This is a genomic window from Pseudomonas sp. ZL2, from assembly GCF_054788455.1.
Genome location: NZ_JBGOGX010000022.1, coordinates 1 through 86573 on the forward strand (window position 1 = coordinate 1; position 86573 = coordinate 86573).

70 protein-coding genes and 2 pseudogenes are annotated in these 86573 nt (G+C 63.8%); 14 read left to right on the forward strand and 58 right to left on the reverse strand.

The features are described 5' to 3' along the window. Window positions 1-8: 8 nt before the first annotated feature. The 12 genes from ABM562_RS16215 to ABM562_RS16270 all read right to left on the reverse strand — a co-directional run bounded on the left by ABM562_RS16215 (window position 9) and on the right by ABM562_RS16270 (window position 10843). A complete protein-coding gene (locus tag ABM562_RS16215; RefSeq protein WP_115086640.1) occupies window positions 9-977 on the reverse strand; it encodes a type II secretion system F family protein in 969 nt (322 codons plus the stop codon). Window positions 978-1004: 27 nt separating this feature from the next. After that, window positions 1005-1991 (reverse strand): type II secretion system F family protein, encoded by a 987-nt coding sequence (locus ABM562_RS16220; RefSeq protein ID WP_115086641.1) that lies wholly within the window; start codon window positions 1989-1991, stop codon window positions 1005-1007. A 2-nt stretch (window positions 1992-1993) separates the two neighbouring features. Beyond that, window positions 1994-3427, reverse strand: coding sequence for a CpaF family protein (locus ABM562_RS16225; protein ID WP_115086642.1), 1434 nt, complete (start codon window positions 3425-3427; stop codon window positions 1994-1996). Window positions 3428-3430: 3 nt separating this feature from the next. Further along, window positions 3431-4648, reverse strand: coding sequence for an AAA family ATPase (locus tag ABM562_RS16230; RefSeq protein ID WP_115086643.1), 1218 nt, complete (start codon window positions 4646-4648; stop codon window positions 3431-3433). Continuing rightward, entirely contained in the window at window positions 4642-5145 is a 504-nt protein-coding gene (locus ABM562_RS16235) for a TadE/TadG family type IV pilus assembly protein (RefSeq protein ID WP_258577806.1), read from the reverse strand. Before ABM562_RS16235 ends, ABM562_RS16230 begins: the two co-directional genes overlap by 7 nt. Continuing rightward, a complete protein-coding gene (locus ABM562_RS16240; protein ID WP_115086644.1) occupies window positions 5145-5615 on the reverse strand; it encodes a TadE/TadG family type IV pilus assembly protein in 471 nt (156 codons plus the stop codon). The genes ABM562_RS16235 and ABM562_RS16240 overlap by 1 nt, the downstream gene beginning before the upstream one ends. 8 nt (window positions 5616-5623) lie before the next feature. Then, entirely contained in the window at window positions 5624-6967 is a 1344-nt protein-coding gene (locus tag ABM562_RS16245) for a TadE/TadG family type IV pilus assembly protein (protein ID WP_258579306.1), read from the reverse strand. Between the two features lie 109 nt (window positions 6968-7076). Next, window positions 7077-7880 carry a Flp pilus assembly protein CpaB gene (gene cpaB / locus ABM562_RS16250; RefSeq protein WP_115086645.1) on the reverse strand — a complete coding sequence of 268 codons (804 nt, stop codon included), beginning with the start codon at window positions 7878-7880 and terminating at the stop codon, window positions 7077-7079. Between the two features lie 16 nt (window positions 7881-7896). Then, window positions 7897-9225: an AAA family ATPase gene (locus ABM562_RS16255; protein WP_115086646.1), complete on the reverse strand. Its 1329-nt coding sequence runs from the start codon at window positions 9223-9225 to the stop codon at window positions 7897-7899. 14 nt (window positions 9226-9239) lie between these two features. Then, window positions 9240-9758 (reverse strand): A24 family peptidase, encoded by a 519-nt coding sequence (locus ABM562_RS16260; protein ID WP_115086647.1) that lies wholly within the window; start codon window positions 9756-9758, stop codon window positions 9240-9242. A 29-nt stretch (window positions 9759-9787) separates the two neighbouring features. Further along, window positions 9788-9979, reverse strand: coding sequence for a Flp family type IVb pilin (locus ABM562_RS16265; protein ID WP_038995325.1), 192 nt, complete (start codon window positions 9977-9979; stop codon window positions 9788-9790). 672 nt (window positions 9980-10651) lie between these two features. Beyond that, window positions 10652-10843 (reverse strand): Flp family type IVb pilin, encoded by a 192-nt coding sequence (locus tag ABM562_RS16270; RefSeq protein WP_115086648.1) that lies wholly within the window; start codon window positions 10841-10843, stop codon window positions 10652-10654. Window positions 10844-11021: 178 nt separating this feature from the next. On the opposite strand from ABM562_RS16270, the gene ABM562_RS16275 reads away from it, so the two are divergent. Both ABM562_RS16275 and ABM562_RS16280 read left to right on the forward strand, forming a co-directional pair. Then, window positions 11022-11897 carry a response regulator transcription factor gene (locus ABM562_RS16275; RefSeq protein WP_115086649.1) on the forward strand — a complete coding sequence of 292 codons (876 nt, stop codon included), beginning with the start codon at window positions 11022-11024 and terminating at the stop codon, window positions 11895-11897. 157 nt (window positions 11898-12054) lie between these two features. Then, window positions 12055-12372 (forward strand): hypothetical protein, encoded by a 318-nt coding sequence (locus tag ABM562_RS16280; protein ID WP_115086650.1) that lies wholly within the window; start codon window positions 12055-12057, stop codon window positions 12370-12372. A 7-nt stretch (window positions 12373-12379) separates the two neighbouring features. Here ABM562_RS16280 and ABM562_RS16285 read toward each other — a convergent pair whose 3' ends face one another. After that, window positions 12380-13996, reverse strand: coding sequence for a hybrid sensor histidine kinase/response regulator (locus tag ABM562_RS16285; RefSeq protein ID WP_115086651.1), 1617 nt, complete (start codon window positions 13994-13996; stop codon window positions 12380-12382). A 115-nt stretch (window positions 13997-14111) separates the two neighbouring features. Here ABM562_RS16285 and ABM562_RS16290 point away from each other — a divergent pair, with 115 nt between their 5' ends. After that, window positions 14112-14726, forward strand: coding sequence for a LuxR C-terminal-related transcriptional regulator (locus ABM562_RS16290; protein WP_258577807.1), 615 nt, complete (start codon window positions 14112-14114; stop codon window positions 14724-14726). 95 nt (window positions 14727-14821) lie between these two features. Here ABM562_RS16290 and ABM562_RS16295 read toward each other — a convergent pair whose 3' ends face one another. The 8 genes from ABM562_RS16295 to ABM562_RS16330 form a co-directional block, all read right to left on the reverse strand. Further along, a complete protein-coding gene (locus ABM562_RS16295; RefSeq protein ID WP_258577808.1) occupies window positions 14822-16297 on the reverse strand; it encodes a TolC family protein in 1476 nt (491 codons plus the stop codon). 52 nt (window positions 16298-16349) lie between these two features. Then, entirely contained in the window at window positions 16350-25481 is a 9132-nt protein-coding gene (locus tag ABM562_RS16300) for a DUF4347 domain-containing protein (protein ID WP_460422616.1), read from the reverse strand. A 93-nt stretch (window positions 25482-25574) separates the two neighbouring features. Then, entirely contained in the window at window positions 25575-26114 is a 540-nt protein-coding gene (locus ABM562_RS16305; protein ID WP_115086655.1) for a phage tail protein, read from the reverse strand. 38 nt (window positions 26115-26152) lie between these two features. Further along, window positions 26153-26497, reverse strand: coding sequence for a DUF6916 family protein (locus ABM562_RS16310; protein WP_115086656.1), 345 nt, complete (start codon window positions 26495-26497; stop codon window positions 26153-26155). After that, the gene (locus ABM562_RS16315) at window positions 26494-26994 is read right to left on the reverse strand and encodes a GNAT family N-acetyltransferase (RefSeq protein ID WP_115086657.1); all 501 of its coding nucleotides are present in this window, start codon (window positions 26992-26994) and stop codon (window positions 26494-26496) included. The genes ABM562_RS16310 and ABM562_RS16315 overlap by 4 nt, the downstream gene beginning before the upstream one ends. A gap of 114 nt (window positions 26995-27108) precedes the next feature. Next, window positions 27109-29208: an efflux RND transporter periplasmic adaptor subunit gene (locus ABM562_RS16320; RefSeq protein ID WP_460422619.1), complete on the reverse strand. Its 2100-nt coding sequence runs from the start codon at window positions 29206-29208 to the stop codon at window positions 27109-27111. Next, the gene (locus ABM562_RS16325) at window positions 29205-30524 is read right to left on the reverse strand and encodes an efflux RND transporter periplasmic adaptor subunit (protein WP_346616929.1); all 1320 of its coding nucleotides are present in this window, start codon (window positions 30522-30524) and stop codon (window positions 29205-29207) included. Before ABM562_RS16325 ends, ABM562_RS16320 begins: the two co-directional genes overlap by 4 nt. Continuing rightward, the gene (locus ABM562_RS16330; protein ID WP_460422648.1) at window positions 30521-31261 is read right to left on the reverse strand and encodes an efflux RND transporter periplasmic adaptor subunit; all 741 of its coding nucleotides are present in this window, start codon (window positions 31259-31261) and stop codon (window positions 30521-30523) included. Before ABM562_RS16330 ends, ABM562_RS16325 begins: the two co-directional genes overlap by 4 nt. Window positions 31262-31516: 255 nt before the next feature. On the opposite strand from ABM562_RS16330, the gene ABM562_RS16335 reads away from it, so the two are divergent. Then, window positions 31517-33283 carry a GMC oxidoreductase gene (locus tag ABM562_RS16335; protein WP_460422621.1) on the forward strand — a complete coding sequence of 589 codons (1767 nt, stop codon included), beginning with the start codon at window positions 31517-31519 and terminating at the stop codon, window positions 33281-33283. Window positions 33284-33360: 77 nt separating this feature from the next. Here the strand turns inward: ABM562_RS16335 and ABM562_RS16340 are convergent, their stop codons facing one another. The 7 genes from ABM562_RS16340 to ABM562_RS16370 all read right to left on the reverse strand — a co-directional run bounded on the left by ABM562_RS16340 (window position 33361) and on the right by ABM562_RS16370 (window position 44379). After that, window positions 33361-35007 carry a fatty acid--CoA ligase gene (locus tag ABM562_RS16340; RefSeq protein ID WP_460422623.1) on the reverse strand — a complete coding sequence of 549 codons (1647 nt, stop codon included), beginning with the start codon at window positions 35005-35007 and terminating at the stop codon, window positions 33361-33363. An 11-nt stretch (window positions 35008-35018) separates the two neighbouring features. Then, window positions 35019-36791: an acyl-CoA dehydrogenase C-terminal domain-containing protein gene (locus tag ABM562_RS16345; protein ID WP_233674672.1), complete on the reverse strand. Its 1773-nt coding sequence runs from the start codon at window positions 36789-36791 to the stop codon at window positions 35019-35021. Further along, on the reverse strand, window positions 36784-39258 hold the full coding sequence (locus tag ABM562_RS16350) for an efflux RND transporter permease subunit (RefSeq protein ID WP_115086664.1): 2475 nt from the start codon (window positions 39256-39258) through the stop codon (window positions 36784-36786). The genes ABM562_RS16345 and ABM562_RS16350 overlap by 8 nt, the downstream gene beginning before the upstream one ends. A gap of 15 nt (window positions 39259-39273) precedes the next feature. Next, window positions 39274-40356 (reverse strand): WD40/YVTN/BNR-like repeat-containing protein, encoded by a 1083-nt coding sequence (locus tag ABM562_RS16355; RefSeq protein ID WP_460422625.1) that lies wholly within the window; start codon window positions 40354-40356, stop codon window positions 39274-39276. A 33-nt stretch (window positions 40357-40389) separates the two neighbouring features. Next, complete coding sequence (locus ABM562_RS16360) at window positions 40390-41748, reverse strand: DUF1329 domain-containing protein (protein ID WP_115086666.1); 1359 nt, start codon at window positions 41746-41748, stop codon at window positions 40390-40392. Window positions 41749-41770: 22 nt separating this feature from the next. Beyond that, the gene (locus ABM562_RS16365; protein ID WP_460422627.1) at window positions 41771-43726 is read right to left on the reverse strand and encodes a DUF1302 domain-containing protein; all 1956 of its coding nucleotides are present in this window, start codon (window positions 43724-43726) and stop codon (window positions 41771-41773) included. An 86-nt stretch (window positions 43727-43812) separates the two neighbouring features. Continuing rightward, the gene (locus ABM562_RS16370) at window positions 43813-44379 is read right to left on the reverse strand and encodes an RBBP9/YdeN family alpha/beta hydrolase (RefSeq protein WP_115086668.1); all 567 of its coding nucleotides are present in this window, start codon (window positions 44377-44379) and stop codon (window positions 43813-43815) included. 277 nt (window positions 44380-44656) lie between these two features. Between ABM562_RS16370 and ABM562_RS16375 the strand changes: the two genes are divergently transcribed. Further along, on the forward strand, window positions 44657-45673 hold the full coding sequence (locus ABM562_RS16375; RefSeq protein ID WP_115086669.1) for an AraC family transcriptional regulator: 1017 nt from the start codon (window positions 44657-44659) through the stop codon (window positions 45671-45673). 199 nt (window positions 45674-45872) lie between these two features. Here the strand turns inward: ABM562_RS16375 and ABM562_RS16380 are convergent, their stop codons facing one another. The 7 genes from ABM562_RS16380 to ABM562_RS16410 all read right to left on the reverse strand — a co-directional run bounded on the left by ABM562_RS16380 (window position 45873) and on the right by ABM562_RS16410 (window position 52219). After that, the gene (locus ABM562_RS16380; protein WP_115086670.1) at window positions 45873-46883 is read right to left on the reverse strand and encodes a YeiH family protein; all 1011 of its coding nucleotides are present in this window, start codon (window positions 46881-46883) and stop codon (window positions 45873-45875) included. Continuing rightward, window positions 46880-47206, reverse strand: coding sequence for a Rieske (2Fe-2S) protein (locus ABM562_RS16385; protein WP_115086671.1), 327 nt, complete (start codon window positions 47204-47206; stop codon window positions 46880-46882). Before ABM562_RS16385 ends, ABM562_RS16380 begins: the two co-directional genes overlap by 4 nt. After that, a complete protein-coding gene (locus ABM562_RS16390; protein WP_460422630.1) occupies window positions 47203-47856 on the reverse strand; it encodes a DsbA family oxidoreductase in 654 nt (217 codons plus the stop codon). Before ABM562_RS16390 ends, ABM562_RS16385 begins: the two co-directional genes overlap by 4 nt. Then, complete coding sequence (locus ABM562_RS16395) at window positions 47853-49169, reverse strand: MFS transporter (RefSeq protein ID WP_115086673.1); 1317 nt, start codon at window positions 49167-49169, stop codon at window positions 47853-47855. The genes ABM562_RS16390 and ABM562_RS16395 overlap by 4 nt, the downstream gene beginning before the upstream one ends. Before the next feature lie 109 nt (window positions 49170-49278). After that, on the reverse strand, window positions 49279-50331 hold the full coding sequence (locus ABM562_RS16400) for a beta-keto acid cleavage family enzyme (protein WP_115086674.1): 1053 nt from the start codon (window positions 50329-50331) through the stop codon (window positions 49279-49281). Between the two features lie 45 nt (window positions 50332-50376). Beyond that, on the reverse strand, window positions 50377-51225 hold the full coding sequence (locus tag ABM562_RS16405; RefSeq protein WP_233674677.1) for a TauD/TfdA dioxygenase family protein: 849 nt from the start codon (window positions 51223-51225) through the stop codon (window positions 50377-50379). Window positions 51226-51238: 13 nt separating this feature from the next. Beyond that, window positions 51239-52219: a quinone oxidoreductase family protein gene (locus ABM562_RS16410; RefSeq protein ID WP_134064659.1), complete on the reverse strand. Its 981-nt coding sequence runs from the start codon at window positions 52217-52219 to the stop codon at window positions 51239-51241. 188 nt (window positions 52220-52407) lie between these two features. Between ABM562_RS16410 and pdxR the strand changes: the two genes are divergently transcribed. The 3 genes from pdxR to ABM562_RS16425 all read left to right on the forward strand — a co-directional run bounded on the left by pdxR (window position 52408) and on the right by ABM562_RS16425 (window position 56361). Further along, complete coding sequence (pdxR, locus tag ABM562_RS16415; protein ID WP_115086677.1) at window positions 52408-53904, forward strand: MocR-like pyridoxine biosynthesis transcription factor PdxR; 1497 nt, start codon at window positions 52408-52410, stop codon at window positions 53902-53904. Window positions 53905-54009: 105 nt separating this feature from the next. After that, window positions 54010-55074 (forward strand): TIM barrel protein, encoded by a 1065-nt coding sequence (locus ABM562_RS16420; protein ID WP_115086678.1) that lies wholly within the window; start codon window positions 54010-54012, stop codon window positions 55072-55074. A 30-nt stretch (window positions 55075-55104) separates the two neighbouring features. Continuing rightward, entirely contained in the window at window positions 55105-56361 is a 1257-nt protein-coding gene (locus ABM562_RS16425) for an MFS transporter (RefSeq protein WP_346616924.1), read from the forward strand. A gap of 8 nt (window positions 56362-56369) precedes the next feature. On the opposite strand, the gene ABM562_RS16430 is transcribed toward ABM562_RS16425, so the two are convergent. From ABM562_RS16430 to ABM562_RS16440, 3 genes are all read right to left on the reverse strand, one after another. After that, complete coding sequence (locus ABM562_RS16430) at window positions 56370-58271, reverse strand: potassium transporter Kup (protein WP_115086680.1); 1902 nt, start codon at window positions 58269-58271, stop codon at window positions 56370-56372. Window positions 58272-58435: 164 nt separating this feature from the next. Continuing rightward, window positions 58436-59185 carry a carbon-nitrogen hydrolase family protein gene (locus ABM562_RS16435; RefSeq protein ID WP_166675738.1) on the reverse strand — a complete coding sequence of 250 codons (750 nt, stop codon included), beginning with the start codon at window positions 59183-59185 and terminating at the stop codon, window positions 58436-58438. A 25-nt stretch (window positions 59186-59210) separates the two neighbouring features. Beyond that, on the reverse strand, window positions 59211-60092 hold the full coding sequence (locus ABM562_RS16440; protein ID WP_115086682.1) for a Dyp-type peroxidase: 882 nt from the start codon (window positions 60090-60092) through the stop codon (window positions 59211-59213). Window positions 60093-60219: 127 nt separating this feature from the next. On the opposite strand from ABM562_RS16440, the gene ABM562_RS16445 reads away from it, so the two are divergent. Then, window positions 60220-61131 (forward strand): bile acid:sodium symporter family protein, encoded by a 912-nt coding sequence (locus tag ABM562_RS16445; protein WP_134064653.1) that lies wholly within the window; start codon window positions 60220-60222, stop codon window positions 61129-61131. 9 nt (window positions 61132-61140) lie between these two features. On the opposite strand, the gene ABM562_RS16450 is transcribed toward ABM562_RS16445, so the two are convergent. From ABM562_RS16450 to ABM562_RS16480, 7 genes and pseudogenes are all read right to left on the reverse strand, one after another. Then, window positions 61141-61968 (reverse strand): AraC family transcriptional regulator, encoded by an 828-nt coding sequence (locus tag ABM562_RS16450; RefSeq protein WP_166675737.1) that lies wholly within the window; start codon window positions 61966-61968, stop codon window positions 61141-61143. Further along, window positions 61969-62886 (reverse strand): pyridoxal-phosphate dependent enzyme, encoded by a 918-nt coding sequence (locus ABM562_RS16455; RefSeq protein ID WP_115086685.1) that lies wholly within the window; start codon window positions 62884-62886, stop codon window positions 61969-61971. It abuts the gene before it with no gap. Continuing rightward, complete coding sequence (locus ABM562_RS16460; RefSeq protein WP_346616922.1) at window positions 62883-63359, reverse strand: RidA family protein; 477 nt, start codon at window positions 63357-63359, stop codon at window positions 62883-62885. Before ABM562_RS16460 ends, ABM562_RS16455 begins: the two co-directional genes overlap by 4 nt. A gap of 138 nt (window positions 63360-63497) precedes the next feature. Then, entirely contained in the window at window positions 63498-63962 is a 465-nt protein-coding gene (locus ABM562_RS16465; protein ID WP_115086687.1) for a sterol desaturase family protein, read from the reverse strand. Between the two features lie 54 nt (window positions 63963-64016). Then, window positions 64017-64958, reverse strand: a complete 942-nt coding sequence (locus ABM562_RS16470) for an HlyD family secretion protein (RefSeq protein ID WP_460422633.1) — start codon at window positions 64956-64958, stop codon at window positions 64017-64019. A gap of 3 nt (window positions 64959-64961) precedes the next feature. Further along, window positions 64962-65162, reverse strand: a complete 201-nt coding sequence (locus ABM562_RS16475; protein ID WP_115086689.1) for a DUF1656 domain-containing protein — start codon at window positions 65160-65162, stop codon at window positions 64962-64964. Next, a pseudogene (locus ABM562_RS16480) lies at window positions 65152-67299 on the reverse strand (FUSC family protein). Before ABM562_RS16480 ends, ABM562_RS16475 begins: the two are co-directional and overlap by 11 nt. 463 nt (window positions 67300-67762) lie before the next feature. Between ABM562_RS16480 and ABM562_RS16485 the strand changes: the two are divergent. Further along, the gene (locus tag ABM562_RS16485) at window positions 67763-68470 is read left to right on the forward strand and encodes an MgtC/SapB family protein (RefSeq protein WP_038995292.1); all 708 of its coding nucleotides are present in this window, start codon (window positions 67763-67765) and stop codon (window positions 68468-68470) included. On the opposite strand, the gene ABM562_RS16490 is transcribed toward ABM562_RS16485, so the two are convergent. Beyond that, complete coding sequence (locus ABM562_RS16490; RefSeq protein WP_134064644.1) at window positions 68467-68682, reverse strand: hypothetical protein; 216 nt, start codon at window positions 68680-68682, stop codon at window positions 68467-68469. The two genes, ABM562_RS16485 and ABM562_RS16490, sit on opposite strands and share 4 nt — an antisense overlap. 192 nt (window positions 68683-68874) lie before the next feature. Here ABM562_RS16490 and ABM562_RS16495 point away from each other — a divergent pair. Then, window positions 68875-69791: pseudogene (locus ABM562_RS16495) on the forward strand (LysR substrate-binding domain-containing protein); the annotation flags it as partial. 100 nt (window positions 69792-69891) lie between these two features. On the opposite strand, the gene ABM562_RS16500 reads toward ABM562_RS16495, so the two are convergent. From ABM562_RS16500 to ABM562_RS16535, 8 genes are all read right to left on the reverse strand, one after another. Beyond that, window positions 69892-70932 (reverse strand): ABC transporter substrate-binding protein, encoded by a 1041-nt coding sequence (locus tag ABM562_RS16500; RefSeq protein ID WP_258577826.1) that lies wholly within the window; start codon window positions 70930-70932, stop codon window positions 69892-69894. A 54-nt stretch (window positions 70933-70986) separates the two neighbouring features. Next, window positions 70987-72369: an aspartate aminotransferase family protein gene (locus ABM562_RS16505; protein WP_115086693.1), complete on the reverse strand. Its 1383-nt coding sequence runs from the start codon at window positions 72367-72369 to the stop codon at window positions 70987-70989. Next, a complete protein-coding gene (locus tag ABM562_RS16510) occupies window positions 72366-73805 on the reverse strand; it encodes an APC family permease (protein ID WP_115086694.1) in 1440 nt (479 codons plus the stop codon). Before ABM562_RS16510 ends, ABM562_RS16505 begins: the two co-directional genes overlap by 4 nt. 85 nt (window positions 73806-73890) lie before the next feature. Beyond that, complete coding sequence (locus ABM562_RS16515; protein WP_428985027.1) at window positions 73891-75384, reverse strand: aldehyde dehydrogenase; 1494 nt, start codon at window positions 75382-75384, stop codon at window positions 73891-73893. Window positions 75385-75400: 16 nt separating this feature from the next. After that, on the reverse strand, window positions 75401-76564 hold the full coding sequence (argE, locus tag ABM562_RS16520) for an acetylornithine deacetylase (RefSeq protein ID WP_460422636.1): 1164 nt from the start codon (window positions 76562-76564) through the stop codon (window positions 75401-75403). Next, window positions 76557-77231, reverse strand: coding sequence for a DUF1028 domain-containing protein (locus ABM562_RS16525; RefSeq protein WP_115086697.1), 675 nt, complete (start codon window positions 77229-77231; stop codon window positions 76557-76559). The genes argE and ABM562_RS16525 overlap by 8 nt, the downstream gene beginning before the upstream one ends. Window positions 77232-77241: 10 nt before the next feature. Further along, window positions 77242-77652 (reverse strand): RidA family protein, encoded by a 411-nt coding sequence (locus ABM562_RS16530; RefSeq protein WP_003201555.1) that lies wholly within the window; start codon window positions 77650-77652, stop codon window positions 77242-77244. Continuing rightward, window positions 77652-78968, reverse strand: a complete 1317-nt coding sequence (locus tag ABM562_RS16535; protein ID WP_460422638.1) for a flavin-containing monooxygenase — start codon at window positions 78966-78968, stop codon at window positions 77652-77654. Before ABM562_RS16535 ends, ABM562_RS16530 begins: the two co-directional genes overlap by 1 nt. Window positions 78969-79241: 273 nt before the next feature. On the opposite strand from ABM562_RS16535, the gene ABM562_RS16540 reads away from it, so the two are divergent. Further along, on the forward strand, window positions 79242-79754 hold the full coding sequence (locus tag ABM562_RS16540; protein ID WP_460422640.1) for a GNAT family N-acetyltransferase: 513 nt from the start codon (window positions 79242-79244) through the stop codon (window positions 79752-79754). A 12-nt stretch (window positions 79755-79766) separates the two neighbouring features. On the opposite strand, the gene ABM562_RS16545 is transcribed toward ABM562_RS16540, so the two are convergent. Both ABM562_RS16545 and ABM562_RS16550 read right to left on the reverse strand, forming a co-directional pair. Then, window positions 79767-80351, reverse strand: a complete 585-nt coding sequence (locus tag ABM562_RS16545; RefSeq protein WP_460422642.1) for a hypothetical protein — start codon at window positions 80349-80351, stop codon at window positions 79767-79769. A 124-nt stretch (window positions 80352-80475) separates the two neighbouring features. Then, window positions 80476-81447 carry a DNA-binding protein gene (locus tag ABM562_RS16550; protein WP_460422644.1) on the reverse strand — a complete coding sequence of 324 codons (972 nt, stop codon included), beginning with the start codon at window positions 81445-81447 and terminating at the stop codon, window positions 80476-80478. A gap of 179 nt (window positions 81448-81626) precedes the next feature. On the opposite strand from ABM562_RS16550, the gene ABM562_RS16555 reads away from it, so the two are divergent. Further along, entirely contained in the window at window positions 81627-82586 is a 960-nt protein-coding gene (locus ABM562_RS16555) for a site-specific integrase (protein WP_460422645.1), read from the forward strand. Window positions 82587-82609: 23 nt separating this feature from the next. Here the strand turns inward: ABM562_RS16555 and ABM562_RS16560 are convergent, their stop codons facing one another. After that, window positions 82610-83773, reverse strand: coding sequence for a glycerate kinase (locus ABM562_RS16560; RefSeq protein ID WP_134064622.1), 1164 nt, complete (start codon window positions 83771-83773; stop codon window positions 82610-82612). A gap of 110 nt (window positions 83774-83883) precedes the next feature. Then, complete coding sequence (locus ABM562_RS16565) at window positions 83884-84984, reverse strand: sugar diacid recognition domain-containing protein (RefSeq protein ID WP_115086704.1); 1101 nt, start codon at window positions 84982-84984, stop codon at window positions 83884-83886. A 161-nt stretch (window positions 84985-85145) separates the two neighbouring features. Here ABM562_RS16565 and ABM562_RS16570 point away from each other — a divergent pair, with 161 nt between their 5' ends. Continuing rightward, complete coding sequence (locus ABM562_RS16570) at window positions 85146-86480, forward strand: MFS transporter (protein ID WP_233674689.1); 1335 nt, start codon at window positions 85146-85148, stop codon at window positions 86478-86480. Window positions 86481-86573 lie beyond the last annotated feature (93 nt).

The window sequence follows — 86573 nt, forward strand, 5'->3', positions numbered from 1 at the left end:
GCCTCTGCTTACAGCTTTCCGAAGACCTTGAACACGCCAATGATTGCTGGGCCGATAGCCACCAGGAAAAAGCTCGGCCACAGGCAGAAAATCAGTGGGAACATCAGTTTTGTGCCGATCTTAGCCGCTTTCTCTTCCGCCAACTGGGTGCGCCGGTCGCGAAACTCTTCAGCGTAGATACGCAAGGTGGCCCCGACACTGGTACCAAAGCGGATGCTCTGCGCGAGCAAGCTGACCAGCCCGCGAATGTCTTCCAGGCCGGTACGTTCGGCCAGGCGCTTGAGCGCTTCGGTACTGGGGATCCCCGCGCGGATCTCGGAATTGACCAGCGCCAGCTCCACGGCCAGATCGGGTTGGCTGACCGCCATTTCCTCGGATACCCGCTCGATCGCCTGGGGCAAGGCCAGGCCCGACTCGACACACACCACCATCAGGTCCAGGGCATCCGGGAAGGCGACGAGCAATCGGGTCATCCGTGCCTGTTTGCGCGCGTTGACGTAAATGGACGGCAACAGCCACGCCACACCCAGCGCCGTGATCAGCACGACGATGCCCACGGTCAGCGACAGTTTTGGAATCAGCGGCAATGCCAGCACCGTAAGGCCCACCATGGCCAATGGCAACAACAGGCGAATCGCCCAGTACATCTGCACCGCTGCGTGCGAACGATAGCCGGCATGGGTCAGCAGCGTTCGGGTTGCCGAGGGCTGGCCCTCCTCTACCGAAGAAAAGCGCTGGCCGACTTGCTCCAGCAACAGCTGCAGGTTGCTGGGCGCGCTTTGCCCGTAGCTCTCCCCGCCATGACCGCGTTTAATCAGCAAAAGACGGCGCTGTACCGGGTCTTGCAACCCCTGCACCAGCAACACCAGCGTTGCCACCGCGAGCACTACGCTCAAACCGATGGCCCCCGCGAACAACAGGCGCGCCAGTTGCTCGTCGCCCACCGCACTGTTGATCAGACTCAGCAGATAGTTCATGACCCCCTCCTCGACACCTGGCGATGTTCAAACCTGGATGCGGATGATTTTGCGGATCCAGAAAATCCCGATCAGCATCGCCACAAATGCCCCGATCACCATTTTCTGGCCCAGGGGTTCGTTGAGCAGCATGGGCAGGTACGTCGGGCTGGACAGTACAATCGCCGCAGACAATACAAAAGGCACGGAGACCAGTATCCAACCCGACATGCGCCCTTCGGCCGACAATGTCTTGATCTTGCGTTGAAAACGAAAGCGCCCACGAATCAGGCTGCTCAACCGTTCCAGTACTTCCGTCAGGTTGCCGCCGGTTTCGCGGTGGATCAGCACCGTGGTCACCAGCATCATCACGGTCATGCTCGGCATGCGTTCGAGCAGGCCGAGCATGGCCCGACGCACATCGTTGCCGTAGTTGATATCGGCGAAGGTCAGGCCGAACTCATGGGCGACCGGCCCCTTGTGCTCCTCGGCCACCAACTGCAGGGTTTCGTTGAACGGATGACCGGCACGCAACGCCCGGCACATCGCGTCCAGTGCATCGGGCAGGCCTTCCTCGAACTGGGCGAAGCGCTTGCCACGGTCGCGGGATATCTTCAGCACCGGCAGCCAGAACGCCAGCATGGCCGCAGGGACAGCCAGCCACCAGAGTTGGCTGAACAGCCAAGCCAAGATCCCGCTTGCCAGCGCCAGGACCAACCCAAGCAACAGTACCCGGTAGGCGCGATAGTCATGCCCGGCTTGCTCGATCATCTGTGCCAGCGACTCCATCGCCGGCAACTGCTCCAGACGGGCTTCCAACGGTGACAAGCGGCGCAGGTATTTCTGGCGCAGCACCGACTGCATGTTCACCTGGTTGTTGGCGGTTTCCAGCAGGTTCAGGCGGCTGCGGATACGCTTGCGTACCTTGCTGGCCTCACCAAACACCGGAACCGCCAGGCCCTGACTGAGCAGGAACATGGCGGTGAACACCATGCCGAGGAACGCCAGAATAAATTCACTGGGAATTTGGCTCATGTTTATCCCTCCATCCAGTCAGGCCGAAACAGGCTCAGCGGCAGTTCGATACCGCGCCTGGCGAGCACATCGCGAAACGCCGGCACCATGCCGGTGGGGCGAAATTCACCGAGGACTTCACCGTGCTCACCAATACCGTTGCGCACGAAGGCGAAAATCTCGGTCATGGTGATGATTTCTCCCTCCATGCCGTTGATCTCCTGGACGCTGACCAGGCGCCGTGTGCCATCCTCCTGACGCTCCAGCTGGATGACGACGCTGAGGGCCGAAGCTATCTGCTGACGCATGGCCTTGATCGGAAAGGTCGCACCGGTCATCGAGACCATGTTCTCGATCCGGCCCAGGGCGTCGCGCGCGGTGTTGGCATGAATGGTGGTGAGCGAACCGTCGTGTCCGGTGTTCATCGCCGTCAACATATCCAGCGCTTCGGCGCCACGCACCTCGCCGATCACGATGCGGTCAGGGCGCATACGCAGGCTGTTACGCACCAGTTCGCGCTGGCTCACCTCGCCCCTGCCCTCGATATTCGCGGGACGGGTTTCAAGGCGTACCACATGGGGCTGTTGCAATTGCAACTCGGCCGAGTCTTCGATGGTAACGATCCGCTCGTTGTGCGGGATGAAGCTGGACAGCACGTTGAGCATGGTGGTCTTGCCACTGCCGGTACCGCCCGAGATCAGCACATTCATGCGGCCACGAACGATTGCCTTGAGCATCAGGGCAATGGAGGGCGTCAGAGTGCCCATTTTCACCAGGCTCTCAGTGTTGAGCAGGTCCACGGCAAAGCGCCGGATCGACATGCTCGGCCCGTCGATGGCCAGGGGCGGGATAATGGCGTTGACCCGGGAACCGTCCTTCAGCCGGGCGTCCACCAGCGGTGACGACTCATCAATGCGCCGGCCCAGGCTGGAGACGATACGGTCGATGATGTTCAGCAGGTGGTGATTGTCGCGAAAATGCACATCGGTTCTCTGCAACTTGCCAAACCGCTCGACATACACCGAGTCAAACCCGTTGACCAGGATGTCGGACACGCTGTGGTCGGCCAACAGCGGTTCCAGGGGGCCAAGGCCAAGCACTTCGTCGGTGATCTGCTTGATGATCATTTGACGGCTGCTGGCACTGACCGGCGCCGAGTGCTCGTCGAGCAGGCGCTGACAGATCTCGCGGATCTGCCGCGTCGCTTCAGCAGGCTCCAGGGAATCGAGCAATGACAGGTCCATGACCTTGAGCAGTAATTGGTAGATCTTCTCCCGCCACTCGGTCTCCACCTGATTGAGCTTGGTCCGGGTTTCGTAGAGCACGTCCGGTATGGCGGCCTCCCAGGCCATGAGCACACTGGCGCAGTTTTCACTGCCGGTCTGTACATCCTGAGCGTCTGCCGGAGCATTTTTGCCGGCATGCTGACGCAGGCGATTACGAAAGTCGCTGAGCATGGCTTACCCTCCGAACAAACGGCTAAAGGTACGTTTAAACAGCCCCCGCTCGCTGGCCACCACCCCGATCAGGTTCTGGTTCAGCTCACGCAAGGCTAAAGTCACGGCTGCACGCGGCGCATGGACCTCCAGCGGTACACCGCTGTTCTGGCTTTCACTGACCACCGAATAGTCGTTGGGGAGCTTCTGCACGTCGGTGCAGCGCAGGGCCTCGGTAATGTCCTTGAGGCTGACCGGCGAGGTTTTGTTGTAGCGATTGACCACCACCTGCAAGCGATTGCCCTGCACACCCAAGTCGTCGCGCAGGATGCGTGTCAGGCGCGTGCCGTCTTTCAGGTGGCTGAGACTCTGTTGCATCACGATGTAGATCCGGTCCGCCTGCTCCAGCGTGACGCCTGTGAGGTGGTCGATTTGCCGCGGCAAATCCACCACCACCCAGTCATAGGTACTGCGCGCCAGCCGCAACAGGCTTTCCAGTTGCTCCAGGCGCACATCCTGCGACAGGCACAGTTCACCCGTACGGCCACTGAGGACATGCAGGGTCGGGCTGAAGTGGCTGCAGAAACCGCGCAAGGCGATGCTGTCCAGCTCGTCGACCTGTTTCAACACTTCCATGTGGCTGTGTGTCGGCAGTACATCCAGGCAGTGGGCCACCGTGCCGAACTGCAGGTCCAGGTCCAGCAGCAGGGTTCTGCCACCGCGGATGCTCAGCTGATGAGCCAGATTACAAGCCAGCATGGTGGCGCCCGATCCGCCCTTGGCATTCATCACCGCCACCAGCTTGCCGCCTGTGCCCTGTTCGGCATGGACCTCCAGCAACATGCGGTTGATTGCCGCCTGCAGGTCGTCAGCCGCCACTGGCTCGGGCAAGAAATCCCGGGCGCCGGCCTGCATCGCCATGCGCATGCCTTCACGTTCATCCAGCGGGCCGCAGACCAACAGTGGCGGTCGCTCTTTGAGCGGATGCTGCAGCAGGGCCGCCAGCTCCTCACGCCACAAGTGGCTGACCCGCAACAGCAACAGATCAGGCATCTGTTCCAGCCCATACAGCGGGTCGGTGTGACCGTTGCTGACCAGGCGCGTGTTGACGTTCAGGTTGGGCAGGCACTGGCTCAACGTTTTCAGATGGTTCAACGCAGTCACGTCACGTCCACTGATCAATAGGCGCATGCCTGTTTTTTCAGTCACGCTGGCGACGGGAGCTTCTTTGGTATTTAGCATGGCGTAATCTCCGGGGTGACTCCCGCCTCGGGTTGCCGACCAAGGCTTTCACGCGGCACGGTCGACCTGTACACCGGCAGGGTGAACCCCCCACCGAACCCGGGGATCAACAGCTTGAAGGTGAAGTTGCTCAGCTGTAACTGGATGTAGCGAATGGCTCGAAAGCCGCTGGCGCCGCTGAGATCGCCGGGGCTGGCGACCACCGCACCGTCCTCGTCCAGGTAGACCAGGTTCAGGTTGGCCGTGGCCAGGTTGCCGATCAGACTGCTCGTGCCACTGTTACCGGCCGCATTGAAAATGGCCCGACGCAAAATGACCGGATCGTGGATATCGCACACCGCCGCCAGGCGGGCACCGCGGCGTACGCTTTCATTCAGCGCGTTGACGGTGAAGTACAGCCGACCCATTTCCAGTACGCCGAACAGCAAGGTGAAAAACACCAGGCTGGTAATCGCGAACTCAACGACATACACACCGCGCATACGCTTGAGATTCATCATAAGGCCCTCATCACCACGGTAGAGGTCAACGTCAGGCCAAGCGGTTCGCTCTGGCCATAGAACGCAGGGATTGCGCTACCGATCACCGGCAAGAAGGTGTAGTTGATACTGACCTGGATGTGATCAGTGCCCACCGCCGTCACCGAGACATTTCCGGTGGTCAGCCCCGGTACCACCGCCGGGTAGCCGTTGGGGTTGGCCGGCACGCCGTACACCGCGACGCTCCGGGCCTGGGCGCGAAGCGCGTCGCTCACTTCGACCTTGCCCAAGGTTGCATTCCAGGCCTGGCCGGCGACAAAACGTCCGGCATCACGACTGGCTTGCATCAGGCTGTTGTACTGGAACAACATGCGCCCGAACTCACCGAAGGCGAACAGCATCAGCAACAGCAGCGGCAGCGTAATCACCATTTCCACCATCGCCAGCCCACGCTGGGCCTTCGGCGGCTTGCGTCCACGGTGTCCCATAAGGCCTCCTAAGAGTCGGTACTCGGTGTCTGGCTGTTATCGATATAGGTTTTGTACAACTGAATGATCTGCGGGCCGGCGTCGTTGACAGGATTGGGGCCGGGCACATTGTCGCCCTCGCACTGTTTGACGAACTGGCCGAATATCTGCGCCGAGTTGCCCTGTTGATTGGCCGGTTGCATCACGTAATAGCAGCCGAAACTCAACACCGGAATCGACGACGCCCCGTCGTTCTTGCCAGAGCAATTACCGATCACCACTTTCAGAATCCGCCGCTCGAACGCGCCGTTGCCGAGGCAGCCGCCGCCTGTGCCGGCAACACAAGCGGCAGAGGCCCGTACCCAGTCGTTGTAGTCGTACAGGGCCTCACCACTGGCCGTGACCAGGTTGCCATTGGTGGAGGTGATGGTCTGATTGTTGTACTGGATCTGTTCCGGTGTACCGGTGTACGTCAACGACTTGTCGTTGGCCGTAATCACCAGGTCCGGCGGATAGTCCGCAGCGCTGAGGCCACCTGAATATTGGTTGAAGCGCGTATTCAGGCCTTGCGAGGCAGGCCCGACGGTGTTGCCCGGTTTGGTCAGGACGTTGTCGCCGACGCTATTGCACTGATTGATGCCGCCCGCCAGGCCTTGCCTCACGGTGTTGCCACCCGAGCCGAAGTCGAGCAGCTGAAAATTGCCGGGGCCGATTGCCGAGCTGTTGTTCGCCGCCGTTTTCAACACTTGCAAATCACCGTACTTGAACCCCCAGAACATCCCGGCAGCGGGGTCGTTCTTGCTCGGGTCGCCACACACCATCAGCGGCGTGATATTACAAGGGCTGGCAGGGCTGGGGCCGGCGGTGGCCACCGCGGCCACGGCCTTGTTCGGGGCAACGCCGTCGCCGATTGCCTTCAGCATGCCCCAGAAAAAACCGCTCAGCGGGTAACTGGCGACCGATACCCGTACATAGCTCGCATTGGCCGGGCCCGGAAAGGAAAAAGGCCCATAGACACTGGCAGACAGCTCCACCGTGGCGAAGCCGGAAGCATTATTACCAACCGCGTTGGCCAGTTCCTTGTTGCCACTGGCATTGGCATTAAGTGTCAGTGTGTCCAGGGCAGCGGCTTGCGTGAGGCTGGCGGCGCCGGTCGCACCGTGCACCTCGCTGAGCGTCTTGGCCCCGCTCAGGGCTGCGGCATCGACAGCATTTTGCAGCCGGGCCTTGTTTACCAGCATATGGCCGCCGTCCAGCGCCAGAGCCCCCATCAACAAGATGGCGGCCATGGCGATCACCGCCAGCACAATAATCGTTCCGCGCTGTTGCCCTGGAAACGCACGGAGTGGTTGGTGGATACGTGCTCTCATCATCAAGCCCTCCAGAGTTCTGCCGACCTTGATCTGCAGGGTGCCGTCGCCCACCACCGCCAAGCGACGACGCTACCTGGCGGGCGATGCCTTCAACGGTTGCGCCTGTCAGCTACAGGGTGTTCACACGTTTGACTTCGATACCGCGGATCAGCGTGATGCCACTTACGCCAGGTTCGCTCTTGCGCTGGACGATCTGCTTGACCGGTGGCACTGGCGCAACCTGGGCCAGTTCCACTGGCTTGGCGACCGCGGGCAGTTTGTTGTTGTCCAGTGGATTGCGCAGGGCCAGTTGCAGCTTCCCGTCCGTCATGCCCTTGACCAGCAGTTCTGCCTGATCGGGGGTCATTTCCAGGGTGACTGCACGTACCACCACCGGCTGGGTCTTGTCGGTACTGGCGGTCTGGTCCACGGCCAGTACCCGCAAGTCCTCCAGAATGGTGCGGGACTCGGCGTTGCCGGTGTTACCTGTCTGCTTGGTCGCCAGGACATCGACCCGATTACCCGGCAAGAGGAACCCACCCACCCCCACCACATCATCCACGCGTACCGAAATCGCACGCTTGGTGGGTTCGATCAGCGAGGCCAGCGTGCTCCCGCCCAGGTGCGCGGCCAGACGCGCACCGCGCACGATATCGCCGTTCAACATGGAGAACGTGGCGATTTTGCCGACGACCTTGTCGATGGCGTCAAAGGCATCGTCGGGTACCGTGTCCTTGGGCATGCGCACCAGTGTCACCTGCTGCGCCTCGACCATTTGCCCGAAAGCGATTTCCACGGTGGCCACCACCACGTTCTGCTGATTATCGTCGGGGCTGGCGTTGAGTCGGGCACTGAGCCAGGTGTTGGCCATCCACGCGGCGCCCAACCCCAGGATCACGGACAAGGCAATCAAGATGAAAGTACGAGAACTCATGGCGGTGTCTCCTTATCTATCCAAGGAAGTCGAGCTGTACGAAATAGTTGTGCCATGCCCACTCCAGTTCCTGCGCCGATAACGGCCCGCTGCCGCCCAGGTAACGCTGGCGGTCGATGGCCATGTTCAACAGGTCACGTGGGTGGCAAGGCACCAGCGGCATGTTTTCAACGCCGTAGAGCTCCTGCAGCACGTAATGCAGTAGCTGCGGATCGTAAGAAACACCCAGTCGCTCACTCTCCTGGCGCCAGATGCGTTCGTATTCTTCGGGTTTCAGGTAACCGAACTGCAGCTTGTAGCCAATGCGCCGTAAAAACGCTTCGTCGGCCAGCTCCAGCGGATTGAGGTTGGTGGAAAACACCAGGATCAGGTCGAATGGCAGTTCACAGTGCCGCCCACCGCCGAGGTTGAGGAAGTCGCGTTTCTCCTCCATCGGCACGATCCAGCGGTTGAACAGCTCGGCCGGCGACATGCGTTGACGCCCCATGTCATCGATGACAAACAGGCCATTGCTGGCTTTGAGCTGCAAGGGTGCCTGGTACTGACGCGTGGAAGGGTCGTAGCGCACATCCAGCTGGTCCATGCTCAACTCGCCGCCGGTAATGATGACCGGGCGTTCACAGCGCAGTAGCCGGCGATCGACCCCTTCATCGAGCAGCAGATTGTTCTGCAGTTCATCGTCGCCACCCAGGCGCCGGTGTACCTGCGGATCGTAAATCTCGATCACCGAATCGTTGATCGCAATGGCATGTGGTACCCAGATGGCTTCATCAAACAGGCGAATCAGGCGGCTGCTGACATAGGTTTTGCCAGTGCCCGCCGGCCCGTAAATCATGATTGCGCGGCCAGAATTGAGCGCCACCCCCAGTTGGTCGAGCATGCTTTGTGCCAGGACCACCCCGCCAAAGGCCTGTTGCATGTCTTGGGCGTTGATACGACCGTGGTGAATGGTCTGCATTTTCAGCAGCGTGCGATAGTTACTCACCGGAAAGGGTGCCGCACCGATGTACCCGCTGCGCGCCAATGCATCACGGGCGGCGCTGCGACCGCGTTCAGTCAGCCCGTAGCGCAAGGCTTGACCACCGGCTTGCCCGAGAATTTCGACCCGACCGTCCTTGCGCAGGAAGGTCAGTATTTCTTCAAGTACCGCGCCTGTCAGTGCCAGGCGTTCCACCAGCCGCGACATGTCCAGCACGCCGGCATCGTGCAGATGCTTGCAGACCAGATCACCGAGCAAGTTGTCCGCCAGCCCGGTTTCACGGATGGTGCGTGGCTGTGGCGCCAACCGCTGCACGACTTGTTCGCGCTCATCGTGAGTGACGCTGCTGTTGCTGATGGCGTACATAGTGTTCTCCTGACCTACTGGCCGAAGGGCAGCCAGAAGACACTGGTCAAAGTGCCGAGCAGGACTGCGACTGAATAGGGAAAGGGCTTGCCTGCCACTTCATCAACCGCTGGCGAGAAATAGGCCCTGGCTCTCAACATCAGCCAGTAGCGCCCCATGGTCTGCTGTACTTGACCACGCACGAGGACAATCAATATTCCGCATAGACCGCCGGCTATCAGGCTGAACAGCGCGGCCCAAAGGGCGTCAAGCGGAGTAAGAAAGGCGCCGACCATGGCCATTAATTTGACGTCACCGGCCGCCATCCCCCCAAAGGCATACATCGGGAGAAAAACGGCAAAACCGATCAGCATGCCCAGCGCCCCATAACCGAACCCGATGACACCCAAGGTGTAAACCTGGCCGGCCAAACCCAGACCCAAGCCCAGCAAGACCAAGAGGTTGGGGATGCGGTGATGGCGAAGATCGCTCAGCACCGCTATACCCAGCAGCCCCAGCAACGATGCAATTGCGACTGATTGCTCCATGCTCATGACTGCAACCCTCTGTGGACGGTGGGGTGTTAGCAAGTTTTGCCTGTGACTGCGCAGCCCAGGCTGGTAATGGCAGTTTTTACGTTAGTTCCCAGCGTGGTGAATGCGGTGACCGCGCCCAGGGTGATCAACCCACCCGCCACCGCATATTCCACAATGGTCAGGCCATCTTCGTCTTTGAGGAACTTCACTACCGACGTCTTGATCGATTGCAGATTCATTTTGCTCACCTCATTCAGTTTGTTTTTTTAGAGCAGCACTTTTCGTACTGCCTGGGTGAACATTAGTCAGTAGTACAACCCAGGGGTTAGGAGTTTTTTGCTCAACGCTAGGAGTTTTTTGCGAGTTTTTTGCGGTATTAACCGCGTAAGAAAAAACACTAAGCACACCGTCTGAAACCCTAACGCAAGCGATCAATAGGAAATAACTTACATAACGCTGTAACCTAATCGCAGGCGAAACTCGGTCGCTTCCCGCTACCCTGCAAAGACCCGAAACAGTGCCAATACGCCGAGAAACAAATCTCGCCAATACGGTCTAAGCCAGCGTTTTCTTATCAGGATTTGATCTGCTCGCAGGCAACACAACGACGATACTGGTCAACGAGGAAGAAATATCAGGAGCGGGGCCAGGACAGTGAAGTCTGACGCGCCAAGAGACTGGATTGTTGGGGGGGCTCGGCACGCAGGCCTTTAGCCTGCAGCGCCGCGGCTGAGAAGACTCCACCTTGTCCGAACGGGATCATGGTTAACCAACCAGGCAGAGTCCATATGATGCGTTTTTATCCTCGCGACACGTCCCTCAGCCTGTGGCCAGGTGTTCGTCGCCGCCACGGCCCAGAGGCTAGCAAGCTGCTTGCGCTCCGGGCGGGGCCGACGATGCGTGTTGTGGCACTAGCAAGGGGTGCCTTTGACTGCACAACCCAAACTGGTAATGGCGGTACTCACGTTACCCCCCAGTGTCACGAAAGCGGCCACGGCACCCAGTGTAATCAAACCACCCGCTACCGCGTATTCCACAATAGTCAGGCCTTCTTCGTCCTTGATGAATTTCAGCACCGACGTTTTGATCGATTGCAGATTCATTTTATTCACCTCATCTAAGTTCTATTGGCCGAGGCGGAGACTTAGTGTGCCGCCTGTTTGAATCCTAGTCAGGAGACATAACGAGGGGTTAGGAGTTTTTTATTGAACACTAGGATTATTTTGCAGCGCTGACTGCCCGGCGAGGTTGAGAAAACAGAAGCAAGGAAGGAATGAGAAGATGAAACCTGAATCGGCCAACCCGCCATTTCTGCTGTGGTTCGATCGCACCCGGGATCGATCGGCCGAGGCGTTGGTCGCGCATTTTCGCCCGACCTGTGAATGCCGTATCGCCAAGAACGCCTCGTTGTCCGAGCTTGCGGCGGAGCGCCAGCCAGACATGGTCTGCATTCACTATGACCGCCCCGACATGCCTGGCCTCAACCTGCTGCTGGAGATCAAGCACAAGTCCCCCTCGATACCGATCGCCATGTTCACCGTACAGCACTCCGAGGAGCTTGCCGTATGGGCCATGCGCTCGCGTGTCTGGGAGTACATCGTGCTGCCCCTGTGCAATAGCGAAAAAAGCCGCTTTCTGCACGCACTGCAGCAACTCTGCGAACTGCGCCGCAGCACTCACATTCATGCCAAGAAGCCACTGATCGAACATGGCCCGTCGCTGCCGGACAGCATCCGGCTGACCGCAGAACACCACAAGCACCAGGCGCTCAGTAACGTATTGCTCTACATCGACCAGCACTTACGCGACAGCATCGACCAGAAAGAACTGGCCAAGCGCTGCGGCATGACCACCTTTCGCTTCAGCCGCCTGTTCAAGGAAGTCAATGGCGTGGGGTTCATGGAGTACATCCTGAGCAAACGGATGGACTTTGCCAGGGAGCTGCTCGACAACAGCCAGATGCCCATCACCAGCATCGGTTACGAAGTCGGGTTCAAGGACCCTTCCTATTTTGCCCGTGCTTTCAAGCAATTCGTCGGGTGTACACCCAGCGAGTATCGGCAGCTCCCTCGAGCTGAAAGCTCCGGAGCAGAATCGACTTCAACGGAAGCACTCTCGGAGGTCGTCGAAAGCCTGCGACTGGGTGCCAACCGCTGACGGATGGCTACGTGCCATTAGCCCATTTGTGCTAATCGACCCCCCTCCTCCCTGGCGCTATATTCCTCGGCAACCCCAGTGTTCCCCAACGCCGCGATGATGCAGCGTGAGGGATCGTTGTGCCCGTAAAACAGAACAACACCAAGGAAGATGCACCATGAAACCAGCATTCACCAAGATCACCCTGCTCAGCGCCCTGCTGGTCGCCCTTGCCGGTTGCCAGACCATGAAACCCAACGAAGACCGTCTCAAGTCCACTGCGCAGACCACCATCGGCGAGCCGGTGACCAGGATTTCCAACGTGCGCAGCGACCATAGCTCCACCTATTACATCGCCAGCACCGCTTCGGGTGACTACAACTGCGAGCTGCCAAGCGGCGTCATGATCGGGATCGCCTCCATGGGTATGGGCATGAGCGCGCATTGCTACAACAAGAACAGTGGCCGGCCGCAGAATCCGCTGCAGCGCTACTGATCCTGAACTAAACCGACACTGTCGAGGCCTCACGCAATGCCCGCAGGGTGGCGCGTAACTCCGCCGGGCGCACCGGCTTGGACAGAATGGCGATCTGGCGGTCGTGCAGGGCCGCCTGGATCTTCTCCACTTCGTGCCCGGTGAGAATCAGCGCCGGCACGGCCCTGCCCCGTTGCGCACGCAAGCGGTCGATGCACTCGATACCGGTGGCGTGGTTGCCCAGGTCATAGTCGGCGACGATGATGTCGCAGTCGCTGGCCAGGTCCTTGCCGCTCAGTTCGGCCTGCACTTCACAGCCCCAGCGCTCAAGCAAGGCCTTGGTGGCCAGCAGCACGTTGCGATCGTCCTCCACCAGGCACACTTTCAGACCGGTCAACAAGCCGACCTGGCTCGGCTCTTCACGGTAGATCTGCTGCTTGGGTGGCTCAATCTTGCGCAGTCCCTGCAGGCTCACGGCCGTACCATGGCCGACCCGCGAACGTATCGCCACTTCCATGCCCATCATCCGCCCCAGGCGCCTGACAATCGACAGGCCCAGGCCCACGCCTTCGACGTCTTTGTCGCGCAACTGACGCACGCGGTAGAACTCTTCGAAAACCTTCGGCAATTCGTCGGCTTCAATGCCGCGGCCCTGGTCATGAATGACAATGGCCAGCCCTTCCCCACGCTTGCGCACGCCGATCAGTACCGGCCGCTGCGGCGCGTACTTGAAGCAATTGGACAGCACGTTCTGGACCATGGTGGCCAGCAGCGCCGGGTCTACCTGTACCCAGTGTTCGCCAGCGCGCAGGCGCAGTTCAACCCCGGCCCAGCGGGCCGCTTCGGCGTTCTGGCGCAGCAGGTCGTGAAGAAACTCGCCCAGCTGTATGCGCTGCAAGCGTGGCTGCAGGCGGCCGCTGTCGAGGGTGTAGAGGTCGAGAATCGAGCGAAACAGTTGCGACACGTTGTGCAGCGAGCGGTCGATGTTGTCGACCAGGCGCCGCTCCTCTTCGCCCAGGCGTGCTTCGCGCAGGCAGGCGGTAAACAGCCCGATGGAGTGAATGGGCTGGCGCAGGTCGTGACTGGCCTGGGCCAGAAAGCGCGATTTTTCCAGGTTGGCCGCGGTAGCCTCTTCGGAGGCCTTGCGCGTGCGTTCGAGCAACAGGTGCGCGTACATGGGGATGACCGTGCTGGTGATCATCAACATCAGCACCATGAACGGCTGCGCCTGCCAGTAGGGTGTCAGCCGATAGACGCACAGCAGCGCCAACAATGCCAGTGCGGTGGCGATCGCCAGGTAGCGCGAGCCGTAGCGCATGCCGTTGCCCAGGTTGACCCAGACCATCACCGCGTACAGCGGCAGCGCCGCCTCGCCGCCCACCACCAGGCCGAAACAGGTGCCGGTGTAGTCCTGGACCATGCTGAAGATGCGCCGCGCCGGATACACGCCCGGCCAGCGCACGATGACCTGGCGCAGGACGATCGACAGCAGCAGGAACAGGACGATGTAGATCATGATCGGCAGGTAAGCGTTGACCTGCTGCCCGGGCAGAAAACCCAACACGCTGATATAGACCATGGCAAGGCCGGCAACAATGATCCGCAGGTTGGCCTGGTCGAGCTCGGTGTTTTTCTCGAACTTCATCGGGAACATCCTTGTGCGACAGTCGTCATATCCAGTACGTACACCGGGCAGCGTCCGTGCCCGGTGGTAAAGTAGCACGCCTGTAAGGAACGCCAGGCCCAGGGAGGCACTCGACATGGCATGCCGGATCATCATAGCTGACGACCACCCGCTGTTTCGCGAAGCGATGGTGCGTACTGTCCAGCGCCTGTTGCCCGACGCCGATCTCGAAGAGGCTGGCGACATGGACAGCGTACTGGGCCTGATCGCCACCGGCGAAGCACCAGACACCCTGATCCTCGACCTGCGCTTCCCCGGGCTTACCTGCATCAGCCAGTTGGTCGAGCTGCGCCAGCAGCTGCGGCGCACCACCTTGATCGTGGTGTCGATGGTCGATGACGAAGAGTTGATCGGTGAGGTGATGGCCGCCGGCATCGACGGCTTTATCGGCAAGAACATCGCCCCCGACCAGATCGGTGAAGCCATCCTGGCCATTCGCGAAGGCGAAGTGCTGGTACGTTTTGCCCCGTCCGGGCTGCTGCCGCTCGATACCAGTGCCGTCGCCGCCGCCCTGACCGCGCGCCAGCAAGAGGTGTTGCGCCTGATCGCCCAGGGCAAGACCAACAAGGAAATCGCCCGCGAGCTGGATATCTCGCCGTTTACCGTGCGTATTCATGTGTCGTCGTTGCTGCGCACCCTCAACGTGCCGTCGCGGGCGGCGGCAGCGGTGAAGTATTCGGTCACCCCATAGGGGCCGGCTCGCCCCGCGATGAGGCCGGTACTGCAGCATGGCTCAACGCGGGGCAAATCCGCTCCTGCACAGTCGTATGCGAAATCATCCAGCCATCAACGCACCCAGCGCGACTCGCTGCTCTGCAATGCCGCGGCAATGGTGTCGAGGCGGTTGTCCGGCAGGGTCTCGGGCAGCAGATCGGTCCCGGCGCTGACGAACAGCTGCGCGTGGGCATTGCGCAGTTCGGCATAGGCCAGGTCGCGCTTGAGCTGGGTCTGCAGGTTGTTGAGCTCGCCCTGGATCAGTTCCAGCTCACCGATATTCTGCGTCTGATAGCGGTTGCGCAGTTGCTCGGCAATCTGCCCGTCCAGGCTTGCCAGCTCTTCGCTGGTACGGAACTGCCGGGTCGCCTCGTTGAAGTTGGCATTGGCCACATACAGTTGCGCCAGCACCGCCATCGACATTGCCTGGCGGCGGGCTGCCGCTACATCCTCACCGGCCTTGGCAACCTTGATCGCAGCCGGTGCCGAGAGCACGTTGAACAGGTTCCAGGTGACCTTGACGCCGTAGTCCGCCCAGCTCTGATTGACCAGGAAGGAGTTGCTGTCGTAATGCCCGCCGGCGGAAAACTCCAGCCCCGGCAGCAAGCGCAGCATGGCCTTGCGGGTTTCTGCCGCGCTGATGCGTGCCTGGTAATCCTGCTCGCGCAGTTCCGGCCGGCTGGCCAGGGCCTGCTGCTCAAGTTTGGCGAAATCGCCTGTGAACTGCGGCAGCGCATAGCCGTCCTGCGGCGCCAGGCTGAAATCGGCGTTCAACGGCAGGTTGATCAAGGCCGCCAGTTCGGTCTTGGCCAGCGACAAGGCGCGGCGCTGCTCTTCCAGCTGGCGCGTCGCTTCGATCAGCGCACGCTGATAGCTGAGCACCTGCACCGGATCGCCCAGGCGCTGCTCGCTCATGTGCTGGCTGTTGTTGCGCGCCTCGGCGATGCGGCCCATGAGGCTGTCGATCTGCGACAGCAGACGCTGCGCCGCTACCGCGCGCCAGTAGGCCGAGCGTACATCCTGGGTGATGGTATGGATGACCTTGCGCCGACGCTCCTGAAGGATCAGGCGCTGGTCGGCCTGCTGCTTGGCGCTGACATAACTGACGCCGAAGTCGAGGACGTTCCAGACCATGGTCAGGTCGGCCACCTCACGATCGCGGTCCTGGGAGGTCGAGGGTTCCAGGGACTGGGTGCCGGTTCGCACACTCTGGCTGCTGGACGCACTGACATTGTTACGCCCGGCATAACCGGCTTCCAGTGCCATGCGCGGCAGCATATCGAAGCTCGCCAGGTCGACCTGGCGCTTGGCCAGCGCTTCTTCCATGACTTTCAGTCGCGCCTCAAGGTTGTATTTCACTGCCCGGGCCATCGCCTGATGCAAGGTCAACGGCCCCCGCAGCGGTTCCTGGTCCTTGAACATGGCGCTGAGATCGGTGCGTGCCCGGTCCTCACTGACCTGTCGGTCGATGGGCTGGCTGGTGACTGCACAGCCGCTGATAGCTAATGCCAAGACGCTGACCCCGAGCAACTTGTGGTTTTTTTTCATCCTTGGGCCGCCCCCTGGTACGGCTTGATCTTGAAAGTGTTGGTGCCGTACATCATGCCCGCGGTCCGATCTGTGTCGGTTGCGCCAGGGCCAGGGCCAACTCGCGTACAGGACGCTGGTCAGCCTCGTTCATTGCCTGCAGCTGCTGGCCCAGGGTCGGTGCCCCGGGGGCACCGCGGCCTTCGCCGCCGCGCCACTGCTTGCCATCGAAAACGCTCAACTCGGTCGCCTCTGACGGTATTTGCCGGGTGAAAATATCCGAGAAGCTGCTACTGCCAAACACCCCGCCATCGCCACCGCCAAAACCCAGGAACCCGGTGCCCGTGCCCTCGCCAGGATTGTTGCTGCTGGCAAATACCTGGGCGATGAAGCTCGGTGCGCTGGCGCCGTTGTGTATGAAGAGGCTACCCAACGGGGCGATGCCGCTGCCCAGCGTGCGCACCTCGAACAACGGCGTCGGCAACAAGGGTGAGGTCGTCGGCTGCGTTGGCAGCAGCGGTACTTGTGGTTGCGCCAAGGTGCTCGGAGGCACGGTGCTCGGCTCGGGGACCTTGATCCGGTACTCCGGGTCGCCGGCATCCTGCGCATTGATGACATAGGCCGGGCCGGTCAGCGACACCGCCAAGGCGTTGCCGGCCTGGTCCTGAATGCCGCTTCCCAGCGCATTCAGGCGCAGGCCAAGGCTGCCCTGGCCGCTGATATTGGCCACACTGATGCGGTAGGTGCGGGCATCGACTTGCACCAGCGACTGCACGTTACCGCTGGCACTGCCGGTGCTCGCCACACTGAAATCGCCGGCGTCCACGCCGCTGACCGCTTCGTCGAAGGTCAGGGTGAAGCTCAGGGTCTGTTCCGCCGTCGGCGAAGGGCCATCGAGGGTGATCGTGCTTGGCCGCGGCGCCCGCGCGTCAATCAGCACCGCACCGGTACTGCCGATGTTGTTGAGTTCAGCCTTGAGGTCATTGCCAAGCGCATCGCGCAGGCTGCCACCGTTGAGCTCGATGAGCGAGCCGACACTGATGCCGTTGTTGCCCTGTTGGCCGCTGCTGACGGTCATGCGGAACACCAATGCCGTGCTGCCGGAGCCGGAGAGATAATCGGCATAGGCGACCTTGCCGTTGCCCAGGTTGATAGCAAGGCGCGGCAGCCCGTCAGCGGTATCGACCAGCACGGCTTCGTCCAGGTGCACGGTGAAATCCAGGGACTGACCGGCGACATAGGTGCCGCTGGCCGGAACCTCCACCGCCGTCACCGAGGGGGCTACCCGATCGATGCTATAGACACTGCCTTGCAGGCCACCGCTGAGGTCGTTGCCGGCGAGGTCGACGATAGCGGTGCCGCTGTCTTTGAGATCAAGGCGCAGCGTACCGACCCCGGTGAGGCCGTCGACCAGTACGGTGTAGGTGCGGCCGTTGAGTTGGGTCACGCTGGCGATATGCCCGCTGGCCGTGCCGCTGAACATCAGTTCGAAGTCGGGGTTGTCGACGCCGCTGACGCTTTCATCGAAGGTCACGGTGTAACGGACCGAACTGCTGGCGACGGGGCTGACGTCGACCCGCACGATATCGGCCACCTGCGGCGCCACGGTATCCACCCGCACCGACGAGGTGCTGCCCAGGTTGTTGAGCGAAAGATTCAGGCTGTTGCCCGCCCCGTCGCGCACGGCCCCGCCGTTCAGGTCCAGGGTGCCCGCCACGCCAATGCCGTTGGCGTCGTTATTGCCCGCCTGCACGGTGTACTGGAACAGCAGCGCGCCAGTGCCGGAGCCTGACACATAGGTCGCGTGCCGGGTTACCCCGCCGATGTTCAGCAGCAACCGTGGCGTGCCGGCGGAAGTATCGACGATCACCGCTTCACTGGTATTGACCGTGAAACTCAGCACATCACCGCTGTTGTACGCGCCGGCGGCCGGCACCGCGACCGTGGCCACGCTCGGCACGATGGCATCGACCAACACCCCGCTGGTGCTGGGCAGGCCGTTGAGGGGGGTACCGGCATCGTTGCCAAGCCCGTCGCGCAGAGTGGCGCCGTTGAGCTGGAGAGTGCCGGCGACGCTAATGCCATTGCTGTCCAGTTGCCCGCTGGCGACGGTCAGGCGGAACACCAGGGCGGTGCTGCCCGAGCCCGACACATAATTGGCATAGACGGTGCCGCCGGTATCCAGGGTTACGGCAATACGCGGTGTGCCCCCCGTCGTATCGACCACCACGGTTTCGTCGAGGTGGACGGTGAAGTCCAGGTTCTGTCCGGCAACGTAGCTGCCATTACCGGGTACCTCGACATGGGTGATGCTCGGCGCGACCCGGTCAATGCTGTAGACAGCGCCAGCCAGGCCACCGCTCAGGCCGTTGCCGGCGGCATCGGCAATGCCGGTAGCGCTGCCATTGAGGTCCAGGCGCACGCTGCCCGCCCCGCTCAGGCCGTTGACCAGTACCGTGTAGGTATGGCCATCGACCTGGGTAACACTGGCGATGCTAGCGGCAGCGCTGCCGGTCAACACCAGGGTGAAATCGGCGACATCCACGCCGCTGACGTTTTCGTCGAACGTCACCGTGTAGCGCACCGAATCGGCAGCGCTCGGGCTGGCATCGACGCGCACGATACCGGTGGCTTGCGGGACAACGGTATCGACCAGCACCGAGGCTGTACTGCCCAGGTTGTTGAGCGTCAGCGTCAGCGGGTTGGCCGCCGCATCGCCCACGGTTGCGCCGTTCAGGTCCAGGCTGCCCGCCACGCTGATACCGTTGCTGTCGTTGTCGCCGGCCTGCACGGTGTACTGGAACAGCAACGCGCCGCTGCTGGAGCCTGACACATAGGTTGCATAACGGGTCACGCCACCAATGTCGAGCAGCAAGCGTGGCGTCCCCCCGCTGGTATCGACGCTCACCGCTTCACTGGTATTGACCGTAAAGCTCAGCACGTCGCCACTGTTATACGCGCCGGCGGCCGGCACCGCGACCGTGGCCACGCTCGGCACGATGGCATCGACCAATACGCCGCTGGTGCTGCCCACGCCGTTGAGCGTGGGCACTGCAGTGTTGCCGACGCTGTCACGCAAGGCCCCGCCGTTGCTGTCGATGGCACCGGCCACGCTGATACCGTTGCTGTCCAGTTGCCCGTTGGCGACGGTCAGGCGGAACACCAGGGCGCCGGTACCGGAACCGGACAGGTAGTTGGCGTAGACCGTGCCGCCGGTATCCAGGGTGATCGCCAGGCGTGGCGTACCGCCGCTGGTGTCGACCAGCATGTTCTCGCTGAAATTGACGGTGAAATCCAGGTGTTGGCCGGCGACATAGCTGCCATTGGCCGGCACGCCGACACTGGTGACTGTCGGCGCCACGCCATCGATGACGATGCTGTCCTGGCCGCCGATGGAGTTGGCGCCACCCACGGTGGGCAGGGTCAGCACCGCATCGTCGCTGTGCACGCTTTTGATCGTCGCGCCGTTGAGGCTCAACGCGCCGGTGGAGGTGTAATCCAGGTCGGCGCTCAGGTCACCGGCCTGGACCACATAACTGAAGGTCAGGGTATTGCTGCCGGAGCCCGAAACATAGGACGCCAGGCGGTCGACCAGGCCGGTTTCCAGCAACAGGCTCGGCGCGCCGCCCGTGGTATCGACAACCACCGTCTGGTCGAAGGTGACGGTCACGTTGATGACGTCGCCCACCTTGTAGCCGCCATTGGGGTTGCTGACCTGGACGTTGCTCACCAACGGATTGAGCGGGTTCACGTTCAGGTTGATGGTGTCGGTGTCGATCTGCGCGCCGCCGCTACCGTTAAAGCCCTGGTCGTTGCTGATGATCTGCAATGACGCCGGGCCGTTGAAGCCCGGGGTTGGGCTGAAGCTCAGGCCGTTGAGCGCGGCATTGATGCTGGCCAGGCTACCGGTGAAGATCATCGTCGCATCGGCTGACCCGTCACCGGTGGTGAAGATCAGGCCGGCAATCCCGGAGAGCGTGATCAGACCGTTGTTGGCCACAAGCGTGACCTGCAGCGCACTGCTGCCGGCATCCACGTCACTGATGCTGATCAGGTTGCCGTTGCCGGCATTGAACACCAGCACGCTGTCCTGGGCGAAGGACTGGGTGCCTGGTACCGAGTTGAACGGCGCATCGTTGATTGCCGTCACCGCCAGGGTCAGCGTGGTGCTACTCGCCTCGGAGGTACCGGTACCGGAGTTGCCGGGGTCGATGCCGGTGTTGCCGCCGTCGTCGATGGCCACCGTCAGGGTGACGTTGGCGACCGAGTTGGCGGCGGTGAGGAAATTCACCTGGCTGGCGGCGATGAAGGCGTTGATATCGGCCAGGCCGCCCACCAGGGTCAGGCTGCCGGTGCCGGAACCGCTCACCGTAACACCGCTGCCGCTGGTTGCGTTCAGGCTGCCACTGGGCACCGAGAGGACGACCGTGACCGCGCCGCTGCCGGCGTCGACGTCGGTAAAGCTGATGCCGGTGATGGCGCCAGGCTGGTCCTCGTTCACGGCAATGCTGCCCGGCGCGCTGATACTCGGTGCGTCGTTGACCGCGGTGACCTGCAAGGTCGTGATGGTCGAGGCCGTGGCGATGCTGGCGGTGTCGATGCTCACCATCAGGGTCACATTGGCAGTGGCGTTGCTGGCGGTGGTGAAGCTCAGGTTGCTGCCGGCGATGAAGCTGTTGATATTGGCGATAGTGCCGGTCAGGGTACGGGCCGAGCCCGTACCACCGACCACCACCCCGCCGCCACTGATGGCCGACAAGGTACCGGAACCCACCGAGAAGGTTACCGTGGCCGTGCTTGAATCGGCATCGCTGAAGCTGATGCCGGTGACTGCGGTAGCCGTGTCTTCGCTGACCGACAGCGTCGCCGGGGCGCTGACCTGCGGCGTGTCATTGACCGCCGTGACGCTGACCGTCTTGGTCGCCACGGTGCTGTCCAGGCTGCCGTCGTTGATCTGGAAGCTGACCGTACGGTTAGCGGTGCTTGGCGCGTCGGACAGGTTGGTGTAGTTCACCGCGCGCAGCGCCGCCTGCCATTGCGCCAGCGTGGCCGAGGCCCCTGCCGAGGTCAGGGTCAGCTCGCCGGTGGCAACGTTGTAGCTGGCGGAGATATTGCCCATGGTCGCCGGGTTGTTGCTAAACGCCAGGCGGTCCTCGGCGGTCTGCAGGTTGCCGGTGATGCTTACCGTGGCGCTGGCCAGGGTGGCGTTGTCGGAATCCGCCAGCGTCAACCCGCTGTCGATGACCACCGGGGTCGAGACGACATTATTGCCTTCGCTGAACGCGGTGGTGCCGCCGCTGGTGGTGACCTGCGGGGCATCGTTGACTGCGGTGACGGTCACACTGGCCGTGTCGCTGGCGACCGAAAAGGCGCCGGTACCGCCGGACAGCGCGGTGTCCACCTTGGTGCCCTGCTGCCCTGCCGTCAGGCCGGACTGGTCCCAGGCCCGGTAGGTCAGGGTGGCCGTGGTGCCATTGGCACCGTCCGGGACGAAACGGACCTTGTCGGTGGCCCGCAACAGCAGTGCGCTGTTGGCTGCCACGCTACCGACGGCGTTCCAGGTGCTGCCGTCGAGGCTGTACTGCCAGGTGCCGTTGCCGCTGGTGAGCCCGGTGATGGCGATACCCTGCAGCGCGCCGCTGTCGACATCGCTGATGCTGGCCCCGACCACGCTGGCAACCGTCTGCCCGGCGTTGTTGATCGCACCGTCGCTCAACGGCGTGAGCGACGGTGCGGCCGGGGTCAGCACCGGTGCATCGTTGAGTGCGGTGACGCTCAGCGTGGCCTGGGCGATACCGCTGGAAAACGCGAGGCTGCCACCATTGCTGCTGGTGTCGGCGGTATTGCGGGTGCTGTTGGTCGACGCCGTGCCGCTGCTCCGGTCCCAGGCGCGGAACGACAGGCTGACGTTCTCGCCATTGCCCTGGTCGGGCACATAGCGCAGGTGGCTGCTGCTCGACAGCAGCAAGGCGGCATTGCCCGCGACTGCGCCCACCGCGTTCCAGGTCAGGCCATCGGTGGAGTACTGCCAGGTGCCGTTGCCGCTACTACCGGTCAGGGCAATCCCGGACAGCGCACCGGCATCGTCATCTGCATAGGTCAGCCCGCCGAGGATGGTCGAGACCAGCACGCCGGAGGTCGTTGTGTTCTCGTCGGTGCCGGGCAGTGCGTACGGCCCGCCGGACAGCGTCGGCGCATCGTTGACCGCCACCACCGTCACTGTGCTGGCGATCGCCAGCACCTGGGTGTCGACGCCGCCATTGCTGGTGCCGCCGGTGTCGCGGATGCTGGTCAGGGTCACCACCCGGCTGGTGGTGTCAGGGGCCTGGCTGCTGTTGCGGTAGGCCAGGCCGTCGACCAGGGTCTGGGTCGCCGCCGTGGTGATACCGCCAACCTTGCTCAGGGTCACGGTAGCGGTGCTGCCGGTAATGTTCACCAGGTAGCTCATGCTATTGCTGGCGGTGGTGCCGGTCGTGCCGTTGAGCAGGACAATGGTGGTGCCGTCGACCACCAGCAGCTCGTCGCTGCCATTGCCCAGGTTGCCGACCGTGAGGATCAACTGGTCGATATTCTGCCCCGCCTCCAGCGCACTGACGGTGACGCCGCTGAACAGGTCCGCCGCGCCACCGCCCTCGGTAAAGGTCGGGTTGTTCGGCGTCGCCATTACCGTCGGCGCATCGTTGATCGCGGTGATGGCGACAGTGACGTTGGCGTTGCTGCTGGTACCGCCGTCGCCATCGTTGACGGTGACGCGCACGGTCCGGCTGGCGCTGGCAATATCGCCGGTATTGCTGTTGCTGTAGGTCAGGTTGCGCAGCAGCGCTTCGACGCTGGCGGGCGTCGCGCTGGCGTTGAGGCTGATGACCAGGTTGTTGCCCCCGGTGCCGCCGGCCCAGGTGCCGATGGTCACGCCGGCATAGGTGATGTTGCTGCCCGATACGCCGATCTGGCCGGCCCCCAGGCCCTGGTCGCGGACACTGAGCACGTCCTCCCCCGCCACGCCGTTGGCGACGATCGCTACGGTGACATTGCCGCCGTTGAAGTCCGCCGAATCGGCATCGCTGAGGGTGGCATTGCTACCAGCATCGATCAGCACCGCAGTGCCGCCTTCGTTGAAACCGACCGAATCGCCATTAAGGTTGCCGACCACCGGCACGGCATTGCTGAGGGTGGTGAAGTTCAGCGTGGTGTTGTTCTTGATGCCCTTGAAAATCGCGCCATCGAGGTCGGCGAAGGTCTTGCTGTCGAAGCGGATGGCGTAGCCGGTCCCCATCGCCAGGGTGATCGACGGGTCGATGGTCCAGGTCGAGCCGGAACCGGTGATCTGCCCACTGCCGACTGCAATGGTTTCGACGATGGCGTTGTCGGAGGTGCGCACGATATAGAGGTTGCCGCTGCCCTTGACCACACTTTCGTTGAAGGTCAGCACGATGTTGGCCGTGGGCGAAACGTTCACCCCGTTGTCGCTCGGGGTGGAGCTGACCACGATGGGCGGCCGGTCGTTCTGAATGACGTAGGTGCCGGTGGAGGTGTTGATCCCGGCATACAGGTCGACGTCACCGTCGCCGTCGAAATCGGCGACCCGGTAGTTGGTGCCGCTGGTGTCGGTCAGGCTCACGCCGGCAAACGGCGAAGCGGCCTGGGCCATGATGCTGAACGTGCCGTCGCCATTGCTGCGCGCATACTGCCAGGCCGTGCCGTTGCCGCCGGTCTGGTAGAGGATGTCGGTATCGCCGTCGCTGTCGAAGTCGCCCACCACCAGGCGCGCACCAAAGACCGGTGCCGGGAAGGTGGCGCTCGACTGGCTGCTGAAGCTGCCGCCGTCGTTGCGGTAGTAGTTGCCGGTGGCGCCGTTGACCCCGGTAAGGATGTCCAGATCGCCGTCACCGTCGAAATCACCGACCCGGTAGGCGTTGCTGTTATGGTCGGCGAAGCTCAGGCCGGCAAACGGCGAAGCGGCCTGGGCCATGAGGGTGAAGGTAGCGTTGCCATTGTTGAGCGCATACTGCCACACCGAGCCATTGCCGCCGGTCTGGTAGAGGATGTCGGCGTCGCCGTCGTTGTCGTAGTCGCCCACTACCATGCGCACGGCGAAACTCAGCGACGGAAAGGTGGCGTTCGATTGGCTGCTGAAACTGCCACCGTCGTTGCGAAAGTAGTTGCCTTGGCCGCCGTTCACCCCGACCAGCAGGTCGATATCGCCATCGCCGTCAAAGTCCTCGGCGAACACGTTGTTACCCGCAGTGTCGCCCAGGCTCAGGCCGGCAAAGGGCGAGGCGGCCTGGGTCAGGAGGGTAAAGGTGCCGTCGCCGTTGCTGCGCGCATACTGCCAGGCCGTACCGTTGCCGCCGGTCTGGTAGAGGATGTCGGCATCGCCATCACCGTCAAAATCGCCCGCCACGGTACGCACACCGAACAGCGGCGCCGGAAAGGTAGCGGTAGAACCGGAGCTGAAGCTGGTGGCCAGCAGGCTCTGGTAGCCGCTCAACTGGGTGCCCAGGGAGGCGCTTTGCAGCACCCCGCTGCTGCGCTCCAGGGTCCAGTTGCCGCCCAGGGCCTGGGCCCCGGTGTCATCGACGGAGGCCGCGATATCGGCGCCGGTCAACGCCGCCAGCTGATCGACGAACGCCTGGCCGGCGCTGTCCTTGCCGACGCGACAGCCATACAGCATCAGGTCGCCATCGGCCTTGAGCGCCGAGCCGATGCCTTGCAGGGCTGCGCTGTGCTCGGCCAGGTTGCTGCTGTCGAGCCAGACATTGCCGAGCTGTACGGTGCCCGATGCCCCGTGGGACAGCAGGTGGATGGTATCCAGGCCGTCGCGCCCTTTCAGGTAGTCGGCCATCTGTTGCAGGCCGTCCTTGCTCGGGTCGAGGATTACCACCTCGGTGCCGGCAGGCAGGCCGTTGATTAACTGTTGCGAGTCCTTGACCTGGCCATCGACAAACACCACTTCGTGGCGTTGTCCGGCCTGTTGACTGCCAATGTCGGCGGAGGCCGGCGCAGCCTGTGCGTTGTGCTCGGCAGAGACGCTGTCCTTGGCCGGCTCGGCTGTCGCCTCGGCCACGGCCTCCTGGGCAACGACCGCCACGGAGGCATCGAACATGATCCGCGGCTCCAGGGCGAACAGCAATGGTGCCTGGCCGCTGCCCGCAAGTGGCGTGGATTGCTGCGCCGCCTGACGCTTGAATCGCTCGATGAACTTCATGCCCCGCCTCCTGCTGTGCAACCGCCCTGCCCACAGGCAGCAAACGGTGGAAAGTGGCGGCGGCCCAGCGGGGCCGCCACCGAACTGCGCTGATCAGCTACGCGTAGGGAAGGTGCCTTCCAGCGCGATGATGTAGGTGACGCCCAGGTACGGATTACGGTTGCCGAATGGCTGGCCGCCGCCGGCCAGGCTCAGCGAGTTGGGGGCCAGGGTCACCGCACCGGTCATGTCGCTACCGTAGATGTTCACGGTGTTGCCGGCGGTATCGGCCGCGCGCGCCAGGTACAACGATTCGCTGCCCACGTCGCTGCTGCCGCCAACCGTCGAGATCACCTGCGCATGGCCGTGACTCGGCAGCTGGTTGTAGGTCAAGGCAATGTTCTCGACCCCGCCCACCTCGCCCAGATCGATATCGCTCAGGCCCGGCCCCTGCCCGGTTCCAATCGGGCTACGCCCGCGCAGGTCCGGCAGGCCGAAGGTGTTCTGGCCATTGCCGCCGTAGATCGTGCCAAGGATCGAAAACAGCGCCGCGTTCTGCGCGATAGGCAGGATCTGGGCCTGGCAGAGGGCATATCCGCGAGGCGCGAAATTGCCGCCGAACATCTTGATTTCACCGAGAAATGGTTCGCTCATCGGGCATTTCCTTACGTTGCGTTGTTGGAATCTCGGGCCTAGCCGCAGACCGCCTGGGGCGGTGCTTGGCATTCGCGATGGATCACCACTTCGAGGGTGTGGCGCCCGTCTGCCTCAGGCAGTGTCGGGGTCATCAGCAACACCCACTGCTGCCCCGCCGGGCCACCCAGGCGATACACCGCCTGGGGCAGCCGCACGGCGGGAGGCAAGGCAAAAACCGCGCTATAGCATTCATAACGCGCGCTCATCGGCGTACCGTCGAGCACTTGCAGCAACGTCAGCGGCAGCGCCTGGTCCGCGGCGAGCCAGAGGACGAAACCCTGCACGGGTGCCTGGGCCAGTTCGTCGCGGCTGGGGATGAGGTAGAGATTCTGTTCGCTCATGAGGCAATCCTGTCGGCGCGCACCGGTGCCTGGCGGCGCATGCGCAGGTAGACACCGGAAGTATTGATGGCCTCAAAACCGAACCGGGCATACAAGCGCAGCGCCGGGTTGTAGGGCTCGACCGACAACTCGACGGCCAGCCCGCGTTCATCGGCGCGCTGGAGCAGGTCCGTGAGCAAGCGGGTGCCAAGCCCCTGGCCGCGGCAAGCCGGCAGCAGGGCGATATCGATGAGGTTGAGGGTGGTCTGGCCCCAGAACAGGTACAAGCGGCCGATGGGCTGCCCGTCTTGTTCGATGAGGTAGAATTCGGCGTCGTGAAAATGTACTTGATAGTACTGGTGCTGAGCCTGGAACTGCTGGTCGAGAAAGACCGCAATGGCCTCGGCAGACCAGCCGCTAGGGGCCATTTCCTCGCTGCGAGTGCTGGCGTAGAGCATCCGCAGGAAATCCAGGTCGGCAGCTTCCATCCCTCGAAGGGACACCGCGAACTTCATCATGAACGCAAACTTCCCTGTTTGGTTGGAACGCTTGGACCTGGAGCAAAATGATCGGCTGATCAGTGTGGCATTAAACTGATGGCAGATTAGTCCAATTGTTGAACAATCGCACGCTTAAAATCCACTTTCCCTTACACCTAGTGCGGCTACTCGTCGCCAGGCCGTCGCCACCAGCGATTCGCCACTACCTTCAAGCACCACAAGGCCACGGACAGGCTGTGAAACACCTGTTTGCGCGCCGTCTTGAAGGGTAAACCGCACCCCGTATTGCGCCTGCAATGGCTGGGCGCGGTTGTCCTCATCGCGGCGCACGGCAATTGGTCCCCGATGCTCGGAAACCAGCGCTTCCTGGTCAATATAGGCGACTCCGGTGGTGTCGATATCATCCAGCTGCACTTTCAGCGAGGCGCGCAACGGGTCGTCTGCGACAAAGCGCCCGGGCGCACCGGGCTGAACCCGCCACAGATCGGCTTCGGCCAGGTAGCCGCGCAGGCGCGTGCCCTGCTCCACCACTTCGGCCAGGGGCAAGCGCGCCGCCACCCAGCGGCCCGGCCCCAGGTCGCCGAGCAGATCGCGCACGATCCCGGCATGCGGTGCGCGCAGCTTCAGCCGTTCACGTTGGGCGACAAAGCCGCGGTACTCGGCAACAGCCTCGGCCAGGCGCTGCTCAAGGATGCCACTGTCGCCAGCGGTTTCGCTGCGCCCGGCCTGACGACGCAACTGCAACTGCAGAATCTCGATTTCGCGGCGAATGATGCGCAGGCGCGAATCCAGGTCCGGGGACTCCAGCTCCACCAGCAGCTCATCCTTCGCCACGCGCTGGCCGTCATGCACCCGCACCTGGCGGATACGCGCCGCCGTCGGCGCATGCAACGCGCTGCTGCGCGATGCCTCGAGCATCGCCGGTGCTTCGACGTCACTGCGCCAGGGCACCAGCAACACCGCCAGCAATGCCAGAAGCCCCAGCCCTAGCAGCATCACCCGCCTGGGTTGGGCCTGCTCACGCTGTTGCCACCAGTGCCGGCCTTCGCGCCAGACCGGCAAACCGATAAACCAGACCAGCTCCACCAGCATCAGGAAAATACCCAACACCTTGAAGAACAGGTGATAGACCGCCAAAGCGATGCCAAAGAACAGCACGGCCCGCCACAGCCACGAGGCATAGCCCCAGATCAGCAGGCGCCGACGCATGCCGGCCGACCAGGGTTCGGGGGCCGGCTCGCGATAGCCGAACAGTGCCTCGCGCAGATGCCAGCGGCACAGGGCATAGGCCCGGCCCTGCAGGTTGTCCACCGCCCACAGGTCACTGAGCAGGAAGTAACCGTCAAAGCGCATCAACGGGTTGAGGTTGATTGCCAGGGTGGTAAGCCAGGTGGCGGTGGCCAGCATGAAGGCCGCCGTGCGCCCTGCGCCGTCCGGCAGCAACGACCAGGCCAGCAAGGCAATGCAGGCCAGCAGCAGCTCGGCAAGGACTCCGCCGGCGCCGATCAGCAGCCGGGTGCGGCGATCCTGCACGCGCCAGGCATCGCTGACGTCGGTATACAGCATCGGTAACAGCACCATGAACGCCAGGCCCATGCTCGGCACCCGGCACCCGGCGCGTTTGGCCATGTAGGCGTGACCGAACTCGTGACACAGCTTGGCGAAACCCAGGGCGATGGCGAAGGCGATCACGCCGCCGAGGCTGAGCAGGTGCGGAAAGGTCGCCAGAAAGCGCTCCCAGTCACGCATCACCAGCAAGACCCCCAGCCCCAGTACCAGCGGCAGGCCATAGCGCAGAAGCCTGGGCCCGAAGCGCGCCAGCCACGGCCAGGTGCGATTGAGGAAGGCATCCGGGCGCCAGAGCGGAATGCGGAAAAACAGGTACTTGTGCAGCAGCTGGGTCCAGATCCCCTGGCGCTGGTTCGCGGCCTTGAGCGCGTAGCTGCCGCGTTGTTCATCATCGCCGGGCGTGACCAGGTCGTGGCCACGCAAGAAGCGCAGCAATTCTTCCACAGCCGCCGCCGGCAACGGCACCCCCGCTTCGCTATTGGCGGCGGCCAGGACCTGTGCCGGGTCGCCCAGTGCCCAGTGGCGCAACAGGCGCATTGCCGGCGCACCGAGCTTGAAATAGCGCCCGCGCAACGGGTCGGCCAGGGTCCATTGTGGCGCGCCGTCCAGCCCCGCTGAGCTGGCCGAGAGCTGCAGGTCCGGGCGCAGGGCGGGCAGGCTCACACCCCCACCGCCTGGCGCAGCGCCGCCAACGGTCGGCGCAACAGGTACAGGGCCAGCGGGGCGCGCTGACCGAAGACCTTGGCCGTGCCACGCAAGCCGATCCGCGGTGGCCCGGCACTGAAGCGTGCGTCCAGCCGGTAGGCCAGCTGCCCGGCCGGCGTGGTCTGGGCCTGATAGGCGGCGCGTTCAAGCTGTGCGCTATGACGATGCAACGGATCGCTATCGAGAAACAGCGCCACCTCGGCGCCCGGTGCAAGGTCGATGGCATCGGCAACGGGCAATTCGATACGCAGTTCGGCCTCGGCCGGGTCGGCGATTTCCAGCAGGCGTTCACCGGTTTGCACCGGTTTGCCGGTTAAGCGCTGGGCGTCTGCAAAAACTGCGATGCCCTCGCGTTCGGCACGCACTTCAGTGCGCGCCAGCAGATCGCGGGCGTAGTCGTATTCAGCGCGTTTCTGTTCGACCCGTGCGGCCAGCAGGTCAAGCCGGGCACCGGATTCGGCATCGGAGAAGGCCCGCTGGGTATTGGCCTTGAGTTCGGCCTCGGCGACGCCGAGGGTGCGTTCAGCCACATCCGCCTGCGCCTTGAGGCTGGTGGCGTCAAAGCGCAGCAACAGCTGGCCGATGGTCACGCGCTGGTTGGGTTTGACCAGGAACTCGGCGATCACCCCATCCAGTGGCGCCGCCACCACCTGGCCGTTGCGCGGCACGACTTCGGCCGGCGCCAGCACCGACTGGCGCACAGGCACGAACAGCAACAGCAGCACGATACTGGCAAGCGCCCAGCGGGTCCGTAGCGGCCAGCGCAGGCGCCACGGCTTGCCAGGCTGCAAAGCGCGCCAGGCATGGCTGTAGCAATCCCCCAACTGCACCAGCAGTGCTTGTTCAGCCTCGCTCCAGGGCGTGTCGCGGGCCAGCCAGAGGCCGCCGAACACTTCACCTCGACGGTCCTTGAGCGGTAGCCAGAACGCTTCGGCCGCCGACAGTGCCTGCCAGTCCTCGCGGCTGGCGGCATCCAGCGCCTGGGCGCGCACCGGCGTGGCATTGGCCAAGTGCTTAGCGGCTTCCAGGCAGCCGACCGCACGCTCGATGAACGCCACGAACGGCGCATTGGGTTCGACCACACTGATGCCGGTGAGCGCCCGGACCTTGCCAGCGATCAGCAACACGGCATGGCGGTAGCCGAACAATGCCTGGCCATCGTTGACCATGGCGAAAGCCAGGGCGTCGACCGTGGCAGCGGCCCGGGCCTGGCGCTCCAGGCCCAGGTAATGGGCCAGCAGTTGTTCGAGCACACCCGGGACGGGGGCGTTCATGGCTGGTCGGCAAAATGCGCGGTACCGCTCATTCCCGCCAGCAAGCCCGGGCTGTTGGCCGGCAGCGTGCCGATCAACAACAAGGTCTGGCTGCCTTCATCAATCCGAGCGCCGAGGCGCTTGACCGAGGCATCGAGGGGTTTGCCGGTTTCGTCGGGGGTAAAGCTGAACTTCTGCTCCGGCTTGAGCCGCCCCAGCCAGCGCGAGGGCACCAACAGGTGGACTTCCAGGGAACGGTTGTCGACGATCTCCAGCAGTGGCGTGCCACTGGCGACACTTTCATGGGCCTGGACCTTGCGGGCGACCACCTGCCCATCGAAAGGGGCCTTGACCTGGCAACGCTGAACCTGCACCTGGTACACCTGGGCTTCAGCCTGAGCCTGGGCCTGGCGGGCCTCGGCCAGGGCCACCTCGAAACGCCCTACTGAATTGAGCGCAGCCAGTTGCTGCTTGTTGCGCAGCTCTTCACGGGTGGCTCGCACCGCAGCACCGGCAGCACTCTGCTGCGCCTGGTAGGCGCTGCAGTCGAAGCGCACCAGCACATCGCCCTTCTTGAACGATTGGCCTTCGGCATAGGGTATTTCCACCACCCGCCCGGCCAGTTCACTGGCCAACAGCGCCTGGGAGCGCGCCCGCAACACACCACGGACCTCGCTGGCGGTGGAGGTAGCACCTTCGAGCAACGGGTCAGGGTCCGTCGCGGCCTGAGCCCATCCGCTGGCCATCACCAGCACCATCCACCACGCTGATCGCTTCATGTTGCTGCATCCTTGCGGTTATGGCCGGATGCTATCAATCTTTTCGGCCATCCGGAAGTCGGATGCCGGTCCATCCGGCTGGACTGCATGACCCTTCCCCCCCCGACCAAGTGATCTTGAAATGCCACTTTGCTCTGCTAGCGTTAGCAGCGCACCAGCGCATCCCCGCGTTCGCGGGATGCAACTGCGGTACAAGGACGATAGACCCTCTGCCAACAATGATTGGAGGCAACAATGAGCGCAGTCACCAGTTCGACCAATTTCGGTCATGGCTACCCCACCCCCGGCCCACAAACACCCAACGCACAGAAGGTGCTGGACCATGTGTTCTTTCTCTCCGAGTCCGCCTGGAAACAGGTCCGCGAAGAGGAGCAGTTCGACTTCATCATTATCGGTACCGGCTTCTGCTCCCTGGCCTTCGCCGAGCGGATCCTGAGCAGCAACCCCAAGGCGCGGATCCTGATGGTCGAACGCGGGCCGTTCTTCCTCCCCGAGCACTTCCAGAACCTGCCGATCCCCTACCAGAAAACCCTCGGTGGCTTTTCCGAAACCTTCCCCTGGACCCTCTCGGCCCGCACCGCCAACCAGCCACCGGGCAACATCGGCTGGCAGCACGGCATGGTGCCGTTCTTTGGCGGGCGCAGCATCATGTGGAGTGCCTGGTGCCCACGGCCAACCAAAGATGAAATGGCCTTCTGGCCCGAGCAGACCATCGCTGCCGCCGAGGCCCGCTTCGAGTCGGCCGAGAGGCTGCTCAACGTGATCCCGGCCGACAAGATCGACACCCAGCTCGACCCGCAGGTGCGCGCCCATGTAACCGAGCAGCGCCCGGTCTACGGCACCCTGCAGCTTGAGTTGCAGAATATGCTCGAGCACAACATCGGCAAGATCGACTCGGCCACGCGCTGGCTACCGGCGCCACTCGCCGCCGCTGCCGAGCGTGCTGGCGGCGTTGACTTCGCCAAGTTTTCGACCCCGGCCTCGATCATGGAACTGGCGGGCAAACAGGCCGACCTTGCCGCCGCCGGCACCGGCAGCCCGCTGCGCATCATTACCGAGTGCATTGTCGAACGTATCCACCAGCAGGATGGCGTGGCCACTGCGCTGCAAACCTCGCGCGGGGTGGTCAACATCGGCAATGCCAAGCTGATCCTGGCCATGGGCACCCTGCCGCCGGCGACCTTGCTGATGAACTCGTTCCCGCAGGTCAAGCGTGCTGGCGATCGCTTTACCGCGCACTTCATCACCTCGGTGGTGGCGCGGGTGCCGCGCAAGGACTACCCGTTCGCCGCCAAGCTGGCCGAGCTGGAACTGGCGGCGATCTACCTGGCCGGCAAGAACCAGGACAACGGCATGCAGTACCACGTGCAGCTGTCGGTGCTGTCTGACCGCGAGCCTGCAAAGAACGCGCAGAAAGCCGCGCGCTACATGCCTGACGTGGTGGCCACCGCATCCATGGCGCAACTGGAATCGTCGAAGGATTACCTGGTGTTCGTTTGCGCCGTGCTCGGCGAGATCGACTTCCGCAACCCGGAAAACCACTTCCACCTCAACGGCCAGGCCGACCCCACCACCAACGTCAACCTGCAGGTGCTGGCCAGCGAAACCGACCGGCAAACCTGGGACACCATGGATCAAGGGACCTTCCAGATGATGGAGCGGGTGTTTGCCCCCGAGGGCAAGGTCGAATACTGGCATGGCGACCCGAACCTGGGCCATTGGACCAGCGAGCGGCCAAGCATTCCCGAGCGCCGGGTGGCCGGGCTGGTGCACGAAGGCTCGACGCTGTGGATTGGCGACAAGGACGAAGGCGTCGTTGGCCTGGATTACCGTCCCCATGGCGTGGAAAACGTCTACGTCACCGGCGGCGCGCTGTGGCCGGCCAGCGGTTCGTGGAACCCGACCATGACCATGGTGGCCCTGGCCCAGGACCTGGCTGACCAACAACTGCACTGCATCAATGCCGTCCAGCCGCTAACCTCGGACCTGACCGAAGTCTGACAGTAGGAGCGGGCTTGCCCCGCGATGAGGCCAGTCAAACCCATCGCGGGGCACGTCAAAATACCCACACGCTATGTTCAGGCCCTGCAGTGGCGTTGGCGAATCAGCTTCTTGTCGATCTTGCCGACACTGGTTTTCGGAATCTCGCTGACAAAGCGCACCAGCCGCGGGATCGCCCATTTGTTCAGGTGACCGCTGTCGACGAAAGGCTGCAGGTGCCGAGCCAGCGCTGGCTGGTCCAGCTCAACACCGGCTACGCAGACCACCAGGGCCAGGGGCTGCTCGCCCCATTGCGCATCGGCCACCCCGACCACCGCCACCGAATCGACCCCACTGTGCTGGCTGATCAGGCTTTCCAGCTCCACCGAACTGATCCATTCGCCGCCGGTCTTGATCACGTCCTTGATCCGGTCGCGGATCTGCAGCATGCCGCGCTCATTGATGCAGGCCATGTCGCCGGTGTGCAGCCAGCCGCCGGCCCAGAGTGCGGCGCCCTGCTCCGGCTCCTTGAGGTAGCCCTGGGTCAGCCATGGCGCGCGGACGACGATTTCGCCGAGGCATTCGCCATCATGGGCAACGTCTTCGCCTTGTTCGTCGACGATGCGCAGGTCAACCAGCGGGATCGGCACCCCGGCGTTGATGCGCAAGGGCAGTTGCGCTTGCATGGGCAGCGCCAGGTCTTCAGCGCTGAGGCGGGTGACGCTGAGCAACGGGCAGGTCTCGGACATGCCATAACCGCAGTGCACGCGAATACCCCTGGCGCTGGCCCGCGCCGCCAGGCCCTGGGTCAGTGCGCTGCCGCCCAGCAGCATTTTCCAGCCACTGAGGTCGGTGCGCCGGCCTTCGTCGCAGTCGAGCATCATCTGCAACAGGGTCGGCACGCAGTGCGAAAAGGTCACCTGCTCTTCACGCATCAGCCTCACCAGCTGGTTGGGTTCGTAACGGCCGGGATAGACCTGCTTGATGCCCAGGGCCGTGGCCACGTAGGGCACCCCCCAGGCATGCACATGGAACATCGGCGTAATGGGCATGTACACATCGCCCGAGCGCAGCAACGGCTCGCCCCCGCAGGCAGCGAAGGTGCCCAGTTCGTTGAGGGTGTGCAGCACCAGCTGGCGATGGCTGAAGTACACGCCCTTGGGGTTGCCGGTGGTGCCGGTGGTGAAGAACAGGGTCGCCATCGAGTTCTCGTCGAAATCGGCGAAGTCGAAGTGCGTGCCCGCGCCGGCCAGCAGTGTTTCGTACTCGCCCAGCAGTGGCAGTTCACTGCTGATATCAACGCCGTCGCTCAGGCGGATGTAGCCTTTTACCGTCGGCAACTGGTCGCGCAACTGGACGATCAGCGGCACAAAGTCGTCATGCACCAGCACCAGGTGATCCTCGGCATGGTTCATGGTGTAGCGCACCTGCTCGGGTGACAGCCGCACGTTGACGGTATGCAGCACCGCGCCGAGCATCGGCACGGCAAAGAAGCACTCCAGCGCGCGGTGGCTGTCCCAGTCGAGCAAGGCCACGGTGTCGCCGGGTTTGACTCCGGCCCGGGTGAGCACATTGGCCAGGCGCTGGATGCGTTCGAGCAAGGTGGTATAGCTGTAGCGCAGTTTGTCGGCGTAGACGATTTCCTGGCTGGGCTGATAGCGCACGCCTGACAGCAGCAGGCGCTTGATCAGCAACGGGTAGCTGTAGGCCCCGGGGGCCGGTTGCATGATGCGGGTGGTGGTCATGGGCGCGTCCTTCACAGTTGCTCGGCCTTCAGCAGGTACAGGCTTTGGCTGCCGGCCTTGACGCTGGCGCTGAGCGAATGGATGCGCGGCAGCAAGCGCGCAAAATAGAAGCGTGCGGTGCCCAGCTTGCTCTGGTAGAAGGTGCCGTGCTGATCCAGGACGACGTCAGCCATCTGTGCCCACAAGTAGGCATACAGCGTGTAGCCAAACACTTGCAGATACTCCACCGCCGCCGCGCCGATTTCCTGGGGGTTGCCCTGGGCGCGATCGAGCACCCAGGCGGTCAGGTCGTCCAGGTTGGCCAGCGCGAGCAACAACGGCGTCTTGAACTCGGCGCGTGACGGCGTCAGAGCCTGGGCAAAAGCCTTGATCTCCTGCGCCAGCGCCGCGTAGCTGCGGCCACCGTCGGCAACCAGCTTGCGCCCGAGCAGGTCCAGGGCCTGGATGCCATTGGTGCCTTCGTAGATCTGGGTGATACGGCAATCGCGAATCAGCTGCTCCTGGCCCCATTCGCGAATGTAACCGTGGCCGCCGAACACCTGTTGACCGTGCACGGTGGTTTCCAGGCCCATATCGGTCAAAAATGCCTTGGCCACCGGGGTCAGCAGCGCCACCCGTGCTTCGGCCTGGGCACGCTCATCGGCGTTTTCACTGTACTTGGCCAGGTCCAGTTGCAGTGCAACGTAGGTGGAGAACGCCCGCCCGCCTTCGTTCAGCGCCTTCATGGTCAGCAGCATGCGCCGTACATCCGGGTGCACGATGATCGGGTCGGCCGCCTGTTCAGGCGCCTGCGGCCCGGTAGATGCGCGGCTTTGCAGGCGTTCGCGGGCATAGGCAACGGCGTTCTGGTACGAGCGCTCGCCCAACGCCAGGCCCTGGATACCCACGCCCAAGCGCTCGTAGTTCATCATCGTGAACATGGCGTTGAGACCTTTATTGGCCTCGCCCACCAGGTAGCCGGTAGCGCCGTCGAAGTTCATCACGCAGGTGGCCGAAGCCTTGATACCCATCTTGTGCTCGATGGAGCCGCAACTCACCGCGTTGGCCTGGCCCAACCCGCCGTCTTCCTCGACCATCAGCTTGGGTACCAGGAACAGCGAGATGCCCTTGGCGCCGGCCGGTGCATCCGGCAGCTTGGCCAGCACCAGGTGAATGATGTTCTCGGTCAGGTCCTGCTCGCCGCCGGTGATGAAGATTTTCGTGCCAGTGATCCGGTAGCTGCCATCGGCCGCAGGTTCGGCACGGGTGCGGATCAGCCCCAGGTCGGTGCCGGCATGAGGTTCGGTCAGGCACATCGACCCCGACCAGCGCCCTTCATACATAGGCGGCAGGAAGCGCGCCTTGAGCGTCTCGCTGGCGTGATTGAGCAGCGACAGACAGGCCCCGGCGGTGAGCATCGGGTAGAGGGCGAATGACAGGTTGGCGGCGTTGAGCATCTCCTCGACCTGGGCGGCAATGACCTTGGGCATGCCCATGCCGCCGTATTCGCTGGCCCCGGCCACGCCGACCCAGCCGTCTTCGGCGTAATTGCGATAGGCCTGGGCAAAACCGTCCGGGGTCGTCACCCGGCCCTCGTGCCAGCGGCACCCCTGCTCGTCGCCACTGCGGTTGAGCGGCGCCACCTGCTGGGCAATGAGCTTGCCGGCCTGCTCGAGAATTGCCCGCGCGGTGTCGCTATCGACCTGCTCGGCCAGGGCCGGGATCCGCGCCCACTGGCCGGGGATGTCGAATACTTCGTTGAACAGAAAATCCATGTCGCGCAACGGTGGTAGGTAATCAGACATGCGATGAACACTCGGCTTTTGGGTTGTTGACGTGCAGCCCCTCGACGTCCGTGGGGCTGGGTGAAGGCGCCCGTGCCTTGCTGGCGGGCAACAGGAAGTGCGACAGCGCCGGGATCAGGATCAGCGCACCGAGCATGTTCCAGAGGAACATGAAGGTCAGCAGGATGCCCATGTCGGCCTGGAACTTGATCGGCGACCAGGCCCAGCCCACCACCCCGGCGGCCAGGGTGATGCCGACCAGGCCCACCACCCGGCCGGTAAAGGCCACGGCATTCTTGTAGGCCTGGGCCAGCGACAGGCCCTGGCGCTGGTAATGCAACTGCACGCTGAGCAGGTACAGCGCATAATCCACGCCAATGCCCACGCCCAGGGCGATCACCGGCAAGGTGGCGACCTTGACGCCAATACCCATGGTCACCATCAGCGCCTCGCACAGCACCGAGGTGAGCATCAGTGGCAATACCGCCACCAGGGTCGCGCGCCAGCTGCGAAAGGTGATCAGGCAGAACAGCGTCACTGCCAGGTACACCAGCAACAGCATGCTGCGGTTGGCGTCGCGCACCACGATATTGGTCGCCGCCTCGATCCCGGCGCTGCCGGCCGCCAGCAGGAACTGGCGATCCTCGCCGCTGTTGGCCTGGGCAAAGCGCTCGGCAATCGCCACCACCTGATCGAGGGTGTCGGCCTTGTGGTCCTTGAGGTAGGCGATCACCGGCATCAGCGAGCAATCGTTGTTGAACAGTTCCGGGGCATTGACCGAGGCTTGCTGGGCGGCGTAGTTGAGTACGTCCTGGTTGCGCTGGATGCTGCTCAGCTTGGGGTTGCCCTCGTAGGTGCCTGCGGTTATCTGCCGGACCGCGTTGGTCAGCGACAGGGTGGTCTGCACTTGCGGGTTCTGCTGTAGCGCCCAGGCCAGGCGGTCGGCGAGCACCAGGGTCTGGTAGCGCAGGCAGCCTTCCGGGGCGGTCTTGATCATCACCGCAAAGGTGTCGCTGGACAGCGCGTAATGGCTGGTGATGTAGGCGTTGTCGCGGTTATAGCGAGAGTCGGCGTGCAGCTCCGGGGCACCGCTGTCGAGGTCGCCGATCTTCAGTTGCAGACTCAGCCAGAAACCGCCGGCACCGAGCAATGCGGCCACCAGCACCGCGGCGCTGGCCCATTTGCGTTCGGTGAAGCGGTCGAGCACGTCCCAGAGTTTGCCGAAGCCACGGTGCTCGGCCGCGCGCAGGTCGATACGCAAGGCCCGTTCCGCCGCCTTGCGCCCGACGCCCACGTACGACAGCGCTACCGGCATCAACAGCAGCGAGGTGAAGATCAGCACGGCGACACCGATGCTGGCGGTAATCGCCAGGTCCTGGATCACCGGGATATCGATCAGCATCAGCACGGCAAAACCCACCGCATCGGCCAGCAAGGCGGTAACGCCGGCGACGAACAGGCGCCGGAAGGTGTAGCGCGCAGCGATTTGCCGGTGGGTGCCGCGGCCGATGTCCTGCATGATGCCGTTCATCTTCTGCGCCGCGTGGGACACGCCAATGGCGAAGATCAGGAACGGCACCAGGATCGAATACGGGTCGATGGCATAGCCCAGCCAGGCGACGATACCCAGCTGCCAGACCACCGCCGTCAACGAGCACAGCACCACCAGCAAGGTGCTGCGCACGCAGCGGGTGTAGAGGTAGATGATCAGCAGCGTGGTCAGCACCGCCAGGGCGAAGAACAGCATCACCTGCAGCAGCCCGTCGATCAGGTCGCCCATCAGCTTGGCGAAGCCGATCACGTGCAGCTTATAGACACCACCCGCTTCGTAGTGCGCGCGCAATTGCTCGAGCTTGACCGAGAACCCGTGGTAGTCGATGCCGGCGCCGGTCGCCGAGGCCTGGTCGAGCAGCGGCACGATGAGCATGCTTGATTTGAAGTCGCGGGCCACCAGGCTGCCGACGATGTTGGCCCGCTCGATGTTCTGGCGCAGCTGCTGGATGTCGGCGGCCGAGCCCTGGTAGGCATCGGGCATCACCGGCCCGCCCTGGAAGCCCTCTTCGGTGACTTCGGTCCAGCGCACCGCCGGGCTCCACAGCGACTTCATCCAGGCGCGGTCGACCCCCTGGCTGAGGAACAGCTCGTCGTTGATCTGGCGCAGGGTCTGCAGGTAAGCCGGGTCGAAGATATCGCCACGGGTATTTTCCACCACCACCCGCAATGAATTGCCCAGGCCGCGCAGGGACTGGCGGTTGTCCAGGTAATTCTGGATGTAGGGATGGCCCTGCGGGATCATTTTCTCGAAGCTGGGCCGCAGTTCCAGGCGGGTCAGGGCCATGTAGCCCAGCACCACGGTGACCAGCAGCATGCACAGCATGAACGGCAGCCGATGGTTGAACACCAGGCGTTCGAGACGATTGCCGGAGCGCGCGTCGAAGTCGCCGAGGTTGCGGATCACCGGCAAGGTGTCTTGTTGGATGTCGGCCATCAGGGTTTTCTCTTATTATGGCTGCTGCGGTTGTTCGAGGGCCAGGGTGCGAATGCCACGCTCACCGACCAGCACCAGGTCGGCGGCGCTATCGAAGGCCGCGCCGCTGACCGGGGCGCGCTGGGCTTGCGTCACGGGGCTGAAGCTGGCGCCGTCATCACCGCTGACCAGCAGATCGCCGGCCTGGCTCGCCAGCCAGAAACGCCCGCTGGCGTCGAGGCTGGCGGCGGTGATGCTGCTGGTCAGATCCGTTTTGACCGCTTGCCACTGGGCACCGCCGTCGGTGCTGCGCAACACATGGCCGCGCAGACCGTAGGCCAGCAGCGTCCCAGGCTTGCCAATGACGCCGAAGTAAGTGCCGGCATACGGCGTGGACAGCCGCTGGAAGCGTTCGCCATCGGCGCTCAACTTGAGCAGCAGACCCTGCTCGCCGCTGATGTACAGCGCGCCGTCGACGCTGGCCAGGCCGGTCAGGTGCAGGCCCTGCGGGTTGTCACTGCGCTCGAGCCAGGGCGTCCAGTGCTGGCCGCCGTCACGGGTGTGCAGCAGCAGGTTGAACACCCCGACTGCATAGCCGTGGCGGGCATCGGCGAACCACACGTCGAGCAACGGCTTGTCGGCGCCCTCTGCCACCAGGCGCTCGCCCTCGCCTACCCAGCTCGCCCAGGCCGGGTCCGTGGGCGCCGCCAGGGCTTTGGCCTGGTAATACGCCAGCACCTGGTCACCGAGCCCCCGGCCGTCCAGTTGCTTTTCCCAGCTCAGGCCGCCATCGCGGCTGTGCAGGATCACCCCGTCGTTACCCACCGCCCACCCAAGCTCCGGCGTCGCGAAGGTCAACGCATTGAGGTCGGCGCTGACCGGCACCTGTGCCTGTTGCCAGTGACTGCCATGGTCATCCGAGTACAGGATGTGCCCGCGCGGCCCCACCGCGACCATCCGTGCGCCGGCGCGGGCGACATCGCGCAAGGCGCTGCTCGCGGCCAGCGCACTGGGCAGCGCTGGCAGGTCGAGCACGTCGACGTAAGGCTCGGCCTGGACCGCGCCCTGCAGCGCGGCCCAGGCCAGCAGCAGCACGCTGCAGCGTTTGAACATATCCATCCCTGATCCTCCTCAAATGCGTGCTCGACAGGCTCAGCGAATGCCGGCCCCGGCCAGGGACTCGGGCGACCACTGGGTGCGCGACAGCGGCTCGATATAACGAATGCCGCCGTAGGCACCGACCACGCCATTGAGGTTGTAGGTGCCGCCGATCAGGTCGTAGATCATGAACGGCGTGGCATCCGGGGTCTGTTTGTCGTAGCTCTGGCTGAGGAAGGCGAAGGAGCCGCGGTACAGCTGGCCACGGGCGTCATACTGGTCCGAGGCCAGGGCAATCCAGCTGTCCTCGTCGAGGTAGAAGCGGCGCTTGTGATAGATATGCCGGGCGCCGTCCTTGAGCTTGCCTTCCACCACCCAGACCCGGTGTTTTTCCCAGCGCACGAACTGCGGGGCCAGGTGATTGGCCGTGGTCAGCTGCTTGACGTCGGTGTTGTAGGTCAGCCGGTAGGTGTTGTAGGGCACGTACATTTCCTGCTTGCCGACCAGGGTCCAGTCGTAGCGGTCCAGGGCGCCGTTGAAGACGAACACGTCATCGTAGGTGCCCGAGCCCGACGTGCCCGGGTTGGGCGTGTCATAGGCCAGGTTCGGCGCCAGCTTGACCCGGCGCTGCCCCGGCAGGTACTGCCAGGCGCTGCGCGGCTGCACCAGCGGGTTGGCGGCATCGCGCAGCATCATCGCCTCACCGGCGCGCCGGGCTGGCGCGGTGTAGGTGAGCTTCATCTGGTAGTAGGTGTCCTTGGCGCCGATCGGCTTGGCCATGTCTTCGTAGATCGGGTAGCTGATGTTGGCCTGGCCGGTGGTGCTCAAGGTCGCGTTGCCGGCAGCATCGACGTTCCACGAGTCGTACTTGGCGGTCATGCTCACGCCCTGGTAGCGCAGGAGGAAGTTCCACATGGCCTCGGCGCCGGTCTGCGGGATCGGGAACGGAATACCCGGCAGCACGTTGTCGACCGCACTTCCGCCCTCCTGGCTGCGAGCGCCGACGGCGTTCTTCAGGGTGTTGTCGAGCACCGGCTGCGGCAGTGCCACGCTGCGATGGGTGGGGTAGACATCGACGCGAAAGCTCGGGAAACGCTTGAGCAGTTCCTGGGTGGTGGCGGTCAGTTGCCCCTTGTACTGCTCGGCATTCTTGCCATCGATGACCCGCAGCGGTTTTTCCTCGGCGAACGGGTCCGGGCGCATGCTTGCACCGCTCTTGAACGCCGCGGGTGGGGTGACCAGGCCGCCCTGGTAGGCGGGGATCGAACCGTCGGCGTTGGCGGCCTTATCTGCGCCGATGGGCGTCAGGCTGGTGCCCAGGCGCGCGGCCTGTTCGGTGGAGACAGCGGCGTGAGCCGCGTTCAGGGCAGCCAGCGACAGGCACGTGGCCAACAGGGTGTGCACGTAGTTCATGATTGTTGTTTTCCTGTGTGACTCAGAAGGTGGTTTTCAGGGTCAGGTACAGCGCGCCACGGTCCTCGGTGGTAGCAGCGCCGCCAGAGAACGCGGCGTAACCGCCGCCGTAGCAGGTGTAGTCCTGTTCGCCGTCCAGGGCGTTGGGGGTAGTGCCGTCGGTCTGGCCGTTGTCGCAGGACTGGGTCTTGCCAAAGCCATCGACGTACTTGAGGTCGACGAAGTACTGGTTGTAGATCGCCGCGCTCAGGCCCACGGCGTAGTTGCCGGTGTTCTCGGCGCCACCGCCCTGCACCGGCGATACGCCGTCCAGGCCGAGGTTGATCGACAACGGCATGCTCAGGTCCATGCCAGGGAACACCTGGTACCAGGTCGGGGTGAAGTTGACCGCGATCCCCCAGTTGTCGCGGGTCGGCTGGTCGATGCCGCGGTAGCTGCCCTTGCCCTTGTACAGGGCCTCGTTGTGGCTATCGAGCTTGAGCAGGTTGCTGTAGAACAGCTCGCCCAGCAGGGTCGCCGAATCGAACAGCGGCGTATCGCCAAGGGTCATCAGGCCGTTGAGGGTCCAGTGCAGGGTGTCGCCGGTGGCGCTCATGCTGTCGCCGTCCGACGGCAGTTCATACACCACGCCGCTGCTTGGCAAACGCGCAGGCAGCAGGCCGAAGCCCCCGCCCAGGCCGGCCTGCCCCGGTGCACTGAGAATCGCCGGAACACTCGCCAGGGGCATGTTGTGGCGAATGTTCAGGTCGCTGCCGACGCTGATACCGCCGACATCCTTGGACAGGCTCAAGCCGTAGATATCGATGTTGTCGGCATAGGCGAACTGATACGTAGCGCTTTGCAGCGAGTTGTAGAGGTTGCCCACCGCGCCCTGTGCGCTGCCCGGCGGGTTGCCGAACGGACCGTTGGCGACGGTCAGGCCACGGGCATCAAGCCAGGCCTGGGGCAGGATTTCCGAGGTCTTGCGGTAGTAGAAGCCCAGGGTGCCGCCCAGCCATTCGGGCGACCACTTGGCCATGACGCCCCAATCGCCGCGTTTGTCCGGGGTCAGGTCGTGGCCACGGCGGATGTTGGTCAGCGCGCCGCGCACCGGGATCAGCCCCGGAGTGCCGGTATGGCCGAGCAGGAAGCTCTGCGCGCCCTCGCCCACCAGGTCCGAGCCCCCGTAGTAGGTGCCCGCTTCCGGCAGCCGCGCGGCATCCCAGTCGAGGAAGTACTGCGCGCCGACGCTGAGCTCGGGGTTGACCAGAAACGCCGTTGAGAGCTGGTTGCGCGGCACGAACAGTTCCTTGGCTTCGGTGCCGGGAGACGCGGCCAGCTTGGCCAGGTCCAGGCCCGACTGCCCATAGCTCAGCGAATGCACCGGGTTGAGCAGGGTTTCGCCCCAGAACAGGTTGTGCTGGCCAAGCTTGCCGCTGATCTCGGATGAGTCGCCCACTTCACGGCGCATGAACACGAAGGCATCGAGCACTTCCCCGGACGGGCCGCTGTAGTAGCGCTGGGCGTAGTTGCTCAGGTGCGGGCTGCCCAAGGGCACGCCGGTGCCGGGCAAGCCGTTGAGGCTGGGGTTGATGCCCGACTGGCCACCGTTGCCGTTGACGAACGGGTTGGAGTTGGAGCCGGTGTTGTCATAGGCCTTGTCGTACCAACTGGCGGCGCTGACACGAAAGCCCATGTTGCCCTGGTAGATCACGTCCAGTTCGGTGAGCAGGTCCACGCGATTGGTGACCGTGGTCCCGGCCTTGCGGAAGTTGTAGTTGCCGTCGTTGTTGTTGGGGGTCGCCAGCAGGCGCTTGTCGGCGCTTTCGGTGCGCACGCCATAGTTGTACTTGACCGTATTATCCAGGCGCACGGCCCAGTCTTCACTGCCGGTATCGACCTCAAACGCCTGGGCGCCGGGTAGCGCCAGCAGGCCGATGGCGCAGGCCAGCAGGCAGCGCTGTGGCTTCACAGCACGGTGAATGCGAGGGTTTGGCATCGCGATGACTCCACTTATTGTTATTGTTTTTTTTCGCTGCCCGTCGTTTGCGGGCTTGGCTCAAGCGTCCGTGCGCTACTGCAGCATTAGCGATCCAGGGCCTGGATCAGGGTTTCAGCCAGGGGCCAGGGGCCGTAGCCGGCTGCCGGGTTCAGGTGGCCGACGGCGCCAAGTTCGAGCAACTGGCTGCCCCAGCCGCGCGCCATGGTGCTGACCGCCTCGAGGCTGGCCAGATGATCATCGCTACTGGCGGCGACGATGCTGGGGAACGGCAGCGGCGTGATCGGCAGCGGGCTCCAGCCGTTGGCGCGCAGGCTGTCCGGGCTTGGGTAGGCGGCGGGCCACGCCGCTTGCAGGTCCGGCGGCGCCGCCAGCAGCGCGCCCTTGATCGGCCGCTGATAGCGCGCGGCCCAATGGGCCACCATCAGCACCCCGGCGCTGTGCGCTACCAGCACTACCTCGCCGTCGATCTGCTGCAGCACCTGCTCGATGGCCTCGACCCGGGCATTGCAGTCCAGGCCGTTGCGCTGCAGCGGTGGCACCGTGTGCACCTTGGCCAGGCGCGCCGCCAGCAGGGTCTGCCAGTGTTCGGCAACGTGCTCGCGCAGGCCGGGGACGATCAGGACAGTTGCGCGGGTATGCAGTTTTTCCACGTCGGCACCTATGCTCAAGACAGTCCGCTCGCAGGTAATCTCGAGCGCTTGCACAGCCACAGTAATCAGCCCTCCCCCCTGGCGCTTTACATTGCGCGTCAGCGACTTTTCATTTGGTGACAGCGCTGCCGGCAAACGACCGGGCGCTCAGCAATAGCGGGGGTTGGCCGACGGAGCGCTGCTGCAGGCGGCTTCTCATTTGACGACACCCGCGCTATAACGAGTGACCCGCCACAGAAGCGGGACGCCCGATGACCACGCGTGGAAAACAACAACAATGACCGCCCTCGTACGTGCTGCAAGCCTGACCAACTACCTTGAGGTGTCTCGCCACCTTGGGCTCAACCCCCACGCCCTGTTGGCCCAGGTCGGCCTCAGCACCGCCCTGCTCGACGATCCTAACCAACGCATTGCGGTGTCCAGCGTGGTGACCCTGCTGGAAGAGTCGGCGCGGGTCAGTGGCTGCGAAACCTTCGGCCTGCGCATGGCCGAGCTGCGCCAGCTCTCGGATTTTGGCGAAATCAGCCTGCTGCTCAGCCACCAGCGCACCCTGCGCGATGCCCTGCAGGTGATCGTCCAGTACCGGCACTTGCTCAATGACGCCCTGGCCATCCATATCGAAGAAGCCGGCAAGACCGTGATCATTCGTGAAGAAGTGGTCACCGACCAGCCCCAGCGCGGCCGGCAGGCAACGGAACTGGCGATTGGCGTGATGTTGCGTTTGTGCGCCGCGCTGCTGGGGGCTCACTGGCACCCGATCAGCGCCAATTTCACCCATACCGCCCCGGCGGACCTGGCGATTCATCGGCGCATTTTTGGCTGCAAGCTGGTGTTTGGCAGCGAATTCAATGGCATCGTCTGCCCGGCTACCGACCTCGACACCGCCAACCCCTTGGCCAACGAGGCCATGGCGCGCCTGGCGCAGCGTTACCTGGACACCTTGCAGGCCGGTGGCAAGCTGTCGCTGGAGCTGGAAATGCGCAAGACCATCTACCTGCTGCTGCCCATGGGCCGGGCGACCATCGAGCAAGTGGCACAGACCCAGGGCATGAACGTGCGCACCTTGCAGCGGCGCCTGGAAGAATGCGGGGTGACCTTCAGCGACCTGATCAACGGCGTGCGCCGTGACCTGGTGATCCGTTACCTGGAAAACCCCAGCTACTCGCTGGGACGGATTGCCGACATGCTGGGGTACTCGATGCCCAGCTCATTTACCCGCTGGTTCATCGCCCAGTTCGGCATGCCGCCGGCCAGCTGGCGGGCGCAGCATGATCGCCGGCAAGAGCAGCACTGAATGGATTGCGACCGCTGCGCGCTCGATCGCGGGGCAAGCCCGCTCCTACAGGTTCGGCGTACACAGATACATTGTGGGAGCTGGCTTGCCAGCGATGAGGCCAGTTCAGCCGGCACATCAGGCGTTGCCTGGACTACCATCGCTGGCAAGCCAGCTCCCACAAGTTCGCGGAGCATGCAGAACGGTTGTGGGCAACCGTCTACAACCCCCAGTGCATCAACGCCAACACCAGCAGCACCAGGAACACCGTCTCACCCACCATCAGCGCAATCGGCTTGAAGCCCACCGCTGCCAGTTCCTTGAGCTGAGTCTTCATTCCCAGGGCGCTGATCGCCACCACCAGGCACCAGCGGGACAGATCGTTGACCCCACCCTGCACCGCCGCCGACACCCAGCCGGTACTGTTGACGCAGGCCAGCAGTACAAAACCGACCGCAAACCACGGCAGCAACGGCGGCCGCTGCCCGCTCGCATCCCCACCGGCCCGCCGGGTAATCATCGCCGCACAGACAATCACCGGCAGCAACATGGCCACGCGCATCAGCTTGACCACGGTCGCCACGTCCCCGGTCTCGGTCGACATGCTGTACCCCGCCCCCACCACCTGTGCCACGTCGTGAATGGTCGCACCGAGAAACACCCCGGCCTGTTGCGGCGACAACTGCAGCCAGCCGGCAATCATCGGGTAGAGGATCATCGCCAGGGTCGACAACGCCGACACGCCGATCACGGTAAACAACGTGGCGCGCTCTTTTTGCGGGTGATGGGGCAAGGCCGCGGCCAGGGCCAGAGCCGCCGAAGCCCCGCAGATCGCCGTGGCACCGCCGGTAAGCATGCCGAACAAGCGCTGAAAGCCCAGGGCACGGGCCGCCACCACCGAAACCAGGATGGTCACCACCACCAGGATCACCACCAGCGCCACCGGTTTCCAGCCCAGGCTGGCGATCTGGCTCAGGGTAATGCGCATGCCCAGCAGCGCCACCCCCAGGCGCAACACTGTGCGCGCGGTAAATTCAATCCCGGCCTTGCAACGGCCATCGGCCGCGAGAAAGTTCAGGGCCATGCCCAGCAACAAGGCAAACAACATCACCGGGGCATCGTAGTGCTCACTGAGAAAGCTGGCCGCCGCCGCGGCGATCAGGCTGACGATAAAGCCCGGCGCCAGTTCCCGGGCACGGTGGTTGACGGCGGCAATTGCGATCACGCTCATTGGCCCGGTTCCTTGCACGCTAAGACGATGAACAGTTGCTCGCCCTGGCGCTCGACCGGGTAGCTGGCAACCTTGAGTTGATTGGAGTTGAGCAAGTAGCCGCTGGCCAGATCAAAGCGCAAGCCATGGGCGCAGCACTGGATCACCCGCCCGTCCAGGCGCCCGCCGCACAGCGAGGCGCCCTGGTGCGGGCAACTGTCGTCGATGGCGTAAAAGGTGTCAGCGACGTTGAACAGCGCCACGCTCTTGCCTTGCCATTCGAGCAGCACCCGCCCGTCACGCGCCGGCACTTTGTCGGCCGGTACCGGATAGCGCAGGCTCATGCCGGGACCACTTCTTCCAGGGCGTCGCCCATGGCCTGCAGCAGCACCGCGACCGGCTGGGCGCCCGATACCCGCAGGCGCTGATTGAAACGAAAACACGGCACGCCATCCGCGGCGCGATCATTGGCGCCAATGAACGGGCTGGCATCGCCGCGCAGGCAATCGGCAACCTGGGCCGGCTCCAGGCCACAGGCGCGGGCGATGTGCAGCAAGGTAATCGGATCGCCCAGGTCCTTGCCCTGCTGAAAGTAGGCGGCAAACAGCTTGGCCAGCAGGGCTTCAACCCGTTCCGGCGAGCCCAGCGCCACGGCGCGCTGCAGCAGACGATGGGCGTCGGCGGTATTGGGCATGCGACTGATACGGGCAAAAGCGATATCCACCCCGGCAGCCTCGGCGGCGGCGCGCACCTGCGCCTGGCGCAGGCGTACCGCCTCATCGCTGCCCAGGCGCTTGCGGTAGAAGGCCTCGAACGGCTGCCCGGTCCTGGCGATCTGCGGCAGCAACTGCACCCCGCGCCAGTGCAGGCTCACCTCAACTTCCGGCTGCTCGCGCCGCAACTGCTCCAGGGCCCGCTGCAGATGAGCCTGGCCGATCAGGCACCAGGGGCAGATAAAGTCAAAGAACACTTCGATCGACAACACTTGTTTCACGGTTTCAACTCCTCGGCCGCACCGGGTTCAACCGCATGCGGGTTGTCGAGGCGGGCCATGTCACGGTGGTAATGACGCTTGGCGATGAAGAACACCGCGGCGGCGCCGATGCTGATCAGCGGCACCAGCTGAAAGGCGGCGTGCAGGCCGATCAGGTCGGACACCCGACCGGTAATCAAAGGCCCGGTCGCCAGGCCAAGCAGGTTGTTGGCCAGGGTCAGGGTGGCAAAGGCGGTGCCGTGCACCGAGTAATGAGTGAGGTTGGCGACCATGGCGCTGGACGGGCCGTTGGTGCCGGCAGCAACCATCATTCCCAGGCAGATCAGCACCAGTTGCGCCGTGCCCGAGGGCAGCGCGAAGGCCAGCGACAGCAACAGGCAGCTACCCAGGCAATAGCCGATGGCCAGGCTGATCTTGCGGTCCGGGCGCTGGCGGCCGAGGCGGTCGCAGAGCATGGCGCAGAGGATCATGCCAATGCCGCTGCACAGCACGATGATTGCCGCCACCACGCCGGCCTGGTCGGTGCCCATGGCGTAGTAGCGATTCAGGTAGCTGGGCATCCAGACGATCACCGTGCCGCCAACGAACAACTGCAAGCCACTGCCCACGTAAGCGGCGATCACCGAACGGCTGCCGTACAGGGTGTGCAGTGGCCGGGCGATCTTGCACGCGGGGGCGTTGACGCGCTGCGGGGCGATCTTCGCCTCCTTGACGATCAGCGGGTACAGCAACGCCAGCAACAGGCCGAACAAGGCCATGCCGGCAAACGCCCAGCGCCAGCCAAAGTGCTGGGCCATCAAGCCGCCCAGGGCCATGCCCAGTACCGAGCCGAACATGCCGCCGGCCATGAAGGCACCGGCCAGGGTGGCGCGCATGTCACGGGGGAACACTGCGACCACCACGGCAATGCCGACGCTGCCATAGGCCGCCTCACCGACGCCGACCAGAAAGCGCGCGGCAAACATCTGCGGGTAGTTGTCGGCCAGGGCGCAGCCGAGGGTGGCCAGGCTCCAGAGCACGGCCATCAGCACCAGGCTCCTGATCCGCCCGAAGCGGTCGGCCAGCAGCGACAAGGGAAAGGTCAGCAGGCCGACCATCAGCGCGACAATGCCGCTGAGCAGGCCCAACTGGCTGTCGCTCAGGGCCCATTCGGCCTTGAGCAGCGGAAATACCGCGTTGAGTACCTGCCGCGACATGTAGTCGGAAATCAGCAGGCCGAAGGTCAAGGCAAAGACAATCCAGGCATATCGCCGTGGAATGCCCCGTGAAGTGTCGGCGCCGTCGTCTGTGGCGCTGGCGAGATAGGCGGCCATGCTGCCTCCTTGGGGTTGTCTGGCATGAGTTTTATTGTTTTTGAAAAGCCCGACGGTCAGCGCTGCGGATCGGCGGCCCGGCACGTAAACACGTACCGGGCCTGGCCAATCAGGCGCGCTGCGGCACACCCTTCTGGCCCGGCTGGCGGTTAGGCGCCATGCCGTTGGCCTGGAGGGTCTGCTCGATGCTGCTGTACTGCTCGCCAATGCGGTAGATGGCCCGCGCTTCCTTGCCGTTGGCAATCTCACGGCCCAGTTCATGGGCCACGCGCACGGTCTGCTGGATCTGCTGCACCGAACCGAAGCGCTTGCCGTGTTGGTCGATGATGGTGTCTTCGTTGCCGCAACGCGGGTGCAGCCCCATGGCCAGGGCCATGGTGTTGAACGGCAGCACGTTTTTCAGCAGCGATTCGGCGGTCAACGTGCAGCCGTTGGGCGCACGGTGAATGAAGTTGAAGAAGTTGAACGGGTTGGGGCCGTCGAAGCCGCCACCAATGCCGATCCAGGTCAGGTTTAGCGGGCCCATGTAGTCACCCTTGCGCACAATGCGTTCGAGGGTTTCCAGGGCGTGCATGCCGGTCAGCTGGAAATGCGGCTGGATACCGCTCGCCTGCAAACGGCGCAGGTGTTCGCGCACCCAGGCGGGACCGGCCGGTACGGTCATTTCGCTGTAGGCGGCCTGGATCGCCGGATGGGCCAGGGAGGTACCTTCCAGGTACTGCGGATACAGCAGCTCCATGATGTTCATCTGCGTGGTGTTGATCGCCACGGTGACCTGATCGGGCTTGGGCGTCAGCTCTGCGAGCATGTGCCGGGTGTCATCGGACAGCCACTTGGCCGCCTCGCCATCGCTTTCCGGGGCGAACGAGATCGAACCGCCGACCTGGATGATCATCTCCGGCACCGCTTCGCGCACGCCGGCAATCAGTTCGTTGAATTTCGACAGGCGCTTGGAGCCCTTGCCGTCCAGTTCGCGCACGTGCAGGTGGAGCACGGTGGCGCCGGCGTCATAGCAGTCGACTGCCTTTTGCACCTGTTCGTCCATGGTCAGCGGGATGTCTTCGGGAAAGTCCTCTGGCATCCATTCCGGGCCATAAGGGGCGACGGTGATCACCACCTTTTCCATGTTTTCCGGGTGCAACGAATCGTCGAAGAATTGCATGCTGTAGTCCTCGGTCTTGTTATTGTCCTGGGGTGTTGCGGGCCTTCAGAAGGTGCGGTCGCCCTTGATCCCGGCGCGCTCCATCTTGCGGTGGCAAGGCGGGTAGTCCATCACCGCGTAGTGCTGGGTGCTGCGGTTGTCCCAGATCGCCACGCTGTTGGGCTTCCAGCGCCAGCGCACCTGGTATTCGGGCAGGTAGGCCTGGCTGATCAGGTAGCGCAGCAGATCACTGGCACCGGGGTTGGCGTCCTGGCCGAAACGCACCCGCTGCGGGGTGTGGTAGTTGCTGAAGTGGGTGGTGAAAGCATTGACGAACAGCACCTGCTCACCGGTTTGCGGGTGGGTACGCACCACCGGGTGTTCGGCATCGGGGAACTGCGCCTTGAGCGCCAGGCGTTTTTCCATCGGCATCGCGGCGCCAAAACTGGCCTCGATGCTGTGCCGGGCGCGCAGGCCCTCGATCTTGGCTTTCACATCCTCCGGCAGGTTCTGGTAAGCCAGCACCATGTTCGCCCACATAGTGTCGCCGCCTACCGGCGGGCATTCCACACAGCGCAACACGCAGCCCATGGGCGGTGCCTCGCGCCAGGTGGCGTCGGTGTGCCAGGCGTTTTCGTAGCGGTCGGCGGGCTGCTCCGGGCGCTTGTAGATCTGTACCAGACCCGGGTGCTCGGGGTCGCTGCCGGCCACCGGGTGGTCTTCCAGCTCGCCAAAGCGCCGGGCAAAAGCGACGTGCTCGGCGCGGCTGAAGGTCTGATCGCGCAGGAACAGCACCCGGTGCTTGAGCAACTGCGCACGCAGTTGCTCGAACAGGTCGTCGTCATGAATCGCATCTGCCAGATTGACCCCGGTGACTTCGGCACCGAGAGCGCAGGTCAGTTGTTCGATGTGCATGCTGTTGCCCTCTTCAGATGACGAAGATCGACGAGCCGGTGGTCTTGCGCGCTTCCAGGTCACGGTGGGCCTGGACCGCATCCTGCAACGCGTAGTGCTGGTTGATCTCGATCTTGATCCGCCCGCTGCTGACATGCTCGAACAGCTCGCCGGCAAGGTCGGCCTTCTCGGCCGGGTCGGCGATGTAGTCGGCCAGCGCCGGGCGGGTCAGGTGCAATGAGCCTTTGATCGCCAGGATCTGCGGGTCGAACGGGGTGATGGTGCCGGAGGCAGTGCCGACGCAGACCATCAGGCCACGGCGCTTGAGCGAGTCCAGCGAGGCCATGAAAGTGCTCTTGCCGACGCTGTCGAACACCACATTGACGCCGACGCCATCAGTCAGCTCGCGTACGCGTTTGGCCACGTCTTCATGGCTGTAGTTGATGGTGTGGTTGCAACCATGGGCGCGGGCCACTTCAGCCTTGGCCTCGGTGGACACCGTGCCGATCACCGTCAGGCCGAGCAGGCGTGCCCACTGCGAGACAATCAGGCCGACACCGCCGGCAGCGGCGTGCAGCAGCACCGTGTCACCGGGCTTGAAGTCATACAGGCGGCGCATCAGGTAGGCCGAGGTCAGGCCGCGCATGGTCATCGCTGCGGCGGTTTCGAAGGCGATGGTTTCCGGCAACTTGATCAAGGCTGCCGCCGGAATCAACCGCTCGGTGCAATAAGCGCCCAGGGTGTTGAGAAAACCGGTGTAGGTCACCCGGTCGCCAACGGCGACCTGGGTCACGCCCTCGCCCACCGCCTGCACCACCCCTGAGGCTTCCACGCCCATGCCGTTGGGCAACGGGATCGGATAGGTGCCGTTGCGAAAGTAGGTGTCGGCGTAGTTCAGGCCCACCGCCACCTGGCGCAGGCGCACCTGGCCCGGGCCCGGCTCGCCGACCTCGGCGTCCTCGTAGCGCAGTACCTCGGGGCCACCGGTTTCATAGAAGCGTACGACTTTGGCCATGCATGTCACTCCAGTCATCCTGACGCCGTGCGTCAATTCTTGTTGACTGGACTCTATGCCCTACGCCAGGCAGGTGCTTCGCATCGGACGACAAGCTGTTTTCATTTGATGACAAGCGCCCTGGGCTGGCCGCCTGGCGGGCTTTCTCGTAGCATGTCCAGGCCCTTCTTAGTGTCTGCGAGAGCTCGATGAAGTCCCCCGCCGGTTTGCTGTTTGCAGGTATTGAGCTGGACCGTGACAGCAGCACCCCGCTCTACCGCCAGCTGTACCTGCAGATTCGCAAGCAGATTCTTACCGGTCGCCTGCAGGGCGGCATTCGCTTGCCCTCGACGCGCACCCTGAGCCAGGAGCTGCAACTATCGCGCATCACCCTGCTCAATGCCTTCGACCAGTTGATTGCCGAAGGCTTTCTGGTCTCGCGCACCGGCGCTGGCACCTATGTCAGTGACGAGTGGCAGCGCAGCGCCGGCGCCGAGCCGCCAGCAGCGGCCGCGCCCAAGCTCTCGGACTTGAGCCGGACGATGCTGTCGCTGCGCAGCGATCATTTTCGCGGGGTGTCCTACGCCCACTGCGGCGATCAAGCACCGACCTCGTTCCTGCCCAGTCATGGCGCTTTCGAAGCCTTTCCCCAGGCATTGTGGAAGCGCCTGCTCAACCGCCACGGGCAAAAGCCGAGCAAGGCCATGCTCGGTTACGGCGAGTTGCAAGGCCTGCAGACGCTGCGCCAGGCGATTGCCGAGTACGTGTTCGACGCCCGCGGCATCGACTGCAACGCCGAGCAAGTGGTGATCGTCTCCGGCGCGCAGCAGGCCTTCAACCTGCTGGCGATGCTGCTGCTCAACCCGGACGAGCCGGTATGGATGGAAGACCCTGGTCATATCGCCGCGCGTATCGCCTTTCAGGCCCATGGCTGCCGGGTGGTGCCCGTCCCCATCGACGATCAGGGCCTCGATGTGCAACACGCCATTGGCGAATGCCCCGAGGCGCGCCTGGTGTTCACCACCCCGTCACGGCAACACCCGCTGGGTATGACCCTCAGCCACAACCGGCGCCTGGAACTGATTGACTGGGCGGCGGCCAGTGGCAGCTGGATTATCGAAGACGACTGCGACAGCGAACTGCGCTACCGCGGCCGGCAATTGCCGGCGCTGTACGCCATGGACCGAGGCGACCGGGTGATCTACGTCGGCACCTTCAGCAAGGTGCTGTTCCCTTCCCTGCGCCTGGGTTACGTGATTCTGCCCCCGGCACTGGTCGAACCGTTCTGCACCTTGCGCGCGGTGCTCGACCGCAGCCCGCCGACCCTGTTGCAGGCAGTGACCGCCGATTTCATGAGTGAAGGCCACTTCATTGGCCATATCCGTCGCATGCGGACGTTGTACCAGGCCCGCCAGCAGTGCTTGCTGGAGGTGTTGCAACGGCGCCTGGGCGGCTTTTTGCAGGTTGCCCCGGTCGAAGCCGGCATGCACCTGATTGCCTGGCTCCCGCCGCAGCTGGATGACCAGGCACTGGCCCGGCAGTTGGCCGGGCATGGCGTGCATACCTACGCCTTGAGTGACTACTGCCTCACGCGCTACTTGCCACCGGCGCTCTTGCTCGGCTTTGCCGGCACGCCCCAGGATCAGGCCGAAGCCAAGGTCGAGGCGCTGGTGCAGGCCCTCAGGGCGATTGGCCACCAGGTCTGAGCAGTGGCCTTATCAATTGATTGGTAATGGATCTATCGAGTGTTGCTCCGCGGCGCGATAAAGAACGCGCCGGTAGAACCGGTGTCCGCACCAGGAACGACTCGAATGAACACATTACAAGAACGCTTCGCTACGTTACTGAACCACAATGCCCAGGGTGCCCAGGCGCCACTGCTGACCCGCGAGCTGGCCAGCCGCCTGCTCGAGCGCCTCGACCAGGCGCGGCTGTTTGCCCACGCCTACCCGCTGCTGACCAACCTCACCCACGGGCGCGTCACCCCGTTCGACCTGCTCGACTTCGCCTACCGCCATGAACTGGCCGGCCTGAGCCTGCACATGCTCGACGGTGAGCACAACAGCCTGGGGCAAATGAACACGACGCAATTGTGCGCCTTTGCTGAAAAGGCCCGGGCCCTGCAACTGGATGTGCACCTGGAAATCAGCAGCACGCGCAAGGCCGACGTCGATGCGGTGGTGGCCGTGGCCAAGGTCATCGGCAGCCGCAACATTCGCGTGTACTCACGTTATGAAGGCCTGCTGTCACAGGTCATGGACCAGATCGGTGGCGACCTGCTGTACCTGGCCCGGCTGGCCGATGCCCACGACCTGAATTTTGATTTCGAGCAGCATGAGGAGCTCAAGAGCGACGAGATCGCCCAGTTGCTGCGCCAGGCCAACCATCCACGGCTCAATGCCCTGTTCGATTTCGGCAACATGATCAACGCCTGCGAACAACCACTGCAGGCCCTGCACAACCTCGCCCCGCATATTCGCCAGAGCCACCTCAAGGGCGTGCGGGTGGTGGCCGAAGACCAGGGCTTTGGCCACTGCGGGGTACTGCAAGGCAGCGCCGAGGACGAGCTGCCCGGCGCACGCATGCTGTTCGAGTTGCTGATGCTCGGTGAGCAGCAGCCCCAAGTGATCGCCTTCATCCTAGAACAGGAAAACCACTACCTCGCCCCGGCCTTCCGTCAACACAACGAGCCGGCCGATCCGTTCATTGCCTACCGGGAAATGAGCGACACGCCCCTGCCAGCCGGCTTGACCCTCGAGCAGATGCTGGCCGGCGAACAACGCTGGGCCAACAACCAGGTCAGCTACGTGAAGACCTTGCTGGCCGAGCTGCGCACCCTCGCCGAGCTGACCCTGGCCAGCCCTGCCAGCCTTTGAGCCCTACCCCACTACGCCTGGAGAATAACAATGACTGCGCACAACAAGGCCAAATGGTTCAAGTTCCTGATACTGATCCTGGGTGGCGGCACCGTCTACAAGCTGGCCAACCTCAAGGACGCGTTCTACGTACCCATGCAGGAGTTCATGGGCCTCTCGCACACCCAGATCGGCTTGCTGCTCAGCGCCAACGCCATCATCGCCACCGGCCTGTTCGTGGTCGGCGGCATGCTGGCTGACCGCTACGACACCCGCAAGCTGATCCCCCTGGGCCTGATCGGTACCGGCGCCCTGGGCCTGTACCTGGCCACCTTCCCGCCGTTCAGCAGCCTGATGCTGGTGTTCTGCCTGCTGGCGGTGTGCGCCGACTGCATCTACTGGCCGGCGCTGCTCAAAGCCATTCGCGGCCTGGGCAACGACCAGGAACAAGGGCGCATGTTCGGCCTGCTCGAAGGCGGGCGCGGCGTGGTCGACACCCTGGTGGCGTTTTCCGCGCTGGGCGTGTTCATTGCCCTGGGCAGCGGCGAACACGGCCTGAAAGCGGCGATCCTGTTCTACGCGCTGATCGACATCGCCGCCGGGGTGCTGACCTGGTTCTTGCTCAAAGGCAATCCGGCGCAGGCCCAGACCGGCGCCAAGAACCCGCTGGCCAACCTTATGGAGGCAATCAAGGTGCCGGCGATCTGGCTGGTCAGCTTCAACGTGTTCATGGTCTACATCGTCTACTGCGGTTTGACCTACTTCATCCCCTACCTGAAGGAAGTCTACGGCCTGCCGGTGGCCCTGGTCGGCGCCTACGGCATCATCAACCAGTACATGCTGAAAATTCTCGGCGGGCCGGCGGGCGGTTTCATCGCCGACAAACACTTCAAAAGCCCCAGCCGCTACCTGAAGTGGGCGTTTCTGGCGTTGCTGCCGATGATGGCGATCATTCTCCTGGTGCCCAAGAGCCCGGGCTTCATCTATGCCGGCATGGCCGCGACGCTGTCGTTCGCCTTCATCGTGTTTTCCATGCGCGGGGTGTTCTGGGCGCCGATGGGCGAAGTCGGGATTGCCCCGCACATCACCGGTTCTGCGTTTGGCATCGGCTGCCTGATCGGCTATGCACCGGGGATGTTCGCCTACGTCGGCTACGGCGCAATCCTTGACCACTTCCCCGGCCAGCAAGGCTACAACTACGTGTTCATCGCCATGATGCTGCTGGCGCTGATCGGCTTTGCCATCGCCAGCCGCCTGCAGCGCCTGGTGCGCAAGGCTGCGCCGCTGACGGCAGCGGCCACCGCCTAGGGCCCGGGTTACATCTCGACCTGGGTGCCCAGCTCGATCACCCGGTTCAGCGGCAGGTTGAAGTACTTGAGGTTGCTGTTGGCGTTCTTGAGCAGGAACGCGAACAGCGCCTCGCGCCAGCGCGCCATACCGATGCGCTTGGTCGGGATCACCGTCTCGCGGCTAAGGAAGTAGGTGGTGGCCATCGGGCTGAAATCCAGGTCCTTGAGGTGGCACAGCTGCAGCGCCGCCGGTACGTCGGGTTCTTCGATAAAGCCGAAGTTGAGGTTGACCCGGTAGAAGCCCTCACCAAATGCCTGTACTTCAAAACGCTGGGCCACTGGCACCCGTGGGCGATCCTGGGACACCACGGTGAGCAGCACCACCCGCTCGTGCAACACCTGGTTGTGCAGAAGGTTATGCAACAGCGCATGGGGCACGGCGTCGGCACGGGCGGTGAGGAACACCGCAGTGCCCTGCACCCGGTGCGGCGGCTGTGCGGCCAGGCTGCTGATGAACAGCGGCAGCGGCAAGGCCGACTCGTCGAGGCGCTCGACGATGATCTTGCGCCCGCGTTTCCAGGTGGTCATGAGGATGAACAAGACAATGCCGGCGATCACCGGGAAGGCACCACCCTGGAAGATTTTCGGCGCGTTGGCGGCAAAGTACAGGCTGTCGACCAGCAAAAAGCCCAGCAACAACGGCACCGCCAGCCAGCGCGGCGCCTTCCACAGCAACAAGACCACCGCCGAGGACAGCAAGGTGGTAATCAGCATGGTGCCGGTCACCGCCACACCATAGGCCGCCGCCAGTGCGCCGGACGACTCGAAGCCGATCACCAGCAGCACCACACCGACCATAAGCGCCCAGTTCACCGTACCGATGTAGATCTGCCCCTGCTCCTGGCTGGAGGTGTGCTGGATAAACATGCGCGGCACATAACCCAGTTGAATGGCCTGGCGGGTGAGCGAGAACGCACCGGAGATCACCGCCTGGGAAGCAATGATGGTCGCCAGGGTGGCCAGGGCGATCATCGGCAGCAGCGCCCAGTCCGGGGCCAGCAGGTAGAACGGGTTGCGCACCGCCTCGGGGTTGCCGAGGATCAGCGCACCCTGGCCGAAATAGTTGAGCACCAGGCCCGGCAGCACCAGCAGGATCCAGGCGCGGGCGATGGGCTTGCGGCCAAAATGGCCCATGTCGGCATACAGCGCCTCGGCGCCCGTCAGGGCCAGCACCACTGCACCGAGAATCGCCACGCCGATGCCCGGGTGCACGATAAAGAAGTTCACCGCCCAGGCCGGGTTCATCGCCAGCAGCACTTCCGGACGCTGGACGATGCCATAGATACCCAGCGCACCGAGCACGCTGAACCACAACACCATGACAGGGCCGAAAATGATACCGATGCGTGCGGTGCCATGCTTCTGGATCAGAAACAGCGCCACCAGCACCACCACCGCCAGGGGCACGACCCAGTGGTCGATGCCGTCAAAGGCCAGTTGCAGCCCCTCTACCGCCGACAGCACCGAAATCGCCGGAGTGATCATGCTGTCGCCATAGAACAGCGCAGCACCGAACAGCCCGAGCAGCACCAGCACCCGGCTCAAGCGCGGATACGGCGCCGCCGCACGCCGGGCCAGGGCCGTCAGGGCCATGATGCCGCCTTCGCCCTGGTTGTCGGCGCGCAGCACAAACAGCACGTACTTGATGGTGACAACCCAGATCAGCGACCAGAACACCAGCGACAGAATGCCGAGCACGCCGTCATGGTTGGCCTGTACGCCGTAATGGCCGGCGAAGACCTCCTTGAGGGTGTACAACGGGCTGGTACCGATATCGCCATAGACCACGCCGGCAGCGGCGATCAACAGGCTCAGTGACGAGGTTTTTACGGGGGGATGGGCGCTTGCGGAAGTTGCGGCTTGGCTCACGGTAGGACGTCTCGAAGAAATGCACGGGCAGTATCCCTTTCTGCGTAACGCGTCTTCGTAAAAAGTCCGTAAAATTTTTTTACATTTGTCGGCTGGCTGGACTGGCCCCCACAGGTCTGACGTACACCTATCTACTGTGGGAGCGGGCTTGCCCCGCGATCGATCTACAGCCCGATCACCGTCCCGGCCCACGCGCCGCCATCGTCCTGCCGAGCAATCACCAGACACTCCCCTGCCCCCTGCGCCTTGCCGATCAACGCACCCTCCCTGCCCCAGATCGCACTCTGCCCCGCCGCCTGCCAGCCACCGGTTTCACCGCCATGGTTGGCCAGCATCACCATCATCTGATGTTCGACGGCATAACCGGCCATCTGCTGGCTCTCGGCAACGATGCCCCTGTGGGAAATCAGCATCCCCGCTGCATAGACATCTGCACCGAGCCTGGCGGCATGGGCCGGGTGGCTGGGTTGCATGGCATCGGCGCAGATGGCCAACGCCAGCCGCTGGCCCCCGAGCGGCAGCAGATCGCCACCGCTGCCCGGGGTGAACACCAGGTCTTCACCGGGGTGCAGATACTGCTTGCTGTACAAGCCAACACTGCCGTCGGGGCGAAAGATCAGTGCCGCCAGCAACACCTGACCACTGCCGGGCACGCGCACCGGTGCACCGACCACGCTGTACATCGCCTGTTTACGGGCAAGTTCGCGCAACGGGTCCAGGCGCGGATCGTCCGAGCTCAGGGCCAGGTCGGGCGCGGCGTCAAGTTCATAGCCGGTCAGCGACAGTTCCGGGAACAGCAGAAACTGCACGCCCTGTTCAGCGGCCAACTGCATCATCTGCAGATGACGCTGCACATTGCCGGTAATGTCCCGGGCAATGGCAACGGTTTGAGCGCAAGCGACAGTCATTGTCATGCTTTCATCCTTAAGGAGGGGCTGTTCAACCCGTGAGCACGGCGCTCAGGTCAAGCCCGTGGGCGCCCAGTGGCGGGCACCAGTAGTAGCCGCCGGTGAGCGGCCGGCTGAAGCGGTACAGGGCGTCGACCACGCCGTCTTCCAGGCCGCTCATGCGCCGCAGCTGTACTTCGAAGGCGTCGAAGGAATGACCGAAGGCGAGGAAGGCCAGGCCGGCGCCGCGCTCGTCTGCCCAGGGCATCGAGCGACGGACGATAAAGGCCTCAGGCGCGAAGCTTTCCTGGGCGGTGCGCTTGACGTGGGCCGATTCCGGCGCGTCGTCGAGTTCTTCGTTGTCGGCCTTGCGCCGGCCGATGATGTCGTCCTGCTCGGCCTGCGGCAAAGCCTTGAAACAATTCAGGTCGTGGCGCCACAGCTGGAAGGCGGCGAAGCTCGAGCCGTTCAGGCCCGGCACATCGCTGGAAAGGATCGCCGCTTCGATGGCGGCGTCTTCCACCGGGTTCTCGGTGCCATCTTCGTAGCCGGTCAGGTCATGGCCGGTCTTGTGGCGGAAGGCATCGGTGGCCTCGGCCAGGGTGAAGGCCGGTGCCAGCAGTTGCTCCAGCTCCTGGCTGAGCAGCCACAGGTCGCCGCGGTCTTCACCGCGCAGCCACAGCCACAGATCGTGCTGGGTGCAGGGGTTGTCGACCGCCGCAGTCAGGCGTGGGAACTCGCGCAGGCCGTCGATGCTGCGGCCCAGGGCCTGCACCAGCGGCGCACCGAAACCGGCCACCACACGGCTGCCATCGACCTGTTGCAGCAGCGCATCGAGCACGCCCGGCAGCGCAGCTGGCGAGTGCAAGGTGAAAAACAGGTGGCGGGCCTGGGCGGGAACGGGGGCGGCGAGAATGCCTGGCTGAAACTGCATCGGGAATCGGGTCCTGGGGTAAAAGCGGCGATGCTACTGTCTGCTGGGCATAAACCGCAAGATAAGTAATGGATATTGAAATCCTTTCCTACACTGGCGTACATCGCCCCTTTTAAGAGTCTGCGCCATGACTGCATCACCCTTGCTCAGTGCCTTCCTGCCCATTGCCCTGGGCTTCATCATGCTCGGTCTGGGGCTGACCCTGACCCTGGCCGATTTTGCCCGGGTGGTGAAGTTCCCCAGGCCCGTGCTGATTGGCCTGGCCTGCCAGATCCTGCTGCTGCCGTTTATCTGCTTCCTGATCGCCAACGGCTTTGGCCTGGCGCCTGCGCTGGCGGTCGGGCTGATGCTGCTGGCGGCCTCGCCGGGTGGCACCACCGCCAACCTGTTCAGCCACCTGGCCCATGGCGATGTGGCCTTGAACGTGACCCTGACGGCGGTCAACTCGCTGATCGCGATCCTGACCATGCCGCTGCTGGTCAACCTGTCGCTGGCCTACTTCATGGCCGCCGACCAGGCCATCCCGTTGCAGTTCGCCAAGGTGCTGCAGGTGTTTGCCATCGTCCTGGTGCCGGTGGCCCTGGGGATGCTGATTCGCTATCTGGCGCCGGGATTTGCAACGCGCATGGAGCGGCCGATGAAAATCATTGCCGCACTGTTTCTGGTATTTACGATTGTCCTGGCGATGGTCAAGGACTGGCAGACCGTCGTCGACTATGCCCCGGTGGTAGGCGGCGCCGCGCTGTTGTTCAACCTGTTGAGCCTGAGCATCGGCTACTGGCTGCCGCGCCTGCTGAAAATCCCCAAACGTCAGGCGATTGCCATCGGCATGGAGATCGGCATTCACAACGGCACCTTGGCGATTGCCCTGGCGCTGAGCCCAACCCTGCTGAACAACTCGACCATGGCGATACCGGCGGCGATTTACAGTTTGATCATGTTCTTTACCGCGGCTGGGTTTGGCTGGTGGGTGAGCCGCGGGCATGAGCCCCTGACGGCAGGAGCGGCGCAGCAGCGCCCCGACTTGACTCGCGATTGACCGCGACGCCTACCCTTCAGCGCGCGCCAGCCTGCCGACGCCTTTGCCCTGCGCCAGGCCGCGGGGTGGCGCGCCATAGGTTCGGCGGAACAAGCGGCTGAAATGGGCCTGATCGTAGAAGCCCAGGTCCAGGGCGATGGCACTTAACGGCTGGCCGGCCAGCACCCTGGGCAAGGCCCGTTCCAGGCGCAGTTGGGTCAGCCATTGCTGCGGTGGCAGGCCGCAATGGTTGCGAAAGCGGCGCAGCAACTGCCAGGGGCTGAGGTCGGCGAAAGCGGCCATCTCTTCCAGGCTTGGCGGCAGGTCCAGGCGCGACTCCAGCCATTCGCGCAGTTGCCGCCAAAGCAGCGGATCGAAGCCCTGCCCGTGTTCGCTGACCTTGAGGGTCGAGCCCAGCCCGAGCAACAGCGCCAGGGTTTCCCACAATTGGCTCTGGAACGCCAGCGGGTCGCGTTGCCGGTGCAGGCCATCGAGCAACTGCTGCAACTGCGGATGGCGCAGCTGCAGGGCATTGAGGTTGGGCAAACCTTGTCGGCCGTCGCTCAGATCGCGACTCACCTCGGCCAGCCAGGCCGGGTCGAGGGTCAGGATGCGGATGCCGTAGCCCTGGTCATCGGCACTGGCACCGTCGTGCACATGCTCCGGGGCCATCAGCAGGATGTCCCCGGCTCCGGCCAGCTGGCGCGTGCCACCGGCGGCGTAGCGCTGCTGGCCGGTGACGATCAGGCCGATGTGGTACTCCAGGTGAAAATGCCGGGGAAAGGCAAATTGCTGGTAGCGGGCATCGATCAGGCGCACGCCTGGATGCCCGGGGGCCTGATGGACGACGCTATCCAACTAGCAGGCCGCCCGCCATTGGCGGATCTGGTCGAGGGTTGCGGTCACGCCACCACATACGATCACCAGCACTTTCTGGTGGCGCTTGAGTTCGGCCGTTGGTGCGTAAGCCAGGGCCAAAGCCGCACCACAGGCGGGCTCAACCAGGATGCGCTGGTCCAGCAGGAACTGCTCGCAGGCATCCAGCGCTGCCTGATCACTGACCACATGGCTGTACACCGGCCGCTGCTGACTCCACTCGAAGGCCCGCTGGCACACCTGTTTGGCCGCCAGCGAAGTAGCCACGGTGTTGACGCCGTCCAGCGCCACCAACTGCTTTTTCGCCATGGAAGCTGCCAGCGACGCGGCGCCGGCGGTCTCGACGGCGAATACCGGCACCTGGCCCCAGCCATTGCGCGCCAAGCCTTCGCAAACCCCGGACAACAAACCACCGCCACCGACCGCGACCACCACCGCATCAGGCTTGAAACCCGTGGCGGCGACTTCATCGATCATGGTCGCGTGGCCCTGCCACAGCAGCGGGTCATCGAAGGGATGGATATAGGCGTCGTCCTCGCCCATCAGCGACAGCGCCAGGGCGTTGGCCTCGTGCCAGGCCTTGCCATGCACGATTACCTCGGCCTGTTCCTGACGGATCAGCTGCTTGGCCCGCTCGGTGGTGGTCTCTGGCACCACCACGGTTACCGGCAGGCCCAGAATGCGCCCGGCAACGGCCACGGCAATCCCGGCATTGCCGCCAGACGAGGAGACGAAACGGCGCTTGCCCTGCCTGGCATAGGCTTCACAGGCGGCCCCGATGCCGCGCAGCTTGAACGAACCGGACGGCTGCAGCGCGTCGAGCTTGAGCCAGATGTCCAGGCCACTGGCCAGGCTCAACGGGCGTGACGCCACCAGCGGGGTTTCGATGTGCAGGCTCATAAGGTTTCTCCACTGGTCAATTCAACGATCAGTTCTATTTCGACACAGGCGCCCAGCGGGATCTGGCTGGCACCGAAAGCGCTACGGGCATGCTTGCCACGCTCGCCGAAGACTTCTTCGAACAGTTCCGAGCAGCCGTTGGCGACCAGGTGCTGTTCGGTGTACTCACTGCTGCTGTTGACCAGGCACAGCAGCTTGACCACTTTGGCGATGCGGTTCAAGTCACCCGTGGCCGCAAGCAAGGTGCCGAGCAAGTCGAGGCCGACCCTGCGCGCGGCCATGTGCCCGGTGGCGGTGTCCAGTTCGCGGCCGAGCTGGCCGACCCAGGGGGCACCGTTGTGCTTGGCGATATGGCCGGAGATGAACAACAGATTGCCGCTCTGCACCCAGGGCAGATAGGCGGCGGCCGGTGGGCTGGGCGGCGTGAGGATGATGCCCAGTTGTTCGAGGCGCTGATGAGGGGATACGGACATGGCAGGTGGCCTTGAGAAGGGAACCTGGCCAGCCTACTGCTACTGGGCTGTGGGAATCTTGTATGAAATTGCGCTCGATCGCTGGCAGGTCCGGCGTGCACAGATCCCCTGTGGGAGCCGGCCTTGCCGGCGAAAATCTCAGCCGCGCTGCCGCGCCCGCAGCTGCTGCTTCAACCTGCGCAACGGCGGCGCGTAGAGAAAGCCGAACGACACGTTGTTGTCCCGCCCCTTCAACGCATGGTGCAGCATATGCGCGCGGTACAGACGCTTGAGGTAGCGGTTGCGCGGCCGTGGCCGGAACGGCCAGTGCCGGTGGACGATGCCGTCATGGACGATCACGTAGATCACCCCGAACGCCGCCACTCCCGCACCCACCCACTGCAACGGCGCATGCCCGGCCCGGCCCAGCGCCACCAGGGCCAAGGCGATCAGGGCCAAGGCCAGCAGGTAGACATCGTTGGTTTCCAGCGCCCCCAGGTGCGGCTCATGGTGCGAGCGATGCAGGAACCAGCCCCAGCCGTGCATGATGTAACGATGCGCCAGGTAGCCGATGCCCTCCATGGCCGTCAGGGTGCAGAGAAATACAGCGAGGTTGAGGATCATGCTTCGAGGTTCGCGTGGCTGGGCAGAAACGCCACAAAGCCTACCACCTCGGCCCTATTCGCGCACCGTCACCGTGGCCGTGGTACCGGCACGCAGGTTGGCCTTGCCGGCATAGTCCGGGTCGATCTCGATGCGCACCGGGATGCGCTGGGCCAGTTTTACCCAGGTGTAACTGGGGTTGATATTGGCCAGCAGGCGGTTGCCGGGGGCGTTTTCGCGGTCGGTAATGGCATAGGCGATGCTCTGCACCGTGCCCTGGAAGCGTTCGCCGCTCATCAGGGCGATATCCACCTTGCTGCCGGGGTGAATGCGCGGCAGCTTGGTTTCCTCGAAATAACCGCTGATATGGAACGAGCCGCTATCGACCAGCGCCAGCAGCGGCCCGCCGGCAGTGGCGTAATCCCCCTGACGGGTCAGCAGATTGGTCACATATCCGCTGACCGGCGCGTAGATCCGCGTGCGTTGCAGGTCCAGCTCGGCCTGGGTCAAGGCGGCGCTGGCCAGTTGCACGTTTGCCGTTGCCAGGCTCAGGTTGGCCTGGCCGCGCATCAATTCGGCCTGGGCCACGGCAACGTCGGTGCTGGATTTCTCCCATTCTTCACCGGAGATGGCAAAGCCCTGCTTCAAGGTACGCCGCCGTTGCTCTTCGCTCTGGCGCTGCTTGAGCAGGGCCAGGCTGGAGATGATCGCAGCCTGGGCCAGGCCTTCGCTGGCCTGCGCCACCTCGATGGCGCGGCGCGCATGCTCGACCGCCAGGGCGTAACGTTCGGGGTCGATCTCCAGCAGCAGCTCGCCCTTGTCCACGTGCTGGTTGTCCGCCACCTTGAGGCTGACGATGCGCCCGGCGACATCTGCCGACAGCGTCACTACATCGGCGCGCACCCGCGCATCGCGGGTCCACGGCGCACGGGTGTAATGCTCCCAGGCAAACCAGCCGAGCACCAGCGCCAGCACCACCACAACCAGGGTCGAGACCTGGGCTACACGTTCGTTCAAGGTTCAGCTCCCCATGTACAGGATGATCAACGCGCACAGGCAGGCGTACAGCGCGCCTTCAAACAGGGCCGGATGCCAGACCCGCTGCATGACCCCCAGCTTTTGCAGCAGCCAAAGCACGGCAATCAACAGCGGCACCGCCAGCAACAAGGCCTGGGCAATCGGCGGCAGGTAGACGCCGCCAATCTCGAAATCAATGGGCAAGGGCCGGGGCTCCTTCTGCAGCAGGTTCAAGATAGGGGCTGTAGTGGCGCAAGAAGCCGGCAATCACCAGCAAGGCGACACGGATACGGAACAGCGAGCGTAGCTGCTCGGCAGGCGCCTGCAGCTGTTCGCCGTGCAGGTTGTCGAGGCTTTCACCCAGCGCCTGCAGGGTCTGCAGCAAGCTCGGCAGTACCACCGAGGTGCGCCCGGCGATGTATCGGCCGGCATTGCGCAGCACCTGCTCAAGCTGCACGCGCAATGCCTCTGGCAGCAACGGGTTGGCCCTGCCCTGCTCCTGCAACTGGCGCATGGCAACGCCCAGGGCCATGCAACCCAGGTTGACCTCGAACAGTGCCCGCGAGCGTTCGTCACGGGTCGCCGGCAGCAGGCCGATAATCAGGGTCAGGCGGTCGACCATGCGGCTTTCAAAGGCGAACTGGCGTTAATCCGACGCCGGGCCCTTGAGCAAGGCATGCACCTGTTCACGGGTTTCGCGAAACAGGCGCTCGATGCGTAATTGTGGGTTAAACGGGAAAATCCAGGCATACACCATCAGCGACAGCGCCGCGCCACAGACATACGCGCCAGCGAACTCGAACCACTGGATGGCGGTGTTTTGCCAGGCGCCGATGTTCTGCGGGCCGAACAGCAAAAAGCTCGACAGCCCCAGGCCCATGCCGATCCCTGCGGTCATCGGCCCCGACAACCCCACCGCCACCACATACAGCAAAGGCAACAACAGCAGTGCGAGCATTTCGAAGTCGACTACCTGGGGGATCAGCCAGAACTGGTACAGCGCCGACACCACCAAGGCCAACCCCAGGCCGCGGGCATAGTTCTGCGCGGCCATCAGCGGGCGCGGAAAGGTCGCCATCAGCGAGCACAGAATCCCCACCAGGATCATTCCGGCGCGGGCACCGTCCCAGGCGGTCTCTATCCAGATCAGCCCGGCAGCGACCAGGGCTATAAAGGCGCGGCTGGCGTTCATTGCCGCCAGACGCCAGTCCAGGTGCAAGGGATTGGTGCGCCCTTGGCGGTACAGGCAGTCTCCGGGCCGGCCTTCCTGGATGGCATCGCTGAGCTCGAGCATTTCGCCCAGCTGTTCAAGCAGGCGCGCCTGCTCCCAGCGCAAGGCCCAGGCCAGCGAGCGCAGCGGGGTTGGCAGGTCGCTTTGCAGTTGCTCGGCTTGCAGCGCGGCCTGGTCGAAGCGCCGCTGCAAGGCACTGAAGTGCTCGCGGGCCTCCGCTGGCAAGGCCCGGCCCTGTTGCGCCAGCAGGTCAAGGAAGGCCAGCTCATCGGCCAGCAGGCGGCTGATGAATTGCGGGTAATCGCCTTGCCAGCGCTCGGCGATCATCAGCTTCTGGTTACGCAGCACCGTCAGCCGCGAGCTGAGCAGCACCAGTTGGTTGCCCAGCAGTTGCACCAGGCCATTGGCCCCGCGCAAATGCGGCGCGTCGAAGTACAGGTGCCGACGCAAGCCTTCCAGGGCGCTGATCTCGCCGAGGATCTGCATCTGCCGCTGGCTGAACTCGGCAGCGCTCTCTTCGCCGCGAATCGCCGCCGCGGCATGGCTGGCCATGAGTTTGATCAGGTTGTCGACCTTGGCAAAGTACCCGCTGGCCACCGCCTGCGGCCGCGCACTGAGCAGGCTGACCGCACATACGCAGGCCACTGCCAGCAGGGTTTCAGTGACCCGGGTAATCGCCAGCATCAGGGTGTTGTCCTGTTCCGGGATCGCCAGCATCGCGACCACTACGGCGGTAAAACCGCTGAGCACGAAGGCATGCGAACTGGTGTAGCGCAGCAAGGTGCCGCCGGCGGTACACAGGGCCAGCCACAGCGCCAGGGTAATGATGAACGGCAACGGCGCCTGCGGGAACAACGCCATGATCAGCACCGCCACCGCCGCCCCCAGGGTAGTGCCGACCACCTGGGCGAAGCTGCGCTGCAAGGTCATGCCGCCCAGGGGCTGACTGACGATGAACACCGCCATGATCGACCACTTGGGTTGGTCCAGGTCAAAGATGAACGCCAGGTACAGGGTCAACAGGCAGGCGACGATGGTCCGCAGGGCGAAGCGCAAGGTGTCTGCGCCTGGGTGCAGCACCAGTCGCCAGTAATTGATCAAAGGTTGCACACAGGTCTCTCGAAAGTCCTTTGAGGGAAACAGTAGCTATTGAAGCCCATCAGGGAAAGACAACGAGATGACCCTCAGCGTTGCATATCTGGAACGATCCGCTGCGGATGCAAAAATTGTCATGCATTTAACCTTGACCCTGCGCTGCCCGAGAGTTAGTTTCTCGCCCGCATTTTTGCATGCCTACACAGGAGTCCTGCATTGGACAGTAGCTCTAGTCGATTGCGACAGGTCCACACGGCGCGCTAGTTCAGCAGGTTCCTTCTGCCACTGGCACGCCGAACACGGCGGTTAGTGGCGATTCGCATCCCTTGTGGATGACAAATCCTCATTCTCCCTCCCGCACACCTTGCACCTTCAATGGTGATGAAGGTTCGTGGCCCTGCGCATTCTCTTTATTCACGTGCATCACCCCCGGGGTTCGGTGCCAAAGCGGCGTATTGCCGTGGATTCGAGGTTTGCTATGGATTGGAAAGTATTTCTGCTGCGCGTCACCGTCGCGCTGGTACTCGGGGCGCTGATCGGCGCCGAACGTCAACTGCGCCAGCGCCTGACCGGCCTGCGCACCAACGCCCTGGTCAGCACCGGCGCCTGCCTGTTCGTGCTGATGACCCAGGCGGTGCCGGGCATGGCCGCGACCGACGCCTCGCGCGTCGCTGCCTATGTGGTCTCGGGCATCGGCTTTCTCGGCGGCGGCGTGATCATGCGCGATGGCCTAAACGTGCGCGGCCTGAACACCGCCGCCACCCTCTGGTGCACCGCCGCCATCGGCGTGCTGTGCAGCCTGGGGCTGCTGCTGGAGGCGGCGCTGGGCAGCTGCGTGGTGCTGTGCGCCAACATCCTGCTGCGCGACATCGCCCAGCGCCTGAATCATCAGGACGTGCTGCCGGCCAACGAGGCCGAGCAACGTTTCGAAGTGCGTATTACCTGCCGTGCCGAGGACGAGATCCAGGTGCGCAGCCTGATGCTGCACAGCTTCGGCAACGACGGCCTGCGCCTGCAGTCGTTGCACAGCGAAGACCTGGCCAACCCGGCCAAGCTGGAAGTGCGCGCCGAGCTGATGGGCAGCCCCGATGCACCCACCCAGCTGGAACGCCTGGTCAGCCGGGTGAGCCTGGAGAAAGGCGTCAGCTCGGTGCGCTGGCAAGTGCAGGAGCTGACGGCGGACTAACGGCGTTCGTCCGACAGCGGCGTGGGCTGATCCGGCTCGGGCAAGCGGCCATCCTGGTCCGGAGCATCGGGCAGGCGCTCGATGTCCTGGGGCTGGTCGCGCCGCTGCGGCTCGCCGGGAACATTCGGGTCGGTGACCGGATCATGTTCACGTTGCGGGTTGTTAAGCGGATCTTTCCAGAGCGGATCATCTTCGGGACGTGGCTGACTCATGACAACTACCTCGCAAAAGCGGCGCAAGCAAATGCGCGCCGTACAGTTTCGAGGCTTGGCACTGGCCCGTCGTGCCGTCCAGGCGATCAACGGTACACCCGCGAAAATATGCTCAATGGCCAGCAAAATCCGCTGCAGCACCCAGCCGCTCAAGGGGTATCGTGTAGCAAAATAATCAGCCAGAGGTGCACTGTGGCGTCCTATACCTTGCGACAACTGAAGTATTTCGTCACCACCGTAGAATGCGGCAGCGTCGCCGAGGCATCGCGCAAGCTGTACATTGCCCAGCCGTCGATTTCCACGGCGATCAAAGGCCTGGAAGACAGCTTCGGCGTACAGCTGTTCATCCGCCATCACGCCCAGGGCGTGTCGCTGACACCCGGTGGCGCGCGTTTTTACCGCAAGGCCCAGGAGCTGCTGCGCATGGCCCGCGAGTTCGAGCAGAACGCCCTGGCCGACAACGACGTGGTCTGCGGCCAAATCGACATCGGCTGCTTCGAAACCGTCGCCCCGCTCTACCTGCCGCGCCTGATCGCCGGCTTTCGCGAGCGCTTTCCGGGCGTGGAGATCCGCCTGCAGGACGGCGAGCAGCAGGAACTGGTGCAAGGCCTGACGGGTGGGCGTTTTGACCTGGCGATCTTCTACGAACACGACCTCGACAGCACCATCGAGACCGAAGCCCTGACCGCACCGCAGCGCCCCTATGCGCTGGTGCCGGCCGGCCATCGCTTTGCCGGACAGGCCCAGGTGTCGATCCGTGACCTGGCCCTGGAGCCGATGATCCTGCTGGATGTGCAGCCGAGCCGGACGTATTTCGTGAGTATTTTCGAAGAGCTGCAACTGAGCCCGAACATCGTCTTCAGCTCGCCATCGATCGAGATGGTGCGCGGCATGGTGGGTCAGGGCTTTGGCTTTGCCCTGCTGGTGACCAAGCCCCATGGCCACAGCACCTATGACGGCCAGGAAGTGGTCTGTGTGGAGATTGCCGAGGATGTCACCGGATCGGCACTGGTGGCCGGCTGGCTCAAGCGTGCGCAGCTGACCAAGCCTGCGCAGCTGTTTGTCGATTACTGCAAGGAGCAGTTTGCCGCCTGGCTGAACTGAAGCACTCATCGCCGGCAACGCGGGCTCCCACAAGGGATCGGTGTACACCTGACCTGTGGGAGCTGGCTTTGCCGGCGATGCAAGGCAAAGCCTTGCCAATCAGCCTCAGCGCGCAGCCCAGGCGTTAAAGCGCTGCTCCAGCTCCTCGCCATGGTCCACCCAGAACCCGGCATCCACCGCCCGCGCACCGGCCAGGTTGGCTTCAGCGGTCGGCAACTGCTGCTGGACAGTCGCCGGCAGCAGCTTCAACGCCTCGCGGTGTACCGGCCCGTAGGGGATCTGCTCGGAGAACACCTTCTGGGTCTGTGGCTGGCTGGCAAAGGCGATGAAGTCCTCGGCCAGGGCCTTGTTCGGCGTGCCCTTGACCACCGCCCAGTATTCCGGATCGTACAGGCTCTGCGGCCAGACGATGCTGAGCTTCATGCCCTCCTTCTGCGCCGAGGCAATCCGGCCGTTGTAGGCCGCGCTCATGACCACGTCTCCGGCGATCAGCCACTGCGCCGGTTGTGCGCCGGCCTCCCACCACTGGATATTGCCCTTGATCTGGTCCAGCTTGGCAAAGGCGCGGCTGACGCCCTCGGCGGTGCCCAGTACTTCATACAACTGCTCGGGTTTGACGCCGTCGGCGAGCAAGGCGATTTCCAGGGTGTACTTGGCGCCCTTGCGCAAGCCGCGCTTGCCGGGGAAGTCGGCGACGTTCCAGAAGTCCGCCCAGGAACTCGGCGCCCTGGCCAGCTTGCCGTTGTCATACGCCATGACCATCGACCACACATAGGTGGCCACCCCGCACTCGCTGAGGGTGCCCGGGACGAACTGCGCCGGGTCGCCGAAGCGCGCCGGATCGAGGCGCTCGAACAGGCCCTCGTCACAGCCGCGCAGCAGCTCCGGGCTTTCGACTTCGACCACGTCCCAACTGGTATGGCCAACATCGACCATGGCCTTGATTTTCGACAGTTCACCGTTGTACTCGCCGGCAACCACGCGTCCTGCGCCGCTGGCGTTGAAAGGTTGGAAGTAGGCCTTGTCCTGGGCCTGCTTGGTGGCACCGCCAAAGGAGATGACAGTGAGGTTCTGCGGCGCAGCCGACACCGCGCTGCACAGCAAAACCAGGGCAAAGGGAACACAGCAACGCAAGGATCTGGACATGAAGCGGTTCCTCTAATAGGCCGGCACGCCCGCGCGCGCCGGCCGCTTTTGGGCTTACAGGCGACCGAATTCGCGGGCGGTACGGTCTACGGCGGTACGGGTCTTGTCGACCAGTTCATCGATGTCGGCGTGGCTGGCCACCAGGGCCGGGGCCATGATCATTCGGCCCAGGGTCGAGCGGATGATCAGGCCTTCTTCAAAGCCGAGGGTGCGGCAACGCCAGGCCATGTCGTTCTCGTTGGCAAAACGCTTGCGGCTGGCCTTGTCTTCGGCGAACTGCAAGGCGGCAACCAGGCCGGTGCCCTGCACCTCGCCAATCAACGGATGGTTGCCGAACACTTCGCGCAGGCAGCGCTGCAGGTACGGGCCGGTCTCGTGCTTGACCCGGCTGACGATGCCTTCGTCGCGCAAGGCCTTGAGGTTGGCAATCGCCACCGCCGCCGCCACCGGGTGGCCGGAATAGGTCAGGCCGTGGGCGAACACCCCGCCCTGCTCCACCAGCACTTGCGCCATGCGTTTGGACAGGATCAGGCCGCCCATGGGGATGTAGCCGCTGGTCAGGCCCTTGGCGATCGACAGGGTGTCGGGCTCGAAACCGAAGTGCTGGTGGGCGAACCACTCGCCGGTACGGCCAAAGCCTCCGATCACTTCATCAGCGCACAGCAGCACGTCGTACTGGCGGCAGATACGCTGGATTTCCGGCCAGTAGCTTTCTGGCGGGAAGATCATGCCGCCAGCGCCCTGGAATGGTTCGGCAACGAAAGCAGCAACGTTCTCGGCGCCAAGTTCGAGGATCTTTTCTTCCAGCTGGCGCGCCGCGCGCAGGCCGAACTCGGCCGGGGTCAGGTCGCCTTCGTGGGCGAACCAGTACGGCTCGTCGATGTGCGCGACATCGGGGATCACCCCGCCCATGTCGTGCATGAATTTCATCCCGCCCAGCGCCGTGGCGCCCAGGGTCGAGCCGTGGTAGCCGTTCCAGCGGCCGATCATGATCTTCTTCTGCGGCTTGCCGAGGATCTGCCAGTAGCGGCGCACGGTACGGATCAGCACCTCGTTGGCTTCGGAGCCGGAGTTGGTGTAGATCGCGTGGCTGTAGTGCGCGGGCAACAGGCTGAACAGCAGCTCGGACAGCTCGACCACCGCCGGGTGGGTGGTGTGGAAGAACATGTTGTAGTACGGCAGCTGCTCAAGCTGCTGGCTGGCAGCCGCGGCCAGGTCCTTGCGGCCATAGCCGAGGTTGGTGCACCACAGCCCCGACATGCCGTCCAGGTAGCGCTTGCCGTCGTTGTCCCACAAGGCCAGGCCTTCGCCACGGACGATCACCCGCGGGCCTTCGGCGTTCAGCGCTTTCTGGTCGAGGAAGGCATGAATGTGGTGCGCGGCATCCGCTGCCTGGTAATCGCCGGTGCTACGGACAGGTTTCACTTGAGCGGTCATTGCGAGTCTCCTTGCGGGTTTTTATCGTTTTGAGTGCCCAGCACGCTTTCCAGCGGCTCGGGCTTGAACAGCGGCTTGCCCATCACGCCCTTGATCCACAGCACGGCGATGATCGAGACGATCAGCAGCACCAGGCCGGCGTAGGCAAAAATCGAAAAGGTCATGTCCGGGCTGGGCGAGACGTTCCAGATCGCAAACAGCATGCCGGCGATGCCGAACAGCTGCGGCAACGGGTAGAACGGCGTACGGAACGGCCGCGCCACCTGCGGATAACGCCGGCGCAGGGCAATGACGTTGACATGGGTGATGATGTACGCCAGCAACCAGGCCAGGGCGGCGGACAGCAGCAGCTGGTTGATCGCATCGGCATGGTCGTGCATCAGCAGCAACGGCAGGCCGGTGACCGCAGCGATGAACAGCACCGCCACCCACGGCGCGCCGGTGCGCTTGCCCTGACGCTTGAAGATGCCGAAGGCCTGGCCGTTGCGCGCCATGCCGAAGAGCATGCGCGGGATGGCGGCCAGCGAGCTGTTGAGGGTGCTGCAGGTGGCGGTAATCGCGGCGGTGACCAGGAACACCTTGCCGGCCTCACCGAAAACGGTGGTGGCGAACAGGTAATGTGGCAGGCCGTTACTGGCCAGTTCCGCCTGCGGCACGGTGAGCAAGGCGCCCAGCCCGTACAGGCTGATGATCACGAAGATGATGGTCAGGCCGAGCATCATCGAGCCCGGGATGTTGCGCTCCGGACGGCGGGTTTCTTCTACCAGCGGGCAGACGAACTCGGCGCCGACAAAACCCCACACCGCCATCGCCGTCAGGGCAATCACCCCCAGGCCCAACGGGTTCCAGTGGGCACTGTCGAACAGCGCCGGGTTGGGCGCGACAATATCGCTGTTCATCGCGCTCAGGCCCATCACCAGCAACACCACGGTCATCACCACCGCCAGCACCGTTTGCAGGCGGGCGAAGATGTCGATGTTGAACAGGTTGAGCACCGTGAACAGCGCCAGTACCGCCAAGGCCACGGTCAACGGCGGCATCGAGTGCGGGTAGACCTTGTCGATGATGAACTCCATCAGCAACAGTTCGGCCGACAGCGCGAACATCGCCACCACGATGTAGCCGGAAAAGGTCGCGAGGATCGCCGGGAACTGGCCGATGGCGACCTCGGTGTAGGTGCTCAGGCTGCCGGCGCGGGGGATCATCAGCGCCAGTTCCGAGAACGAACAGGCGTAACTCAGGGCCAGCAGGTAGGCCAGGCCCAGGGGCACGATAAAGCCCAGGCCGGCGATGCCGACGCCCTGCAGCATCAGCACCATCACGCCCTGGGACACCACCAGGCCGATGGCCACCGCCAACAGCGCAGTGAGGCCGAGTTTCTTGCGACTTGCAGGCGGCGCCAGGGCGCCGGTTTGCACGCTTGCATTGCTGTTCATCGGTTGCTCCGAGTTGTTGTTATTGGAAGAACAGAGTTGTTGCCTGTGCTGGCCTCATCGCGGGTCAAGCCCGCTCCCACAGGCCTCAACCACGCAGCTGAATCCAGGTCGTCTTCAACTGCGTGTACTTGTCGAACGAATGCAGCGACAGATCCCGCCCAAAGCCCGACTGCTTGCCGCCGCCGAAGGGCACGGTCACATCCAGGGCATCAACGGTATTCACCGACACCGTGCCGGCATTCAGCCGCCGGGCGACGCGGTGGGCGCGGTTGAGGTCGTCGCTCCACAGCGAAGCCGCCAAGCCATAGATATGGTCATTGGCCATGGCCACCGCCTGGTCTTCGTCATCGAACACGCTGACCGCCAGCACCGGGCCGAATACCTCTTCGCGGGCCAGGGTCATGTCGGCTGTGACACCAGTAAAAATCGTCGGCTCGATGAAGTTGCTCGAGCCGTCGAAGCTCAGTTGCCGTCCGCCACAGACCAATTGGGCGCCCTCGGCCTGGGCCTGCGCGATGTAGTGCATGATCCGCTGCGCCTGGCGAGAGTCGACAATGGCCCCGGCCCGGCTCGCCGGGTTCAGCGGATTGCCCGGTAGCCATTGGCGCGCCTTGTCGATCAGGCGCTGAATGAACTCATCGGCAATCGAGCGCTGCACCAGCAGGCGCGAGTTGGCCGAGCAGACTTCGCCCTGGTTGAAGAAGATGCCGAACGCGGCTTTCTCGGCCGCCAGGTCCAGGTCCTGGCAATCGGCGAACACCAGGTTCGGGCTCTTGCCGCCGCATTCCAGCCACACCTGCTTGAGGTTCGACTGCGCGGCGTACTGCATGAAGTACTTGCCGACCTCGGTGGAGCCGGTAAACACCAGGGCATCGACGTCCATGTGCAGGCCCAGGGCGCGACCGGCCTCTTCACCCAGACCCGGCACGACGTTGAGCACGCCCTTGGGAATGCCCGCTTCAATCGCCAGCTCGGCCAGGCGCAGCGCCGAGAACGGCGATTGCTCGGCGGGCTTGAGCACCACGCTATTGCCCGCAGCCAATGCCGGGGCGAGCTTCCAGGCGGCCATGTCCAGCGGGAAATTCCACGGCACCACCGCACCGATCACCCCCAGCGGCACCCGGGTGATGGTCGCCAGGGCATTGCCGGCAGTCGGCGCCACCTGGTCGTAGAGCTTGTCGAGGCTTTCGCCGTACCAGGCAAACACATGGGCGGCGCCCGGCACGTCGATGTTCCAGGCATCCATCACCGGCTTGCCCATGCTCAGCGAGTCGAGCAAGGCCAGCTCGTCGCGGTGCTCCAGCATCAGTTGCGCCAGGCGCAGCAGCACGGCCTTGCGCTCGGCCGGTGCCCGCTTCGCCCAGGAGCCTTGCTCGAACGCCTGGCGAGCACTGCGCACGGCCTGGTCGACCTCGATCTGGCCGCAGGCGGCAACCTGGGCCAGCAGCTTGCCGGTGGCCGGGTTGATGACATCGAATCGCGCCCCGCTTGCGGCCTGACAGGCCTCGCCTTCGATAAACGCGCTGTCGATCAGGCGCTGCTGTTGCGCCAGGGTTGTCCACTCGTTGAAATGCTTCACCGCAGACTCCTTGTTGTTATCCGTTGTTGGAGAGGTATTCGGCCAGGCGGTCCATCAAGCGGTCACAGGCCGCCATCTGCTCGACGCTGACAAATTCATCCGGCTTGTGGCCCTGGTCCATGCTGCCCGGCCCGCACACCACGGCCGGGATCCCGGCCTGGTCGAACAAGCCGCCTTCGGTACCAAAGGCCACGGTGCTGAAGGCGTCGCTGCCGCACAGCTGCGCCACCAGTCGCGCCGCCGCGCTTTCAGGCGCGGTGGCCAGGCCCGGATAGGCCGAAATCGCTTCGAAGCGAATCGCCGTGTCGGCCTTGACCGCTTGCATGGCCGGCAGCAGCGTTTGCTCTGCGTAGGCTTGCAGCTCGTCCACCACCGCCTGCGGCGCGAAGGCCGGCAAGGCACGCACTTCAAAGTCGAAGCGGCAATCGGCCGGGACGATGTTCAGCGCCGTGCCGCCGTGGATCACCCCGACCTGCACGGTCGAGAACGCCGGATCAAAGCGCGCATCGTGATGCTCCGGCGCCGCCAGGCGCTGGCCGATCTCGCCCAGGCGCCCGATCAGCCGCGCCGCCTGCTCGATGGCGTTGACGCCATAAGGCGCATAGGCCGAATGGCACGGCGCACCGTGCACATGGCAACGCATGGCCAGCTTGCCCTTGTGGCCGAGCACCGGTTTGAGTTCGGTGGGTTCGCCGATCAGGCACAGCGCCGGTTGCGGGATGCGCTGGGGCAGCACGTCCAGCAAGCTGCGCACGCCCAGGCAACCGACCTCCTCGTCATAGGAGAACGCCAGGTGCACCGGCCGGCGCAGGGGGCTGGCGAGAAACACCGGCACCGCCGCCAGCACCGAGGCCAGGTAGCCTTTCATGTCGGCGGCGCCACGGCCGTACAGCTTGCCGTCGCGCTCGGTGAGGCTGAACGGCTCGAGCGTCCACGGCTGACCGTCGACCGGCACCACGTCGGTATGCCCCGACAACACCACACCGCCCGCCACTGCCGGGCCAATGCTGGCCAGCAGGTTGGCCTTGGTCCGCTCCGTGTTGTAGATCAGCTCGCAGCTCACGCCCAGGCCGTGCAGGTAGTCGCGGACGAACTCGATCAGGGCCAGGTTCGAATCGCGGCTGACCGTGGCAAAGCCAATCAGCCTGGCCAGCAATGCACGGCTGCGCAGCTCACTCATCGCCCGGCACTCCGTAGCTCGGCGCCAGGGTCGGGTTGAGGGCGCGGGTCAGGTAGTCCTGCAACTGCGGCTGATAAGCGGCCCAGAGTTTGTTCAGCTCGCCAATGGGGTTTTCCTCGGCCCAGTCCACGCGCAGGTCAACGATCGGCCAGACCAGCTCGCCGACCACCGACAGCGCCGCCGAATGCACCGCCCCGGCTTCGCCGCCGGCGTCCTGGCCGGCCTGCAGCGCGCTCAGCAAGCGGGCGGCCAGGCAGCCCTCGCTGTTTTCGAAGGCCTCGACCATGCGCTCGATCACCGCGCTGTTGGCCAGCAGGTTGCCCGCGGCCACGCATTGCTCACCGGCCACGGCGTTATTGATGCCCAGCGCATGGTTGCCGCTGAACAGCGCCGTGCGGCCCTGGGCATCGACCACCGCCACCTGGCGGTACTGGCTGTAGCCGTTGCGCGTCAAAGCGCGGTCCAGGGCCTGGTGTGGCGCCAGGCCTTCGTCGAGGCCGTCGAGTATTTGCGGGCCGAGGGCCGGCAAAGTGATGTTCTGGCTCGACACCGCACCCACGCCGGTGCGCAGCCACGGGCAGCGGGCGCCGACGGCGATGCTGGATGAGCTGATGGCTATGCCCAGCTGGCCGGTTTCGGCGCAGCGCCCAACGATGGAGAAGGTCATGGCACGCTCCTTATTCGGGGATGACCGCAATCACGTCGATTTCCATCAACCACTGCGGCTGGCCGAGAGCGCTGACCACCAATCCCGTAGAGATCGGGAACACGCCCTTGAGCCATTTGCCGACCTCCTGGTACACCGGCTCGCGGTAGCGCGGGTCGATCAGGTAGGTGGTGGTCTTGACGATATGACTGAGGTCGCTGCCAGCTTCCTCCAGCAGTTGCTTGACGTTGCGCATGGCCTGCTCGGCCTGGGCCCGTGGGTCGCCGAGGCCGACCAGTTGGCCGTTGAAATCGGTGCCCACCTGACCCCGTACATACACGGTGTTGCCGGCACGCACGGCCTGGCACAGGTCGTTGTCCAGGGTCTGGTTGGGGTAGGTGTCTTTAGTGTTGAACATGCGAATACGGGTATGAGTAGGCATCAACGGGCTCCCATGAGGCTGACAGGTTGGCTGGACGCTTGGTGCTCGGCTTGGCGCTGCGAAGCGTCGCGATAATTGAGGTAGGTGCGCTGTTTTACGATGTGGTCGGCGATGTGCTTGGCGTCGTGCCACACCCCCCAGATAAAGGCCGAGCCGCGTCGCGACAGCCAAGGCAGGCCGACGAAATAGACCCCCGGCTCGCTGGACACGCCGCGCTGGTGCTTGGGTTTGCCGTTGTCCTTGAAGGCGTCGACCTGCAGCCAGCTGTAGTCCACCGAATAGCCGGTGGCCCAGATGATGGTGCTGACGCCGGCCTTGGCCAGGTCGAGTTCCAGCAGCGGCTGGGTCAGGCACTGCGGGTCGGGAAGAATCTCCCGCGCCTGCGGTTCTTCCGGCAGGTTCAGGCCATTGCGGGCGATGTAAGCGTCGGCCGCATCGAGCAACGCCAGGTAGTTTTCGTCACCGCGGGCGATGTTCTCGGCCAGGTTGGCCTCGAAGCTGACCACCCCGTTGTCGAAGCCCTTGGTCAGGCCGACCAGGGTCATGCCCTGCTGGGCCAGCTTGCGAAAATCGACGGTGTGGCCGCCACGGGCGCCGCTGACGGCGATGGTCACATGCTCCTTGCCCGGCTGCATGGTCTCGGCATCCCACTCGCCGAGCACGCCCAGCCACCAGCAGAAATCACGGTTGCGATAAGCCCGCGGCGGCCGGTCGTGGGCACCGACCGAGAGGTACACCTGCTTGCCGGCGCGCTGCAGTTCATCGGCGATCTGCACGCCCGAGGAACCGGCACCCACCACCAGCACCGCGCCTTCAGGCAGCTGCTGCGGGTTGCGGTAAGCGGCCGAGTGCATCTGTTGCACGCTCGACACTTGCACGGCAATCGGCGGGATCACCGGGCGCTGGAACGGGCCGGTGGCGACCACCACCTGCTGCGCTTCGATCACCCCGTCGCTGGTTTGCACAGTGAAACCCGGGCGATCGCTGTTGCGCACCACCTGGGTGACATCGACGCCGGTGCGGATCGGCGCATTGAACGTGCGGGCGTAGGCTTCGAAGTAATCGGCAACCTGGTCCTTGCCGGCGAAGGCGTCCGGGTCCAGGCCTTCGAATTCCAGGCCCGGGAAGCGGTCGTGCCAGGCCGGGCCGTTGGCCACCAGCGAATCCCAGCGGCCAGTGCGCCAGGCTTCGGCAATGCGCTTGCGCTCCAGCACCAGGTGCGGCACGCCCAGGCGGCTCAGGTGTTCACTCATGGCCACACCGGCTTGCCCGGCGCCAACTACAAGCGTATCGATTTTGGTTTTATTGGTTGTCATGTCTGCGCCCTACTGAGTTGTCCCACGCGGGTGGCCGTGGGAGGGTGTAGGTCGCATTCTGGGAGCGCGCGGGAAAACGCGAAATTATGATTTTTATGGTTGTTAGAGAGTAAAAAACTGGGGCGGCTTTGCAGCCCATCGCTGGCAAGCCAGCTCCCACAGAGATGTTGCACACCACAACTCCTGTGGGAGCTGGCTTGCCAGCGATCAAGCGCGGTTGCGGATCGGCCGACGATTGACGACACTGCAGCTTTACCCTGCACAGTTGCCGTCATGTCCCTGAACATCCGCCTTTCCCGCGCTGAAGACGCACCTTTACTACCCGCAGTCGAACGTTCGGCAGCGCAGGCCTTTGCCTGTCATCCAGGACTGGAATGGATTGCCGAAGGACCGCTGCTCAGTAGCGCCGAGCACATGGCATTCATCACCTCAAACCAGGAGTGGGTGGTGGTCGATCAACAGGATGAGCCCCAAGGATTCATTTGTACGAAAGCCATGGGGCACAACCTGCACATCGTTGAATTGTCAGTGGCTCAGGCTTATCAAGGGTTGGGCTACGGTCGGCGACTGATCGCTGCTGTGCGCGACTGGGCCGGCACTCAAGGCTTTGTTGCACTGACGCTCACGACCTTTACCGACGTCCCTTGGAACGCCCCCTTTTATGCACGCTTAGGCTTTACGCGCCTCGCTGATGGCGACCTGGACGGCGCGCTTGCGCAGCTACTGGAAGTGGAAGTCGCTCAGCATTCGAGTGCGCGCTGCGCCATGTCGCTTGCCCTTCGCTAATACCGAGCCAGACTAGCGTGGCATCGGGATATCGGGAACATTGACAGCGATGATATCCAGCACCAGGTCGACTGTTTGCCCTCGGCCAACGCTGGCATAAAGATTATGCGTGTTGTGAACCGCAGGGCCTTTTTGTTGTTTGTCTACCCTAATGGCTTTTTTTCCTTCCGGCACAAGGCTGACGGGCGATAGTACTCCGCGTTGAGCCTCGACCTCTTTGCCATTGCTGAGCAAGCTCCAGAATTGCCCTTTGCCATAGGCTAATGGCGTGCGGTAAAGCCCCATATAGTCATTGGTACTGATATCCACTGACCAGCCGTGGAAGGCGCTTGCAGGATTGTCAACGCAGATCTGGTAGAGAAGTTTTTGTTCTTCAGGGTTAAAAAAGCACGCAAAGAGAAAGCCCATGGGGGCCGCAGCGTCCCGTGGCAGATTGAAGGTCAGCCAACCGTCACTTTGCTTGAGGCGCTTTTCGGGATTTATATTGCGGTAATCCTCCTGATACTCCCAAGTGTCCAATGTGCCCGCGTGCCCCTCTGTAGTGGAACGGACATAGGCAACAAATGAGCGCTCGGGTTGGTAATCATACGTCGGCATTGGCAATTTCCTCTGTTCTTCAGTTTGATCTAAGCGCAAAGCGCGCCCCATCAAGCTAATCTCAGGTTCCAATCGCTGAGAATGAGGAAAAGTCCCCACCGCGCACCTGCCTGGCGGGTGAAACTCATCCAGCGTCCCGATGTTGCTCAGTTTTTTTCTCTAACTGGCGCAGCTGCGCTTCCTGCTTGCCGATCAGCTGCAACTGGCGGCGCAGCTCCGAGACCCGCTCGGCCAGGCTCAAGGCCAGGTCTTTGTTCTGTTTCTCCAGTTCGTCACGTGATCCGCTGAGCTGCGCAAGCTTCACCTCCAATCCGTGGATTTGCGCCTGCTGACGTTCGCCCTGGGTCTTGAAGCCGCGCTGGGCATCCTTGAGCGCGCGGATCTGTACCAGCAAGCCTTCGTTGTCGCGGTTGAGCCGGGTCAGCTCGTCCTGTTTGACGATCAGGGTCTGCTGCAACTGGCGCACTTCCACTTGCAGCAGCTGCACCTGCGCCTCATGGCGACGCTGATCCTGATCGCGCTGTTCGCGACTGGCGTTGCGGTAATGCTCCAGGGCGTCGCGGGCATGCTGATGCTTGTCTTCCAGCGAGCGGATCTGCTCGTCCTTGTCCGCCAGGCGCAGGTTCAGCTCGCCCACGGCCTGGTTGAGCGTGGCGTTACGTGTCTGCTCGCTTTGCAGGGTGCTGCGGGTAGTGGCCAAAGCTTCTGATTCGCTGGCCAGTGCCGCGGCCTGGATCTCATGCTGCTGTTGCAGCGCCGCCAATGCCTGCTGGCTGATCTGTACCTGGGCCAGCAGCGTCTGGCGCTCGTGTTCGAAGGCGCTACGGGCTTGCTCGATGCGCGCCTCGCCCTCCTGCTGCAGCTGCTCAGCCAGTTGCTCGACCAGCGTCGCCAGAGCCTCGCTGAGGTTTGGCGCGGTGGTAGGCGCGGCTGGCTGCAGGCTTTCCAGTTCTTTCAGATAGCGGTGAATGGTGGTTTTCGAGCCGGTATTGCCCAGTTCGATACGTACCGCATCGATACTTGGATGCTCGCCACGGGCCAGCAGCGCCTGCCGCGCCTTGTGCACTAATGCTTTATTGATACCGCCACGGGCCATGTGAGCTCCTACTATTTCATACTGTGTTACGTACCATGTATTTACATACTATCTCATTCATTGATTCTGTGATCGATAAACCTGTTGCTAAGATGAAATAATCACGGCTTATCGCATGTTAAGGGTTAAAATGTCGGCCTGAAGTGCCGAGGTCGGTACGTTTGGCCAGGAGCACCGCCATGAACCCCATCGAACGCTATCTGCAGGCCGCCACCCGGGAGAACACCCGGCGCAGTTATCAGGCCGCCGTTGAGCACTTCGAAGTGAGCTGGGGAGGCTTTTTGCCGGCGACAGCAGACAGCATCGCCCGCTACCTCGCCGACCACGCCCAGACCCACTCGATCAGCACCCTCAAGCAGCGCCTGGCAGCGCTCGGGCAATGGCATGTCAGCCAGGGCTTTCCCGACCCGACCAAGGCGCCGATGGTGCGCCAACTGCTGAAGGGCATCCGCACGCTCCACCCTGGCGAACCGAAGCAGGCAGCGCCGCTGCTGATACAGCATCTGCAAACAGCCGTTGCGGCAATTGAGCATGACGCTGTCCAGGCCCACGCCCGGCACGACCTGCCTGCGCTGCTGCGCGCCAGTCGTGACAAGGCCTTGCTGTTGATCGGTTTCTGGCGTGGGTTCCGCGGCGATGAGCTGGCGCGTCTGCAGGTCGAGCATATCCAGGCGCAGGCAGGCGTCGGCATGACGATCTTCCTGCCCCGCAGCAAGGGCGACCGCCAGGCGCTGGGCGTGCGTCACCGGGCGCCGGCGCTGAAGGTGCTGTGCCCGGTACAGGCTTACCTGCAATGGCTAGAGGTGGCGGGCATTGCCCATGGGCCGGTGTTTCGCAAGCTCGACCGCTGGGGCAACCTGAGCGAACAGGCGCTCAACAGCAACAGCCTGATCGGCCTGTTGCGGCGCATCCTTGAGCGCGCGGGCGTACCGGCGGCTTTATATACCGGTCACTCACTGCGCCGCGGTTTTGCTACCTGGGCGACCAGCAATGGCTGGGAGCTCAAGGCCCTGATGAATTATGTCGGCTGGAAGGATGCCAAGTCGGCACTGCGCTATATCGATGCGTCGGTGTCGTTTGGCGAACTGGCGCTGCTCGAAGGTGGCAGCAGCGCTGGGCTACTGACGGATCAGGCTTGACACAAATAGTGAAGGTGCTGGCCTCATCGCGGGGCAAGCCCGCTCCCACAGGTCTGGCGGGCGCAATTCCACAGGCGGGCAATGTCGCGAGCACGCGCCTGGAGCAAGGCTGGTGCGTTGGCACAGGCCGCTTCCAGGCTCATCGGGCCGCTGGTCAAGGCAAACGCGGCATCGATGCCATGGGCATACAGCTGCTCGTAGCCCTCGCCCAGGGTGCCGGCAATCACCACCACGGGTACGGCGTGACGCCGCGCTACCCGGGCCACGCCAAACGGCGTCTTGCCGCGCAGGGTCTGGGCATCGAAGCGGCCTTCGCCGGTAATCACCAGGTCAGCGCCCTGCACCGCCGCCTCGAGACCGGCCAGTTCGGCCACGACCTCAATCCCGGGACGGAAGGCGGCCTGCAGGAAGGCTTTGGCGGCGAACCCCATACCGCCCGCCGCGCCACATCCGGGAAAATCACGCACGTCAGTGCCCAACAGTTGCGCGCAGTGATCGGCAAAGTGACCCAGGGCCTGGTCGAGGGCTTGTACCTGCTCGGGGCTGGCGCCTTTTTGCGGACCGAAGATGGCCGACGCCCCATTGCTGCCACACAGGGGGTTGTCGACATCGGCGGCGACTTCCAGCTGCACCTCTGCCAGGCGCGAGTCCAGCGCGCTGGCATCGATGCGGGCTAGCCGGGACAACGCCAGCCCGCCTTCAGCCAGCGGCTGATTCTCAGCATCAAACAACTGCAGGCCAAGCGCACGCAGCATACCGCTGCCCGCATCATTGGTCGCACTGCCGCCAATGGCCAGAATGATCCGCCGGGCGCCGGCGTCCAGCGCCGCGCTGATCAGTTGCCCGGTCCCGTAGGTGCTGCTGCGGCAGGCATCGCGCTGGCCCAGCGTGAGCAGCTGCAGGCCACTGGCAGTGGCCATTTCGATAATCGCCGTGTGACTGTCGCCCAGCCACCCCCAACCGGCCTCGACCGCCTCCCCCAGTGGCCCGCGCACGCGCTGGCTGCGCAGTTCGCCAGCACAGGCGGCAACGATGGCCTCCATGGTGCCCTCGCCACCGTCGGCCATCGGGCACTTGACCAGTTGCGCCTGCGGCAACACCTGGGCAAAACCTGCAGCAATGGCGTCGGCGACGCCTTCGGCGCTGAGGCTGTCCTTGAACGAGTCGGGGGCGATGACGATTTTCATGGGGACTCTCCTGATCCAGATGCCTGCATGCTGACAGTTGGGCCTTGATTGTTCGTCAGTCGAATGCACAAAAACCGGCGGCCTTTGTTTGGCACTTGGCCAAAGTCGAGTCAGCTACCGGCCGGCAGCAACTGCAACCCCAGGTACAGGCTGAGCATCCCCTCCAGCCGCAGCGGGTCGACTTCGCTCAGTTCGGCGATGCGCTCCAGGCGGTAGCGCAGGCTGTTGCGATGAATGCCCAGGGCATCGGCGCAGGCCTGGCTCTGGCCATCATGGGCGCACCAGGCACGCAGGGTTGCCAGTAACTGGCCGCTGTTGTCCTTGGCGCGAATCCGCTGCAGCGGCTCGAGCAGCTCATCCAGGGCGTCATCGTTGCGGTGGCGCCACAGCAAGGCCGGTAGCCGATAGCGGCTCAGGGTCAGCAGGCGCTCGGCTGGCAGCACTTCACGCCCATAAGCCAGAAGGTCGCGAACCCGGCGATAACCGCGGCGCAGCTGCTCCAGGCCTTGCGCCGCCGACCCTGCGGCCAGGCGCTGGACCTGCCAGCCGTGACGCTGCAGCCGATCCAGCAACTTCGATTCATCGAGCACCACCGTGGCGGGCCGGCACCAGAGCAGTGATTGCCGCGCCGGGCTGACGCACCAGCTGTCCGGATAACGACTCATCAACCAGCTGGCCAGCGCTTCGGCTGCGGGCCCGGCATCCAGTTCGAACAGGCAGGGAATGCGCGGCAGCTGTGGCTTGAGCCCCAGTTGCCGGGCCTCGTCGACCAGGCGCGGTGAATCGCCGGAGCCACCCAGCAGCAACGCCAGCAAGTCATCGCAGCGCTGGCGCCGCCATTGCTGCTCGACCTGCAGGTGACGCTGGGCCAGGAGCATTTCGGCGGTCATGCGCACCAGCTCGCCATAGGTGCGCAACTGCTGGGGATCGCCGGTCAGGCCGAGCACACCGATCAGCCGACCGTCGAGCAGCAGCGGCAGGTTGACCCCGGGCTGCACGCCCTTCAGGCACTTGGCTGCTTCCACATCCAGTTCGACGATACGACCATTGGCCAATACCAGTTGCGCGCCTTCGTGGCGGGTGTTGATGCGCTCCGGCTCGCCACTGCCGAGGATCAGGCCCTGGCTGTCCATGACGTTGACGTTGCACGGCAAAATCGCCATCGCCCGCTCGACGATGTCTTGTGCCAGGTCATGGTCCAGTTCGAACATGGGAGGATCCTTGTTGTCGCAATGATTGGTCCGGGGCACAGCAGGCCAGGCAAAATGCTGTGCAAAAGCACAAAGACAGCCACGGCCCGCTCACCGAGACTCGCAGCAGCAGCCGCCTCGATGCAGGCTGCGGCGATAAACATAACAACAGAGAGAGAATCATGTCATACAGCCCTGCCCCTGACCAAGGCCAAGACGCCACCCGCAATGCGCTGTATCGGCGCATTACCCTGCGGCTGATTCCATTCATCTTCATCTGCTACCTGTTCAACTACCTGGACCGGGTCAACGTCGGCTTCGCCAAGTTGCAGATGCTCGATGCGCTCAAGTTCAGCGAAACCATCTACGGCCTGGGTGCCGGGATTTTCTTCATCGGCTATGTGCTCTGCGGGCTGCCCAGCAACCTGGCGCTCAACCGCTTCGGCCCGCGGCGCTGGATCGCGCTGATGATGATCGCCTGGGGCACGCTGTCGACCTGCCTGCTGTTCGTCACCACGCCCATGGAATTCTACGTGCTGCGCCTGTTCACCGGCGCCGCCGAAGCGGGCTTCTTCCCCGGCATCGTGCTGTACCTTTCGCGCTGGTTCCCGGCGACCCGGCGCGGGCGGATCATGGCCCTGTTCATGTCGGCGATCCCGGTGTCCGGCTTGCTCGGCGGGCCGTTCTCGGGCTGGATTCTCAATCACTTCGCCGCCGGCCAGCATGGCCTGGCCGGCTGGCAGTGGATGTTCCTGATCCAGGGCCTGCCCACCGTACTGCTCGGCTTTCTGGCAATTTTCCTGCTCAGTGACGGCTACGCCAAAGCCAAGTGGCTGAGCCCTGCTGAACGGCAGATGATCGAGGCCGACCTCAAGGCCGATGCCGCCAGCAAACCGCCGACCACCAGCGACAGCGTACTGTCGGTGTTCGCCAACCCGCTGATCTGGACCTTCGGTTTCGTCTACTTCTGTATCCAGAGCGGGGTTTACGCGATCAACTTCTGGCTGCCGTCGATCATCAAGAACCTGGGCTTCAACGATGCCCTGCTGATCGGCTGGCTGAGCGCGATCCCCTACCTGCTGGCCGGGGTGTTCATGCTACTGGTCGGGCGCTCGGCGGACCTGCGCAACGAGCGCCGCTGGCATTTGGTGGTGCCGATGCTGATGGGTGCCCTGGGCCTGCTGATTGCGGTCAACTTCGCCCACAGCCCGGTGATCGCTATCATCGGCCTGAGCATCGCCACCATGGGCGCCCTAACCGGCCTGCCGATGTTCTGGCCCATGCCCACCGCGCTGCTGAGCGCCGGCACCGCAGTGGCGGGCCTGGCGATCATCAACTCGGTCGGGCAGATGGCGGGCTTTCTCAGCCCGTACCTGGTCGGGTTCATCAAGGACCAGACCGGCTCGACCGATGCGGCGTTGTATTCGCTGGCGGGCTTGATTGTGTTTGGCAGCCTGGTGGCGTTGCGGGTTTCGCGAGTGCGGGCTGCCGGTGCGGTGGCTGAACCGGTGAACTGAGGCACCCCCATCGCGGGGGGGGGGTGGGTGTTTTGCTTGGGGGGTGGTGGTTTTTTTTTCGTTCTTTTTCCTTTGTGGATTATTGTTGTTGCT

Coding starts and splice junctions, on each gene's coding strand:
- ABM562_RS16315 (WP_115086657.1), bottom strand. CDS start 26,994: ATGATGAAGTTCGCGGTGTCCCTTCGAGGGATGGAAGCTGCCGACCTG.
- ABM562_RS16570 (WP_233674689.1), top strand. CDS start 85,146: ATGTCATACAGCCCTGCCCCTGACCAAGGCCAAGACGCCACCCGCAAT.
- ABM562_RS16555 (WP_460422645.1), top strand. CDS start 81,627: ATGAACCCCATCGAACGCTATCTGCAGGCCGCCACCCGGGAGAACACC.
- ABM562_RS16240 (WP_115086644.1), bottom strand. CDS start 5,615: ATGGGACACCGTGGACGCAAGCCGCCGAAGGCCCAGCGTGGGCTGGCG.
- ABM562_RS16505 (WP_115086693.1), bottom strand. CDS start 72,369: ATGACCGCTCAAGTGAAACCTGTCCGTAGCACCGGCGATTACCAGGCA.
- ABM562_RS16380 (WP_115086670.1), bottom strand. CDS start 46,883: ATGAGCGTGATCGCAATTGCCGCCGTCAACCACCGTGCCCGGGAACTG.
- ABM562_RS16300 (WP_460422616.1), bottom strand. CDS start 25,481: ATGAAGTTCATCGAGCGATTCAAGCGTCAGGCGGCGCAGCAATCCACG.
- ABM562_RS16280 (WP_115086650.1), top strand. CDS start 12,055: ATGAAACCAGCATTCACCAAGATCACCCTGCTCAGCGCCCTGCTGGTC.
- ABM562_RS16260 (WP_115086647.1), bottom strand. CDS start 9,758: ATGAGCATGGAGCAATCAGTCGCAATTGCATCGTTGCTGGGGCTGCTG.
- ABM562_RS16510 (WP_115086694.1), bottom strand. CDS start 73,805: ATGAACAGCAATGCAAGCGTGCAAACCGGCGCCCTGGCGCCGCCTGCA.
- ABM562_RS16535 (WP_460422638.1), bottom strand. CDS start 78,968: ATGACAACCAATAAAACCAAAATCGATACGCTTGTAGTTGGCGCCGGG.
- ABM562_RS16530 (WP_003201555.1), bottom strand. CDS start 77,652: ATGCCTACTCATACCCGTATTCGCATGTTCAACACTAAAGACACCTAC.
- ABM562_RS16460 (WP_346616922.1), bottom strand. CDS start 63,359: ATGTCCGTATCCCCTCATCAGCGCCTCGAACAACTGGGCATCATCCTC.
- ABM562_RS16305 (WP_115086655.1), bottom strand. CDS start 26,114: ATGAGCGAACCATTTCTCGGTGAAATCAAGATGTTCGGCGGCAATTTC.
- ABM562_RS16360 (WP_115086666.1), bottom strand. CDS start 41,748: ATGAACTACGTGCACACCCTGTTGGCCACGTGCCTGTCGCTGGCTGCC.
- cpaB (WP_115086645.1), bottom strand. CDS start 7,880: ATGAGTTCTCGTACTTTCATCTTGATTGCCTTGTCCGTGATCCTGGGG.
- ABM562_RS16345 (WP_233674672.1), bottom strand. CDS start 36,791: ATGTCTGATTACCTACCACCGTTGCGCGACATGGATTTTCTGTTCAAC.
- ABM562_RS16235 (WP_258577806.1), bottom strand. CDS start 5,145: ATGAATCTCAAGCGTATGCGCGGTGTGTATGTCGTTGAGTTCGCGATT.
- ABM562_RS16395 (WP_115086673.1), bottom strand. CDS start 49,169: ATGGCCGCCTATCTCGCCAGCGCCACAGACGACGGCGCCGACACTTCA.
- ABM562_RS16255 (WP_115086646.1), bottom strand. CDS start 9,225: ATGTACGCCATCAGCAACAGCAGCGTCACTCACGATGAGCGCGAACAA.
- ABM562_RS16400 (WP_115086674.1), bottom strand. CDS start 50,331: ATGCAATTCTTCGACGATTCGTTGCACCCGGAAAACATGGAAAAGGTG.
- ABM562_RS16500 (WP_258577826.1), bottom strand. CDS start 70,932: ATGTCCAGATCCTTGCGTTGCTGTGTTCCCTTTGCCCTGGTTTTGCTG.
- ABM562_RS16355 (WP_460422625.1), bottom strand. CDS start 40,356: ATGGATATGTTCAAACGCTGCAGCGTGCTGCTGCTGGCCTGGGCCGCG.
- ABM562_RS16245 (WP_258579306.1), bottom strand. CDS start 6,967: ATGATGAGAGCACGTATCCACCAACCACTCCGTGCGTTTCCAGGGCAA.
- ABM562_RS16490 (WP_134064644.1), bottom strand. CDS start 68,682: ATGAGTCAGCCACGTCCCGAAGATGATCCGCTCTGGAAAGATCCGCTT.
- ABM562_RS16325 (WP_346616929.1), bottom strand. CDS start 30,524: ATGAACGCCCCCGTCCCGGGTGTGCTCGAACAACTGCTGGCCCATTAC.
- ABM562_RS16275 (WP_115086649.1), top strand. CDS start 11,022: ATGAAACCTGAATCGGCCAACCCGCCATTTCTGCTGTGGTTCGATCGC.
- ABM562_RS16290 (WP_258577807.1), top strand. CDS start 14,112: ATGGCATGCCGGATCATCATAGCTGACGACCACCCGCTGTTTCGCGAA.
- ABM562_RS16550 (WP_460422644.1), bottom strand. CDS start 81,447: ATGGCCCGTGGCGGTATCAATAAAGCATTAGTGCACAAGGCGCGGCAG.
- ABM562_RS16420 (WP_115086678.1), top strand. CDS start 54,010: ATGAACACATTACAAGAACGCTTCGCTACGTTACTGAACCACAATGCC.
- ABM562_RS16440 (WP_115086682.1), bottom strand. CDS start 60,092: ATGCAGTTTCAGCCAGGCATTCTCGCCGCCCCCGTTCCCGCCCAGGCC.
- ABM562_RS16375 (WP_115086669.1), top strand. CDS start 44,657: ATGACCGCCCTCGTACGTGCTGCAAGCCTGACCAACTACCTTGAGGTG.
- ABM562_RS16225 (WP_115086642.1), bottom strand. CDS start 3,427: ATGCTCAGCGACTTTCGTAATCGCCTGCGTCAGCATGCCGGCAAAAAT.
- ABM562_RS16340 (WP_460422623.1), bottom strand. CDS start 35,007: ATGACCACCACCCGCATCATGCAACCGGCCCCCGGGGCCTACAGCTAC.
- ABM562_RS16525 (WP_115086697.1), bottom strand. CDS start 77,231: ATGACCTTCTCCATCGTTGGGCGCTGCGCCGAAACCGGCCAGCTGGGC.
- ABM562_RS16455 (WP_115086685.1), bottom strand. CDS start 62,886: ATGAGCCTGCACATCGAAACCCCGCTGGTGGCGTCACGCCCGTTGAGC.
- argE (WP_460422636.1), bottom strand. CDS start 76,564: ATGAGTGAGCTGCGCAGCCGTGCATTGCTGGCCAGGCTGATTGGCTTT.
- ABM562_RS16295 (WP_258577808.1), bottom strand. CDS start 16,297: ATGAAAAAAAACCACAAGTTGCTCGGGGTCAGCGTCTTGGCATTAGCT.
- ABM562_RS16330 (WP_460422648.1), bottom strand. CDS start 31,261: ATGGTGCTGGTGATGGCCAGCGGATGGGCTCAGGCCGCGACGGACCCT.
- ABM562_RS16285 (WP_115086651.1), bottom strand. CDS start 13,996: ATGAAGTTCGAGAAAAACACCGAGCTCGACCAGGCCAACCTGCGGATC.
- ABM562_RS16435 (WP_166675738.1), bottom strand. CDS start 59,185: ATGACAATGACTGTCGCTTGCGCTCAAACCGTTGCCATTGCCCGGGAC.
- pdxR (WP_115086677.1), top strand. CDS start 52,408: ATGAAGTCCCCCGCCGGTTTGCTGTTTGCAGGTATTGAGCTGGACCGT.
- ABM562_RS16335 (WP_460422621.1), top strand. CDS start 31,517: ATGAGCGCAGTCACCAGTTCGACCAATTTCGGTCATGGCTACCCCACC.
- ABM562_RS16405 (WP_233674677.1), bottom strand. CDS start 51,225: ATGCACATCGAACAACTGACCTGCGCTCTCGGTGCCGAAGTCACCGGG.
- ABM562_RS16350 (WP_115086664.1), bottom strand. CDS start 39,258: ATGGCCGACATCCAACAAGACACCTTGCCGGTGATCCGCAACCTCGGC.
- ABM562_RS16425 (WP_346616924.1), top strand. CDS start 55,105: ATGACTGCGCACAACAAGGCCAAATGGTTCAAGTTCCTGATACTGATC.
- ABM562_RS16410 (WP_134064659.1), bottom strand. CDS start 52,219: ATGGCCAAAGTCGTACGCTTCTATGAAACCGGTGGCCCCGAGGTACTG.
- ABM562_RS16365 (WP_460422627.1), bottom strand. CDS start 43,726: ATGCCAAACCCTCGCATTCACCGTGCTGTGAAGCCACAGCGCTGCCTG.
- ABM562_RS16545 (WP_460422642.1), bottom strand. CDS start 80,351: ATGCCGACGTATGATTACCAACCCGAGCGCTCATTTGTTGCCTATGTC.
- ABM562_RS16445 (WP_134064653.1), top strand. CDS start 60,220: ATGACTGCATCACCCTTGCTCAGTGCCTTCCTGCCCATTGCCCTGGGC.
- ABM562_RS16485 (WP_038995292.1), top strand. CDS start 67,763: ATGGATTGGAAAGTATTTCTGCTGCGCGTCACCGTCGCGCTGGTACTC.
- ABM562_RS16220 (WP_115086641.1), bottom strand. CDS start 1,991: ATGAGCCAAATTCCCAGTGAATTTATTCTGGCGTTCCTCGGCATGGTG.
- ABM562_RS16385 (WP_115086671.1), bottom strand. CDS start 47,206: ATGAGCCTGCGCTATCCGGTACCGGCCGACAAAGTGCCGGCGCGTGAC.
- ABM562_RS16230 (WP_115086643.1), bottom strand. CDS start 4,648: ATGCTAAATACCAAAGAAGCTCCCGTCGCCAGCGTGACTGAAAAAACA.
- ABM562_RS16270 (WP_115086648.1), bottom strand. CDS start 10,843: ATGAATCTGCAATCGATCAAAACGTCGGTGCTGAAATTCATCAAGGAC.
- ABM562_RS16540 (WP_460422640.1), top strand. CDS start 79,242: ATGTCCCTGAACATCCGCCTTTCCCGCGCTGAAGACGCACCTTTACTA.
- ABM562_RS16310 (WP_115086656.1), bottom strand. CDS start 26,497: ATGAGCGAACAGAATCTCTACCTCATCCCCAGCCGCGACGAACTGGCC.
- ABM562_RS16215 (WP_115086640.1), bottom strand. CDS start 977: ATGAACTATCTGCTGAGTCTGATCAACAGTGCGGTGGGCGACGAGCAA.
- ABM562_RS16560 (WP_134064622.1), bottom strand. CDS start 83,773: ATGAAAATCGTCATCGCCCCCGACTCGTTCAAGGACAGCCTCAGCGCC.
- ABM562_RS16565 (WP_115086704.1), bottom strand. CDS start 84,984: ATGTTCGAACTGGACCATGACCTGGCACAAGACATCGTCGAGCGGGCG.
- ABM562_RS16465 (WP_115086687.1), bottom strand. CDS start 63,962: ATGATCCTCAACCTCGCTGTATTTCTCTGCACCCTGACGGCCATGGAG.
- ABM562_RS16265 (WP_038995325.1), bottom strand. CDS start 9,979: ATGAATCTGCAATCGATCAAGACGTCGGTAGTGAAGTTCCTCAAAGAC.